92 protein-coding genes, 3 tRNA genes and 1 pseudogene (1 of these 96 running past the window's edge) are annotated in these 115,343 nt (G+C 41.5%); 44 read left to right on the forward strand and 52 right to left on the reverse strand.

Going from position 1 to position 115,343, the window contains the following annotated elements; genetic code table 11:
* Positions 1 to 375: 375 nt before the first annotated feature.
* The 5 genes from VF06_RS09745 to VF06_RS09765 all read right to left on the reverse strand — a co-directional run bounded on the left by VF06_RS09745 (position 376) and on the right by VF06_RS09765 (position 10,714).
* Positions 376 to 6,192 carry a WD40 domain-containing protein gene (locus VF06_RS09745; RefSeq protein WP_099072217.1) on the reverse strand — a complete coding sequence of 1,939 codons (5,817 nt, stop codon included), beginning with the start codon at positions 6,190 to 6,192 and terminating at the stop codon, positions 376 to 378.
* A 189-nt stretch (positions 6,193 to 6,381) separates the two neighbouring features.
* On the reverse strand, positions 6,382 to 6,570 hold the full coding sequence (locus VF06_RS09750) for a hypothetical protein (protein ID WP_099072218.1): 189 nt from the start codon (positions 6,568 to 6,570) through the stop codon (positions 6,382 to 6,384).
* The gene (locus tag VF06_RS09755) at positions 6,567 to 6,743 is read right to left on the reverse strand and encodes a hypothetical protein (protein ID WP_244917969.1); all 177 of its coding nucleotides are present in this window, start codon (positions 6,741 to 6,743) and stop codon (positions 6,567 to 6,569) included. Before VF06_RS09755 ends, VF06_RS09750 begins: the two co-directional genes overlap by 4 nt.
* Before the next feature lie 54 nt (positions 6,744 to 6,797).
* Positions 6,798 to 8,144 carry a P-loop NTPase fold protein gene (locus VF06_RS09760; RefSeq protein WP_099072220.1) on the reverse strand — a complete coding sequence of 449 codons (1,347 nt, stop codon included), beginning with the start codon at positions 8,142 to 8,144 and terminating at the stop codon, positions 6,798 to 6,800.
* A gap of 440 nt (positions 8,145 to 8,584) precedes the next feature.
* Positions 8,585 to 10,714: an SPFH domain-containing protein gene (locus VF06_RS09765; RefSeq protein WP_099072221.1), complete on the reverse strand. Its 2,130-nt coding sequence runs from the start codon at positions 10,712 to 10,714 to the stop codon at positions 8,585 to 8,587.
* Between the two features lie 90 nt (positions 10,715 to 10,804).
* On the opposite strand from VF06_RS09765, the gene VF06_RS40530 reads away from it, so the two are divergent.
* Positions 10,805 to 10,957: a hypothetical protein gene (locus VF06_RS40530; RefSeq protein ID WP_180267293.1), complete on the forward strand. Its 153-nt coding sequence runs from the start codon at positions 10,805 to 10,807 to the stop codon at positions 10,955 to 10,957.
* A gap of 34 nt (positions 10,958 to 10,991) precedes the next feature.
* On the forward strand, positions 10,992 to 12,446 hold the full coding sequence (locus tag VF06_RS09775) for a GTP-binding protein (RefSeq protein ID WP_099072223.1): 1,455 nt from the start codon (positions 10,992 to 10,994) through the stop codon (positions 12,444 to 12,446).
* A 233-nt stretch (positions 12,447 to 12,679) separates the two neighbouring features.
* Here the strand turns inward: VF06_RS09775 and VF06_RS09780 are convergent, their stop codons facing one another.
* Entirely contained in the window at positions 12,680 to 14,338 is a 1,659-nt protein-coding gene (locus tag VF06_RS09780; RefSeq protein WP_099072224.1) for a mechanosensitive ion channel, read from the reverse strand.
* A gap of 482 nt (positions 14,339 to 14,820) precedes the next feature.
* Between VF06_RS09780 and VF06_RS09785 the strand changes: the two genes are divergently transcribed.
* A complete protein-coding gene (locus VF06_RS09785) occupies positions 14,821 to 15,006 on the forward strand; it encodes a hypothetical protein (protein WP_099072225.1) in 186 nt (61 codons plus the stop codon).
* An 11-nt stretch (positions 15,007 to 15,017) separates the two neighbouring features.
* The gene (locus tag VF06_RS09790) at positions 15,018 to 15,461 is read left to right on the forward strand and encodes an SRPBCC family protein (protein ID WP_099072226.1); all 444 of its coding nucleotides are present in this window, start codon (positions 15,018 to 15,020) and stop codon (positions 15,459 to 15,461) included.
* Here VF06_RS09790 and VF06_RS40535 read toward each other — a convergent pair.
* A complete protein-coding gene (locus VF06_RS40535) occupies positions 15,458 to 15,652 on the reverse strand; it encodes a hypothetical protein (protein WP_180267739.1) in 195 nt (64 codons plus the stop codon). The genes VF06_RS09790 and VF06_RS40535 overlap by 4 nt on opposite strands.
* An 11-nt stretch (positions 15,653 to 15,663) precedes the next feature.
* Positions 15,664 to 16,488 (reverse strand): SirB1 family protein, encoded by an 825-nt coding sequence (locus tag VF06_RS09795; RefSeq protein ID WP_099073231.1) that lies wholly within the window; start codon positions 16,486 to 16,488, stop codon positions 15,664 to 15,666.
* Positions 16,489 to 17,414: 926 nt separating this feature from the next.
* Between VF06_RS09795 and atpD the strand changes: the two genes are divergently transcribed.
* Both atpD and atpC read left to right on the forward strand, forming a co-directional pair.
* Positions 17,415 to 18,863, forward strand: coding sequence for a F0F1 ATP synthase subunit beta (gene atpD / locus VF06_RS09800; protein ID WP_099067074.1), 1,449 nt, complete (start codon positions 17,415 to 17,417; stop codon positions 18,861 to 18,863).
* Between the two features lie 87 nt (positions 18,864 to 18,950).
* Positions 18,951 to 19,364, forward strand: coding sequence for an ATP synthase F1 subunit epsilon (gene atpC / locus VF06_RS09805; protein ID WP_099067075.1), 414 nt, complete (start codon positions 18,951 to 18,953; stop codon positions 19,362 to 19,364).
* 230 nt (positions 19,365 to 19,594) lie between these two features.
* Here atpC and secA read toward each other — a convergent pair whose 3' ends face one another.
* The 8 genes and pseudogenes from secA to surE form a co-directional block, all read right to left on the reverse strand.
* Positions 19,595 to 22,387 (reverse strand): preprotein translocase subunit SecA, encoded by a 2,793-nt coding sequence (gene secA / locus VF06_RS09810; RefSeq protein ID WP_099067076.1) that lies wholly within the window; start codon positions 22,385 to 22,387, stop codon positions 19,595 to 19,597.
* A 325-nt stretch (positions 22,388 to 22,712) separates the two neighbouring features.
* Complete coding sequence (locus tag VF06_RS09815) at positions 22,713 to 23,306, reverse strand: cytochrome C (RefSeq protein WP_099067077.1); 594 nt, start codon at positions 23,304 to 23,306, stop codon at positions 22,713 to 22,715.
* A gap of 199 nt (positions 23,307 to 23,505) precedes the next feature.
* A pseudogene (locus VF06_RS42550) lies at positions 23,506 to 23,868 on the reverse strand (type II toxin-antitoxin system RelE/ParE family toxin).
* A complete protein-coding gene (locus VF06_RS09825; protein WP_099067078.1) occupies positions 23,858 to 24,115 on the reverse strand; it encodes a type II toxin-antitoxin system RelN family antitoxin in 258 nt (85 codons plus the stop codon). Before VF06_RS09825 ends, VF06_RS42550 begins: the two are co-directional and overlap by 11 nt.
* A 407-nt stretch (positions 24,116 to 24,522) precedes the next feature.
* Entirely contained in the window at positions 24,523 to 25,431 is a 909-nt protein-coding gene (locus VF06_RS09830; RefSeq protein ID WP_099067079.1) for an AAA family ATPase, read from the reverse strand.
* Positions 25,432 to 25,594: 163 nt separating this feature from the next.
* Entirely contained in the window at positions 25,595 to 26,674 is a 1,080-nt protein-coding gene (locus VF06_RS09835; RefSeq protein ID WP_099067080.1) for a bifunctional riboflavin kinase/FAD synthetase, read from the reverse strand.
* A gap of 206 nt (positions 26,675 to 26,880) precedes the next feature.
* Complete coding sequence (locus VF06_RS09840; protein ID WP_099067081.1) at positions 26,881 to 27,777, reverse strand: MBL fold metallo-hydrolase; 897 nt, start codon at positions 27,775 to 27,777, stop codon at positions 26,881 to 26,883.
* A 298-nt stretch (positions 27,778 to 28,075) separates the two neighbouring features.
* A complete protein-coding gene (gene surE / locus VF06_RS09845) occupies positions 28,076 to 28,873 on the reverse strand; it encodes a 5'/3'-nucleotidase SurE (protein WP_099067082.1) in 798 nt (265 codons plus the stop codon).
* A gap of 519 nt (positions 28,874 to 29,392) precedes the next feature.
* On the opposite strand from surE, the gene pheS reads away from it, so the two are divergent.
* A complete protein-coding gene (gene pheS / locus VF06_RS09850) occupies positions 29,393 to 30,385 on the forward strand; it encodes a phenylalanine--tRNA ligase subunit alpha (RefSeq protein WP_099067083.1) in 993 nt (330 codons plus the stop codon).
* A 334-nt stretch (positions 30,386 to 30,719) separates the two neighbouring features.
* On the opposite strand, the gene VF06_RS40545 is transcribed toward pheS, so the two are convergent.
* Positions 30,720 to 30,863: a hypothetical protein gene (locus VF06_RS40545; RefSeq protein WP_180267294.1), complete on the reverse strand. Its 144-nt coding sequence runs from the start codon at positions 30,861 to 30,863 to the stop codon at positions 30,720 to 30,722.
* A 208-nt stretch (positions 30,864 to 31,071) separates the two neighbouring features.
* On the opposite strand from VF06_RS40545, the gene VF06_RS09855 reads away from it, so the two are divergent.
* Both VF06_RS09855 and VF06_RS09860 read left to right on the forward strand, forming a co-directional pair.
* On the forward strand, positions 31,072 to 31,365 hold the full coding sequence (locus VF06_RS09855; RefSeq protein ID WP_099067084.1) for a DUF433 domain-containing protein: 294 nt from the start codon (positions 31,072 to 31,074) through the stop codon (positions 31,363 to 31,365).
* Positions 31,362 to 31,706: a DUF5615 family PIN-like protein gene (locus VF06_RS09860; protein ID WP_099067085.1), complete on the forward strand. Its 345-nt coding sequence runs from the start codon at positions 31,362 to 31,364 to the stop codon at positions 31,704 to 31,706. Before VF06_RS09855 ends, VF06_RS09860 begins: the two co-directional genes overlap by 4 nt.
* Positions 31,707 to 31,771: 65 nt before the next feature.
* Here the strand turns inward: VF06_RS09860 and VF06_RS09865 are convergent, their stop codons facing one another.
* Both VF06_RS09865 and VF06_RS09870 read right to left on the reverse strand, forming a co-directional pair.
* Positions 31,772 to 33,661 (reverse strand): S9 family peptidase, encoded by a 1,890-nt coding sequence (locus VF06_RS09865; RefSeq protein WP_099067086.1) that lies wholly within the window; start codon positions 33,659 to 33,661, stop codon positions 31,772 to 31,774.
* 446 nt (positions 33,662 to 34,107) lie between these two features.
* The gene (locus tag VF06_RS09870) at positions 34,108 to 35,550 is read right to left on the reverse strand and encodes a RecQ family ATP-dependent DNA helicase (RefSeq protein ID WP_099067087.1); all 1,443 of its coding nucleotides are present in this window, start codon (positions 35,548 to 35,550) and stop codon (positions 34,108 to 34,110) included.
* A 147-nt stretch (positions 35,551 to 35,697) separates the two neighbouring features.
* Here VF06_RS09870 and VF06_RS09875 point away from each other — a divergent pair, with 147 nt between their 5' ends.
* A complete protein-coding gene (locus tag VF06_RS09875; protein ID WP_099067088.1) occupies positions 35,698 to 36,168 on the forward strand; it encodes a GNAT family N-acetyltransferase in 471 nt (156 codons plus the stop codon).
* Positions 36,169 to 36,328: 160 nt separating this feature from the next.
* Here the strand turns inward: VF06_RS09875 and VF06_RS09880 are convergent, their stop codons facing one another.
* The 3 genes from VF06_RS09880 to VF06_RS09890 all read right to left on the reverse strand — a co-directional run bounded on the left by VF06_RS09880 (position 36,329) and on the right by VF06_RS09890 (position 39,407).
* Positions 36,329 to 36,991: a nuclear transport factor 2 family protein gene (locus tag VF06_RS09880; RefSeq protein WP_099067089.1), complete on the reverse strand. Its 663-nt coding sequence runs from the start codon at positions 36,989 to 36,991 to the stop codon at positions 36,329 to 36,331.
* A gap of 198 nt (positions 36,992 to 37,189) precedes the next feature.
* Positions 37,190 to 38,794 (reverse strand): 2-isopropylmalate synthase, encoded by a 1,605-nt coding sequence (locus VF06_RS09885; protein WP_099067090.1) that lies wholly within the window; start codon positions 38,792 to 38,794, stop codon positions 37,190 to 37,192.
* Between the two features lie 91 nt (positions 38,795 to 38,885).
* Positions 38,886 to 39,407 (reverse strand): LabA-like NYN domain-containing protein, encoded by a 522-nt coding sequence (locus VF06_RS09890; protein WP_096535107.1) that lies wholly within the window; start codon positions 39,405 to 39,407, stop codon positions 38,886 to 38,888.
* A 742-nt stretch (positions 39,408 to 40,149) separates the two neighbouring features.
* Here VF06_RS09890 and VF06_RS09895 point away from each other — a divergent pair.
* The gene (locus VF06_RS09895) at positions 40,150 to 42,501 is read left to right on the forward strand and encodes a CHASE2 domain-containing serine/threonine-protein kinase (RefSeq protein ID WP_099067091.1); all 2,352 of its coding nucleotides are present in this window, start codon (positions 40,150 to 40,152) and stop codon (positions 42,499 to 42,501) included.
* A 409-nt stretch (positions 42,502 to 42,910) separates the two neighbouring features.
* Here the strand turns inward: VF06_RS09895 and gorA are convergent, their stop codons facing one another.
* Both gorA and VF06_RS09905 read right to left on the reverse strand, forming a co-directional pair.
* Positions 42,911 to 44,257: a glutathione-disulfide reductase gene (gene gorA / locus VF06_RS09900; protein WP_099067092.1), complete on the reverse strand. Its 1,347-nt coding sequence runs from the start codon at positions 44,255 to 44,257 to the stop codon at positions 42,911 to 42,913.
* A 535-nt stretch (positions 44,258 to 44,792) separates the two neighbouring features.
* On the reverse strand, positions 44,793 to 45,452 hold the full coding sequence (locus tag VF06_RS09905; RefSeq protein WP_099067093.1) for an exonuclease: 660 nt from the start codon (positions 45,450 to 45,452) through the stop codon (positions 44,793 to 44,795).
* Between the two features lie 130 nt (positions 45,453 to 45,582).
* Here VF06_RS09905 and VF06_RS09910 point away from each other — a divergent pair, with 130 nt between their 5' ends.
* On the forward strand, positions 45,583 to 45,861 hold the full coding sequence (locus tag VF06_RS09910) for a LuxR C-terminal-related transcriptional regulator (protein WP_099067094.1): 279 nt from the start codon (positions 45,583 to 45,585) through the stop codon (positions 45,859 to 45,861).
* A gap of 41 nt (positions 45,862 to 45,902) precedes the next feature.
* The gene (locus VF06_RS09915; protein ID WP_099067095.1) at positions 45,903 to 47,363 is read left to right on the forward strand and encodes a tetratricopeptide repeat protein; all 1,461 of its coding nucleotides are present in this window, start codon (positions 45,903 to 45,905) and stop codon (positions 47,361 to 47,363) included.
* A 71-nt stretch (positions 47,364 to 47,434) separates the two neighbouring features.
* On the opposite strand, the gene VF06_RS09920 is transcribed toward VF06_RS09915, so the two are convergent.
* The 5 genes from VF06_RS09920 to VF06_RS40560 form a co-directional block, all read right to left on the reverse strand.
* Complete coding sequence (locus tag VF06_RS09920) at positions 47,435 to 48,211, reverse strand: hypothetical protein (RefSeq protein ID WP_099067096.1); 777 nt, start codon at positions 48,209 to 48,211, stop codon at positions 47,435 to 47,437.
* A 61-nt stretch (positions 48,212 to 48,272) separates the two neighbouring features.
* Positions 48,273 to 49,877 carry a TROVE domain-containing protein gene (locus tag VF06_RS09925; protein WP_099067146.1) on the reverse strand — a complete coding sequence of 535 codons (1,605 nt, stop codon included), beginning with the start codon at positions 49,875 to 49,877 and terminating at the stop codon, positions 48,273 to 48,275.
* Between the two features lie 211 nt (positions 49,878 to 50,088).
* A tRNA-OTHER gene (locus VF06_RS40550) sits at positions 50,089 to 50,227 on the reverse strand.
* A gap of 23 nt (positions 50,228 to 50,250) precedes the next feature.
* Positions 50,251 to 50,376 (reverse strand) — tRNA-OTHER (locus VF06_RS40555).
* Positions 50,377 to 50,410: 34 nt separating this feature from the next.
* Positions 50,411 to 50,543 (reverse strand) — tRNA-OTHER (locus VF06_RS40560).
* A 332-nt stretch (positions 50,544 to 50,875) separates the two neighbouring features.
* Here VF06_RS40560 and VF06_RS09930 point away from each other — a divergent pair.
* Positions 50,876 to 51,610, forward strand: a complete 735-nt coding sequence (locus VF06_RS09930; protein WP_099067097.1) for a hypothetical protein — start codon at positions 50,876 to 50,878, stop codon at positions 51,608 to 51,610.
* Positions 51,611 to 51,645: 35 nt separating this feature from the next.
* On the opposite strand, the gene VF06_RS09935 is transcribed toward VF06_RS09930, so the two are convergent.
* Both VF06_RS09935 and VF06_RS09940 read right to left on the reverse strand, forming a co-directional pair.
* Entirely contained in the window at positions 51,646 to 52,788 is a 1,143-nt protein-coding gene (locus VF06_RS09935; protein WP_099067098.1) for a quinone-dependent dihydroorotate dehydrogenase, read from the reverse strand.
* 450 nt (positions 52,789 to 53,238) lie between these two features.
* Positions 53,239 to 54,195: an alpha/beta fold hydrolase gene (locus tag VF06_RS09940; RefSeq protein WP_099067099.1), complete on the reverse strand. Its 957-nt coding sequence runs from the start codon at positions 54,193 to 54,195 to the stop codon at positions 53,239 to 53,241.
* Positions 54,196 to 54,331: 136 nt separating this feature from the next.
* Between VF06_RS09940 and VF06_RS09945 the strand changes: the two genes are divergently transcribed.
* The 3 genes from VF06_RS09945 to VF06_RS09960 all read left to right on the forward strand — a co-directional run bounded on the left by VF06_RS09945 (position 54,332) and on the right by VF06_RS09960 (position 60,694).
* Positions 54,332 to 57,277, forward strand: coding sequence for a sensor histidine kinase (locus VF06_RS09945; RefSeq protein ID WP_099067100.1), 2,946 nt, complete (start codon positions 54,332 to 54,334; stop codon positions 57,275 to 57,277).
* A 935-nt stretch (positions 57,278 to 58,212) separates the two neighbouring features.
* Positions 58,213 to 58,818, forward strand: a complete 606-nt coding sequence (locus tag VF06_RS09955) for a DUF3038 domain-containing protein (protein ID WP_099067102.1) — start codon at positions 58,213 to 58,215, stop codon at positions 58,816 to 58,818.
* Between the two features lie 253 nt (positions 58,819 to 59,071).
* Positions 59,072 to 60,694 carry a DUF4335 domain-containing protein gene (locus VF06_RS09960; RefSeq protein WP_099067103.1) on the forward strand — a complete coding sequence of 541 codons (1,623 nt, stop codon included), beginning with the start codon at positions 59,072 to 59,074 and terminating at the stop codon, positions 60,692 to 60,694.
* Between the two features lie 365 nt (positions 60,695 to 61,059).
* On the opposite strand, the gene VF06_RS09965 is transcribed toward VF06_RS09960, so the two are convergent.
* Positions 61,060 to 64,272, reverse strand: a complete 3,213-nt coding sequence (locus VF06_RS09965) for a glycoside hydrolase family 15 protein (RefSeq protein ID WP_099067104.1) — start codon at positions 64,270 to 64,272, stop codon at positions 61,060 to 61,062.
* A 366-nt stretch (positions 64,273 to 64,638) separates the two neighbouring features.
* On the opposite strand from VF06_RS09965, the gene VF06_RS42555 reads away from it, so the two are divergent.
* The 4 genes from VF06_RS42555 to VF06_RS09975 all read left to right on the forward strand — a co-directional run bounded on the left by VF06_RS42555 (position 64,639) and on the right by VF06_RS09975 (position 68,054).
* Complete coding sequence (locus VF06_RS42555) at positions 64,639 to 64,773, forward strand: hypothetical protein (protein WP_257207512.1); 135 nt, start codon at positions 64,639 to 64,641, stop codon at positions 64,771 to 64,773.
* 720 nt (positions 64,774 to 65,493) lie between these two features.
* Complete coding sequence (gene mgtE, locus VF06_RS09970; RefSeq protein WP_099067105.1) at positions 65,494 to 66,846, forward strand: magnesium transporter; 1,353 nt, start codon at positions 65,494 to 65,496, stop codon at positions 66,844 to 66,846.
* 46 nt (positions 66,847 to 66,892) lie between these two features.
* Complete coding sequence (locus tag VF06_RS40565; protein WP_180267295.1) at positions 66,893 to 67,036, forward strand: hypothetical protein; 144 nt, start codon at positions 66,893 to 66,895, stop codon at positions 67,034 to 67,036.
* Positions 66,990 to 68,054 carry an aspartate carbamoyltransferase catalytic subunit gene (locus VF06_RS09975; protein WP_099067106.1) on the forward strand — a complete coding sequence of 355 codons (1,065 nt, stop codon included), beginning with the start codon at positions 66,990 to 66,992 and terminating at the stop codon, positions 68,052 to 68,054. The genes VF06_RS40565 and VF06_RS09975 overlap by 47 nt, the downstream gene beginning before the upstream one ends.
* Here the strand turns inward: VF06_RS09975 and VF06_RS09980 are convergent.
* Positions 68,051 to 68,626, reverse strand: a complete 576-nt coding sequence (locus tag VF06_RS09980) for a Uma2 family endonuclease (RefSeq protein ID WP_099067107.1) — start codon at positions 68,624 to 68,626, stop codon at positions 68,051 to 68,053. The genes VF06_RS09975 and VF06_RS09980 overlap by 4 nt on opposite strands.
* Positions 68,627 to 68,904: 278 nt before the next feature.
* On the opposite strand from VF06_RS09980, the gene VF06_RS09985 reads away from it, so the two are divergent.
* Entirely contained in the window at positions 68,905 to 69,345 is a 441-nt protein-coding gene (locus VF06_RS09985) for a pentapeptide repeat-containing protein (RefSeq protein ID WP_099067108.1), read from the forward strand.
* A 158-nt stretch (positions 69,346 to 69,503) separates the two neighbouring features.
* Here VF06_RS09985 and VF06_RS09990 read toward each other — a convergent pair whose 3' ends face one another.
* From VF06_RS09990 to VF06_RS10025, 7 genes are all read right to left on the reverse strand, one after another.
* Positions 69,504 to 70,844, reverse strand: coding sequence for a TldD/PmbA family protein (locus VF06_RS09990; protein ID WP_099067109.1), 1,341 nt, complete (start codon positions 70,842 to 70,844; stop codon positions 69,504 to 69,506).
* A gap of 222 nt (positions 70,845 to 71,066) precedes the next feature.
* Entirely contained in the window at positions 71,067 to 72,539 is a 1,473-nt protein-coding gene (locus tag VF06_RS09995) for a TldD/PmbA family protein (RefSeq protein ID WP_099067110.1), read from the reverse strand.
* 445 nt (positions 72,540 to 72,984) lie between these two features.
* On the reverse strand, positions 72,985 to 73,809 hold the full coding sequence (locus tag VF06_RS10000) for a glycosyltransferase family 2 protein (protein ID WP_099067111.1): 825 nt from the start codon (positions 73,807 to 73,809) through the stop codon (positions 72,985 to 72,987).
* 40 nt (positions 73,810 to 73,849) lie between these two features.
* On the reverse strand, positions 73,850 to 75,154 hold the full coding sequence (locus VF06_RS10005) for an NAD(P)/FAD-dependent oxidoreductase (RefSeq protein WP_099067112.1): 1,305 nt from the start codon (positions 75,152 to 75,154) through the stop codon (positions 73,850 to 73,852).
* A gap of 75 nt (positions 75,155 to 75,229) precedes the next feature.
* Positions 75,230 to 75,586 carry an EamA family transporter gene (locus VF06_RS10010; RefSeq protein WP_099067113.1) on the reverse strand — a complete coding sequence of 119 codons (357 nt, stop codon included), beginning with the start codon at positions 75,584 to 75,586 and terminating at the stop codon, positions 75,230 to 75,232.
* 35 nt (positions 75,587 to 75,621) lie between these two features.
* Positions 75,622 to 76,005 carry a DMT family transporter gene (locus tag VF06_RS10015; protein ID WP_099067114.1) on the reverse strand — a complete coding sequence of 128 codons (384 nt, stop codon included), beginning with the start codon at positions 76,003 to 76,005 and terminating at the stop codon, positions 75,622 to 75,624.
* 2,042 nt (positions 76,006 to 78,047) lie between these two features.
* Complete coding sequence (locus tag VF06_RS10025; protein WP_099067116.1) at positions 78,048 to 78,263, reverse strand: hypothetical protein; 216 nt, start codon at positions 78,261 to 78,263, stop codon at positions 78,048 to 78,050.
* 310 nt (positions 78,264 to 78,573) lie between these two features.
* Between VF06_RS10025 and VF06_RS10030 the strand changes: the two genes are divergently transcribed.
* The 4 genes from VF06_RS10030 (at position 78,574) to VF06_RS10045 (ending at position 82,312) form a co-directional block, all read left to right on the forward strand.
* A complete protein-coding gene (locus VF06_RS10030; protein ID WP_099067117.1) occupies positions 78,574 to 80,733 on the forward strand; it encodes a Tex family protein in 2,160 nt (719 codons plus the stop codon).
* A gap of 266 nt (positions 80,734 to 80,999) precedes the next feature.
* A complete protein-coding gene (locus VF06_RS10035) occupies positions 81,000 to 81,341 on the forward strand; it encodes a 2Fe-2S iron-sulfur cluster-binding protein (protein WP_099067118.1) in 342 nt (113 codons plus the stop codon).
* A 234-nt stretch (positions 81,342 to 81,575) separates the two neighbouring features.
* Positions 81,576 to 81,974, forward strand: coding sequence for a phage holin family protein (locus VF06_RS10040; RefSeq protein WP_099067119.1), 399 nt, complete (start codon positions 81,576 to 81,578; stop codon positions 81,972 to 81,974).
* A 146-nt stretch (positions 81,975 to 82,120) separates the two neighbouring features.
* Positions 82,121 to 82,312 (forward strand): YqaE/Pmp3 family membrane protein, encoded by a 192-nt coding sequence (locus VF06_RS10045; RefSeq protein ID WP_073643542.1) that lies wholly within the window; start codon positions 82,121 to 82,123, stop codon positions 82,310 to 82,312.
* Between the two features lie 511 nt (positions 82,313 to 82,823).
* Here the strand turns inward: VF06_RS10045 and VF06_RS10050 are convergent.
* Positions 82,824 to 83,624 carry a histidine kinase gene (locus tag VF06_RS10050; protein ID WP_099067120.1) on the reverse strand — a complete coding sequence of 267 codons (801 nt, stop codon included), beginning with the start codon at positions 83,622 to 83,624 and terminating at the stop codon, positions 82,824 to 82,826.
* A gap of 179 nt (positions 83,625 to 83,803) precedes the next feature.
* Here VF06_RS10050 and VF06_RS10055 point away from each other — a divergent pair, with 179 nt between their 5' ends.
* The 5 genes from VF06_RS10055 to VF06_RS10075 all read left to right on the forward strand — a co-directional run bounded on the left by VF06_RS10055 (position 83,804) and on the right by VF06_RS10075 (position 86,827).
* Positions 83,804 to 84,028 carry a hypothetical protein gene (locus VF06_RS10055; RefSeq protein WP_099067121.1) on the forward strand — a complete coding sequence of 75 codons (225 nt, stop codon included), beginning with the start codon at positions 83,804 to 83,806 and terminating at the stop codon, positions 84,026 to 84,028.
* A gap of 54 nt (positions 84,029 to 84,082) precedes the next feature.
* A complete protein-coding gene (gene petJ / locus VF06_RS10060) occupies positions 84,083 to 84,418 on the forward strand; it encodes a cytochrome c6 PetJ (protein WP_099067122.1) in 336 nt (111 codons plus the stop codon).
* 280 nt (positions 84,419 to 84,698) lie between these two features.
* Entirely contained in the window at positions 84,699 to 85,718 is a 1,020-nt protein-coding gene (locus tag VF06_RS10065) for an aldo/keto reductase (RefSeq protein WP_099067123.1), read from the forward strand.
* Positions 85,719 to 85,799: 81 nt separating this feature from the next.
* Positions 85,800 to 86,303, forward strand: a complete 504-nt coding sequence (locus VF06_RS10070) for a DUF4365 domain-containing protein (RefSeq protein ID WP_099067124.1) — start codon at positions 85,800 to 85,802, stop codon at positions 86,301 to 86,303.
* Positions 86,300 to 86,827, forward strand: a complete 528-nt coding sequence (locus VF06_RS10075; RefSeq protein ID WP_099067125.1) for a hypothetical protein — start codon at positions 86,300 to 86,302, stop codon at positions 86,825 to 86,827. Before VF06_RS10070 ends, VF06_RS10075 begins: the two co-directional genes overlap by 4 nt.
* A 5-nt stretch (positions 86,828 to 86,832) precedes the next feature.
* Here the strand turns inward: VF06_RS10075 and VF06_RS10080 are convergent, their stop codons facing one another.
* On the reverse strand, positions 86,833 to 87,054 hold the full coding sequence (locus VF06_RS10080) for a type II toxin-antitoxin system HicB family antitoxin (protein ID WP_099067126.1): 222 nt from the start codon (positions 87,052 to 87,054) through the stop codon (positions 86,833 to 86,835).
* A 482-nt stretch (positions 87,055 to 87,536) separates the two neighbouring features.
* On the opposite strand from VF06_RS10080, the gene VF06_RS10085 reads away from it, so the two are divergent.
* Positions 87,537 to 90,842, forward strand: coding sequence for an SdiA-regulated domain-containing protein (locus VF06_RS10085; protein WP_099067127.1), 3,306 nt, complete (start codon positions 87,537 to 87,539; stop codon positions 90,840 to 90,842).
* A 216-nt stretch (positions 90,843 to 91,058) separates the two neighbouring features.
* Here the strand turns inward: VF06_RS10085 and VF06_RS10090 are convergent, their stop codons facing one another.
* The 3 genes from VF06_RS10090 to bchL all read right to left on the reverse strand — a co-directional run bounded on the left by VF06_RS10090 (position 91,059) and on the right by bchL (position 94,460).
* Positions 91,059 to 92,462: a ferredoxin:protochlorophyllide reductase (ATP-dependent) subunit N gene (locus tag VF06_RS10090; protein WP_099067128.1), complete on the reverse strand. Its 1,404-nt coding sequence runs from the start codon at positions 92,460 to 92,462 to the stop codon at positions 91,059 to 91,061.
* 310 nt (positions 92,463 to 92,772) lie between these two features.
* Positions 92,773 to 93,561 (reverse strand): DUF5331 domain-containing protein, encoded by a 789-nt coding sequence (locus tag VF06_RS10095; protein WP_099067129.1) that lies wholly within the window; start codon positions 93,559 to 93,561, stop codon positions 92,773 to 92,775.
* 32 nt (positions 93,562 to 93,593) lie between these two features.
* Entirely contained in the window at positions 93,594 to 94,460 is an 867-nt protein-coding gene (gene bchL, locus VF06_RS10100) for a ferredoxin:protochlorophyllide reductase (ATP-dependent) iron-sulfur ATP-binding protein (RefSeq protein ID WP_185570455.1), read from the reverse strand.
* An 822-nt stretch (positions 94,461 to 95,282) separates the two neighbouring features.
* Between bchL and VF06_RS10105 the strand changes: the two genes are divergently transcribed.
* Complete coding sequence (locus VF06_RS10105; protein ID WP_099067131.1) at positions 95,283 to 95,996, forward strand: hypothetical protein; 714 nt, start codon at positions 95,283 to 95,285, stop codon at positions 95,994 to 95,996.
* Here VF06_RS10105 and VF06_RS10110 read toward each other — a convergent pair.
* Complete coding sequence (locus tag VF06_RS10110) at positions 95,993 to 96,388, reverse strand: hypothetical protein (protein WP_099067132.1); 396 nt, start codon at positions 96,386 to 96,388, stop codon at positions 95,993 to 95,995. The genes VF06_RS10105 and VF06_RS10110 overlap by 4 nt on opposite strands.
* A gap of 66 nt (positions 96,389 to 96,454) precedes the next feature.
* Here VF06_RS10110 and VF06_RS10115 point away from each other — a divergent pair, with 66 nt between their 5' ends.
* The 7 genes from VF06_RS10115 (at position 96,455) to VF06_RS10145 (ending at position 101,348) form a co-directional block, all read left to right on the forward strand.
* Entirely contained in the window at positions 96,455 to 97,141 is a 687-nt protein-coding gene (locus VF06_RS10115) for a response regulator transcription factor (RefSeq protein ID WP_099067133.1), read from the forward strand.
* An 8-nt stretch (positions 97,142 to 97,149) separates the two neighbouring features.
* A complete protein-coding gene (locus VF06_RS10120; protein ID WP_099067147.1) occupies positions 97,150 to 98,442 on the forward strand; it encodes a sensor histidine kinase in 1,293 nt (430 codons plus the stop codon).
* Positions 98,443 to 98,585: 143 nt separating this feature from the next.
* Positions 98,586 to 98,927 carry a hypothetical protein gene (locus tag VF06_RS10125; protein ID WP_099076514.1) on the forward strand — a complete coding sequence of 114 codons (342 nt, stop codon included), beginning with the start codon at positions 98,586 to 98,588 and terminating at the stop codon, positions 98,925 to 98,927.
* Positions 98,928 to 99,288: 361 nt separating this feature from the next.
* Complete coding sequence (locus tag VF06_RS10130) at positions 99,289 to 100,260, forward strand: hypothetical protein (RefSeq protein WP_099067135.1); 972 nt, start codon at positions 99,289 to 99,291, stop codon at positions 100,258 to 100,260.
* A 2-nt stretch (positions 100,261 to 100,262) separates the two neighbouring features.
* The gene (locus tag VF06_RS42560; RefSeq protein WP_099067136.1) at positions 100,263 to 100,655 is read left to right on the forward strand and encodes a hypothetical protein; all 393 of its coding nucleotides are present in this window, start codon (positions 100,263 to 100,265) and stop codon (positions 100,653 to 100,655) included.
* 161 nt (positions 100,656 to 100,816) lie between these two features.
* A complete protein-coding gene (locus VF06_RS10140) occupies positions 100,817 to 101,080 on the forward strand; it encodes a CopG family ribbon-helix-helix protein (protein ID WP_244917968.1) in 264 nt (87 codons plus the stop codon).
* Positions 101,070 to 101,348 carry a type II toxin-antitoxin system RelE/ParE family toxin gene (locus VF06_RS10145; protein WP_099067137.1) on the forward strand — a complete coding sequence of 93 codons (279 nt, stop codon included), beginning with the start codon at positions 101,070 to 101,072 and terminating at the stop codon, positions 101,346 to 101,348. The genes VF06_RS10140 and VF06_RS10145 overlap by 11 nt, the downstream gene beginning before the upstream one ends.
* 17 nt (positions 101,349 to 101,365) lie before the next feature.
* On the opposite strand, the gene VF06_RS10150 is transcribed toward VF06_RS10145, so the two are convergent.
* From VF06_RS10150 to VF06_RS10160, 3 genes are all read right to left on the reverse strand, one after another.
* Positions 101,366 to 101,590 carry a DUF433 domain-containing protein gene (locus VF06_RS10150; protein ID WP_099067138.1) on the reverse strand — a complete coding sequence of 75 codons (225 nt, stop codon included), beginning with the start codon at positions 101,588 to 101,590 and terminating at the stop codon, positions 101,366 to 101,368.
* 13 nt (positions 101,591 to 101,603) lie between these two features.
* A complete protein-coding gene (locus VF06_RS10155; protein ID WP_099067139.1) occupies positions 101,604 to 101,879 on the reverse strand; it encodes a LapA family protein in 276 nt (91 codons plus the stop codon).
* A 181-nt stretch (positions 101,880 to 102,060) separates the two neighbouring features.
* Positions 102,061 to 103,491: a phosphoglucomutase/phosphomannomutase family protein gene (locus VF06_RS10160; protein ID WP_099067149.1), complete on the reverse strand. Its 1,431-nt coding sequence runs from the start codon at positions 103,489 to 103,491 to the stop codon at positions 102,061 to 102,063.
* 147 nt (positions 103,492 to 103,638) lie between these two features.
* Here VF06_RS10160 and VF06_RS10165 point away from each other — a divergent pair, with 147 nt between their 5' ends.
* Positions 103,639 to 104,493 (forward strand): PD-(D/E)XK nuclease family protein, encoded by an 855-nt coding sequence (locus tag VF06_RS10165; RefSeq protein WP_099067140.1) that lies wholly within the window; start codon positions 103,639 to 103,641, stop codon positions 104,491 to 104,493.
* 387 nt (positions 104,494 to 104,880) lie between these two features.
* Here VF06_RS10165 and VF06_RS10170 read toward each other — a convergent pair whose 3' ends face one another.
* Positions 104,881 to 106,551 (reverse strand): transglutaminase-like domain-containing protein, encoded by a 1,671-nt coding sequence (locus tag VF06_RS10170; protein WP_099067141.1) that lies wholly within the window; start codon positions 106,549 to 106,551, stop codon positions 104,881 to 104,883.
* Between the two features lie 440 nt (positions 106,552 to 106,991).
* On the opposite strand from VF06_RS10170, the gene VF06_RS10175 reads away from it, so the two are divergent.
* From VF06_RS10175 to aroF, 3 genes are all read left to right on the forward strand, one after another.
* Positions 106,992 to 109,850, forward strand: a complete 2,859-nt coding sequence (locus tag VF06_RS10175) for a cation-translocating P-type ATPase (RefSeq protein WP_099067142.1) — start codon at positions 106,992 to 106,994, stop codon at positions 109,848 to 109,850.
* Positions 109,851 to 110,068: 218 nt separating this feature from the next.
* Complete coding sequence (gene recF / locus VF06_RS10180; RefSeq protein WP_099067143.1) at positions 110,069 to 111,199, forward strand: DNA replication/repair protein RecF; 1,131 nt, start codon at positions 110,069 to 110,071, stop codon at positions 111,197 to 111,199.
* A gap of 277 nt (positions 111,200 to 111,476) precedes the next feature.
* Positions 111,477 to 112,535 carry a 3-deoxy-7-phosphoheptulonate synthase gene (gene aroF, locus VF06_RS10185; RefSeq protein ID WP_099067144.1) on the forward strand — a complete coding sequence of 353 codons (1,059 nt, stop codon included), beginning with the start codon at positions 111,477 to 111,479 and terminating at the stop codon, positions 112,533 to 112,535.
* Between the two features lie 143 nt (positions 112,536 to 112,678).
* Here the strand turns inward: aroF and VF06_RS10190 are convergent, their stop codons facing one another.
* Entirely contained in the window at positions 112,679 to 112,930 is a 252-nt protein-coding gene (locus VF06_RS10190; protein WP_099076513.1) for a hypothetical protein, read from the reverse strand.
* Between the two features lie 1,206 nt (positions 112,931 to 114,136).
* A protein-coding gene (locus VF06_RS10195; protein ID WP_099072512.1) for an HhoA/HhoB/HtrA family serine endopeptidase crosses the window boundary here: on the reverse strand, positions 114,137 to 115,343 show its 3' portion. Its footprint extends 56 nt past the window's final position; only the last 1,207 of its 1,263 coding nucleotides appear in the window; its start codon lies off the right edge, out of view; it ends in the stop codon at positions 114,137 to 114,139.

Here is a 115,343-nt window from a genome sequence, read left to right on the forward strand (position 1 = left end):
AAGTCTTGAAATTACACCTCACACTTGGTTTCGTCGTCTATCCCTAAGCTGTTGGATCGCTCCGAAAGCCTGTCATTGCGAGGAGGAACGACGAAGCAATCGCAAAAACCACGGGATTATGCGATTACTTCTCTACGAGACGCTTCGCGAACGCTTCGCTCGTAATGACAGTTAAAATGGTCTTTACGGCTTGAAACCCTTACAGATAGTACTTGTGTGTACACCGTAGCCCGAAGAGCGGGGAGGGGATTAAGGGGTGGGGTGCAATGGCTGTGGGAATCATAACTAATTATGCGTACATGATATAACTCCCCAGTCAACAATCAACAGTCATCAGTCACTACTCCCAATGCCCCATGCCCCATGCCCAATGCCCTAATTCCGTAACTTCTTAAGTTCTGCATCTGTAAACGGATTTTTCCCCGCCCGTAAATCTTTCACCCAGCGCTGCCGTTGTGCTCTACTATTTTTATCCTGAGTCTGGGCGATGTATGCTTCAAAATCCTCAATTGCTCCTTGGGTGTTTCCTGTTAGCGCCCTAGCCAAGCCGCGACTGTCACGAATGTTGCCATCTTCAGGTGCAAGTGCAACGGCTTTTTCACAGGCTGGTAACACATCAGCTGCTTGTTTTTGTAAACTCCCATCCCAGCATATTGCATGCCAAGAACTTGTAGGAATTTGCACTTTTGGTTCGAACTTGAGAGCTGCGGTGTAAGCTGCTAGTGCTTCCTTAAATTTTTTCTGTTGTAAGGGATTATTTCCTTCATCAACTAAACGTTCAGCCTTGCCTTTGTTGACAAACTCTTTTGCTCTCGCCTGGGAATCAAACTTTAATTTATTATCCCACTGCTGTGCTTTGTTGAACTTTTTAACAGCGTTATTAATATCGTCGTTTCGCGCTAACTTCTCACCTTGGATGACTAACACTGTCGCTGCTTGTGCCAACCCGGATGGAGTTTGGCAAGATTGCAACTCTTCTAACACTTCTGGATGGGCAATGAGGTAATTATTTAGCAAATTGCAACCACTGAGTAATAAATTATCTAAATCCAAATCCCATAAAATTATTGTTTTGTCATCACTAACAGAAGCTAACTGTTGTCCATTGGGGCTGTAGGCGACACTTCTGACCCAATTGCTATGACCAGTCAGGGTTTTCAAGAGTTGACCACTGCTGACATCCCAGATTTTGATGGTGCTGTCATCACTAGGAGAAGCTAACTGTTGTCCATTGGATCTGTAGGCGAGGCTATAGACCCAACTGGTATGACTAGTTAGGGTTTTGAGGGGTTTACCACTGCTGACATCCCAGATTTTGATGGTGCTGTCATAACTAGCAGAAGCTAACTGTTGTCCATTGGGGCTGTAGGCGACGCTAAAGACCGAACTGCTATGACCAGTCAGGGTTTTGAGGAGTTGACCACTGCTGACATCCCAGATTTTGATGGTGTTGTCATCACTAGCAGAAGCTAACTGTTGTCCATTGGGGCTGTAGGCGACGCTATGAACAACATTGCTATGACCAGACAGAGTTTTGAGGAATTTACCACTGCTGACATCCCAGATTTTGATGGTGTTGTCAAAACTAGCAGAAGCTAACTGTTGTCCATTGGGGCTGTAGGCGACGCTATGAACAACATTGCTATGACCAGACAGAGTTTTGAGGAGTTGACCATTGCTGACATCCCAGATTTTGATGGTGTTGTCATCACTAGCAGAAGCTAACTGTTGTCCATTGGGGCTGTAGGCGACGCTAAAGACCGAACTGCTATGACCCTTGAGGGATTTGAGGAGTTTACCACTACTGACATCCCAGATTTTGATGGTGTTGTCAAAACTAGCAGAAGCTAACTGTTGTCCATTGGGGCTGTAGACGACGCTTGTGACCCCTCTGCTATGACCCTTGAGGGATTTGAGGGGTTTACCACTGCTGACATCCCAGATTTTGATCGTCTTGTCAACACTAGCAGAAGCTAACTGTTGTCCATTGGGGCTGTAGGCGACACTAAAGACCCAACTGCTATGACCAGGCAGGGTTTTGAGGAGTTTAGCACTGCTAACATCCCAGATTTTGATGGTGTTGTCAACACTAGCAGAAGCTAACTGTTGTCCATTGGGGCTGTAGGCGACGCTATTGACCCTATCGCGACCAGGCAGGGATTTGAGGAGTTTACCACTGCTGACATTCCAGATTTTGATGGTGTTGTCATCACTAGCAGAAGCTAACTGTTGTCCATTGGGGCTGTAGGCGACGCTATTGACCCTATCGCTATGACCAGGCAGGGATTTGAGGAGTTTACCACTACTGACATCCCAGATTTTGATGGTGTTGTCAACACTAGCAGAAGCTAACTGTTGTCCATTGGGGCTGTAGGCGACGCTTGTGACCCCTTTGCTATGACCCTTGAAAGATTTGAGGAGTTTACCACTGCTGACATCCCAGATTTTGATCGTCTTGTCAAAACTAGCAGAAGCTAACTGTTGTCCATTGGGGCTGTAGGCGACGCTTGTGACCCCTTTGCTATGACCCTTGAGGGATTTGAGGAGTTTACCACTGCTGACATCCCAGATTTTGATGGTGTTGTCATCACTAGCAGAAGCTAACTGTTGTCCATTGGGGCTATAGGCGACACTAAAGACCCTATCGCTATGACCCTTGAGAGTTTTGAGGAGTTGACCACTGCTGACATCCCAGATTTTGATGGTGTTGTCATCACTAGCAGAAGCTAACTGTTGTCCATTGGGGCTATAGGCGACACTATTGACCCTATCGCTATGCCCTTCTAAGGTATTAACCTCGATCGCTCGATTTTCTTTTTTTTCATTTGGCTTTAAATAAACCGCTTGCTGTAAAGTAAACACAGCGTGCATTAGGGTATCGCTTTCGTGCTGTGCCCAAAGTGTATGCTTGAGTTTGCTACTTCCCCTTAAGGCTGTGATTAAAGCATCTGGATATTGTCCGGAGATAGCAAAGGCTTCAGAAGAATTATTGATGGCGTTAATTTGACTAACATTTGCCTCTACTGACCACTGGAATGTTCCCGCAGCTAAAGCAGCAAATCCTAAACCTGCGGTGATGGAACCAAAAAGGGCGCGTTTGAGAACGCGATTGAGTTTAACTTCACTTTGTTTTCTTTGTTCTCGTTCTTTTTGCAGTTCCGCCATCACTTGCTTTAACTTCGGTTCCTGTTGCTGGCGGATAAAGGCGGCGATGTAGTCATGTACCAGTTGATAACGGTCAGCCGGATTCTCTGGTAACAAAACCACTAAGCCGGATTCGACAAAAATTTCTAATATTAAATCTAAGTTGGAGGGGGAGATGGGGAGATGGGGAGATGGGGAGAATTTAGTTTTGTCAGCTTCTTCGCTTAATGCGTGTAAATCCCGTTCCAACTCAGCGCGAGTTTTTAGCGGACGAGTTCCTTTTTCATCTGTCAGCAAATACATTAATAATTCCGCCATTTGCTGATTTTCCACACCGCAATCATTAACAACTTCATCCAAATAACGCTTAACCAGTTGTTCTTTAGTACCGCGTTGCTGATATTCTGCCAGAGTTGTAATGTTCTCCGTTTGTAACTGCGCCCCCACAACTTGTAATTCAATAGGACGCACTTCACCCAATTCTGCGGCTAAGTCTTCTACGAGTTGTTCGACTAAAGCCGCTTCCAAACGAAAGCTAGTATTTTCCGTTAAACGCTGGATAATTGATTTGGCATCATCAGGTGAGAAGTTCCCCAATTTGTAAAGCACGTTATTACTGAGAATGTCATTGCCAATAATTTTCAGACTGGGCAAATCATTGCACTCTAGCAAGTAATGGATGTAATCCACCCGCAGCGATAAGATAACTTTCAGCGATAAAACATTGAGACACTCTCCCAAAAACTCAAAGAATTGCCTTCTTTGTGTTGGTTCGGTGTAAACAAAGAAAAATTCCTCAAATTGGTCAAAAATTAGTACTGTGCGGAGGTTACGCTGTTCGTTTTCGCGAAGTTGAATGAGTAGAGAGTTAGGAGTTAGGAGTGAGGAGTTAGGAGTTAGGAGTGAGGAGTTAGGAGTTAGGAGTGAGGAATTAGGAGTTTGAGTGTTTGAGGTGGATGAACGGGGTTCTGAGGTGGAAGGTTGAGGTTGTGAACTAGAATGTTGAGGTTTTAAACGAGAACGTTCAGGTTTTAAACTAGAACGTTCCAGTTCTAAACTAGAATGTTCGGGTTCTAAACTAGAATGTTCGGGTTCTAAACGAGAACGTTCGGGTTCTAAACGAGAATGTTCGGGTTCTAAACGAGAATGTTCGGGTTCTAAATGAGAATGTTCTGGTTCTAAATGAGAACGTTCCGGTTCCGAAGTCGAAGTTCGGAGTTCTGAGGTCGAACCTTGAAGTTCTAACTCTGCCTCATCCTCACATCTCCCCATCTCCCCATCTCCCCATCCCCGCGTCAGACCGTCCCCGCGTCCCCCCGTCTCCTCCACTCCCAAAAGCCGCCCCAACTCTTCCACCCAATTGGTGTAAACGCGCATCGTTACAGGTAAATTATCTTGAATACCTATTGCTTGATTCTTTAAAGCTGGCACAAGTCCTGCATTCACTAGGGAACTTTTACCTACACCTGATTGCCCGTGAATTACTATCAACTTTTTATCTGGACGGCCAATGCGTTCAATTAAACGTTCTACATCCAATTGACGACCAGATGCAGCTATTTCTGGGGCAATACTATCTTTATTATCAACGCGCAGCTGTGCAAATCCTGTGGCTCCTACTTGTTTTGTCGCCTGTAATCTCCCAGCACCAATAAACGCCCGCAAACCAAATTGCTGTTCCACGGAACGCTGTTGCTGTTTGGTTTCATAGGCTTTGAGATATGCTTTTTCCTCGAAATAAAGCTTTTGCAAATGATGGAGAATGTTGAGATAAAGCTTTAAATCTACCTGCGGATTGCCGATATCTTTGGCTGTTTCTAAGTTCTGAATTGCTTGTTGATAGTCTCCTAAATGATATTGAGAACGAGCTAAAAGATATCGATAAAGACTTAAATCATTGAGTAGGGTGAGAGAGCTATTTGCCCCTACAATATTTCCCACAATATTTATGGCTTGCTGGGCAAATTTATTTGCTTCTAAGGAGCGTTCCTCAGCTAAAGCTACTTCGGCTAAAAAGCCGTAATCCTTTGCTAGTTCTGTAGATTGATTATCAGCTTGATGTATCTTTAATGCATATTCGGCAAGATTTCTTAAATGTTTCCATTCTTGTAAATCACGCAAGATAACACCAAATTTAAATATGGAATTGGCAATTAATTGTTTATTTTTAGTAATTAAATTGATATATTCATGAATATAATGCCGAGTGTGTTGCCAATCTAAATGATTAATATCTGGAGTTTTAAAAGCTTTGAGATAATAGCAAAATGCAATATCGCCAATAATTTGAATTTCCTGTGCTGTAAAATTAATTTGCCTAAAAAGCGCTAAAGCCACTTGATAATGTTCTAAGGCTAGGTCGATTTTGTGATTTACTTGTTTGACGAAACCCAACAAAGAAAATAAATTAGCTTTTAGTTCTGGGCTGGCATCTTGTAATTCTAGTGATAAATCTCTCTGGGCTGCTGCTAATTCTGTTTCTAAAACTCGATAAGCATCTAAATTTAAATTGAGGTTATTGTTAAAGTATTGCTCGGCAAGTTGTTGGATGAAATTGCTTAAGTCATGCTGAGCGATCGCAAAATTTTTCGTAGTAGCCCAACTCTCAAAATCTGGAGCTAATTGCATCAGTTGTTTGTAGATTTCATCATCAATCCACAACACCAAGGGAAAAGCAAAGTTCTTGCGAAACTCCTCCCGCACCTGATTAGCAGAAGTCAATATCGCAGCTAAATTCGGCACTGTCTCTAAACCCACAACCATGATGCAAGCTGGTAGGTTCTCGTCAAATTTGTCGCGAATGGCTGTGTAAAGAGTTTTGTGAGATGGCTGTAACACCAACAGCTGAATTTCAACTTGACAGATTTCTTGCAATCTTTGGATCAGGCGATCGCGCAGTTTGGCATAATTACATCGTGCCAAAATCAGCTTAAATTGTGCCACAGAAGATTCAATCGCCCATGCTAATTGTTGCAAAGAACGTAGGGGTAGCTCGTCGTAGACATCGTTGTCAACAGGGTTAACTTTGGGCGGTTGGGAGTCTGTCATACCAATTTTGGATTTTGGATTTTGGATTTTGGATTAAAAAAACTAGGGCGAATGGAATTCGCGGCTATACAAACAAAGTCCGCCTCCGCGGACTAAGAAAAAATTGAGGTTTTTAAACCCACCTCCGTGGGTTTTGCCTGTGTAACTGCGGTTTCTAACCGCCCATTTCGTGTTAATTTGACCACAAAATTAAATTTCCTGGCGTTTTAATTCTTGTATCAATACTTGAGTGCGTTTACTAGCTTCTCTTGCTTGTTGTCTAAAATACTTGGCTTGCTGACGGTCAGTTAAACAAACTTCAGATGCTTTTCTACTAAATTCAACAGTTTGTTTGCTGAGTTCTTGAATACGAATTTTTAACTCTTGGATTGTTTTCATATCTCCTCTTGTTCTGAAATTACAATCTCTAAATTTTCTATTTCTTCATAAAGTCTATCTGCTCTACTAGCTAGTAAACTAGCATCTTCAAAATCATTGTTTTCTACAGCTTTATCCGAAGCTAAGTACAATTCTTCTGTAATTTTGTGCAATTGTGTGTAAGCTTTTAACAAAACATTTTTGGTTTCTGGTTTGATAATTTAATTATTTTTCGGTTCCCTGATTCCTCACTGTAATTCCCTTGCTTCTTGCAAAATCGGGTTAACGTCAAACCAAGATTCACCGCTATCGCGATATTCAAACACAAAGCGGCTGCGGATTAATTTTTGGTATCCTTGGTCATCGCTGACTTTTTTGTTTTGCTTGACGTGTCGTAGCAGTTGCCATTCTTCGTCGGAAATGGGCATGATCATTTCGTTGCGACGGGCGCGAATAACTTGGTCTAAGGTATCACGCGATAAGGGAAGCGCCATTTCTTCCATAATCCAAGTGTTCAGCAGTCTAAGTAAGTCTCGCACGTGACCGCCACTCAATTTACATAGGCGGTCTAGGGTGGCAGGATTATCAAAAACTTCAGTAATCTTACTCAAGCGATCGTCTGGCTGCAAGTCAGGAAAGGCTCTCGCTAGCACCATCTGTTTCATCAGTGCCATTCCCTGTTCGTGGACGCTACCATCGGGCCATTGTAGTGGTACCATCGGCAATACTTTCGGGTCTTCGGGGAATCGCTGGGTAAGCATTCCGTAATCGTTGGAAAATTTCAAAGACAGGGGCATGGTATAAATTAAATGACAATTCAGTTTTGTCAAAAATTCACCCTGGTCTACAAATAAATATTCCTGCTGCGGACGACCCCAAGCTTTGACGCGATTATCTATGCGGTCGAGATTATCGACAATGACCACCAGACCTTGTTTACCCTGTTGTTTTAGTTTAGCGATCGCTGGTTCCAATAATTCCCGATTAATCGCTTCTAACAAGGTAGTTTTCTGTGGTGCTAAATATTGATTGAGTTTTGTCCGTAATGTGGGGTCGCTTTTCATCTTGGTGGTGATTTCACCAATACCAAAAGCCAAAGATAGCTTTTCTTTGTCGCCACTGACACCAACATCGACACCACCCAGCTTGACTTTTGCTCCTGTGACTTCGGAGTTTAAGACCTTCCACGCACCTTGGAGTAAATCGTTAAACTTGCTGGTTTCCTCCAGTGTAATTTTATCCAGACTTTGACTGACGCGCCGAGCGATGGCCAGCAACACATCTGCAATATCCACATCAGTCATTTCCAAGTCTTCGCTAGACTCGAAATACACTACCTGAAAATCTGATTTTTCCAGTTCTGCCTGTAGCCTTAATAATTCCGTTGATTTTCCACAGCCAATATGCCCAGTAAATAAAGTACAAGTAGGTTCATTGGGCTTGAAAAAAGTAATTTTTTGCTTCAGCTTACCAATAATATCTCCGCCTCGCACCCCAGAAAAATCAATGTAGTATTTTACATCTGACATATTGTTGACGAACAAAGTTCGACTGGGGTCACTAGCCTGAAAAAATGCTCGTAAATCTATGGACATAAATCTGGTGATATAGTTTTTTATGTAACTAAATTTATCCTTGCTATCAAGGATAAACTTAGTTACAGCATTTTAGATGAATATTTCGGATTGACGCAAAGAAGGGGAGACGCTCTTACACGGAGAATTTTTAATCATAAGTGATTATCCGAGCTTTATCGGGAAAGGCAGAGGGCAGGAGGCTCAGTTGGCTTTTATGGAATTCTGGTTCCTGTCTTCTGCCCGTTACCGGAGGCGAACTTGCGGTTTAAGACCCCCACTGAACTCTTGTTCAGTGGCTCCAAGTCAGGAGGGTTCTGACTTGATCCTTCTGCCCTCTGCCATCTGCCTTCTGCCTTCTTCAAATGAGTTACGAACAAAAAAATCCCCGACTTGTCGAAGAAGTTGGGGATCTGAGCCTTTGGGTATTTGCGTTCTGGCTCTACTCTAAATTCATGTTGTTATTTATCCACTGGAAAATTCACAACTATGGGTGGAATTCCGTTTTCTGGGGTTGTTTGGGTGGGGGTTATGGGTTGTGGATGCAAAGGTGTAGCTGTTAAATCGCCATTTTTAGCGCTTTGATTCCATAAAATCAACGATAGTAGACCATCTACTAAGCCGTTATTATTGCCGTTACTGCCAACGAGAATATCTGGAATCAAACGGACATGGCGATCGCCTATAATTTGCATCAGTAGCATTGCTGTATAACCTTGCGAACCCAAGGCTTCTACACCAGCGCGGTAGGTTTCGGCTTTGGCGTTACCAGTGGCGCGAATACTTTCAGCTTCGGCAATTGCCTTGAGTTTTATTCCCTCGGCTTCACCTGTGGCTTGCTTAATTTGGGCTTGAGCCTTCAAGCCGGCTATGTGTACGCTTTGCTCTGATTTCACCATTTCTTGCTGAATATCAGCCAGGGCTGTTTCCCGGACTAATTGCTGACGTTGGGTTTGCGCCAACTGCTGGACTTCATAAGTCTTGCGTTCTTCTTCAGCAATTTTCCGGTCTGTTTGTGTCTGCATTAACGACGCTGGTGGCTGAATATCACCAATGAGGGTATCGATGGCTTGCACATCATAAGCCCGCAGTGCTGTTTTAATATATTCAGCCGCCTCAGCTTGTCGTTCGCTGCGAGCTGTCAAGAAATCTAATACTGTATAATCTTGGGCTGAATTGCGAAAATAATTGCCGATGGTTGGCTCTAATACATGGTCTACGAGGTTTTGCATTGCGCCAACGCGGGAAATTACCTTCGGTGCATCCAAAGCACCCACATGGATAATTTGCGCTACTTCCAAATCAAAGGCAAATCCATCACGCGATCGCACAGTTAGAGAAGCCAGTTTAGCATCATAGCTGTGGCGTTCGGTGCGACCCGACCAGTTTAAAACAATATTGGTGGTTGGCACCAATTCAATTTTCATGATTCGGGAATTAATCGGGTGCTTTCCAGGATACAACGGTTCCACCCACACACCCTTATGTCCTTGGTTTACCAAGTTACCATGTGTGAAGGCTGCGCCACTAACATCTTGATGTGCCTTACCCACAAAAGAAATCACCACACCCACATAGCCAATGGGAATTTCCGTCATCGGTACTTGTTCCACCTGAACAAACCAGGGGTTTAAATTCCAAGAACCAGAAAGTAAAATTTGTTCTTGTAAACCCCGCCGTCCACCACCATCGATAAATTTCTGACCATTTTGAAAATTATTGTGTCCCTGAATTATCGGCCCTGCAATTTCACCATCGGCAATTGGTAAACCGTCCAGAGTAGTAACAACGCCAACTTTATCAGAAGCTATGCTATAAACCCGTAACTGTTCTGGAATCATACCGTGATTTGTAGCATTTGCAGCGGTGATGACTTTAAACAAAGCAGTGTTAATACGGTAAGTTCCAGCCGTGAGAAAACCCATTTGCCGACCTTTTTCACCACCTTGGGTGAGGAACTTCCGCGCATCTTGGTAATTGTCACAATCGACAATTTTGCCTAGAATGCGCTGTGGTGGGTTAGATTCACCATCTGCCGCCACAATTAAAGCGATTTCACCTTGGGGAATAACAACTACCGATTCCTTACGAACCGAATATTGCCACGGCCAATAACCCCAGTGCCACCCAGGAGCTAGAGTATCCGCCTGTAAACCAGCTTCACCATTCAGAGCAATTAACCTCCCTGGTGGCAGTCCCCGCCCAGACAGAGTAAATTTTCTGACAATAATACCAACTTCCCGTTCCCCAATGACCACCAGTCCGCCAAAGAACAGGGGAACAAATATAACAAAACCACCAACAACTACAATGGGAAGCAGTCCAAAAACATCGATTCCAGCAGTTTGATACTGAATTTGATGAGTTTGTAACTGGGCAACACTTGATTGATTTTGACTTTGCCGTGGTGATGTGGAACTTAATTCTTTGATAGTAGTAATTTTTATAGGAGCAGCACTGGCATAATTAATACTGCCTGCCTTCATCAAAGACATTGACGTAGCGATCGCCAAAGTTGCCAGAATAGATGCTGTAAAACGAGTTATCTTATTTTGTTTGCGCTTACCAAGCCAAGATGCAAAACTTTTCATAATTTTTGCCCACCAGGGCAACTAATTAGCTAAGTTAACACTCCAGCAACCCAGACCTCGATTTCTTAAACATGGCTTCACGAGTGTTAAGTGTTAAGTGTTGACTGTTCACTGGGAAGAGGATGGGAAGCAGGAAGCAAAGGAGGGAATCTTCTCCCATGCCCAATGCCCAATGCCCAATGCCCAATGCCCAATGCCCAATGCCCCATCCGCAATTCCCCATTCTCTGTTAAAAATAACTAGGATCGAATAGCGAGGTTAACTAAGAATCTAAATTATGACTTCCACATTGCCCGAACCTCATCACAGCAACTCACCCAGTTGGGAGGAAGAACTAGATAGTGCCATTTTCAGTTTTGACGATATTCAAACGGAACTGAATTACAAACAAGCACAAACCGCACTGCGAAATTTAGTGAGTAATCTTGACCTCAGCGCCCCAGAAAAAGCGGGGCTGGAGGCGGAAATTGCTGATTTGGAAACCATGTTAGGAAAGTTAGACCGCATGGTGGTGCAAATTGCTGCTTTTGGGATGGTGGGACGTGGTAAGTCTTCGCTACTCAATGCTTTAGTTGGACAAACAGTATTTGAAACCGGGCCGCTGCATGGTGTTACCCGTGCTGCACAAAGAGTGAATTGGATTATTAGTGAAGAGGCGGTTGGGGAAACTGAACGGGCTTTGCGAGTCACTCTCCCTGGTGTTGGTCAATCACAGGTGGAATTAATTGATACTCCAGGGTTAGATGAGGTAGATGGTGCAACCCGCGCTGCATTAGCTGAACAGATTGCCAAACAAGCGGATTTGATTTTGTTTGTCATATCTGGGGACATGACAAAAATAGAACATATCGCCCTTTCTCAATTGCGAGAAGCAGGTAAACCAATAATTCTGGTGTTTAACAAAGTAGACCAATATCCAGAAGCCGATCGCATGGCAATTTATCACAAAATCCGCGATGAAAGGGTGCGGGAATTACTCACACCTTTAGAAATTGTCATGTCAGCAGCATCGCCATTGGTGAAAACGGCAGTTTTTCGCCCTGATGGCACTAGAGGCATACAGTTGCGTCCGGGTAATGCCCAAGTCGAAGAACTGAAGCTGAAAATCTTGGAGATTTTGCACCGCGAAGGCAAAGCTTTGGTGGCTCTCAATACTATGCTTTATGCTGACACCGTAAATGAGCAATTGATAGAGCGAAAATTAATGATTCGTGAGGAAAATGCCAATCAGCTAATTTGGAAAGCTGTGATGGCTAAGGCAGTGGCGATCGCTCTCAATCCGGTAACTGTGGTAGATATTCTTAGTAGTGTAGTTATTGATATTGCTTTAATTTTAGGTTTATCTAAACTCTATGGCTTCTCCATGACTGAAGCAGGAGCCGTACAATTGCTACAAAAAATTGCTCTCAGTATGGGCGGTATTGGAGCCAGCGAACTATTGGCTAACTTGGGTTTGAGTGGATTAAAAACTTTACTTGGTATCTCTGCAACCGCTACCGCTGGTATTGCTTTTGCTCCTTATATATCCGTAGCCCTCACCCAAGCCGGAGTTGCAGGTGTTTCTTCTTACGGCATTGGACAAGTTACCAAAGTTTATTTAGCCAACGGTGCAACTTGGGGGCCTGATGGGCCAAAAGCAGTAATTAATCGGATTTTGACAAACCTTGATGAAACTTCAATTCTCAACCGCATTAAAGACGAATTACTCCACAAAGTAAAACTTAGAAAGTGATGGAAAACTCCATTCCCTTGTGGGAGGAGAGGGATAAGGTAACTCCAAAAAATAGGTTTAGGTTGTTGACCGTTGACTGTTGACTGTCAATGGTCAACAGTCTTCTGTCGAATATTTTTTACTTGGAAGTCTTTAATCGCCCCGTCGCATAAGGCATTGGGGATTAGTTACATCTTCCCCATGCCCCATGCCCCATGCCCAAAAATTTGTGGGATGGAGTTTTTCATCAACTTTTAGTTTCTATTTTTGAAGGAATTGAGCCACTCTTGAACTTGTTCGCGGGCAATATCACGACCTCCTAAGCCAAAAGCTAGGGCAATAGCAACAGCGATCGCACCTAATAAAAGTCCAAAGGCTAAATTCACAATATCACTGGCAACTCCAATTTGTTGCAGTGCCATTGCTGAAACTAGAGTAATGATGGAAATCCGCGCTACTTGTCCTAAAATTTGTGCTTGGCGATCGCCAGAACTGGTAATAATGTTAAAAGCTAGATTTGCCAAGAATAATCCGATGGCAAATATAATCAAACCTGCCAAAATCCGCCCAAAAATAATCAAAATACCAGACACTAGGGTTGTCAGGGCTGGAATATTCAGGATATTTACCGCCGCCACCGTTGCAAATAGCATAATACCCACTAAGGTAACTATGCCTGCAATTTCCGATGGGGTACGGGTGGGAATTGGAGGGGGTGTTGGTTCTGCTGATTCGGTAGAAATGACAATTCGCCTGGTAGGCGTTGTCAGACCCAATACAGTGAAAATGTTATTAAAGCCCAAATTAGTCAGGATACTTGTGACCAAATCTGCCACAAATCGTCCCAAGAAATAGGCAACAAGCAAAATTGCGATCGCTGTAAAAATAGCAGGTACGGCGTTGAGAACCTGTTGTAGCATAGCGATGGCTGGCTGGGAAATAGCAGCAATTTGTAAAGCATCAAGGGCTGCGATCGCCACAGGAATCAAAATCAAAATATAGACAATCGTACCGATAATATTCGATAAAGGTTGCACTCCCGCAGTGGAAGATAATCCAAATCGACTACCTAAATGGTCAACACCAGCACTCGCTAGCAAGTTTGTCACAATTCGGCGTACTACATTAGCTATAAACCAGCCAACTGCCGCAATTAGCGCCGCCGCTAAAATGTTTGGCAGAATTACCAAAATCTTTGTAATTAAAGCTTGTACTGGTTGTAAGGCTTCCCGAAGTCCGAGAGTATCCAGAATCGGAACGAGAAACAGTAAAAATATAAACCAATACAAAGCATTAGCAATGGTTTCACTTAGAGACAACTGATTGAGGCTGGGCACGCTATCGGGAGGTTGTGGATTCAAACGCTCATCCAGGTTAAATGTCCGCAATAAACGTACAGTAATAATTTTGACAATACTAGCTAATACCCAGGCAGTTGCCAAAAGAATTCCAGCACCAACCAACTTTGGCAAAAAGCCAATGAGTTGTTCTAAAAAAGTATTGAGGGGCCGAGACGCGATTTCTAAATTCAGCGTTTGTAAAACAGCCACCGCCGTCAGTAAGATGATGCTCCAAAAAACCAAGTCAGAGATTAACTTCTCCACCTGGGGAATATCCTGACGACCTGTTATACCTGCGGCAATCCGGTTATCTATGTTTGTGCGGTTGAGGATTTTTTGTATTACTGTGGCTGCGATCGCTGCAATTAGCCAACCTACAAACAAAATTACCACAGCCCCCAGCACGCGAGGCATAAACAGAATTAACTGTTCAACAACTCCTTGCACATCAGTGACGCCTTCGTTTACTGCTTGACTTGTTTGTAAACTCGGCGATTGTGCCAAAAATTGCTGTCCTCCCATCGATAAACCAATATCTATCAACTGGGTTATTCCTTGCCAAGTTGTGTTCATGGTTTTCCAGTATTAAGCTTTTAATTCGCCAAAAACACTTGAAATACTTATCGGGTGGCTTGATTTGAACTAGGGACTGGGAAAACAAGTATGTTGATTGATTTTTGAACCAAAACTTACAGTAGCTTTCATGTATTTGAACCACATCTAGTGTATGAAGACAGTAATGCCGCCTATACAATGGAACACATCAACCTGAAAGTTCCTGTACAAGAATTTCTTCGCCAGTATCTAATACCCAATACCCAGCCCCATAACGCCCATTCCTCTCTAACTTGTTTTACTGAAATTAAGGCGAAATCGGCGTTACCCGTCGGATAATTCTGCATCCCAGTAAGTTTACTAGTGTTTTGCCTATCAATTTACCAGCAAATTACTCGTAAACCCATTATCTGTTTCATACGATCGAAATTTTTTTGGTTTTTTCAAAAAAAACATCAAAAGGGAGGTGGGGGAGACAAGGGAGATGGGGAGATGGGGAGATGGGGAGATGGGGGGATGAGGGAGACAAGGGAGACAAGGGAGACAAGGGAGACAAGGAAGATGAGTTTTTCCTCTGTGCCCCTGTGCCCTTGCTCCGGCTCTTCTTCCCAATGCCCAATGCCCAATGCCCAATGCCCCATGCCCCATGCCCCATTTTGCGTTACTCTAATTTCAGCAACAGCTGAAAAAATCTAGAATGTCCCAAGTACTGGAACAATCGATTCAAATTAATGCTACAGCCACGGTAGTCGAACGCTGTATTACTGATTTAGCCCTAATGCACCGTTGGCTGAACCCTGTCCTTCGTTGTGAACCTGTGGGGGAAGTCTGGAGTACTGATGTAGGTAGTCAAAGTCGTTTTATTATTCAAATTCCTCTCATTCAACCTACTTTGTACAGCGTAGTTATAGAACGACAACCAGGTTTGGTAGTGTGGGGATTTAAGGGATTTTTTCAAGGACGCGATCGCTGGGAATGTCAACCAACACCAAAAGGAACACTCCTGCTAAACCGCTTTGAATTCGATATTCCCAATCCCCTAGTAAGTTGGGGTTTCCAAACCTTTGCCGCATCTTGGACAAAACAAGATATGGAAGCCCAACTCCGTCGCCTTAAACGAGTCGCAGAAGAACAAAATTAGTTATTGGGGATGGGGCATGGGGCATGGGGCATTGGGCATGGGGCATGGGGCTTTCTAGGAAGTGTGGGAGGTGTGGGAGGTGTGGGAGGAAGGAGGGGGAAGCATAAATTCTCTTTCCCCCCACACTCCCCACACTCCCTCATCCCCCCATCTCCCCATCTCCCCATCTCCCCATCTCCCCATCTCCCCATCCCCCCATTCCCTACCCATCTTTCTCCAATTCCCCAAGTAATCGCCGAATCACGGCTGCATCCTGGGCGTCAGGAACTTTGAGTAAATAAGTTTGTAAGTCTTGTGCGGCTTGGGGATAGTAGCCAAGCTGATAATAGATCAAACCGCGATCGCGCAATTCTAAAGTTAAATCGGGAAACAGTAGTAAAATTCTTTCCACTGCTCCTAATGTTTTTTCTAACTTTTGCTGTTTTAGGTAAATAAACTTTAAATTTGTTAGCATCCTTGCCAAAAATTGCCGATTAGTTACCACAGCTAAAAATTCTGGTTGTAGCGTCATCGGTTGCTGATAAAGCTGAGATAGTCTTTCTTGGCAATCTTCGGCAAATATTATTTCACCACTATTGAAAGCATCAACGAAAATTTCCATGTCTGGAAGATCGGGACGAATCAAAAAATGTCCCGGCATTCCTATACCCACCATTGGAAAATCAATCCGCCGCGCAATTTCTAAGTAAACCAAGGCTAAAGTAATAGGAATCCCCAATCGTCTATCAATTACGTCATTGAGATAACTATTGCGCGGATCGTAATAGTCAATTTTATTACCAGAAAATCCTAAATCTTGGTATATATATTGATTAATAGTTTGAATCATCCGTAGAGGATATCGCTCTTGGGGCAGGCGTTCTTTCAGTTCCCACGCCATAGTATCAAGGGCGTTGAGATATTCCTCTGGGTCTAGGTCTGGATATTCTTCTTGTGCAATATATAAAGCTGCCTTTGCTAAATTTATTTCCTCGTCAGCCTGCTGAATCTCTTGATAAAAATATTGTCGCGCTAACGAGAAATTCATAAACTATAACTCGGTGGAGGTGTGAGGAGGAAGGGAAAGTGATACAAATTCAAGATTCACGCATTTAAAAGACTATATATCACAAAGCTTTTTTCATAGAAGACTGTTAACTGTTGACTGTTAACTGTTGACTGTCAACAACTTGAAGCTGTTGTTTATATTCTAGAGTTTTCTCAAGAAAAGTTTGTCGAACAAAACTCAGTTACTCTGATTTTCCGCTTTTTGTGCCTATTTTTATATTATGAATATTCACTAAATTTGAAAACGTAGTTTGTACATAAATTTCATGAAATCAATCTATCCAAGGTATGAAAATAAATTTCAGGCACCCTTTTTTACGGCTACACCAACGGGGCGACAGTAGGTAGTAGACAGTAGGGTCACACATTTAACTCTAACGTGGCAACTTATTTTCCCTGTTCCCTATTCCCCGTTCCCTGTTCCCTTTTAATGATTTATCTACAGGACTTACGCAAAATATCTCTCAAACTCTCATTTCTCCGTGAACTCTGTGCCTCTGTGGTAGCCTACGGCAAGCCGCTCCGCGTCTACGTTCTTCCGTGACTCGTGCGTAAGTCCTAATCTAACTCCGAAACGGCATTGAGAGCATTTGTATTAACTATTTGAATGAAATGGCATGGTACTGCTCTTTGTGGCGATCGCTGGGAAGAGCAGATTTTTTTATTCCCCAATGCGTAGAAATTAGGTAAAAAACACTACAGACAATAGTAGCGATTGTTCAACTAGCACCATACTGAAGTGCCACTTTTACAAGTGAGGCCAATTTTTGATCCCCAACCTCAGTCTTAAGAATCAATTTATGGCGTAGAGGGGGGGCGTTCAGTGCTAACCTGAAAGATGACATTGCTTAATCTTATGTCTTCAACGACCTTATCTGAAATATAGCTTCAATCATTAGGCGCAGCATGGTCACAACCGCAGAAAAAACAAACATAGGCTACATTACCCAAATCATTGGTCCAGTTGTAGACGTTAAATTTCCCGGCGGGAAATTGCCTCAAATCTACAACGCTTTGACCATCAAAGGCACCAACGAAGCTGGACAGGAAATTAACCTCACCATCGAAGTACAGCAATTGCTGGGCGACAACCAAGTACGGGCTGTTGCTATGAGTTCTACCGATGGTTTAGTGCGTGGTTTGGAAGTCGTCGATACAGGCGCTCCCATCAGCGTGCCAGTTGGTAAAGCCACCTTGGGTCGGATTTTCAACGTCCTTGGCGAACCTGTGGACAACAGGGGGCCTGTAAATGCTGAGGCTACCTTACCCATCCACCGTTCTGCTCCCAAATTCACTGACCTGGAAACCAAACCTTCGGTATTTGAGACTGGGATTAAAGTTGTTGACCTCCTGACTCCCTATCGACGCGGCGGTAAGATTGGTCTGTTCGGCGGTGCTGGTGTTGGTAAGACCGTGATCATGATGGAGTTGATTAACAACATCGCTACTCAGCACGGTGGAGTATCAGTTTTTGCTGGTGTGGGCGAACGTACCCGTGAAGGCAATGACCTCTACAACGAAATGATTGAATCTGGGGTTATCAACAAAGACAACCTCAACGAATCGAAGATTGCTCTGGTTTACGGTCAGATGAACGAGCCACCCGGAGCAAGAATGCGGGTTGGTCTGTCTGGGTTGACAGTGGCAGAGTACTTCCGCGATGTCAACAAACAAGACGTGCTGCTGTTTATTGACAACATCTTCCGGTTTGTGCAAGCAGGTTCGGAAGTATCAGCGCTGCTAGGTCGGATGCCTTCAGCGGTAGGATATCAGCCTACATTGGGTACTGACGTGGGCGAACTGCAAGAACGGATTACCTCCACTACAGAGGGTTCCATTACCTCAATTCAAGCGGTATACGTACCTGCGGACGACCTCACCGACCCCGCACCTGCAACCACCTTCGCTCACTTGGACGGAACAACAGTACTGTCTCGCGGTTTGGCAGCTAAGGGAATTTATCCAGCGGTAGATCCTCTGGGTTCAACTTCCACCATGCTACAGCCAGGAATTGTTGGCGAGGAACACTACAATACTGCCCGTGCGGTGCAATCAACTCTGCAACGTTATAAAGAACTGCAAGACATTATCGCCATTCTGGGTCTAGATGAATTGTCTGAAGAAGACCGTCTAGTGGTGGCACGGGCGCGGAAAGTTGAGCGCTTCTTGTCTCAGCCGTTCTTTGTAGCAGAAGTATTCACCGGTTCTCCTGGTAAATACGTGAAGTTGGAAGACACCATCAAAGGATTCCAAAAAATTCTGTCTGGTGAGTTGGATGACCTACCAGAACAGGCTTTTTACTTGGTGGGCGATATCAACGAAGCGATCGCCAAAGCTCAAAAACTTAAAGGTTAGTCATTGGTCATTAGTCATTAGTCATTAGTGCAAATTCTAATGATTAATGGCTATTGCAAAAGACAACGGACAAAGGACAAAAGACAAATGACATTAACCGTTCGTGTAATTTCCCCAGATAAAACAGTCTGGGATGCCCCAGCTGAAGAAGTAGTTTTGCCTAGCACTACCGGTCAGTTAGGTATTTTAACTGGACACGCACCTCTGTTAACTGCCCTGGATACAGGTGTGATGCGCGTCCGTGGAGCTAAAAATCAAAATTGGGAAGCGATCGCTCTTTTGGGTGGCTTTGCCGAAGTGGAAGAAAATGAAGTCACAATTCTCGTTAACGGCGCAGAACGTGGTGACAAAATTAACCTCGAAGAAGCCCGTGCTGCTTACAGCCAAGCAGAAGCACGTCTGACTCAAGTGCCAGCAGACGATCGTCAAGCACAAATCCAGGCAAATCAAGCCTTCAAACGTGCCCGCGCTCGGTTTCAAGCCGCTGGCGGTTCAGTCTAACAATTTTGGATTTTAGATTTTGGATTTTAGATTTGCTTCAAAATCCAAAATCATCACAAACAAAGACGCAAAGGCATTTTTATTGCTTCTGCGTCTTTTTTGCATCAAATCTTTTCCCTAGTCACTAGCAAGTACTGAATAAAAAAAATGAAATTCTTTACTCAGCACTCCTAACTCCAAACTCCTAACTCCTAACTCCAAACTCCTAACTCCAAACTCAGCACTCTCGATTACACCATTTCCGATGAAGCCTGTACTACTGGTTGCGGCTGCGGTTGGAACATGAACAATGAGTAAACTACATCTCGGCGAATATTCACCATCATATCCAAGAACAGTTCGTAGCCTTCGCTCTTATACTCAATTAGTGGGTCTTTTTGACCGTAACCGCGCAATCCTACTGATTCGCGCAAAGCGTCCATTTGTTGCAAGTGTTCTCGCCACAGGGTATCAATGCGTTGCAAGATGAAGAAACGTTCGGCTTGGCGCATCAGTCCCGCTTGTACTTGGTCAATTTGGGCTTCTTTAAGGTCGTAAGCAATTCGCACTTGTTCGTGGAGGAAGAATTTAATCTCACTGACTGACATATCTTCCAATTGAGTAGCCTGCAAATCTGATAACAAGTACACGAATTCTTTGACTTTATCAACTAACTTTTCTAACTCCCACTCTTCGGAAGGTAAGTCTACGTTGATGTAGTAGTCAACGATGTCATCCATCGTCTTTTCAGCGTACTTGATTACCTGTTCTTTCAAGTCTTGACCTTCTAACACCCGACGGCGTTCGGCGTAAATAGCACGACGTTGATTATTCATCACTTCGTCATACTCAAACACCTGCTTACGGATGTCATAGTAGTAGGTTTCAACTTTTTTCTGTGCCCCTTCCAAACTGCGAGTTAGCATCCCCGATTCAATGGGCATATCGTCTTCAACGTTGAAGGCTTCCATTAAACCAGCGACGCGATCGCCACCAAAAATTCGTAGTAAATTATCTTCTAAACTCAGGAAGAATCTTGTGGAACCAGGGTCGCCTTGTCGTCCGGCGCGTCCGCGTAACTGGTTATCAATCCGGCGGGATTCGTGGCGTTCTGTACCAATGACGTGCAAACCACCAAGTTCCACCACTTCATTATGCTCTCGCTCGGTGAATTGTTCGTATTCTTGCTTAATGCGCTTATAAGCTTCCCGCAATTTCTGAATTACCGGATCTGGCGTGGGAGCTTTTTCCGCCGCCACAGCTACCTTATCTTCAGCTTCCAACTCCGGTAGACTTCGTTCGCCATATTCGCGCACAGCAGCTTCTACTGCTTCTTTGAGGATCTGTTCTGCTTCTTTTGTCAGCTGTGTGGGGAAAATTTCTGGTGAAGCCCGCCAGGTTTTGACTTTCCTCCCCGGAACGAAACCTTGGCCACCGCCATGTCCTGTAGGTAATCCAGCAGCTCTTTGCACGCCAAATGTATCTTCATCTTCTGGCATCACGATGCGGGGCATGAAATATTCCCGCAACTTCAAACGCGCCATGTATTCTGAGTTACCACCAAGGATGATGTCTGTACCTCTTCCCGCCATGTTGGTGGCAATGGTCACAGCACCTCTGCGTCCTGCCTGAGCAACGATTTCTGCTTCCCGTTCCACGTTTTCTGGTCGGGCGTTGAGTAATTCGTGGGGAATTTCTAGTTGTTTGAGCAGTCTACTGAGATATTCAGATTTTTCTACACTCGTGGTTCCTACTAATACGGGTCTACCGAGTTCGTGCATTTCAGCACATTCTCTAGCGATCGCTCCCCACTTGCCTGTTTCTTTCTTAAAAACCATATCAGACAAGTCTTGGCGTTTTCTTTCCCGGTTAGTGGGAATTACTGTCACTTCAAGTTTGTAAATTTTTTCAAACTCTGGTTCTTCAGTTTTTGCCGTTCCCGTCATTCCACCCAATTTGGGATACAGCAAGAACAAGTTTTGATAAGTAATTGTCGCTAGAGTCTGAGTTTCGGGCTGAATTTCTACATGTTCCTTCGCTTCAATTGCTTGGTGTAGTCCATCACTCCAGCGCCGTCCGGGTAGTACCCGACCGGTAAATTCATCCACAATCACCACTTCCCCATTGCGGACAATATAGTTTGTGTCTTTCAGGAAAAGTTCTTTGGCTTTAATGGCATTAAAAACAAAGTGCGCCCAAGGATCTTCTGGGTCAAATAAATCTGTAACTCCCAATAGATTTTCTGCTTCTGCAAACCCTTCATCTGTCAACAGCACGTTACGAGCTTTTTCATCCACCTCATAATGCTCATCTTTTGTGAGAGTCTCTGCTATTTCAGCAGCTTGCAGATATTTTTCTGTAGGTCTTTCCACCTGTCCAGAAATAATCAGAGGTGTCCGTGCCTCATCAATTAAAATCGAGTCTACTTCGTCAATAACGCAGTAATTAAACGGGCGTTGCACCACATCTTTCATATCCGTGGCCATATTATCCCGGAGGTAGTCAAAGCCCACCTCACTATTCGTCACATAAGTAATATCACAGTTATAATTTTTCTGTCGTTCCGTGGGAGTCATGCTGGCCTGAATCAGCCCCACACTCAACCCCAAGAACCGATGCACCTGTCCCATCCACTCAGCGTCCCGACGAGCTAGGTAATCGTTCACAGTAATAACGTGTACACCTTTACCAGTCAAGGCATTCAAATAACTGGGTAATGTGGCTACTAATGTTTTACCCTCACCCGTTTTCATTTCAGCAATTTGCCCTACGTGCAAAATGATACCGCCAAGTAGTTGGACATCAAAATGCCGTAAGCCTAAGACTCGGCGTCCTGCTTCTCGGACAACAGCGTAAGCTTCTGGCAAAATATCATCTAGAGTTTCGCCTTTAGCGAGTCTTTGTCTAAATTCTGCGGTTTTACCTTTTAAATCCTCGTCAGAAAGAGTATTAATTTCTTCCTCTAAAAGGTTAATTTCTGTGACGTAAGGTTGGTATTTTTTCAGCTTACGAGCGTTGGGATCGCCCAACAAAAGTTTTAGCATGGCAGGTTATCGAACTGAATCAAGGGGGATGGCAATTAAAGATTTGGCATTGATTATAAACATTTAACCCACTCAACAGTCTTAGTGGTAGATGGGTCTAAAATGAGAATTTGCTCAAAAACAGGAGAAAAACTAGTCAATCAGTTTCTTAAATGATTGGTTTTAATTCATATCTTATAATATTTACTCTTTGTTCATAGTATCATTTTGCCTCCAGATAGGGCATTAGGCATGGGGCATAAGGCAAACAGTGAGTGCTGAGTTAGGAGTTAGGAGTTAAGAGTTATTCTCCCCACCTCCCCATCTCCCCATCTCCTCATCCCCCTCATTTCTCCCACTCTCGACTAAGGCGACGGAAGTTGTAGTCACTAGCACTGGGATGACAACTGACGCAACTGCCAATTTCTAGGGGACGTGGTAGCTTAATTCCAGGATGCAAAGCTTTGAAATAACGGGAATTATTCAAACGATAGGGTGTTTCTTCATCGTTGAGTTGGACGCGGGAGAAAGTCAAAAGATATTTCCACACTAGAATCCGGGGCGGATCGACTAAAGGCTTGAGTTGTGTGCCGTAGTGCTGGGAGTCTTCCAGAAGATTTTTCCAAGTTTGGGTGGGAAAAACGGCTGGTGGTAAGGCGATGTGACATGTGGAGCAATTTTCTAAATATAGTTCTTGCCCTAATTGATATTGTGGAGCTATGACATCAACTGTGCCAATTTCGGCAGGAGGAGTGGCACTTTGGGCGTTAGTTACCAAGGCTAAAAGCCAACCCATAGCTAGACTCCAGGTGATAATTACCAAAAGTAAACCGAAAAATTGACGTTTGAATTCCCGTTCGGCGCTTTGTTGTAGTACTTGACGTTGGCTTAGCGATCGCTTTTCGCCATTACGAAATTTCCACTTAACAAAAATTGACATTCCTCACATTCCCAGATTTCTAGAAGTGGCGCTTGTGTTAATCATAGGACTTACGGAGTATTAGAAGTGTTTCAAATTACGGTTAAGTAATTTTGCTCAAAGATATGGCGATCGCTTTTTTTGGGCTACATCAAATTTAATATAAATATTTCTAGAGCATACTAATGCTGATTATGCAATAAAAAATTTCTTGGTAGTTTTAACCTGACTCGCTAGAAAATTCAGCTAAAATACTTATGATTTCATTTACACCAATATCTTCTCTGTCAGACTTGGAATAAATCGTTAATAGCAAAATACTTGTAGCTGACTCAACTTGATAAATTAATCTATAACCAGCACTTTTACCTTTTTGGATATTACTATTACGAACTATCACTTTATAAACAAGATATTCTTCGCCAATTCCAGCAATTATATCTCCAAGAATATTCCCTTGCTGTAATTGCTCAATAATTGGTTGAACATCAGAGCGAATCTTGCGAAATCTTTTAGAAAGTCTGTAAAGTTATTGTTCAAATTCATCTGCAAATCTAATTGAAACCGGATTATCACTCTTCATCGATACTGTCCCATAGTTCACTAATTGGTCTAGTTTGCCCTGCTTTTGCTTGCTGTAAAGCTCTCCTTAAACTAGCTTTAATTTCTTCAACAGGTGTATCGTCAGGGTCAAATTCTTCTGTGTGTGTTGCTTCTGGAACCAATACAATTACCCGAACCTGATGAGGATAATTCATTCCTTGAATTGGCTCATCTAAAACTAAGTTTCCTTGAGAGTCGATTTTTCCAGTAACTTCAATTGCTTTCATCTGTTATCTACCTGAATTTGTAGTAGATTTTAACACGCTCCAAAATAAATTTATTATCGATAAAACCAATATACTGAGCATACAAAAGACATAGATGCGTAATTATTTTTTATGTTTGTAAAAAGCGATCGCATTTTTGGCACTGAAGATTACCCATAAAAAAGGTACAAAAAATAACTTTAATTAGTAACCACTATTACGCAGGATTAACCTGAGTATAAGCTTAAAAAGTTATCCTTTACACCTATAAATACAGTTACAAAATTATCTATAGTAATCCTAAATAATTCGTCAAATATTAAGTGTTAGGTCTGTTGACTATTAACTTTCAATGATTAACAGTCAACAGTCAACAGTCAACACCAATATTATTCACAACTAAAATAGGATTGCCATACAAAATTTTTTTAAGGAATAGGAACTGAGCGCAATAATCGTTCAACAACAGTTCTAGAATTGCGTCCTCCTCTAGGAATGAGGCGATGGCAAATAACGTAAGGCACGAGAAATTTCACATCATCGGGAATAGCATAATCACGCCCTAATAGAAAAGCTAGTGCTTGGGCAGCTCGTTGTAATGCTACAGTGCCACGGGGACTGACACCAAGGGCGATTTCCTCATCTTGGCGTGTCGCCCGCACCAATTCGAGAATGTACTGTTGCAAAGAAGTTGCCACTTTGACTTGAGAACAGAGAAAACGCAATTCTTGTACTTCTGCCAAGGTAATACAAGGCTGCAAATCAGTAACTTGAACACCATTTTGGAGATTTTGCAGCATCTGGAGTTCTTCTGACTCGGAAGGATAGCCCAAACTCAACGACAGCATAAACCTATCCATTTGTGCTTCTGGCAGGGGAAAAGTACCTTGGTACTCGATAGGGTTTTGAGTAGCGATAACAAAAAACGGTTGAGGAACTGTACGAGAGACACCATCCACTGTTACTTGATGTTCTTCCATAACTTCCAGCAACGCTGACTGAGTGCGGGGTGTGGCGCGGTTGATTTCGTCAGCAAGTAGTACATTGGCAAAAACTGGCCCAGGAAGAAAACTAAATTCACTGGTTTTGGGGTTCCAGATGTTCGTACCAGTGATGTCTGTTGGCAATAAATCAGGGGTACATTGTAGCCTTTGAAACTTGCCATCCACTGAACGAGCTAAAGATTTAGCAAGTAGGGTTTTACCAACACCAGGGACATCTTCTAAAAGGGCATGGCCACCACCTAGCAGCGCTACCAGCACTAAGCGTATTGCCTCAGTTTTACCAACAATGGCAAGAGCAAGATTTTGTGTTAAAGCGTCAATTTTTTCTCTCATGCAGTGTGGGGAATGGGGAATGGGGAATGGGGACTGGCGAGTGGGGAGTGGGGGAGATGGGGAGATGGGGAGATAGGGAGATGAGGGAGAAAGTAATTCTTCTTTCCCCCCATCTCCCCATCCCCTTATCCCCCCATCCTCTTCCCCATGCCCAATGCCCTATCTATTGTTCCCACTCAGCACTAAGAACTTGCCTAGCTGCTATGCAGTCAAGTTGAATTTGTGTTTTCAGGGTTTCGAGAGAAGGAAATTTTTGTTCGGGGCGTAAAAATTTGACTAGTTCTACAGCGAGTTGTTTACCATACAAATCGCCAGACCAATCGAACAAATGTACTTCCACAGATGTAGAAACACCGCTTACTGTTGGGCGGTTACCGATATTCATAACGCCTATGTTCTTGCTGGGGGATAAATCTGGTGTTTCACTGAGAGTGAAAATTCGCACAGCGTAAACTCCTTGGCGGGGCAAAAACTTTTCTTTTGGTAGCTGGAGGTTAGCGGTGGGAAAGCCTATGGTTCTGCCCAATTGCTGTCCTTGAACGACTAAACCAAGGAGGGTGTAGGGGCGTCCTAGTAGGAGATTTGCGTTTTCGATATCCCCATGTTCAAGGGTTTGGCGGATGAATGAAGTGCTAATGCGGGCGTCCAGACTTGGAGTATTACTTGTGTGACTGCTTTGGCTAGGTGAGTCACTTGTATAAATTTGTAAGGGAACGATGGTGACAGGAATATTGTATTTGGCAGCTAGCAATTGCAAATCTTTAGCAGTACCACTGCGCTTTTTGCCAAAACAAAAATCTTCCCCAATACTAATTCGCTGGCATTGGAGTTGTTGGACGAGAATTTTTTCGACAAAGTCTTCAGGGGTCAAAGCAGATAATTCTTTGTCGAAGGGTAATAATACCAGTTGTTCTACTCCCAGCGATCGCAATTGTTGGACTTTTTCATCGAGTGGCGTTAACAAAGTCCGGGGTTGCCCCGTAAAAAACTCCTGTGGGTGGGGATGAAAGGTGACAACTGTCGAGTAAATATGTTGTTGATTTGTCAGTTGTGGACTTTCATGAGACTGTGGACTATCAGCTACTGACAACTGACCACCAGCGTGCAATATTGGCTCAATTACCCTTTGATGACCGAGATGTACGCCATCAAATTTGCCAAGTGCAACAGCAGTCGGCGTTAGTAGCCCTTCGCTGGAAGAGGCAACCCACACAGAACACCCATTTTGAGACAAATTTAGCACGTGGATTTTGAGATTTTAGGTTTATTTAAGCTATCAGTCATTTAGTCATCAGTCATTAGTCATTGGTCATTAGTGAATAACCAATGTCCTATGCCCCATGCCATGTTTGGTCAATGACTAAGCCATAGCCAACAGGTACAATTTTCTGCTGAAAGCTTCTGATCACCAATCTAATCTAAAATCTACAATTGATTCGATCGCAACCTTTAGACAGAAAACTTGCTAACAGGAAAAGATTCTGATAAGGAAGCTGAGGTGGAAACTTGGAGTATGATTCCTTCCCGTGCCATGATAGCACCAGGGAATTTTGCAGCTGCTTGTTTTCCTACACGATCTAAAAAGTCATCATTGTGGGCTGGGTCATGGTGGTAAATTACCAAAGTTTTGACATTAGCCGCTTGTGCTACTTTCACAGCTTCTTGCCAGGTTGAATGTCCCCAGCCAATTTTTGGGGATGTGGGCGAGTGATATTCTTCGTCAGTGTAGGTGGAATCGTAAATTAAAATATCGGCATTACGAGCCAGCCAAAGCACATTTTCGTCGAGTCGGTCAGGAAAATGTTCGGTATCAGTAATATAAACAGCAGCACCATCGCGCCAATTGACTCGGTATCCTACGGCTTCACCCGGATGATTTAAAGGTGCTGTTTCCACGTTAATATCATCGATATTTATTGGTTGCCCCGGTCGAATATCATGGAAACTTAAATTGGCTTGCATGATTTGTAAGGGCACAGGAAAATTCGGGTGGAGCATCTGGTCGTTGAGGCGCTGTTCTATGGTAGAACCATCAGGAGCGATGGCACCGTAAATATGAAAGTCATTCCCCCTAACAAACCCTGGAACAAAGAAGGGAAAACCCTGCATATGATCCCAGTGGGAATGGGTGAAAAATATATGAGCTTCTAATGGCATCTGGCGCAATAAAGATTGCCCCAAAACATGTAATCCCGTGCCACCATCGAAAATTAAGCGTTTACCGCCCACTTGCATCTCAACGCAAGGGGTATTACCGCCGTAGCGAACGGTGTGTGGCCCTGGACTGGGGATGCTGCCGCGAACCCCCCAAAATTGCACGGTAAATTGATTCTCTATCCTAGACATGGGTGTTGCTTGCTGGACTGAGCGGGCGATAAATGAAAAAATTGTTACTTGTTTGGTTTAAGTTTATGCTGTCTGGCCAAATTTGTTTGGGATGGGATTAAAGGGAAGATTTCTTGGTAAAACAGCATACCCTGTTTCTGGCTGATTGTGTAAATATCGATGAGGTACTCTAGGCTATGATTTTCAACTTTTTTAGATGTATGTGTATCCGTTATCTCAAGGGTGCCCCTAAGTTATAGCCTACATTTTCATGCGATGCATTTAATTAATTCCAATTCTTTCCTAATAATTCAATAGTTCAGGGAAATTTGAATTGCCATTGAGATAATTTATCTATTCCAGTTGCGTAGGTCAGATTGTACTGTAAGGGAGTTACACTGATGTAGTTATTACGTACAACATGTACGTCTGTGGGTACATTTTGTGGTAAATTTAAGCCAATTGGTGGTTCCACATCTTCAATGACTTCTCCAGTTAACCAGTAGTAAGTTTTTCCACGAGGATCGACTCGTTTATCGAATACATCTATGTAACGCCGCACTCCTTGACGGGTGAGTGTTACTCCAGCAATTTCTTCCCACTCAACAGCAGGAATATTGACATTAAGTAACATCAAATCTGGCAGTGGTTTTTCGGCTAACTGGTCTAGGAGAATTTTGGCAAACTTAGCAGCAGGTTGAAAGTTTTTTGAGGTACGGCTGGTAAGACTCATAGCTATACTGGGAATGCCTTCAATTAAACCTTCCATTGCCGCAGAAACAGTACCAGAATATAAAATTTCTGTTCCTAAATTGGCACCTTGATTGATGCCAGAGAGAACGAAATCTGGGGGAGTCTCCAGCAAAGCCCACAGCGCCAATTTGACGCAATCTGAAGGCGTACCATCGCAAGCCCAAGCTTTCACAGCCGGATCGAAAAATGATTCCACAATTTCGGCGCGAATTGGCTGGTGCATAGTTAATCCATGTCCAGTAGCCGATCGCTCTCGGTCTGGACAAACTACTGTGACATCATGGCCTGCTTGTGCTAAATAGTTAGCAAGGGTACGAATACCTATAGCAGAAATACCATCATCGTTGCTAATTAGTAATTTCATAGACATTGGTCATTGGTCATTAGTCATTAGTTATTTGTCATTGGTCATTAGTCATTTGTCAATGGCAGTCATCACAAGTATCAAGCAACAAAACTCCAAAAATTGAAGAAGAATACAGAATTCAGAATTCAGAATTCAGAATCAAGACGCTCTCTACGAGACGCTACGCGTAGCTTGCTTAAGAGCAGGGGTACGCGGACACGGCTTAGCTGCGCTATCAGTGGGGGATTCCGACCCGCCATTGATTGTTCGCGTAGCGTCTCCCCTTGGGAGAAGACCACCAAATTGAAAATTTGGTGGGGGTCTTAAACCCACTTATTCAGACGCTCGCGGACACGGCTTACTGCGCTATCCGCCAGTCGTATAAAATTCATTCTGAATTCTGACGACTGACGCCTTTATTCTGTTTTGATAAATTATTGCCCTTGGGGTCATGGGTATAACTTTATTTATCGAGCAGTTCACAGCTTTTGACTATAGACTAATGACTAATGACCAATGACCAATGACTGATGACTAATGACTAGCAATTTAGAAGCTCAACTTTTAGCACTGCGGCACCAAGGAGAACAAGCGATCGCCGCTGCTGATACCTTAGAACGTCTAGAAGAACTCAGAGTTAGCTATTTGGGCAAGAAAGGGGAACTAGGGGCGCTGTTGCGGAGTATGGGGCAACTGAGTGCAGAGGAACGACCGATTATTGGCGCGATCGCTAATACAGTCAAAGAGTCCCTGCAAACTAGTCTAGACCAACAACGTGCCGCCCTGGAAGCCGCGCAAATTCGTTCCCAGCTGGAGGCTGAAACTCTTGATGTCAGTATGCCGGGAATTTACCGCCCCCAAGGTCGGATTCATCCACTGAATGGCATTATTGACAGGGCCCTGGATATCTTTGTTGGTATGGGCTACACCGTGGCTCAAGGGCCAGAGATGGAAACAGATTACTACAATTTCGAGGCGCTCAATACTCCGCCAGACCACCCAGCGCGTGATATGCAGGATACTTTTTACCTGCCAGATGGTAATCTGCTACGGACTCACACTTCCTCAGTGCAAATTCGCTATATGGAAAGAGAAGAACCACCAATTCGGGTTGTGGCTCCAGGGCGAGTTTATCGGCGAGATAATGTAGATGCCACCCACTCAGCAGTTTTCCATCAAATAGAACTTTTAGCCATTGACGAAGGATTAACTTTTACTGACCTTAAAGGCACAATTAAGGTATTTTTACAATCAATATTTGGCGATTTACCGATTCGCTTCCGCGCCAGTTATTTCCCGTTTACCGAACCTTCGGCTGAAGTCGATTTGCAATGGAATGGTCGCTGGCTGGAAGTGATGGGTTGCGGTATGGTCGATCCAAATGTATTGAAATCGGTAGGGTATGACCCAGAAATTTATACTGGGTTTGCTGCCGGTTTTGGTGTAGAACGCTTTGCAATGGTATTACATCAAATCGATGATATTCGTCGTTTGTATGCCAGCGATTTACGGTTTTTGCAACAATTTTAAGTAAGCGATCGCTTTAAAAAGAAGAATCCAGAATTCAGAATTCAGGAATCAGAATCAATTAGTGGTGGATTTAAACCCGCCACTCTCTTACAAAGTTTTGATGCCTACGGAGGGCTGCGCCAACGCCGGAAGCTGGCGATCAGAACTTTGCGCTGATTGTAGACCAGTCAATTTTTAATTCAGTAGGCAAGTTTTATTTACCCTGTATAAGTGCGATAGCTGGCCAATATTTAACCCTTGAGTAATATTTGAAATATAATTTTTTTTAGATATGTATTTCCGTATAGATTGCTAATGGGTCGATGACTGTTTGAACTTCTACTGCCATTTGAGTCTATAAGTCAGCCATGTTTAAAAGTTCTTCTGAGGATTGTTCTAACTTTGGTTTTGATATTTGTTTTAATTCTTTAGTAATTTTTTCAGTCAGTTTCGCCGCTGACTGAATCTTTTTATCTAATTCACTGGGTTCGGAGGACATTATTATTCGCCCCGCTACTTGCAGACTATTTTAATTTATTCTTCTGAAAACCGATTGTAGCAAAGTCGTGGTTAAGTTCTGTAACTGTTATCTGCATTGCTTAAACTAGCCTAAAAATCAATAGTTCTTTTATTTTAAAGACAACTCAAAATAATACTAACTATTGGTAAACTAGAGGCAACACCAGTTCCGCTAACTGATTCGTTCTATGTTTGCTGAAACCTCGTCGCGTTACGTTACCCGTAACCCTGAAATTTTGAGTGGAGAGCCGATTATTATAGGTACTCGGACATCTGTTCGTGCCATTGTCGGTTTGTGGCGATTGGGGATTATGCCAGAAGAAATCCTGAACCATTTGCCACATCTAACCCTGGCACAAGTGTTTGATGCCTTGAGTTTTTATCTCGATCATCAAGCCGAGATTAATGAATACATTGAGCGAAACCGAGTACCTGATGAATTAATACATCCATCTGTAAAAGCTATATTGGGCAAATCGTGACAGTCTATGCTGCACTTTACAGCGATGAGGACATGTCAGCGTTGGTTGCTACGCTGTTACGCTCACGCGGTCTGGATGTTACAACTGTTCCCGAACAAGCAACCCTCGGCAAAACTGACCGCGAGCAACTGGAATTTGCAAGTTCTATGAGCAGATGTATCCTGACACATAACCGTGTCGATTTTGAGCGGTTGCATCTCCAGTATATAGAGGAGAATAAAGAACATTTTGGAATTATCGTTGTGCCTCAAAAAAATGCTTATGAAGTCGCGCAACGGATTAGTATTCTGGTAAGCACACTAACGGCTGATGAAATTAGAAATCAGTTGTTATATGTATGAATTTTTCTCAAATTAAAAATATTCAGGTGGTCGGTGAATTAACACTAACCACCATGCATGAGGTTTTATTTAACTATTCCTGAATGACCTGGAATATCTGTCAACGGTTCAAATCTGCCACCTAAATATTGAGCGAGAAATTCTTCAGCGATCGCAAAAAAATGCAAACGATTTTCTGGTCTAGCAAAACCATGTCCTTCATCGGGGTAAAGTACATATTTCACTGGTAAACCAGCTTGTTGCATGGCGTTGACAATTTGGTCGCTTTCTGCTTGTTTAACTCGCGGATCGTTGGCACCTTGACCGATGAGTAAAGGTTTTTGAATTTTGTCAGCAAAAAATAAAGGCGATCGCGATTTCAAAAATTCTGCTTCTGTTTCTAAATTACCAACTCGGTGATAAAACATCGCCTTGAGCGGTTCCCAATAAGGCGGGATAGTTTGTACCAAAGTCATCAAGTTACTGGGGCCAACAATATCCACGCCAGCAGCAAAAACTTCTGGTGTAAAAGTCAATCCCACTAGAGTTGCGTAACCACCATAAGAACCACCCATAATTGCAATCTTCTGGGGGTCAGAAATACCTTTTTCTAATAACCAGTTAACAGCGTCAATCAAATCATCGTGCATTTTAGCAGCCCATTCCCGGTTTCCAGCATTCAGGAATGCTTTACCATAACCAGTGGAACCCCGAAAATTGACTTGCAGAACGGCGTAACCCCGGTTAGCTAGCCATTGGGCTTCCGGATCTAAACCCCACGTATCCCGCGCCCAAGGGCCGCCGTGAACCAGCAGTACTGTTGGTAAATTTTCGCTGGGTATACCCACAGGAGTTGTCAGGTAACCGTGGATAGTCAAACCATCCCGCGCCTCGTAGGAAATCGGTTGCATTGAAGCTAATTGCAACCCTTCGAGTTTGGGTTTGTTGCTAAACAGGAAAGTGCTAGTTTTTGACTCTCGGTTATAGGCATAGTAATAAACTGGGCCATCATCAGTGTTATATGCCACTAGCCACTTTTTATCTGCCAAGTCGCGGCTAATTAAGGAAAACTCCCCAGAACGCACCTTGGCGATTTCTGCAAAATCAGCAGCAATACTCTGGTCAATTATCTGCCATTCCTGCTTGTCTTTATAGAAAGAAACTGCTTCCACAACTCGCGTTAGTGGCTGAATTACTACACCCACAAGATCGTACTGCTCATCTTGGGCAATGACACTTTCTTGATGTGTATCTAAATCCACAGCTAGCAGACGTTGAGCATTAGCATCATGATTGGCTTCGATATAAAGTGTTTTACCATCACCAGAAAAACTAACAGGACTTCCTTCTTCTTCCGGCCCCCAGTGGCGGAGAATTTCCCATTGTTTATCTGTGGTTTGCCGAAATAACAAATCGTAACCGCCATCAGGGGTACTAGCTGTTGCTGCACGTACTTGGAAATCAGCATCAGCTGTCCAGCTGATAATATTACCAGGGTTGTCTGTATCAAACTCCACCGCACCATTTTTTAAGTTAATACGGTAAACATCGAACTTTTGCGGATTGTTCAAGTTCAAACCTACTAATACTTGGTCTGGAAACTTGGGTTCTATGTCTACAAAGCCTACTTTTACACCCTGAAATGGTGTTAAATCACGCACAATCTTTGAGTCAGTATTAACTAAGTAGAGGTGGAAGTTTTCATCACCGTCTGAGTCCTGCATGTAAATCAACTCATTGGTGTTATAAGTCCAAAAAAAAGCGCGAATACCACGTTTTTTATCCGCAGTGAGTATTTGGTCGTCTTCTTGTCCCACAGTTCGCAACCATACTTGCAAGACATTTTGTTCATTGGGGGCGATGTATGCCAAATATTTGCCGTCTGGCGATAGTCTTGGGCTAGTTTTTTCAGGATTTCCAAAGAGAATTTCACGTAAAATCAAGGGTGGTAGTGAAGTTGCTGTTGCAGATGACATATTTTTATCCTCTAGTTGTAGTTGAGTGAATAATTTCTAATTCATAATTCGTAATTGGTAATTCGTAATTAATTTATTACAGTTTCAGCCCTTAATTGGGTAATGACTCAAAATAACCATTTTTCGTGGTTTTCAGTCAGGGGATTAATCTCGTGGAGTAGCAATTACGAATTATCTTGACTACCCTATTGTCACTTGCTGGTAAAAATGATAATTCATCCGATTGGGTGAACCTAGTAGTCTGGCAAGTCATCTTTACTGGGTGAGGTCTGGGGAAAGGGAAAGGGGAAAAGGGTAAGGGATAAAAAGCTTTTTGCCCTTTAAAGAACCAAGTTGCCTTGGCCTACTACTAGCCGGGAGAATTGCATCAAAGAGGGGAGACGCGATAAATCGCCCTCTCTACAAGTATTTTGGTCTTATCTGAACTGTATTGTGATAAACCAACGTTAGCGACAATTATCGCAATGTCCGCAACGCCAGTTGGCTGCTTCTTTGCCAAAACCAAAGGCGTTTAACAAAAACTGCCAACGACACTGCTTGCTTGTGAGATATTGATGCATTTGTTTAGCGGCGTGTAATTGCGTTGCTGGCTGATTTTTCCCTTTTGACTCAATGGTGTAGTGAAAAGGGTCAAGCCAGTTTAACTGACCGTTGCTGTGGAGTAAAGCTAAGGCTGTAGCAGCTTCGGGAAATTGTCGAGTTACTTGGTTTACTTCTCCCTGTTTTGGTAATTTTTTCATCAGTTGCTGTGCTATTTGTTGTTGCGATCGCATTTGTTGTTCAAAAAATTGATGTCTTTGCTTATCTTCAGGATCTAACCACCCCGTTGGTTCACTCACCAGTGTCAACGCTTCGGCTGGTTTTCCGTCCCTTCCTGCGCGCCCTATTTCTTGCACATATTCTGAAAGTAGATGTGGCGGCTGAAAATGCACAACCCACCGCACATTACTTTTGTTAATCCCCATTCCAAACGCACAGGTGCAAACCACAAATGGAATTTTACCACTCAACCAGCTAGCTTCCACTGCACGGCGTTCTGTTGCACCCAACCCTGCATGGTAACTCGCTGTGGCATAACCCATGTCTGCTAACCATTGGGCTAAATCTTCACTATCTCGTCGAGTGCGGACATAAACTAATCCCGATTGTTGCGGTCTGTTTTGAATAAATTTTAATAATTGTTGTTTCCTACCTCTTGGCGTCCAAGCAATGCGAACGCTGGGATACAAATTAGAACGGTAGGGATTGAGGCGAAAAATCTCTGGTTGCTGTAATTGTAAAACTGTTTGAATAGTTTTTTGCGCCAAGGGGTCAGCAGTGGCGGTAAAAGCTGCAATGCAGATTTTTGTTCCTGGTGGTTTTGATTTGAGCAATGCCGGACGTACTGCCCCTAATCTGCGGTAAGCTGGGCGAAAAGTATCACCCCACTGCACTAAACAATGAGCTTCGTCCAAAATCAAACCGTTAATTTGCAATTGCGGCTGAATTAATCTTTCCCACACTGGCACACTCAACAAAGTTTCTGGCGATAAATACAATAATCTTAGCTGCTGTCTCTCCAAAGCTTGCAGAGTTGCACGGCGTTGAGATGAAGGTAATTCACTATGTAAAAGTGCCGCTTTTTGGTGGTTTTCTCGTAGTTCCTGTACTTGATTTTCCATCAACGCCACCAAGGGAGAAACTACTAAAGTTAATCCTGTTTGTAGCAGTGCAGGAAGTTGAAAACAAATTGACTTACCTCCCCCTGTGGGCATAATAATCAGCGCATCTTTTTCGGCTAACAAACTGCTGACAATTTCTCCCTGTGGCGGACGGAAATCTTCATAACCCCAAATCTTTTTAAAAGTAGCGAGAACTTCTTGCCAAGATTTTGTTGTTGGCTGATTCATAATCAATACTAGATGCACCCATATTCTTAAACATTGAATATAGCTTTTGTTTTGCAGCTAATGGTTCAGTAATTTCATCATCTGAATATTGCAACCCATTGAGCGCAACAATGAATTATAATTATTTTTTATTGATTAGAGCCAAATATGAACGAAGACTTAAAACATAGGTTTTATATAAATACTGATAAGTCTAAATTAAATATTCAAATGATTCATGGCTTTTTACAAACTTCTTATTGGGCGGAAAACATCCCATTAGAGATTGTAGAAAAATCAATCAAAAATTCTTTATGCTTTGGATTATATGAAGGCGAACAACAAGTTGGCTTTGCCAGAGTGATTACCGATTATGCGACTTCTGCGTTATTAAAAGATGTTTTTATTTTGGAGCCTTACCGAGGACAGGGTTTAGGTAAATGGTTTGTGGAATATATTTTAGAATATCCAGAATTAGAAGATGTTCAAAGGTGGATGTTAGGTACAAGAGATGCTCATGGACTTTATCGGCGTTATGGATTTAAAAATTTGACTGAGCCGGAAAGAATCATGATGCGTTTAAGTTCTAAGGAAGAATTCAGAATTCAGAATTCAGAATTCAGAATCCAGAATTCATAAAACTCAGAATTCAGAATTCAGAATTCAGAATCCAGGATTCATAAAACTTATGCCAAAATTTCTAAATTGTAGGGTGTGCTATAGATTCCGTAGCTCATTATAGATTATTGATGGTGCTGCATTAGCCTCCGGGATAACATACCCTACAACTAAATCAAAATTAGGAATGGAAAGGACAACCACCACTTGTTAATTTTTGTAGAAAAGCATTGTTATCAAAATAATGCTCTAAAGACTCAATTTTCAAATCATCAGTGACGCGAGCAATACTAACTCCTACCATTTCTACTGTTTCACCAGTAGGTACATAATTTTTATAAGAACCACTAAATGTTCCCCAATGTCGCCACTTAAAGGTAACACTAGGCGGCCCGGAAAGCACTTCTGTTAATTCCCAAAAAAAGCCACTGGGAAAGGCTGTATGAAAAAGTTCAAAGGAAGATTCAAAGGTTTCGGATTTGGAACTGTACTGCTCGCTTTCACCTAAAAATAAGTTATAAGTACCTTGTTGTGCAACATCTTGAGCAGTGTATTGTTCTCCACCGTTGCTACTCATTTTAAATTTATCAATAACAATGGAAAGCCACTGTTGGGGATTAGATTTATGAGAAGCTTCCATTTCAAAAGTGCGGACTAAATTTTGAGCGATCGCTTCTAAAGAACCTTCTGGATGGTGAAATTTTTTCTCTTGTTCAAGAATTTCATTGCTGAGCGAATAATCTGGACGTTTCCCTTCTCGCCACTGTACTTCTTCATCATTAGCAATCACTACATCTCTATCTTGTACCCAAAGTGGCAATCCTGCGGTTTTCTCGCTAACCATACAATTTGATTGATAATAAACATCCGTTCTCAGAATAAAATTTTCTGGATATTAGGTAAATCAGAAAATATACAAAGTAAAGAATATTCATAATAGGCAGAACTCAGAATTCAGGATGCAGAAAAATAAATAGGGTAACACAGCTGTGCTACCCTATTTACACTTTTCAATTAACTGCAAATCAAGACAGAAGTTTTTTTAGACTTTCTGTGCAGATACTTCTTCTGCTTTCTCTTGAGTTTGCAATGCTGCATACAACCTATTTAAGGCGTTTACATAAGCTTGCGCTGATGCCACGATGATATCTGTGTTCGCTGCATGACCAGAAAATACTCTAGATTCATAACGCAAACGAATTGTCACTTCGCCTATGGCGTCAATACCTGCTGTTACTGACTGCACGGAAAACTCAATCAATTCATTGGGTACGTTTACTACACGGTTGATTGCTTTGTAAACTGCATCCACTGGCCCAGTACCGATGGCTGCATCGGTTAATTCTTCGCCTTCTGGGGTACGCAGAGTTACTGTAGCGGTGGGACGGGCGTTGCTACCACAGGAAACTTGCACCAGTTCTACACGGAATAAATCTGGCGCTTGTTGGATTTCGTCGTTAACGATGGCTTCTAAATCGCGATCGGAAATTTCTTTCTTTTTATCTGCAACTTCTTTGAATCTAACGAATGCTTTATTTAATTCGCTATCTGACAATTCAAAACCCAATTCTTTTAACCGGGTACGAAAAGCATTTCTGCCTGAATGTTTGCCCAAAACTATTTGATTGTCTGTTAAGCCAATCAATTGGGCGTCCATAATTTCATAGGTGAGTTTATTTTTTAATACCCCATCTTGGTGAATCCCTGATTCATGGGCAAAGGCATTCGCCCCAACGATCGCTTTATTTGGTTGCACTAACATTCCTGTCAAATTAGAAACTAAACGTGAAGTTCTATAAATTTCACGGGTGTCAATATTTGTCAGGGATTCTTGAGATTCTTCTGGTCTTCCCAAATAAGGATTAAAATATTGCCGCCGCACATGCAACGCCATCACTAATTCTTCTAACGATGCATTTCCAGCACGTTCGCCAATACCATTAACCGTACATTCTAATTGCCGTGCGCCATTTTTTATGGCTTCTAAAAAGTTAGCAACTGCTAAGCCTAAATCGTTATGACCGTGAACGGAAATAATCGCTTGGTCGATGTTGGGCACATTTTCTTTAATGCCTTTAATCATCGCTCCAAATTCGCTGGGGGTGATGTAACCAACTGTATCGGGGATATTAATTGTTGTTGCACCAGCGGCGATGGTAGCTTCTAAAACTTGATATAAAAATTCTGGATCGGAACGAGCTGCATCCATCGGCGAAAATTCTACATCTGCCATGAAGGATTTAGCATAAGCTACCATTTCTTGGGCGATGGCTAATACTTCTGTTCTTGTCTTTCGCAGTTGATATTCTAAATGAATATCTGAAGTGGAAATAAATGTGTGAATTCTACCTTTGGCTGCCGGTTTTAATGCTTCAGCAGCAGCTTTAATATCTGCCTTAATCGCCCTTGCCAAACTGCAAATTACAGGCCCATTTTCTGTTCCTACAATTTCTGCAATTTTGCTAACTGCTTCAAAATCTCCAGGACTAGCAAAGGCGAACCCTGCTTCAATTATGTCCACGCCCAGCCTTGCTAATTGCTTGGCGATCGTTAACTTTTCGTCTATATTCAGGGTTGCTCCCGGACACTGCTCTCCATCTCGCAATGTAGTATCAAAAATCAGGATTTTATCAGTTTTAGTTGTCATTTGCACTTTAGTTGTTTAGTTTTTACTTTTGGATCGAAATATTTTCAAACTTAGTTTTTACTTTTAGCTTTGTAAATAATTGTTAAATCTACTAGCCATCGGTTTTTTCTATTTGATCTCTGATATCATTTAAATCTATATATCTATCCGTAGCATTCCGTAGTTCTCTAGCAATCATTCCTTCTGTAGATACTACTGTAATATGTGTATTTTTGGAACGTAATAGTTCTATTGCTCTTTCAAAATCACCATCACCACTAAATAATACCACTCGATCGTACTGGTCTACTGTATTGAACATATCGACAACAATTTCAATATCTAAATTAGCTTTTTGTGAGTAACGACCAGAAGTATCATCATAGTATTCTTTAAGAATTTTAGTTCTAACTGTATATCCTAGACTAATTAGAGCATCTCTAAAACCTCGTTGATCTTGTGGGTCTTTTAAGCCAGTGTACCAGAATGCATTGATTAATGTTGTTTCTGACTGCTCATGTTTGAAGTATTCTAAGACTCGTCGCGGGTCAAAAAACCACCCGTTTTTTTGTTGAGCATAGAACATATTGTTTCCGTCTACAAAAATAGACAGACGATTCATTGGAGAACCCATACAAATTTACACCTAATAATATAAATGAATTTAGATGGAACAATAGATTATAGCAATTTTCAAATGCCTTGTTTGCTAATATCTATAAAGTAGCTTTTCATCTATAGCGTTGATGCTACCTGTTTCAAGGGATAAAAACGGCTGCAACATTAGAGTCGAGAACTTGGGTGCTAAGCCTTATTCACCTCCGTTACTGCAAGAGCCACCCTGTAATCAAAATCTACCAATAAAATTGACCCGTTAACAGCATTCATAGCTGTATAACACTAAAGTTTACTACTAAAGAGGTATGGCATAAGCTTGCGGGAGAATATAAGTTGATGCCTATCTATAAGTAAAGTTTTAGTATCAGGACATACTTTCTGGAGGATACCAATAGTTGCACCAAAGATAGAAGACACAGTTGTAACACTTGCTGGTAAAGCACCCAGTTGAGAGTATACCTGTTGGTTAGTTTGAGGTAAAATCTCACAGTAAACAAGTGTACAGGCAGAGTATATTAGCTCCGATGTGTGGGACAATCACTCTTATGTCACTCGCTCAACAGACAAGAAATAACTTAGATAGTGCCTGAGAAATAATTTCTTGGGGGCTAATCTTGCTAATCGAAGTTTTTTGATGAATAGAAGATACTTTACAAATGTATAAGGTTAACATTTTAAGTCTTATTTCAATGTGTTTGTAGTTAGAAGGTGGTCTGAATAAATAAAAATGTTGGACTTAAATCAATCAGTAACACGATATGGCAGAAGAATCTACATCTACCTTAACCAAAAACTCTGTCTCTGCTGCCAACAGACTGCCTAGTAAACCTACAAAAGTCACGTCTACAACAGCAGCACGACAGTCTAGGTGGATAGTTCGTTTAGGTCATCTACTAGCCGGCACTTGGGCAATAGGCGCAGCAGTACTGACTGCTTCTGGTTGGGATTTAGTTCAATTGATGGAGAATCAGGTACTTTCTCATTTTTTTCAAGTACGAGGGCCGATTGTCCCTCCAGAAGACATTGTAATTTTAGCAATAGACGATCAGTCAATATCAGTTCCAGAACAGTACTATAAAACAGATCCGCAACAGTACGCCTACCTAGAAACACTGAAATCTTTTCCTTACAAACGTGCTGCATATGCCCAGGTAATTACAAAATTAATGAAAGCAGGTGTTCGTTGTGTAGGATTAGGTCTTGTTTTTGATACACCAAGTAGTTATGGCCCTAATGACGATCGCCAACTGCAAGCAACACTGAAAAAATATGGTAGCAAAGTTGCTTTAGCAGCCCTCTACGAAAATTTCGAGACGCACCAAGGATCGTTTACGCAGCTGACACCACCACAACAAATGTTTCACACAGAGTCAGTTTCCATTGGTTCAGTTAATTTTCCTTTGGAGGTGGATGGAAAAGTTCATCGATTGGCGAGTGAGTTTCCCAAATTGTTAGATGAAGAAAATTTATTTACAAATAGGCTACCTGCCTTTGATGAAGCAGTACTGAGGGCAGCACAACTAAATTATCCGCAACCAAAAGGCGATGGTATTTATTTTTGGGGCCCTGCGGGAACATTTGAACAAATACCATTTTGGCACGTACTAGATCCAGAAAACTGGAACACTTATTTACAACAGGGAAAAGTATTCAAAAACAAGATTGTTTTGATTGGTTCAACAGATAAATTAAATAATGATTATTATCCAGTAGCAGCTAGTAAGAGTCCCGAACCCATGTCGGGGATAGAAATTCATGCCAATGCCATTGCCACTTTAATGACAGGTAAAGCCATTACCCAAGAAATTCAAACTCTGCCATTGCGTGGCTTGTTTGTGTTAATTTTAGTAGGCACATCAGCATTAATTATTAGTAGAAATAAGCATAGCCTTAATCGATTTCTCTATAGTTTAGTTTTATCTGGTACTTGGCTAGGAATTAGCTATGGGTTATTTGTCTCCGATGGATTAATTTTCCCCACTAGCATCCCAATGGTGGCCATCGTTTGTTGCGGACTGAGTTACCTGGGAACCTCAATGGTGAGAGAAAACATTAGAAAACGTCAATTAGTAGATATATTTCAGAAATATAAAACTTCTCCGGTTGTCCAAGAAATCATCAGTCAACAAGATGACCTGCAAGATCTAATTCAAGAGCGGGATTTAGCTTTATCTGGAAAAATGTTGGCTCTGCGCTACAGAATTGTCAAAGTTCTGGGTGCAGGGGGATTTAGTGAAACCTATGTTGCTGAAGATACCCAACGTCCTGGGAACCCGCGATGTGTTGTCAAGCAATTAAAACCAAGCAACACCAAACCAGGAGGATTGCAACTTGCCAGACGTTTATTTAATTCCGAAGCACAAACACTCGAAAAATTGGGAAATCATCCGCAAATTCCCCAACTTTTAGCGTATTTTGAAGAAGATGAAGAATTTTATTTAATACAAGAATACATACTTGGTCATCCTCTGAATCATGAATTGCCGCCAGGTAGAGCAATTGAAGAAATTGCAGTAATCAAAATTATCAAAGACTTATTGCAAACATTAACATTTGTCCATGAAAACAATGTGATTCACCGGGATATTAAACCTAGCAATATCATCCGGCGACACTCAGACGGAAAACTCGTACTCATTGACTTTGGCGCAGTTAAAGAAGTCACAGGCAAACAGCTAGAACCTCAAGAGCAAACTGCTTTCACCATCGGTATTGGGACTCAGGGTTACGCGCCAACCGAGCAATGTTTGGGTCGCCCACAATACAGTAGTGATATCTATGCAGTGGGTATGCTTGGGATTAAAGCCTTAACTGGTATCACACCGCGTGAGTTAGAAAGGGATGCTGACGGACAGATAAAATGGAGCGATCGAGTCCAGGTGAGTGACTCTCTAGTTAAGATTCTCACTACAATGGTGCAGGATGACTTCAAACAACGATATCAGTCTGCATCAGAGGTTCTAAAAGCTGTGGAAGCTCTGGAAGCTACTAGCATAATAAATCCCCAAAGCGGATATCCCACCCAACAAAATGACTCATCGATGAGTACTTTAGACGAATTAAACATTACTACAAAATCTTACCCAGCAAGATCGTCAGAAACAACTTGAATGAATTTTAGACAGGACTTACGCAAAAATAACGTAATTGGGTCATTACGAGCGATAGCGTACTCCTACGGAGAAGCAAGCTACGCACAGCGTCTCGTAGAGAAGTAATCCCCCCTGACGCTGGGATTGCTTCCCTACACTCCGTTACGGTCGCAATGACAATATCGGCGTTGCGTAAGTCCTATTAGATTTGAAATTTGGGATTTGGGATTGATATGGCTTACCTACGGTAAAGGAAGAATTGAGGGTTTGGGCTGGGCATGGGGCAAGAAAAAACGCCCTATGCCCGACCACAACAAATAATCTTGCTGCGTAAGTTCTAACTACATTAGCGTAGTTGTTGTTGACTGTTAACGGTCAACAGTCAACAATCTAATCGAGTCAATGTGCAACTTAAATGCAGAACAGCTTAATTCAAAGACAAAAATTCTTCTCCTGCTGTGGGATGAATACCTATTGTTTCATCTAAATCGTGCTTTGTAATGCCCTTGCGAATTGCAACACCAAGACTTTGAATGATATCTGCCGCATTTTCACCCACCATGTGAGCGCCTAAAATTTCATCAGAGTCACCATTTACTACTAACTTGATGCTTGCTTGTTTATCTTTTGCAGTTAGTTGATAAAACAGTGGTTGGAATTCATTGTAGTAGCATTTTACAGCTGCACCATATTTTTCTCTGGCTTTGGTTTCGGTCATGCCCACACTGGCGACTTCTGGACGGCAAAAAACAGCAGAGGGGACATAATCATAATTTAGTTTTTGTGGGTTGTTGCCAAAAACCGTATTGGCAAAGGCAATACCTTCTGCCTTTGCTACAGGAGATAGTTGGATGCGGCTGGTACAGTCACCGACAGCAAAGATATTTTCTTGATTGGTGCGGCTGTATTCATCTACTTTGATTGCACCATGTTCATTAACTTCGACATGGGCATTTTCCAAGCCGAGATTTTTAGTATTTGGGGTGTAACCTGCGGCAACTAAAATAGTATCTGCTACAACTATTTCTCGGCTTTCACTATTAATAGTTAACAGCAAACACTCTTCTGAATATTTGATTTTTTGAACGGTGGTATTGGTGAATAACTTAATTTTGCGTTTACTCAAAGCTTGTTGCACATGAGAGCGAACATCATCATCAAACCCCGACAAAATCATCTTTTCTTTTTCAATCAGTGTCACCTGACAGCTAAAAGCTTGCATCATGCTGGCAAATTCTACACCGATATAGCCACCGCCAATGATTGTCAAACGTTTCGGCAAATAAGGTAGCTGAAACATCTCGCGGGATGTGATGGCATATTCTATACCTGAGATATTGGGCTTTAGGGGTTGACCGCCCACAGCAATTAAAATTTTATCTGCTGTAACTTGGCGATCGCCAATACTGATAGTATGGGCATCAATAAAACTGGCACGTTCAGAAATTATTTCAATTCCAGCTTTGTGTAATTGCTGAGAATAGAATTCGTTGATGGTGTCAAGATGCTTGTATACAGATTTAATAAATAATGTCCAGTCAAAGTATGTCGGGCAATCACTCCACCCATAAGTCTGTGCCATTTTATTTTGCAGGGCGAAGTCAGCAGCACAAACAATCAGTTTTTTGGGAACGCAGCCACGATTAACACAAGTTCCGCCAAGGGCTTCTTGTTCGGCAATGGCAACACGAACGCCATAACTAGCTGCTTTTTTAGCTGCTGCCAATCCCCCAGGCCCAGCACCAATGACAAACAAATCATAATCAAATGTCATAAAAATCTGTTCCTTTTCAACTTTTTGGAAAGCAGAGCTATTTAATCCCTTATAGTTATTCAGACAAAACTTGATCTACTGTCTTTGGGTGGACAAATCGATAGTGAAACACGCTAATATGTAGCGCATTGCCGTTTGAACCGCAATTACTACAAAAATAACAGCGTAGGCGCAGACCAACCTAGCCATCGCCCCATTATTGCTAAGTTACATGACATTTTGTTGTGGAACAGACAACATACTCATTCTACAAGAGGTCGATGTTGGCGATGCCTACGCTTTTCACTTGGTGTAGTCCATCCCTCAATAATAAATAACAGCTTCATCTTCAGAATGATTTTTTGTAGTATTGTTACCAATATTACTCAACTTACGATTAACCTATTGTGACTAAAACTTGGGAATTCTTAATAAAGATTTTTGTATTACTAACATAAAGTATAGATTAATACATTAAATCTATGATAAAGGCGATCGCTTAATCTCAGAAAGAAGAATGCGATCGCTTTTGACGGGTGGGTATGCGATCGTACTTTTATGCAGCAGCGACACTGTAGAAAAACTTCAGCCGACAAAGCCATTGGTTCCAAACGTGAATTAGCCTTGGGCGGTCAAATTGAAAAATCTCTGCTTCTTGACCTGGTAAAGCTACGACAATGAGAGCATGGTGAATCTTGGAGTTGAAAAGGCGATCGTTATAATAGCGATTTATCCCACCAGTATAAGCAGCTACTTGTAAAGGCTTATCATAAAGCTTATCAAATCTCAGTTTTGGTTGCTCTGCTGTCGTCCATTCAATTACATGGGGAACACCTTGATAACGAGCAACTAAATCAACTTTTCCGGCGTAAAGTTCTTGATAGTTAGGCACAACTTGTTCAACCAGTTGAACATCGCTAAGTTGGTTTAGTACAGATTGAACGCTATACCAGTAAGGCTGAATTAGGCTGTTATCAGGTTTGGGTAAATAGCCTTGCAGGTGTTCCTTAATTAACTGATGCAAAGCATTTCCTCGACGACGACTGTTAGCTGCAATTCTATTTGCTTCTGTGTTGCCAACTTTATTACGCCAATAGGAAAGGGCGGCTAGAGACTCAGGTGCCTGTGTTGCTTTTAAAACTGTGGTGACAGCAGCAAGAAGAACGCCACCATCCCCTTGATAGTAGCATCGTCCGTTGATGTAAGTAGATTTCATAAATTGTGAGTGATGAATTACTACATCAACTTTTGCGTTAGCTTAGTACACAAGTAATACACATGCTGTGAGTCTTTGTGACTATATAGAGTACACATATGTGTACTGTGGTTGTGATGGGTTAATACTTATGAATCAACAACATTTCAATGCAGTATTTAATGGCTTAACTGAAAGGCGGCGAGAGGTACTGCTAAAACTACTGGCTAACGAAAAAGATGAAGCGATCGCCAAATCTTTGCATATTCAGAAATCAACTGTCAGAAAACATCGTGAGGAAATTTGTAAATTATTTGGTTTAAATAATGAATTTCCCGACGAACGCCATTCAAAGCTTCCAGAATTAATCGCTCTATTTGCTAAGTACAAACCTGAGCTATTTTTATTCGCTGGATTCAAAATGGAGTAGGTAGTAAACTGCTGCTAACAACCCAAACTCAACCTGAAGTGATGGAAGGATATGGCTATTGGCTACAGTTGCAAGGATTAGAAGCAATTGATGGGGCACGGCTGCTCCAAGAATTGAAAATTGTTGGATCTGTTGAAGAATTGGTAAATTTTTCTAAATATCTAAACGGACACCCTAAAATGTTGCGCCTAGTAGCATCAAAGTTAAAACCAGGTACTCATATTCAAGAAGTAGAAAAACTTAATTTCAGACGAATAGAATTATTGTTGAATGAAATGCCTATGCTTTATCGAGACAGAGAAAAAGTTTTCTTTGCTTGGATATTACAGCAACATTTTGATAATTTAATCCTAGACTTGCAAAGCTTTTTATTGAATCTCAGTATTTATCGTACTTCATTTGATCGGGATGCCGCAGCAGTAGTTTTGGCTGAGAATGAAGAACCTGCTAGTGCTTGGAAAACGATACAAGCTCTAGATGAATTGAAAGCTCGTTCTCTAATAGATCTAGCTCAAGGATCTCAACTATATCAATTTCATCCCTTTGTGTTTCAGTATATCAAACAAAAGGTAGGTAATCCACCTGAAATATTACGGAGAAAGGTTATTAATTACTATAAATTGATTACTCCTGATATAAGTAATTGTGAAACATTAGAAGATATAAAAGCATACTTAGAAATCTTTTATCAGTACTGCGAACTCCAAGAGTATACTCAAGCTTTCTACACGATTTTCAATAGTGATGATTATGACAACAGTATTGATAAATTTTTAAGTTTGTGTGGCTATAATGCTGTACGGGCAAGTCTGTATGAAAATTTGTTGGTTCAATGGCAACATAGCCAATCAGAAACATGGGAACTTATGGTTGCTATCACTTGTTTAGGTGATGCTTGTTATTGGATGGGGCAATTCAGCTTGGCTATTACCCACCATCAGCAATCCCTAAAAATTGCACAAAATATTGGTGATTTTGAAAGTGAAGCTGGCTCTCTAGTAAATATTGGTCTTGCTTACATCGATTTAGAAGATTATGAGCAGGCTTTCAAATACACGCAACAGGGTAGAATTATTGCCGCAAAAATTGGGCATCATGAAATTAAAGCTCATGCGTTTAATAATCTAGGTATTATCTACCTAGAAAATAGTGTCTACGATCAGGCTATCAAGTACTATGAGGCATCAAGGGCAATAAAAAAGGTTTTTTCTGTTGATCGGGAGGATGCTGGTTCTCTAATTAATCTAGGTGATGCTTATCGTTGCTTGGGTGAAAATAAAAAAGCAATTAAATACCTTAAACAAGGGATAAAAATTGCACAGCAGCTTGGTCACCGTCGATTTGAAGCTAATGGTTGGTTTAATTTAGGATTTGCGTTAAAAGAACTAGGTCGAACATCAGAAGCCAAGAATGCTTGGGGAAAAGCCCGTGAACTGTTTCAATCTATGGAACTAGATGTTGATGTGCAGAAAATTGATGATGAGATTCAGGATATTTCTTAAAAGCCCTTTAAACTGAAAAGCTATGTTTTCGCTATTGCTGTTCTGTTCGCCCTCTAAGCTGCTACAAAATCCTATTGTGTTTTACGTTTTTTATTTCTGTAAAGTCTTTTGTGTAATGTATAATAATCGACGCCTAGTTCAACAGCTACTTCTGACATACTTTTCGCGGCGATTTCACTTTCAAGCCAATCTATAGAAGGTAAATCTAACTTCATACTATTCCAATAGCATTGTCTTGAGCAAAACTTACTATCTGGGCTGTATTGAGGAAATTCTCTTTGACAAAATCCACATATACTAATTTCACGATCTGTCGCTTGCCTCCAGGTTTTACAATAACATTTATGACATATATCTTTGACCAGCCTTATACTGTTATATCCACAAAGTTTACATCCTGTATTTTCTCTAAATTTAATAAGTAAATTGCAGTTACTAAATAAGATTTCTACTTTTTCAATTTCCAGCCATACTACATTAATACCGAGCTGTTCATAAGCAAATTTCTTATTTAAGAATTTTTCTTTATACTTATTGAAATTTAGCATTCCTGCTATTTCAAGAAAAGTGTCATTAATCTTAAAGTCTGATTTAAAATTTGTATTTGGTACAGGGACTTCATGTGAATGTTGTATACCTTGTTCATGCAGTACAGCATCATACATTGCTTCATATATAGATCTAAGACCTAATCCTTCTTGACTAAGTATTCTGCCAATAAATGGCTTTATACCTCTTTTATTTCTTTCTGTGCATACCTTTCTCCTAGTTACATTCAGCTCTCTAGCTATTAAATCATCAGGCTTCGTGCCAAGAGGTACTGTATCCCAATCAATAAAACCTGCCATAATACCTTTGCTTACAGGTATCAACAGAGGTAATATAACAGGTTTGTAAACTCAAGTGAAATTAAACATCGCCACTTGCAATCATTTGTATCATACGCGGTGCTGCTGGATCAAATCCGGCAATATCGTATGACAGATTATCGTTTGGATCAACAAGGGCGATCTGGTAAGGTGCAAGAGAAATATACACTGCTTTTATATCCTGGTTTACCTTTTGCCGATACTGAGCAAGAGCTTGACAAGGATGTTGATAATTATTTGCCCAGCTTTCTGAGTCAGTCCAAAAGCAGACAACATCTGCTTTGAACTTGTTTTTAATCATCCACTCGTAAGCCACAGATGCATCGGTTCCACCGAAGTTTTGATTTCTAGCTTTGGCTACAGCAGAACTAAAACTATCTTTGGCTGTGATATTCAATTCCCGGAATTCTGTAGCAAAGCCACGAATCATGTAGTTTTTCTCTGCTTTTGCTGTGACTAGTGCCATTGTAGTGGCAATTTCACAACAACTCAGCCCCATATCTGCAACTAAGCTACCCATAGAACCAGAAACGTCTACAGCGTGCATGAACACTTTACCTGTGGGTTGCACAACATCAAAAGACAGTTCAACCGTTTTTTCTAAAATGTCCACAATTCGAGAAACTGGGTTCCAAGTCTTCTGGCTGCGTCCTAATCTACCACCAGATTGATATGTTTTGAGTGCTTTCAAAACATCAATGGGATGAATGCGACCTTTACGCAGATGTTCTTGGTTGTTGAGAACTGCTTCTACTCGCTCTAAATTGGCGGTTTCGTCAGTTCGCAAAACACCCAATTCAGTCAAAGAACCAAGGTTACGCAGCATTGCACCTATTGGCATTTCCTGAAATAACAACTGCCAAGCAGCTTTGTCCATTTTGCCTACGGGTGCAGCCATTTCGTGGGTTAGGCGTCCTTGCAAAATAGCTTCATGGGTTTGGGTAGGGTTGCGTTTCAGCCATTCATACCACCAAATCTGCGCTAATGCTTCTGAGGGAATGTCTGTTGGCAATTCTTCCCAGCCTCTAACCACCCATTCAAATAGTTGACGGTGATTTTCTGTAGGCGGTTTGACATGGAACAACCGCAATGCATCCCGATGGGTAAAGCCTTGACGCTGTTGATATTTCAACAGTTGATAAGCTAAACCTTTGACATCTTCCCGTGAAAGCCAAGTTTTACCAGCTTCTCGCACCACCTTACCAAATCCCCGTAGAGATTTAGTGTAGTTCAGCCATTCATAGAAGTGGCTACCGGTGCGGACGACTTGGGGGAAAATTTCACCAAAAGCTTGTTTTGCTTGTGGTGCTTCACCCATCGACAGCAACACTAAAGCTAAAATAGGCGCACTATTATTGATGGCACGTCCATCGCTAGCGTATAAAATTTCTTCCGCCACACGGCTGGGATTTTCAGTAACAGCTTGTCTGACAACTGCCACAAAATCTTCAGTTAATTCTTGTTTGCCAGCGTAGTAAGTGCTTTTTGCTGTGCCGACCAAAAGACAACGACGCAGCATTTTCCAAATACCAGCATCAAACATCCAACCACCGGAACGTCCTTGAATCATCTCGGCTTCCCGTCCGGGGATAGGTTGATTTTGTGGTGTAGTTGTTTTCTTTTTAGTAAAAAAATTGTAATTCATTGCTTCATCTCCCGGCCTTTGCAGGCAAAAATGAAAGGTGGCAGGGCAAAATTTGTAGCTTGCTTCCCGTAGGGTACTTGTGACATCCGGCTTAAAATGGGATAACCCTAATTCTTCAGCCTTTTCTGGCAAGGGTTGAACAAAGATGTTTTTCGGCGCTCTACTAAGCTGAGCTACCTGCCACATGAAAATTAAAAACACAAAATTTAATCTGGTGGAACAGGATTTGAACCTGCAACCTATGAATTGGCGATAACCCTCGATTCGTCGGCCTTTACAGGCAAGTTTGTGAACTAAGGACTATGGGTAATTAACCCGTTCATTGCTCTACCAGATTGAGCTACCCACCAAAAGACAATTCAAAATTAGGTTTTGGGTGGCGGAGCAGGACTCGAACCTGCGACCTCTCGAACCCTATTCGATAACCCTCATTCGTCGGCCTTTGCAGGCAAGGGGTGAACAAGGATGTTTTAGCGCTCTGCCGCTGAGCTACCCGCCACATGTATAAAGTTGGGAGTTAGGAGTTAGGAGTTTGGCGTAGTGGAGCGGGATTTGAACCCGCGACCTCCCGCTTGGCAGGCGATAACCCTCAATTCGTCGGCCTTTGCAGGCAAGTTGTGAAAAAAGGATATATTTAGGCGCTCTAGCCACTGAGCTATCCACTACATGAAAATTTTGGAGTTTGGATTTTAGGTTCAATGATGAACATCGCTTGTATTATTAATGTAGTATATGTAGTATTTAATGTCAAGTGTTTGGCAAACTAATTTATTTGTATTAGTGTAGCCAGGGGCGATCGCTATACTCCGATCTGAATCTAGCAAATCATTTTTGCCATTTTTTCAGTTAATAGTGTGCAATTTGTAGGGTTTTGGTGACTAGAAAACAATATTAAGAAAAGTTTTTGCCAGAAAATTTGCCAAAGGATACAAAAAAAGTCCAAATTTTTGCCAATATATTAGTATTAATTTTCCAAAATTCACTTGGCAAAAATCAGCATGAGTGAAAAATCCATAGAAGGTAACGGTAAGGCTTTTCTCGTTATACTTTTGCCCCTCTCGTTTTTGATTATTTTCCTGGTTGCAACCTGGAGAGTTTTACTAGCAGCAATTGTGCTGGTAATTGCTTTTAGGCTTTGGCAGGAATATCAATGGCAACAGTGGACTCGTCGAGTTAACCCCATTTTTCATCAGTTAGTTCGGGAAAATCAAGGCAAACTGACGCCAATGGACTTGGCCATCAAGGGTAATTTTCCTGGAACAACGGCAAAACGCTACTTAGATACTAAAGCTCAGGAATTTGGGGCTAGTATCGTAAATTCGGAAGACGAAAGTCAGTATTATTACTTTATAACTGGCAGTATTTTAGGCAACATTCTTGACAGTAGCGAACCTGTCAAGCAACTTCCTGCTCAACCAGTTACCAAAACTGCGCGATCGCTTTTAGCACCACCGCCACCAATAGCACAGGAGGAAGAACCAGAAGAAGAACCAGAAACAGAAGCACCCCCACAGCCTACCCATAACGAAGTTACACGAACCCTGGAAAAACAATTACTTTTTGGCTCTCTAATTCAATCTGAACTAGCCAAGCGCTTAAATGTGTATTCCAGCACAGTTTATAAACGGCGAAATGACCCAGAATTTCCAGAATGGAGTCGCAGCAGAGACCCTGATGGCATCGCTTGGTCATATTCGGAAAAAACTAAAGAGTTTTTCCCTGTGGAAGAATAAAAAGGCAAAAGGCAAAAGTAAACAACTTTAAAGTTTTACTTTTTAGTTTTGGTTTCTAAACCCACAGCTTCGCTGATGGAATTTAATCCGCTTTGTTCTAAATGGTCAAGCAAACCTTTAAGAATTCGGCGTACCATCAGTGGGCCTTCATAAATCCAGCCTGTATAAACTTGGATCAAACTAGCACCAGCAGTAATTTTTTCCCAAGCATCTTGTGGGGAAAAAATGCCACCAACACCGATAATCGGAATTTGTCCTTGAGTTTGTTGCCAAATAAAACGAATTACCTCAGTGGAGCGATGGCGCAATGGTTCGCCGCTAATTCCGCCAGCTTCTGACTGGGGTGATTTCCCAGTTTGCTCAATTACCTGAGTTTTGAGTTGATCGCGACTGATAGTAGTGTTAGTGGCGATAATTCCAGCTAGTTGGTAGGTTTTTGCTAGAGAAACAATGTCAGCGATCGCTTCCCATGTTAAATCTGGCGCTATCTTGACAAAAATTGGTTTTTGTGATGCGTTTTCTGTTTGTAATAATTCTAAGATGGCACTGAGCATAGCAGCATCTTGGAGCGATCGTAGTCCTGGTGTATTTGGGGAAGAAACATTAACAACAAAATAATCTCCCAAATCTTTAAGTAGGCGAAAACTATCAAGATAATCTTGTGCGGCTGCTTCTAGAGGAGTTACCTTAGATTTACCCAAATTTATTCCTATGGGTATTGACCGAGTTAACTCCTGTTTTTCTTGTGACAATCTTGCTGCCATTGCTGCTGCACCGCTATTATTAAAACCCATACGATTGAGAGCAGCTTTATCCAATGGCAAACGAAACAAACGGGGACGAGGATTTCCCGGCTGGGCATGAAAAGTTACAGTTCCCAATTCTGCAAAGCCAAAACCGAGGCTAGCCCAAATATTAGCAGCAACACCATCTTTATCAAACCCAGCGGCTAAACCTACGGGATTAGGAAACTTTAGCCCAAATAAACTTTGTTCTAGACGCGAATCGTATAAACACAAAGATTTTTCTAGACGGTGATTTACCCAACTTCCAGGAGGGTAAGTGCTTGTTTGTGATAGCCAATTCAAACTGCCAATTGTCTGCTGGTGTAACCATTCTGGGTCTGCTTTTACCAGATTGAAAAATAGTGGACGAATTGCAACTTGATAAATATCCATTAGCTTTTATGTAAACAGAATTCAGAACTCATACCATTTTGGATTTTAGATTTTAGATTTTGGATTGTGAAACAGTTAGTAGTAATCGCTTTTGGCTATACATCTGTCGCAATCATTTTTCAAATTGGTATCAGAATTCAGAACAGGACTTACGCAAAAATAACGTAATTCGGTCATTACGAGCTATAGCGTACTCCTACACAGAAGCAAGCTACGCACAGCGTCTCGTAGAGAAGTAATCCCCCCTGACGCTGGGATTGCTTCCCTACACTCCGTTTCGGTCGCAATGACAATATCGGCGTTGCGTAAGTCCTACAGAATTCAGAATCAATTAGAGTTTATTTGTGTTTCAATATCAGATTTGTAGGTTTGTTTGAGGTGTGAAACCCAAGGAATTTGTTGGGTTTTGGTTTGCTCAAACTAACATACAAGGTCAAGAGGCATACAAGCTTAAGACGCAAAATCTTTTAAGAACCCCAGCAAGGCTTGATTAACTACTTGGGGAGACTCCACACTTATCCAGTGACCAGCGCCAGGAATGATAACTTGTTCTTTCAAGTTAGGAATCAACTTGTTCATTTCATTCAAGTTCATTCCAGGAAACTGGAGTACTGCGTCTTTTTCGCCAGCAATAAACATAGCTGGTTGGGATATCTTTTTATTTTGCAGTTGGGGAGTAATTTCCATGTTTCGGTCAAGGTTGCGATACCAATTTAACCCGCCACGAAAGCCACTACGTTGATACTGCTCTACATAATAATCCAGATCCTCTTGGGTTACTCCCAATGCTTGCTCCTGGGAATCAAGTAACCCATCTAGAAAACCGGAGGTTGATGGCTTAAATTTGAAGAAAATTTCTTGAGCGTTGGAGCCGCTAGCACTAGCGTAAATCATCCGCAATGAACGGCGGATGTCGGTTTCCAATTCAGCTTCCGCAATTCCAGGCTTTTGGAAATAGACTATGTACCAAAACCGATCTCCAAAGTTCTCTTGTTTGGTCAATTCTCCCACTGGGTAACGAGAGTAGGGGACACTCATACCAACAACGGCATTTACTCGTTCTTCATGCAGTAATGCTGTGTTCCAAGCTACGGGCGCACCCCAGTCATGGCCGACAACAGTAAAATTTGCATATCCCAGAGCATCAGCAATGCCAACAACGTCTCCAGTTAAATGGATGATGTCATAAGCAGTAACTTCTTCCGGAGCATCGCTACCACCGTAACCTCGTTGGTCGGGAACAGCCACCTTGAAACCCGCTTCCACAAGTGGGTCTATTTGGTGACGCCACAAATACCAGCATTGAGGCCAACCGTGAAGCAAAATTACCAGAGGCCCTTCACCCTCAACAACTGTCCTGAGATTAACTCCGTTTGTTTTGATAGTGCGAAAGTTGCGTTGTTTCATAATTAAAGCCTTTTGTATTTCACCATTAACCTGTTAATAAGCGTTTTGGTGACTAGTTTAATAGCTGTGGCAATATTATTCAGAGTCCTTTTCTGGGCATCTTATATATTACAAGTTATGTAAAACGATAAATCAGATGGGGCAGCCGCAAAAAAACATAGCCGCTGAACAGCAGATCCTTTCATTGGGGCGTGTCCTCCAGAGCCTGAGGGAAGAAGATGATGTTGATGTTCTGATTCAAATTATTATTTCTTATCTTCAAGAACAGTTTGATTACAAACTTGTTTGGATTGCTCTTTACGATCGCCTGAATCATATACTGTTTGGTAAAGGTGGTATAATTCCTCACAAAGATACAAGCTTTTTACACCAAAAATTTGTTATTAGTCCTGGAGATTTATTAGAACAAATCGTGATTGAGCAGCATCCCTTGGGGGTAGCTGATTTGCGAGCTGAAACTCGCGCTGCTGAATGGCGAAAAATCGCAGAAAAGTTTCAAATTCAAGGAACAATTATTATACCAATTCGCTATAAAGACCGTTGCTTAGGTTTGTTGTTACTCGGTTCAGAGCGCTGGGGCTACTTACTGACAGGGGAAGCAAAAGCACGTTTAATGATGGTTTTAGGCGAACTCGGTGCAGTGCTTTATCAACATGAAGTGCAGTTGCAGCAAAAACAAGCCAAGCGAACTGATGAGCCATTATTAGAATTGCTAGAAAATTTACGCAACCTGAGTAAATTAAATCAAAAACTAGAAGCTGCGGTGCAAGCAACCCATAAATTTGTTTCTCCCAACCGCACAAATATCTACTGGTTTGAGCGGGAAGGACGCTATTTTTGGTGTCGTATGAGCAATCAACTTGTAAAAATCGATCCTAATTCTAGTACTCAGCCGGCAGCAGGAATGACAGTGCAGGAATTAAGCGATTTTTATTATGCTTTATCAGTTAACCAAATTGTTGTTATTGGTGATGCCCGCAGTTCCTTGAAAAGTCATTTTACAGCCAAATTGCTACAACGTTTGAAAGTGCGATCGCTTTTGGCGGCTCCAATTATTTGGCAAAAAAATTTGTTGGGGTTTTTGGCAGTAGAAAGTAATGAACCCCGGATTTGGACAGAGACAGATAAAAATTTTGTCCAAGGTGCAGCTGGCTTAATTTCGCTGATTGCTCCCCATGAAAACAGCGAAATTACCATCCAAAAAATTAAAGAAGATGCTCAACTTAATAGTCAAGTCGTCCAATGTATTTATAGCGAGTATGAACTTCAGGATACCTTACAAAATTGTGCCAAAAAAGTTTTAGATCGATTTGCTGCCACTCGCTTTTTGCTATTACAATACGACTCAGAACAAAATAATTATCAATTTATTTATCAAAGTCAGCCTCATAATCGCCGACCGTTAAAATTTGCCCTTGATTCTCTAAAAGAATTAGATGGCAAACTGTTGCAAAATTCTAATGAAGCAATTGAAATTGAGAATTTAGACGAAGACTTACGCTTTTTTAATTGGCGTGCTTTGTTGTTAGAGAATGGAACGCGATCGCTACTAATTTGCAAATGCCTCCAAGGTCAAATTCCACCAGCAATTTTAATCATTGCCCACGAAAATCATCGCTGTTGGACAACTCAAGAAAAAGAATTACTCTGGGCTATCAGCCAACAAATCGGTGTCATTATTCGTCAGTGGCAATTGCATAACCGCAACCAACACCAACAAAAAATTTCCCAAGCTTTTGAGAGAACTCTACAAACTCTCACAAAATCCTACAACAGCAAAATCGACCCCCAAAAAAAGGATCTAGAATGTACAGCACTAGAACAAATAGCAACGATTCTCGGCTGTCCCCTAGCGGTACTTTTCTCTTGGTCGTCTGGAGAACATTGGGCAGAAATTATACCTGGAGTCACAGCCAATAGCCAATTTGGAATTTTTGCTGGTGCATCAATTTCCACTAGCAATGAAGCATTAATTCAGTGGGCACTGGAGACAGAAAGTTACCTAACCCTGAAAGTAGAGGATTTACCTCCAGAAACTCGAAAATGGCTGAACACGCCAGATAAAGGTCAAATTTTTATTATGGCCTTACGTACTAATACAGAACATGAAACCACAGGTGTAGTTTTATTAGCAGACACTCAAGAACGCCGTTGGTCAGAACCAAGCCTGAATACCATAGCAAATTTGATTACTCAATTAGCTTGGTGGCGTCGTCAAAAGCAAATTAATCAACTTTTAGAGTCCACAACCGAAGAATTACGACAACTCAACTGGTACAAACATCGCCGCTTAGAAGAAATTCAAAGAATCACAGCGCTGTCTTTGAGTCAAATACGCGATTTAGGCATTCCAGCAAACGAATTAGCTCAGATGCGCTATCAATTGCTGCTAAGGCAATTAGACCACACAGCCACCTCCATGAGTGGATTACTCAAACTAGAACAATGGCAGCTACACAAAAGTTGGGAAACTATGCCCATAGCTAGTTTATTAAAGCGATCGCTCGAACGCATCGACAATTTACTCAAACAACAAAAACTCTGGATAGGCGTGCATGGTTTAGGACAACCGATTGAGGATGGAGAATCACCAAAAAGCTGTTTATTACCTAGAGGCGTTCCTAACTCCAACACTCAATTGGCAATGGCGATCGCAGGGGATATCATGAAAATTGAATTGGTAATCCATGAATTGCTGGTTAATGCCTGCAATCGTTCTCCAATCGGCGGTCGCATTGACATTTGGTGTCGGCGTTTAACTGACCATCAACCCACACAGACCAAGAAAAATCCATCACAATTGGGGCTAGATTCTGCTGTGAAAGTAAGTGCTAATAATGTGACATCCCTAGAACTGTCCATTACCCACAACGGCGTTATTGAAGCAGAGTTACTAACAGACTTACATGAAAATCTCCTCAAAGATGTCCTTGCTTCCTCTAACCTCAACCAACCACCAGGCCTGCACCTAATAATTTGCCAAAACCTGATGCAGGAACTAGGAGGAGAGTTGAATTTCTATCAATTACCCGATAATCGAGTAGTCAGCCGATTGCTTTTGCCGCTAGCAGCTAATGATTAGACTTCTAAGAGAAGTCGGGAAAAGGGGCAGGGGAAAGGGGGAAAGGTTTGGTATTTTACCTTTCCCCAATAAAGATGCATCCCAATACTTGTCGGTTAAGGGGGAAAGGGAAAGGGGAAAAGGGAAAGAAAAAACCTTTAACCCTTACCCGGTTGGTGAGCTTGTCGAACCATTAACCTTTTCCCCAAACCAAATTCCAGTTTAAAATCCAAAACCTGAGCAGTATTGAGATGCATCCCTTTGACCACAAGAGTATTTTTATAAAAATTAACAATGATTCACAAAAAGCTGATGCTTCCAGTGATATCGTCTCCGGCTAATAACTTACTATTAAAATCTCTCCGCGTCCCCGCGTCCCCGTGTCCCCGCGTCTCCGTGTCCCCGCGTCTCCGCATCCCCGTGTCCCCGCGTCAGCTTAAATCATAAATCTTTTAGGGTACATGATATGCCGGAAATATTATGGTTCAAGGGACAGTTTCTATGATTGGAAAAAAATTAGTTATCAGTTATGACTCATTGATTGGTACTAATGGCTGGAAATCACACGGTAAATTGATGAAAGATTTGTGTAGTAATTATAAGCACAGGCATCTGAACTGATAAGAATTGAAATACTTCAAATTCTATCGTGTGAAAATATTAGGAGTTATTCTACATACTTCACTAGTAGTAAATAGCGATGAGGATTCTTACATTATTTATACTTTTGTACGGAACTATTCACAAAAATTAGGTAAACCTTAACTGTGATTAATAATTTTCTACTTTGTAGAAAATAAATTTTCATCTAGAGTAGGACAAAGATACCTGCTGTGACTACAGAAATAAAAGCTAGATCCAGTCTCTGGCTTCTAGTTTTAGGAAACCAACTTTTATTCTGGAAAGTCTGGTTTCAAAATGGGTAACAGCACCATTCCCCATCAGCTCGATCACCTATGCTAAAAGTTATGCACTCGGCCACCAACTCAGCCACTCCAAATACCCAGTGGGAGGATTTAATCAAGCTTCCAGCTCCTAACACAGTTCAATGGGACAATATCAAAACCCAATTAGACTTGGTGCTGTTGGCACTAGAAACCTTAACTGGGATTGGTTCTGAGGCTATGCTTTCGGCGGCAACTGATTTGAATTTAGAGTCAAGAGTGCCAGACCGTGTAGCTTTATGGCGACTGCGCCAATCAAATCCGCTACGCAAAGGTCAAGGAGGGCGAAAAAAGCTAGATATAGAAGAAGCGCGATCGCTTGTTCTGATCGTCTGTTACCTTGCCAAACAGCACCAAGAATTGATTCGCCGCGCTGTTGGTTTGTTAGAACAAATGGCAGAAAGTAACCGGGAACCTCACCAGGCTGCTCTACTTGGAGATTATATTGATGCTTTTTGCAACACTTACCAAGAGCGGATGGAAGAGGACGAGCAAATCTCAACAGATTTACTTAACAACCTGGCACTAAAACTGCTTGTAGATTTACTTTTTTACAGTGCCCCTGGTGGGCATCGCCGTCTTTGGCTAGCACTTATAGACCGTTCTACAAAATTTTAAATTTGATTTTTGAGATTCCTCAACCAAAATTCGCCGATGTAAGTTTGCTAAGTCAAGAAACCTGTTTGAGCATCGCTAGCCCCTGGGTAATGCGCCATCAACATTGGTTCTTGTTTGCACATCAGTCTGGACAAAAAAAGAATCGATTATTTGCAAGCAACTGACTCGACTTTTGTCTATGACATGCTACCCATAGCTTACTTCGACCTAGTAGTAAGCAAAATCCCAAATAGTCTTCCTTGTTGTTCCTGCCATGCCTCTATCAAATACTGTGATTCGTCGCTACACACCTCCCACTTGCACGCTAGAAGTATTCGCGCAAAGTTCGCCTTTGTCGCGATGGATGGGAAGAACTGTCCTCAAGCAACTAACCTTTGAGCTACGTTTTGACGATCCCCGATTACCAGAAGAACACAGAGTTCCTATTCGAGGCGATCGCAATCAATTAGAAGCTTTGTGTGATGCAGTCACCAGCTATGTACAGCAATTCCTCCAACAGCCTCCAGAAAGCTTTTGGGTTAGTTTCTCTGGTACCCAAGAATCTAGCACGGCACTGAATGAACCAGAATTAGAGTTATCAACAAAAACATTAAATTCTTTTAATACCCCATTTACAGGGTCAAATATACATTTAGAACCCAGCAGCTATTTAACTCACAATCTATTTCTCGGTTCTCTCGCAAATCAAACATCCGGGCCAGTGATTCAACTGAGTTTGTTGCAATTATTCGATTTGGCAACTGCTTTAGACGAATACTCAACCAATGTTATGGCACTCCCAACTCTTAACACAAGGAGTTCAGATATGAGCTTCCCTGCTTGGGCACCTATCGCCGCAGTCTTAGTATTAGCGGTGGGTTTTTTACCTGTTACTTGGCAATATGCTAACAACATTAGGCAAAAACAACAGACAGCTAAAACATCAGATCCTACACAGGTGAAAACCGCCCTACAACCTTCATCTCCTCTCACCTTTCCCACACCCCAACCTGGAATCACTACCCCAGCAGATAATTTGCTTGGTTCCACCCCTCCACCGTCGGTGTCTAGTTTGCCCCAAACACCGCTAACAACCAATAATTCTAGTTTGCCTACCACACCATCTGTATTGCCTAATAATGCACTGGGCATACCTCCTTTAGCTCAGAGTCAAACTCCAATCTCACCAAACAATTCAGCTATCGCACCGTCTAGCAAAATCCCCGGACAAGAAATTGCCATACTCCCAAATCTGGGACAGAATCTTACAACCTCAAAAAATCCCCAAGCAGAAGCTCTCCCTAAGAGACGCAATTTACCCCCCAGCTTATCTTCTAATACACCCAACTTTTCACCCAACGTCTCCCCAATAGTTCCTCCCTCGGTTGCCACCATACCCAATAACAACCGTAGCAATGTCCCCAGCCAAACTTCGCCACTCAGCCCGTCGCAACAACTCGACGAAACAATCAGTGCCCTACAGGCAGCTGCTCCTGTAAATAAACTCCCCACAGAACAGCCTTCCTCTGTGACTCCTACTAGTAATCCATTCATCGATCGATTAGGGGATGGCAGCAAACCACCCACATCAAGACAAGTGGCAACCGGCACATTATTTGATACACCCCAGGTAGCAGAAGCCAGGGAATACCTGACAAAGCGCTGGCAACCACCGGCGGGATTAGGACAAACATTAGAATACAGTTTGATAGTCAGTGTTGATGGTACAGTAGAACGAATTTTTCCCCTGAATAAAGCAGCAAGAGAATACGTTGATAGCGCTGGAATGCCACAAGTTGGTCAACCCTTTGTTTCCGCTAATACCCGCGGACAAAACGTCAGAATTCGAGTTGTTCTCAGTCCTGATGGCAAGGTACAGACTTTTCCTGATGAGTAAGGCATCAAGCAATACCTTTGGGTTAACAAAGCGATCTACTGTATTGAGCTATAAAGCGCCTAACGCAGCATTTATATCATGTCCGCATAATTAGTTATGATTCCCATAGCCATTGCACCCCATTTCTTAATCCCCTCAGAGCCTGCGGGGAGGGGAGACAAAGCGTAGTAGCGTGATACAGCTAAAATAGTCCATTAGCTTGACTCTTGTGGGGTGGGCATCCTGCCCGCCCGGACGGGTGAGGACACCCATCCCACAAGAAATTTTATTGCAACATTTTAGTTGTGTCAGTCCAGTACAAACTTTGTACGAGTTTTTGTTTGCATTCCTGGCACCTTTGAGGGTTTTCTCTAGATATTCTGTGTTTAAGTTGTAGTGACTTCGGCAAATTTTGTTAAGAAACGGAAGGCTTTGAGGATATAGCTAGCACAATCTCTCGGAGAGGTATTATAAAACGATCGCCACGCATTGGCTTTATCTTCGTCATAGCGATCGCCTTTTTCTGGATAATGTTCTAACCATGCCAACCGCACTGCATGGCCAATTAAGACATCTAATACTATATATTCTTCGATTTGCAGTTGGGGATTATTGGCGGCGATGGCTGCTAATTCCATTAATGCTTCAATATTAACTTGGCGGTATTCTGGAGCTTCGATTTTATTCAGGAGATGCTCAATTAATAAAGCAAAATTTCTTTCTCCTGCTGTCATTTCTGACAACATTAATTCACTATCTAAACGATTGCGACGCTCTAATTTATCGCCAATTACCAAACCTTTGCAATGTTGCATTAATAACCAAACTTGCTTAAAAAAGTCTTTTGGTACCCGCCCCGTCCCCCCTTCTCCTTGGCGAAACCGCCGCCAACCACCAGAAGGAACTTGGATTTCTTCTGAAATTGCTGGTGACACCACCCAAGCAATATCGCTTTCTTTTTGTTTGACGTGCAATGATTCTTGCTGGCGTAACAAGTTACTCATACCAGTATATGCAGTTAATACCTGACGCAAGCGCATTTTCACCTCAAAGGGTGCAAGTTGCATTAAGTAATCATAAGCTTCATCTTGAGTGACATTTAATTCCCGTGCTAATTCGCTGGTAATTAATAAGATTAGATAGCCGACTCTCAGTGTCAGGAGTCCTTGAAATAGTTCTGGTTCGGATTTGATTAGAACTCCGAGATAAATTAAAATTTCCTGGGTAAGGACGCGATCGCGTATATCCTCACGACAAAAGTTACTAATTTTATCAGCAATTTCATCGTGGGACATGGGTACGGTAATTAAGGATGCTTCACTGTACGCTTTACCCACAGCGATTTGCTTACCTTGTACCAAAATACTCGTCACCGCATCTGATAAGCTGATATCAACCATCTTGCGTAACCCCGCAGCCCGACGTACCACGGCCCAAATGCCTAAATCTCCAGCTTTGGTATAAACTTCATCTAGTAAATCCCCTACGGTAACAGTATTTCCAGGGCCGCCATATCCTGTATTAAATTCGATTCCTTGCAAACGAGTCAAAGTTTGTAATAATTCAATTTGCTCGTAAAGATTTTCTGATGAGCGCAAATAAGAAAGCAATAATCCTAAGTTCGTTTCACATTCCATCTGAAATTCTTGAGTGTGACCCAAACGCCAATTTTTTTCAGGATGGTAACCTAGATAATAGCAACGTAGTCCGGTATTTTTGACTGGATATACAGAAAATTCTGCATCTTCGAGAAAATCAATTCTTTGGATTCCAGCTGTGAGCATTAACTGATTTAGCCGCCCTAATTTTACTCCCACACCGTTACAAATTCCATCTTTGAGTTCTTGCATCAATTCTAGTAATGCCTCAGAACCGATTTCTAACATGGTGTGGGTTAACATTAAAGTTAAAATAGGACGCCCTAAATCGCTCCAATATTTTTGAATGTAAGCTAATTCGCTTCTAATTTGAGCTATCAAAAAATGATAATCAAGGGTTAAGTAAAATTGTCGAGAATCGAGAAATGAGGGCAAAAATACAATTGTTTGATTGCGAATCCGAAATATTCTCGATGTTGTTAAACTCCGCAACCGTCGCACTGGACGGCCAGTTAAACCAAGTTTCGTGTTTCGTCCAATTTGGGTATAAATAGCTGAAAGTTCGCCAGCTTTTCTCACCTGGATTGGTTCTATTTGGGTTGGTGTTTGGGCTTCAATTCCATGCACTTCTAATTTGGCTTGTAAATCTTCATCTTCTGCTAGCAACGCAATTTGTACCAAAACTTCCCGTTGTTTGCCAACACACAAATGTCTGCCTAATGGATCGATATCACCAACTGCTATTAATCCTTCACTCAACATTTGACCAAGGAAGTATAAACTTTGTGCCCATACTAAGGGTATATTTTCATTGGGTAAACGTGGTTGAGTTTGGGGTGCTGTTCTTTCTGCTTCTACGTTTTGTGCCGGAACATAATAAAGTTCTGGCAGTAAATATAAATTATTTTGTTCGATCAGTAATGTTGATAAAAGTTCTTGGTATTTTGTAACTTGTTCTTTGTTGCCACAAAATAATCCATCTAAAACTAAATAAGTAAAAAATAACGGCCATTCGCATTCAATATGCTCGAATTGCTTTAGTTCCCAAGGTTCGTAGTGCAAGCGTTGGCTGTCTTCTAAAACGGTTTGGTGTCCATCACGTAGAAAACGTTTGCAGCCATATTTACCTGCAAGTTTGTTGATAATATCGTTTAAAGTGCGTTGGCGCAGTTGTAAGTCTTCCACTGCAAAGGCAGGATAACTAATAATACTCAACAATGCCGCGTCAATTTCTTTGGAACCAGATTCTCTAGGTAATAGCGATTCTAGAGTAATACGAGCGCGGGCAATTTCATCTGGTAGCACATGAATTACTGATGCTTGACTACCATGCACGCCAAACAAATCCAATCCATTCATCGCTTCTAAAGCTGCTTTTGCCATGCCTACGGAACTGGCATTTAACTCAGCATTACCACGATTAATTTTATTACCACGTTCCCAAATACCATAGTCTGGTGTGCGGTAAGCTCGTCCAATGTAGTAAACCAAATTTTGAACGAAATTAACTTCATCAATCGTATAAATAATTTGCAATCCCGTGGCGGTCATTTGCGCCAACATCAGTAAAAATAAAGATGTGGCATCAAGTTGTAAATGACCCCATTCATCATCACCAACAACAATGTCTCCTGTGCTGGTATTGTATTTGGCGTGCAGTCCATCCAGTAAAGATTGAGTATGTTTAAATTTCTCTACTTTATGAGCTTGCCGCATCATTGCAAACAGTAACCCGCGCATCAACTTGATGACACTATGTTCTAATTCGTAACTATGTCCTTGGCGATCGTCAATTTTGCGGTATGCAAGTGCTAAACCCCAAACTGCCAAAATACTGTAAACATTGTCTCGCACCCAGGCATCAGTATAATCGCCGTGGGCTGTAATTGCTGTACTCGCAGGTAGTAAACCTGTGATTGGATTTTGCCGAGTGAGAATAATCGTCTTTATTTGTTGATAATAATACTCTAGGCGAGTTAGCAATTCGGTAGATGTTTTCATAATTTTGTTTGGCAGAGGAGCTTGCAAAGTTCGGTGCTGTGGCTGTGAGGCGAACAATCTAAACCTAATTTGGAATAAGTTTTGTAATGGTTGATGGGAAACAGCCCAGGGTGGTGTGAGTTTCTTATTATCTCGCGTTAACAGCCCTCTAGGTACTGAATTTTAGCGAAGTCGGACTCAAATACAAAATTTATTCAAATCTTCATTGATACTGAGATAATTTTATACTTAGTTTATTTTATTTTTGATAAATTAAAAAGTAAAAAATATTCCATTGCTATTTGTTGACTGTTCACAGTTAACAGTTAACAGTCAACCCTTTAAGCAGAATAATTTATTTTTTGCAGTTCCCTAAGGAGATTAATTATGTCTCTGCGTTACAACGAAAATCATGCTCAATTAGTGAAAGTAGTTTACTCCCAAGTGAGAGTTAATGGCAAAATTGAATTAGTACCACTAGAGCTATACGCTGATGGTTCACTTAAGCGTTCTATTGGGTAAGTGAAAGTTAAAAATCTCCATTGTTACCTCAAGCAAACCTAGTTTTTTATTTTGTCATAAACATCTGTCCAAGCCTCTTCATTTTTTATATGCAAGAGGCTTTGAATTTTGTGCAAAAAGCCCTTGGTTTAGTAAATAGGAAAACGCCAAATTTTAAAATCAAGGAATTTTAAACAGGACATATTAAAATATCGTGGCCAGCCAGCCCCGCTTTAAATGTTAATTTGACCTATCCATAATTCAAATTAGCAACAAAAAGTCCGATTATTCAGGCAGTTTTTTTGCCATTCCCTCTTGTTTATGGCTTGAAAAAATCTTAGTAACCGCAGGATAGACTAGAAAAACATACTGTTATTATACGTTTGAATTGATTTATCTGAATTATCTAAATTCACCAAGTTTACTAGGAAAAATATTGATTAGCTTGACACAGATGCTAAGAGTAGTAAAATCTACTTTAAGTTACGCGAAAATTACCTGAAAATCAAGGCTTGAAGTTGGTTACTGGTGAAGAATGTCACAAATTCTCGATAATATTACCCAGTATCTACCGGAGATGGCGATTCCGGGTTAGGATGATGACTAGCGATGCCCTGATTGGATATCGATATTGAATTATTGAGATTTTATGGGCCAAAGTCCCCAAGATGGCAGTATCAACCTCCTCTAAGCTGGTGAGGCAGTCTCCCAGCGCGGGGGAGATATTAGGAGGTATGTATTATGCTCACACAGGAACTCCGGGATGCACTGATTGATGCTACCGATTTAAATCAGTTGAAATGGGATTTGAATCGGTTACAACCAGTGGATGTAGGGGAATATATTGCACAATTGCCTGAAAAACAAAGAGCGATCGCATTTCGGTTACTCAACAAAAATCAGGCAATTGATGTATTTGAATATCTGCCAACAGAGGTACAGGAAGAACTAATTAATTCCCTACATGATGTACAAGTGGCGCAGCTTGTAGAAGCCATGAGTCCTGATGAACGAGCAGAATTATTTGATGAATTACCAGCTGGAGTAATTAAACGGCTGTTAAAGGAATTGAGTCCAGAACAAAGGCAAGCCACAGCCACAATTCTCGGTTATCCAGAAGGCACTGCTGGGCGAGTGATGACCACTGAGTATGTCCGCTTACGAGAAGGATTAACAGTAGGTGAAGCTCTCAGTAAAATCCGCCGTCAAGACGAAGACAAAGAAACAATTTACTACGCCTACGTTACAGACGATAACCGGACATTGGTGAGAGTAGTTTCACTGCGCCAGCTGTTGTTTACCTTCCCTGATGTTTATATCAGAGATATTGCCAGCGATCGCGTCATTAAGGTGAGAACCGAAACCCCCCAAGAAGAAGTCGCCCAAATCATGAAGCGCTACGACTTAATCGCCATTCCCGTAGTTGACCGGGAAGACCGATTGGTGGGTATTGTCACCATTGATGATGTCATCGATATTTTGGAAGAAGAAGCCACACAAGATATTCAAAAATTGGCGGCTGTCAGTGGTGATGAAGGAGCTTTGTCCCCTCCTCTACTCACCATCCGCAACCGCTTACCTTGGCTGTTGGGCATCATGGCCTTGTATATTGGTGCGGCAAGCGCCATCGCTCCTTTTCAGTCTGTAATTTCCGCAGTGCCGGTGCTTGCAGTGATCATGCCAATTTTTTCTAATACCGGTGGTACTGTAGGAATCCAAGCATTAACTGTGACCATCCGGGGCTTGGGAGTGGGAGAGGTGACACCCAAAGACACTGTGAAAATTCTCCGCAAGGAAATTTTCGCTGGTTTGGGTACAGCGATTGCTTTAGCCACAACGATGATTCTGCTTTCTTTGATTTGGGCGCGACCCCAAGAACGATGGGTGGCTTTAATTGCTGGTACAGTTATGGCAACAAATACAATAGTGGCCGTGACTCTTGGGACTTTACTACCAATGGCCTTGAAACGCTTGAAGCTCGACCCGGCCTTGGTTAGCGGCCCATTAGTGACTACAATGCTAGATACAATTGGATTTTTAACATTCCTGAGCCTAATTTCTGTAGCTTTAAACGTTTTTAAATTACCAACATGAGGGGATTGGGGCATTGGGCAAGCAGGAAGTGTGGGGAGATGGGGAGATGAGGAGATGGGGAGAGAATTTCACCCCACCACCCCATCACCCCACCCCCCATTTGCCATGCCCTATGCCCCGTGCCCCATGCCCAATATTAGAATATGCCTACAACAACCTGGAATCGTCACCACGTTCTTTCCCTCGCTGACTTCAAATCGGCTGAATACGATACAGTTTTGCAAACTGCTGCATCTTTTCAAGAGGTGCTATCGCGGCGGACGAAGAAGGTACCAACTTTGCAGGGACAAGTGGTGGCAAATTTATTTTTTGAACCTTCTACCCGCACCCGGAGCAGTTTTGAACTTGCTGCTAAACGCTTGAGTGCCGATACATTGAACTTTGCCGCAGCTACGTCTTCCATGACTAAGGGAGAAACAATTCTCGACACAGCCAAGACTTATTTGGCTATGGGCACTGATATTATGGTAGTCCGGCATAAGGAGGCCGGAGTACCAAATGCCATCGCTGCTGAAATGGATCGTTTGGGTGTAAAAGTTAGCGTCCTGAATGCCGGTGATGGTCAACACGAACATCCTTCCCAAGCACTGCTAGACTTATTTACCATTTGTAGTTTAATTGACCCCAATCATCCGCGACTGGAACTTTTACAGGGTAAAAAAATTGCGATCGTTGGGGATATTTTGCATTCTCGTGTGGCGCGATCGAATATCTGGAGTTTTATCGCCAGTGGTGCCCAAGTACACCTCGCTGCGCCACCCACGCTTTTACCGAAGTTATTCGCCGAATATATCTTCGAGGAATCAGAACTCAGAAGTCAGAATTCAGAATTCACAACTCAGGAGTTCATTACCTCTTCATCCCCCTCATCCCCCCCCACACCCCAATTATTTCTTCATTGGCAACTAGAACCAGCTTTACAGGACGCCGATTTTGTGATGACTTTGCGCTTGCAAAAGGAACGAATGACTGCTCATTTATTGCCGAGTTTGCGAGAATATCATCAACTATTTGGCATCACAAGCACAAAGCTGCAACTTTGTAAACCTCATGTTAAAGTTTTGCATCCAGGGCCAGTAAACCGTGGTGTGGAAATTAGTTCTGAATTGATGGATGACCCGGAATTTAGTCTCATTCAATCGCAGGTTACCAGTGGTGTTGCTGTTCGGATGGCATTACTGTATTTATTGGGTAGTGGTAAAGCTTAATAATAAGACAAAATCAAGTTAAATCCTGGCAATACATTTTCACCCGATAATTCTGTGGGTAGATTTCGCACTTCTACGTTTTGTCCTTGGCAGTAAATTTCTACTTGCTGCTGTTGAGGATTAATTAACCATCCTAATTTCACGCCTGCATCGAGATATTCTTGCATTTTCTGACGCAGCATTTGTAAATCATCTGTTGCTGACCTTAATTCAATGACAAAATCCGGTGCAATGGGGGGAAATTTACGTCTTTGTTCCGGAGTGAGTGCTTCCCAACGTTCTCGTTGAATCCAAGCGGCATCAGGAGAACGGTCTGCTCCATTGGGTAATTTAAATATAGTAGAGGAGTTAAAAGTATAACCGAGAGCAGTTTGCCGATTCCAGATGCCCAAATCAATAATTAAGTCGGCTTCACGGTTACCACTTTCTCCTCCAACAGGCGGCATAATTATCAATTCTCCCTTAGCCGTTCGTTCAAATTGCAACTCGCGGTTATTTTGACATAACTGATAGAACTGTTCGTCTGTGAAGTGAACGGTGTCTAGGTTTAATGTCAATGAGGTGGTAACCATAAAGTGAATTGCAATAGTGGCTACTGAGGATTTTGCGAAAATTTACGGTGTTAGATGCCCTAATTTTCACCAATTATTTTGGATTATATATGCCTAAAGTTATTGATAACAATCTTTTGATTTTAATCCCATAGGATTATTTGAGGACAAAATACATAATCTTAGAGAAATTTTCTATTATTCCCATCGCATGAAGACGCAACCATATCATTTTGGGAAAATTTAAGTATAGAAGTCAAGAATTGCATGACTTTTAGTAGTGTCGGAGGTAAATAAATATGAAACCAATATTTTTGACGGCAGCAGCTTTACTCACTACGCTATCTTTTGCTGCTCCTATTTCCGTCAAAGCTGAAAACTCCGCCCCTGTCCGGCGTTTGCTGGAAACTAGAGAATGTTTTGGATGCGATTTAACAGGAGCAAATCTCAAAGGCGCTCATCTCATAGGGGTTGACTTGAGAAACGCAAACTTGAAAGGTGCAAACTTAGAAGGTGCAAACTTAGAGGGTGCTGATTTAACTGGTGCTAATTTGAGTTCTGCTAATCTCACAGATGCCTTTGTTAGCGGTACTAGCCTCAATAATGCTAATCTCACCAATGTTGATTTTACTAATGCCCACTTATATAATGCCGAGGTCGATGGGGCTATTTTAGCTAATATCGATTTAACTGGTGCTGATGTGTTTAATACTGCTATTAGTGTTGGTGGTGAATATTAATCAATTTTGGATTTTGGATTTTGGATTTTGGATTGAGTTTGTGTATAAACTCAGGTATTTGTCAAACAAGTTTCGATTTTAGATTTTGCGAAATAGACCTTTTTAAATTTTGGATTTGGAATCTTACAATCCAAAATCCAAAATCTAAATTCTCAAATTTATTCCCCAGTAATCGCTAGTTCATTAACCCAAATTCTGGGACAAATTCCTGCTGGTGTTAACTCCACCTCTTTTTCTATGTAAATAATTGACTTCAAGAGTTCCAAGAAATCGCCGGCTATGGTTGCTGACTCAATGCTAGTCTTCACACCTTTGTTAACTAACCAACCATCAAACGGCAAAGAAAACGAACCTTGGAGAGATTTTACTCCTGCATGGAGGGCGCGGACATCATCAATCAAAATCACGTTTTCCGCAGTTTCTAAGCTGAATTGTTCCTCAGGGGTTGCTGTTGTAAAAACGTGATAAAAATTCGGACTGACGCTGACTTTTGCCCCAATGCTGGCGTTACCTGTAGGTTGAGCATTTAACCTTTTGGCAGTGCCGGCACTATGGAGAAAGCTTTTCAAAATGCCATTTTCAATGAGCGAAGTTTGACGAGTGGGAGTACCTTCACCATCAAAACTTTCTGCACCTATGTTAGCTGGATGTAGTGCATCGTCATAAACTGAAAGCAGAGGAGAAGCAATTTGCTTACCTATATCTTCAGGAGTAGATAAACTTTGTTTATCCAATATACTTTGGGCATTAAATAAGTTAGAAAAAGCCCCCAACAAACTTAAAAAAGCTTCTGGTGAAAAAACTACTCGATATTTACCACTGGTAATTTTTTCATAATTCAAGTGGCTAATAGTTTTATCTGCGGTTTCTTTGATGCAACCATTGATGTCTAGTTTATCTAAACTATGGTCGATTCTAAAAGCACCTGCACTGCGAGGTTTTTTCCCTTCTTCTTCTGTTTTGCTGTAAAGATAAATCGATGCTAAAGAATGAGATTCCTTTCTTAGGGCACCGTCGCTATTGAGATAAAATCTATCAATATCTCTTTGGGCTAAGCTATTATACGGTACACCTTTAATTGCTGGATGGGCTGTCAATAATTCTTTTTCAGCTACCAATAGTTTTTCTATCAGTTCAGCTACGGGTGCTTGGGGTGTTTTATTTTCAGGTTTATCGGGAATAGGAATAGTGGCTTCTGGGCTAAAATCAGGGACATTTTCTTTAACACCAAAAAAGCTTGCTTCGTAGGCAGTTTTCAAAGCTAATTCTAATCCTTTGGGGTCTACGTCTGTGGTGCTGGTGACACCCATTGTATTATCTTCATTCCAGACACGAACGGTAACACCAGAGCGATTTGAAGCTTTGACTTGTTTTGGCTCTCCTTTATCTACTTGCACGCTGGTATCATCCACTGTTGAGCCGTAGATGTCAAATTTTTTGATGCCAAGTTTATCAGCATTTTCCTTGGCGTAATTTGCAATTTCATTAATATTCGGCATGACCAATTTTAGATTTTGGATTTTAGATTTTAGATTGACGGAGATTTAATTTTGAATATTAGATTTAGGATTTTGGATTTTAAGGTATTGCACATAAAACTCTCATAGTTTGGGCGGACAAGATGCCCACCCCACAAGAAATATAGAGTTTAATATTATGCAGATTTAGATGTAGTTTTGGCTGGTTGAAAATCCAAAATCAAAATCTAAAATCCCAAATTCTTATCTTCCGCCTACAGTAATAGAATCAACTTTGATGTGTGGTTGTCCGACTGTGGTGTAAATACTGCCACTCACAGAACCACAAAAACCAGGGGCAATTTCTAAATCTTGGGAACACATGGAAATTTTATTCATAATTTCTGTGGCTTCACCAATCAAAATTGCTCCTTTTAATGGCTTGGTAATTTTGCCATTTTCAATCAAATAAGCTTCATCAACACCAAAGTTAAATTGACCTGTGGCACCAACGCTACCACCACCCATTTTTTTACAGTAAATGCCTTTATCAATAGAGGCAAATATATCTTCAATGGTGTAGTCGCCAGAATCAATATAAGTATTACGCATCCGGCTAGCGGCGGCAAAGGTGTAGTTTTGGCGGCGTCCGCTTCCGGTTCTGGGGTGTCCGGTGAGTGTGGAACCTGTTCTATCCGCTAAAAAGTTTTTGAGAACGCCTTTTTCAATTAATAAGGTTCTTTGGGCGGGCATACCTTCGTCATCCATATCAATTGTTCCGAAGGCATTATCAGAACGTCCTTCATCCCAAGCTGTTAAACTTTCGTGGGCAATTTTTTCGCCTTTTTTATCAGCAAAGGGAGAGGTATTGCGTTCAATTTGAGTGGTTTCTAGGAGGTGTCCGCAGGCTTCGTGGAAGATTACGCCGCCAAAGTGATTGGCCATAATAATAGGATAAGTTCCTGATTCCACGTAATCTGCATAGAGCATTTTACCAGCGGATTCTGAGATTTTTTCAGCAGCTTGTTGATAATCCCAGGTTCTGAGGAAGTTGGCATCGCTAGTGTTACCGGCGCGATCGCCAATTGAGGTACGATTAGCACCATCGGCACACAACAAGTTAAAGCCTACTGATTGAGTGAGGCGGATGTCACGGGCAAAAGTACCATCGCTGGCGGCCACTAGAACTTCTTGCCAATCTCGAAAATAACTAGCACGCCGTGATTGCACATGGCTGGCTTTTTGTTTCAGGTAAGCAGTGCCATCTAAAAGGACTTCTCCCATTTCGCGGATGGAACTACACGCAGGTAACCAGGCATCTTTACCTCTTTTGCTGGCGTAATCTCTCAGTAATTCGAGGTTGATTTCTGGAATGAAGGAACTAGGTGCGGGTAAGTGTAACCCTAAAATCGAAAGACCTTTTTCTAAGGCTGCTTTCAAACCCGAAAAAGAAAGGTTATTGGTACTGACGTAGCAGTCGGCTTTACCGCGAAAGACTCTGACTCCCGCCCCTGTAGACAAACTCGGTGAAATGCTGGTGATGGCGTCGTCTTCTGCAAGAGAACTAATGTAGTTGCGGCGTTCTAAGAAGAATTCGATGAAGTCAGCACCGGCGGCGCGTCCTAGTCCCAGGAGGGTAGCCAGTGGGGCTTCCCAGGTTTCATCGAAACGCTCTGGGGTGGAAGAATATTGTAGAGTGGGAAGTTGATTCGAGAGAAGTAGCGTACTTGTAAGCATGGGTAGCCTCGTCTGCTGGCGTAATTCAGAGGTTTGACTGAAAAATCCTGGTGTGTTCAGTCTAACAAATGAGGGAAAGCCACAGTTGGCAGTCAGGTAGTGTGGATTTCCCTCCTATTCAGGGATTTCCATTTAAATGATACGAGGAACCACAAAGGGCCCATAGACAGTTTCGTAGAGAAGTGGCTTCAGGCAGGGTAGAACACAAAGAAAGAAGAAACTATCAAAGGACGTACAAATGTATGTACGCCCCTTGAGGAGATTATGGTTCAAATAAACGAGATGCACTTATTTATATTTAATTTGTACTTTTGTTCGCCAAAAGAGCTACAAAAATACCAACAGGTATGAAGTTACAATTGCTAATTAGGAATTATAATTCCTACAAAATATGTAATTTTCTTTGCTGATAAGTTTAATTGAATCCAGATGCTCCTCGTCAGGTTTATTTACGATTTGCGATTTTCAAAGGAATTTTCACTGTTTGTTGACCGTCAAAAGTTTGTTCTAAATTGGGGGCTGGTCTTGTGGAAGATATGTTTTTAAACAAAACATTGAGGGTACGAACAATGGTTTTCAGGACTTTCATTTTACTGGCAGTGGGCTTTTGATCGTATCTCAAAACCATTGGAATTTCTACTATTCTAGGTTTGAATACTTTAGCTTTGAGTAGTAAATCTATCATGCAAGCAAATCCGCTTTCTGTGAAAAGATTTTCACCATAATAGGCATCAAGTCTACTGAGCAAAGTACGGTTATACAGTCTATAACCACAAGTGTAGTCTCTAACACCTGGTACGCGGGCTGCAATTCTAAATAGCCAGCTTGCTCCGTAGCTCATGAACTCTCTAAATTTTGATAAGCCGATGACTTTGGAGCCTTTGCGATATCTAGATGCGATGGCAATATCATAACCACCAGCGATGGTGGTATCATACATTTTAATTAACAATTCTGGTGGTTGAGTATCATCACAGTCCATAGCTGCTAAAAAATCACCTTCTTGAGAAATTTCTAAGAAAGTTGTGAAGCCTGTTTTAATTGCTTGACCTAAACCAGCATTTTTGGAATGTTGTACTAATTTCAGCGATATGCCCAAGGATTGAGCTTCTGCTATGGCAGTGTCAGCAGTGCGATCGCTACTGCCATCATCAACTAAAATCAGTTGGATGTTCATCTTCGAGATTTCCTGCAATGCCTGAAATCTTTTGAACAATGGTGGAATTGATTCTTCTTCGTTGTATGCGGGTAAAAGAACAAAAAGACTCATAAATGCCTCGTGTAATTTGGAAAATACCAGTACTGAGATTTTAAGAATTTAGTAATGTTGATTTTTTGAGGAATTCATCAACGTGTCTGACCACTGCGTTGTTGTTGACGCTATCATTCACGAACTGTGATGTATTCACAACAAAAAAATCAGCATTTTCTGTGCTTACCTTGGGAACAAGACTTGAGTAGTTTAAAACTTGTAGCGGCTGTACTTTAATCGCTCTATTTATGTGTGCTGCTACGATGTCATCTTGTTTGAGTTCTGGGAACATCAAACGTATTCCTTGGAAAAATAATTGTCGCAATTCTTCTTCTGGCTGTTTTAACAAGGGATCGGTAGAAAGTATATATTTTGGTAGGAATGTCATGTGATATCCTGCCGTTTCTTCCAATGAAACTAAGTTACTCATACCGATAACTCCAGTAAAAGGAATATTTCTATCGGCAATATTAACTACATAATAAGGAATTAAAGGCTTGCGGGTAATTAGTGTCATGCAAATTACACCAAGGTACTCTACTGTTTCACGAGTTTGGGAAACTTTCACTAGGTCATTTGCAACAACCTGTTGCAGGACATTAACTGGGCCAGTAAATATGACCTTATCAAAATGTTCTTTTTTACCTTGAGATTCTACCCAGATTCCACCTTCTTGAGCAGGTGCAATATACTCCACCGCAGTACTTGTACGAATCTCACCTCCAGTCGCCTTAATTAATTCTTCTAAACGGTCTATTACAGTTTTATAACCGCCAGAAACATAACCAAGTTGTTCTTTACTCAATGAAGAATCCCGCGCTGAAAATAATCTTCTAATGTAAGCCCAAATAAAAACAGCTGAGATTCGTTTATAATTCTCTCCTAATTTTGATAGAAGCAAGGGTTTCCAAAGCTTTTCGTATGTATTTCTCCCACCCAGTTTTAACAGCCAATCTTCAACTAAAATCTTTTCTAAACTCTGCCAATTAGTGATGCGCGAGCCGTATAAAAGAGTAAAGGCTAATCTAATTTTTCCCATCAACCCAAACAAAGGGAAGCGTAGAAATTCTATAGCATTACTGATAGAATAAAATTTCTTATTATCATAAAATCCTGTTAAACTACGATGCCAACGTAGTTTATCTCCAAGACCAATATCTCTAATAAAATTTATTAAATAAGTATCAGAAGGTAAAATAACGTGATAAAAACGATCCCAGGTAAATAACCCGTAATCATGATAGGTGGTAAGTCCACCAAGTTGATTGTTATTATCAAAAACAGTTACTATATTTCCTTGGTGTGAAAGACGTTGGGCTAATACTAGGCCAGTTATTCCTCCGCCAATGATGCCTATTTTCATAAACTTAAATTTTTCTAGGGAATGTTGTTCAAATTTATCTTTCGACTTTGTTAACGTTGACAGTTAATTGAGCTATCAATGTACAACAAGAATTACACCAGTGATAATAATTGAAATTCCTAGCCACTGGCTCAATACGACCTTCTCTCTGAGAAGATAGTAAGAAGCAATAGGTATAAGTGCGTACATTAATCCCAAAACTGGAAATGCTTGGCTCAAAGGAACTGTCCGCAAAACATAAAGCCACAATAGTGTCATGAAACCGTAGCAAATGAACCAAATTGCAAAATAGCGAGAAAATATCAAATTGCGGATGGATGCGCTTCCTTCTTTGTTAGAGTTGGTTATGTAAAGCCCGTACTTTAGCGATACATTAGCCACTGTTCCAAACAAAACTACAAGCATTAAATTTAGCGAGTTAATGATGTCCATTTTTTAATACTTGATTTCGATAAATTACTATAAAATTATTGGGATTTTTTTATAGGAATAACCACTAGAAGAACACCAGCAAAAATAGTGAGTACTCCTATTATTCTAGTTATTGTAATTACTTCATTAAAAAAATAATACGAGCCTAAAAGTATGCCGACGTAATTTAAGCTAGTTACCGGATAGGCAATACTTAATTTGACGTTGCGTAAAGCTAATATCCAAGTGACTATTGCTAAACAATAGACAGTTATAGATAATGCTAATTGTTGAAGAAATTCCCAATTTAATAGTCCTTGATGGCTATTGGTCATGGTATGCTTCATCAACAATTGCCCGGAAATACTAAATAAAATGCTAACAAGTAAGATAATATACGATGTTATTTGAAAGCGAGAATTTTGTAATATAGATTTCATAATAGATTTACCTCAATGGTAATAATAAGTATGAACTTAAAAATTTTGCATTTCGGTCACGCCTTCTCAAAAATTTGAACTCTCACTTCAGCAAATAGCAAATAGAATTTAGAGAGTTATGAAGGGACTGAGATCAAAATGACCATTGAAGTTCATGTCCTAAAAGTTTAAAACCAAATAATGTTGACTTTGGATATCAGACACTTGCTGTATCAAGCCACCTAGTTATACTTCCGGACTATTATTAGACAAAGGTCACATAGTATATGAAGTACACTAAAAATTTGTCCTAGATTGAGTTTACCAATTGGCGATCGCTAAGCTTGGAGAGGATACTCATTCTTAACATTTAAGCCAGTAAACACAGATTGCCAAAATTTTTATCAATCCATTGATTAAGTTTCATCAGTTGTAGGTATCTTCTTGTAGAAATTTAGTTGAATACACCACTGAAATTGTCAACCGATTAACTTTATATTTCAGAACTTACTTAAATTAATAATTGTCTTCAATTTGCTTGTTAGTGGAGAGTTTATTAATTTTTCCTTCGTCTATATAAACTATCTTTAAACTCACAGATATAGTTGTGAGTTAGGCTGGAAACTAATTCGCTGAATTTGCTTACTTGCTTTATTTGGACATTTAATAGAATATTTAGCAAAATTTCTTAGGCTCTAGAGCAGTATCTTAAAATAGATGGGTTTCTTTAGAGTTTTATCGCAACTTTACTTAATATCCTAAGTCAAGCTTTGATGATAGTAGAGGTTAGTCTAAAGCTAGACTATGGTCGGCGGAAATAATTGCAGTTCGCAGATGTTGAAATTGATGGCAGTATTTTTACATTGTGAGTATTGCCTTTGATTGATTTTAGTTGATTTTTATGGATTACTACATATAGTTTTAACTAGAGTTGTTTCTCAAAAGTTATTGCTACATGTAATTACTTACTAGAATACCACGAGAAAAGAATGTTGCAAATTTATCGCCATACTTCATGAAAAATTTACTTGCTGAAAATCTGCTTAAACAAAAACTTCATAAAATAGACAGTATATTCTTTATAAATTTTTACTTGCTAAATTATGTATATTTCTTGGCTTTTGACTGTCGAAACTTGTATAAAAGGCAATTCCACATCAAAAATTTACCTTGCCAAAATCTATCTAAACAAAAACTTTATACACTAGACCAGCTTGAAGAATGTAATACGCAGTAGGATAAAAAAACCTTTTGACTATTGGTAGTGGGTTACATCAGGAATTTACCTCAAATCAACCATAGTACATGGCACATTGGAAGCAAGAGAAATTTTTATTTGTGAGTCCAGATCGCAGAGTCTTGTCAAAGTGCTAAGGAAAAAAGCAAAATAATCAACTTTAGAATAAACCGCGTAGATCTATTTGCTATGTAAATTTTGATTTCTTCAAAACTGTATATTTATAAGACGCTTTTTCGGTAATACATTTGCAGAAATTAAAAGTTATGTTCAAAGATAAATAAATTATAAAGCCTAAAGTTTATTTTACTAAAGCAGAATTTCAATTCCAGCGATCGCCAAAGTAATGGCTAAAACATAGAATTAAAAGATACTAGTTTCTAGAAAAAAATACACAGACAAAAATCATTAATTGAATTGTTTTTTCTTCAATTTTAACAATTCACTAATTGAAATATTTCAATTTCAGATTAATAGGTAGTTAATTTATATACAAAATGAACGGGAAAAGCGTACTTAAGACTCAATCTTCCAGTGCAATTTGATACTATTAACTATTCTAACTAAAGCCTCAAAATAGAGATATTACTTCTCCATCATCAGGTTAATATGATGGAGAGAAGAATGAGCTACTTTGTTAGAAAATTTTATATTTGAAAAGCAAGTCCAAAGTCATCAAACCCATGACTAAGGGCACAAAACCCGCTTGGAGGCTTGATTTGATTAACTGTCTGAATAATTGGCAGTATTTTAAAGTTGACAAAAATTTAATTATTGTTGCTTTATGTCGTTTAGTTTCTCCAGGTACTTTTTATGTCAGTGGAGTCTATTTTAAGCCATTTTGTTGCAACAGCTTGTTAGTAATAATAAAAACAATGATTAACAATCCAAACTGAATCTGCCAGGGTGCTAAGACTAAACTCAAAATCAAGCTGATAACTGCAAAAACACCCGCGAGATATGCGATTTCATCAGTACTTTTTTTAATTATGTAGCCAGTAGCTATAGCAGTGCATAGTGGTATCAGGAAAAACAAAGCCATTGTCAATCACCTATGGACTACAAATTGTGGTGTTTATGAAAAGATAAAAATGTTTTTGGAATTGTGGTTAATTTTACATCCAAGAAGGTTTTAGCCACAACAGTCTATCGATATAAATCTTATCAAAAATCAAGATTATGCAATTCTTTATTTTACACCTTCATAGGGCAATGGACAGTCACAGGCTGAGGTGATGGTGCTTCTCAAACAAAGGAGTTATCTGGTAAATTAGCTTAAAACTTTGGACTGGTTTGATGAAAACGTTTTAGCATATTAGCTTTAGGAGTAGGATTTTCAACTGAAAGATTCGATGCTGAACATTCCTCAATTACTGGCAACTGAATTAAACCTCAAACCCCATCAGGTGCAAAACGCCTTAGAACTTTTGGCGGAAGGTGCAACCATTCCGTTCATTGCGCGTTACCGTAAAGAGCGCACTGATGAGATGAATGAAGTGCAACTTCGAGAACTGGCCGATAGATATACTTATTTAACAGAACTGGAAGAACGTAAGTCTGTAATTCTCAATGCGATCGCTGAACAAGGTAAACTTACAGACGAACTCAAAACGAAAATCACGTCTTGTTTACAAAAAACAGAACTTGAAGATCTATATTTACCCTATCGACCAAAGCGACGCACCCGCGCCACCATCGCCAGGGAAAAAGGACTCGAACCCTTAGCGGAGTTCATCAAATCTTTAAATGTTAAAAATGCTATGAACGCTTCCCTGGAGGAAGCAGCAGCTAAGTATATTTCCGCAGCCAAGGAAGTAAAAACAGCAGCAGAAGCGCTCAAAGGTGCATCTGACATCTTAGCGGAAGAAGTCGCTGAAAAAGCCGAATTACGCGCACACATCCGCGATTATTTCCTCGAAGAAGGAGTGTTTGTCTCCCGCATCAAAGATGATTATCCCGAAGGTACAACCAAGTTTGAGATGTACCGAAATTATCAAATCAAGGTCAAAAATATTGCACCCCACAATATGCTGGCCTTGTGTCGAGGTGAAGCAGAGAAAGTATTAAGCTTTGAAATTGCTTTTGATGAAGATACGGTACTTTATTATCTGGAATCTCAAGAAATTAAAACTAAAGTCAAAACAATTCGGGATTTTTACCAAGGGATGTTAAAGGATGCATTTAACCGTTTGATGAAAATCTCTCTAATGGGAGAGGTAATTTCGGAGAAAAAAACCTACGCAGATATAGAATCAATCAAGACGTTTGAAGCAAATCTGCGGGAGTTGTTGTTGTCTGCACCAGCAGGAATGAAACCAACCCTAGCCATCGATCCTGGATTTAGAACTGGGTGTAAAGTTGTAGTCCTCGACGAAACAGGGAAATTTTTGGAATACCAAGCGATATTTCCTCACCAAGCAGCGGAACAAAGGCTCAAAGCTGCACAAACACTCAAAAATTTGATTGAAAAATACAAAATTGAATTAATCGCCATTGGTAATGGTACGGCGTCCCGCGAAACAGAGGAGTTTGTCTCGGAAGTCTTACAAAAAATAGAACGCAAACCAGTAAAAGTCATAGTCAACGAATCTGGTGCATCTATATATTCTGCTAGTAAAGTGGCGTTGGAAGAATTTCCTGATTTAGATATTACCGTGCGTGGAGCAATTAGTATCGGCAGGCGTTTGCAAGACCCCTTGGCGGAACTAGTGAAAATCGATCCCAAATCCATTGGTGTGGGACAATATCAGCACGATGTCGATCAAAAGTTGTTGAAAAAGAAATTGGAGGAAACCGTAGAAAGCTGTGTTAACTACGTAGGTGTAGACTTAAATACCGCTTCTAAAGAACTCTTAACTTCCGTCTCTGGAATTACCCCAACAGTGGCGAATAATATTGTCGCCCATCGCAACCAACATGGAGCCTTTAAAAATCGCCGCCAACTGTTGAAGGTTGCAAAATTGGGGCCGAAAGCCTTTGAACAAGCAGCCGGTTTTCTGCGAATTCGCGGTGGTGACAACCCATTGGATAATACAGCAGTGCATCCAGAAAGTTATGCTGTAGTCGAGGCGATGGCATCTGATTTAAATGTGCCATTAAACCAAGTGACGCAAATAGCCGAAAAACTTAAAAAAACTAACCTGAAAAAATACGTAAGCGATACCGTCGGCGAACCCACACTGCGCGATATCCTCAGCGAACTCGAAAAACCAGGTAGAGACCCCCGTGCTGAGTTTAAGTACGCCACCTTTAAAGAAGGAATTAAGGAAATTACCGACTTAAAAGAAGGAATGGAACTAGAGGGAATCATCACCAATGTTGCCAACTTCGGTGCTTTCGTTGATATCGGCGTACATCAAGACGGTTTGGTGCATATTTCCCAACTGGCCGACCGATTCATAGACGATCCCAAGAAAGTTGTCAAGGTGGGACAAGTTGTGAAAGTGCGAGTACTAGAAGTCAACGAGAAATTAAAGCGAATTAGTTTGTCGATGAAAGCAGTTAAGCAGTAAATTTCAGCATAATTCCTAATTTCAATTGGGAATTAGAAATTATAAGAGGTTATTTATAAAGTGAAAATAAAATTAATGTAGTGGACTGACAAACCTTAAATGTTGCAATAGATTTTATTGTGGGATGGGTGTCCTCACCCGTCCAGGCGGGCAGGATGCCCACCCCACAAGAGTTTACTAATGCACTATCTTAACCTTGCCACCCCACTACTTAAGATTTACTTTATAAATGGTCTCTAAATAGGCGTTCAAATTAGAAATAACAGATGGCAGTATATCAAGTCCGACTCATCAACGCTAGCCTGGGATTAGATTCCACCATTCAAGTACCAGACGATCAATATATTTTGGATATAGCAGAAGACGCTCATATCCGCCTACCATCTGGGTGCAAACAAGGCGAATGTTCCGCCTGTATTGCCAAACTTATCAGCGGTGAAGTCAATCAAAGCGAGCAAAAATTCCTGCGTCCAGGTGAAATAAAGGCTGGTTATGTTGTTACTTGTGTAACTTATCCGTTGTCAGATTGCACTTTAGAAACCCATCAAGAACAAGTTTTATACAAATCAGCCCTTTACTATAAGCCTGAGTCCGCAAAATCTGAATGATTACTACCTTCTAAATCTTAAATAAATATTAATTTTTTGAATAATTAAAGAAATGTAACATTACTGAAAAAACATGCTACTGTAACGACACACAGCCGTGCATCCCACTGTAGTTTTTTTTGTTCAACCTCAAGATAGAAGCAAATTCTATCTTTCAAGAGAGGTTAGAATCTAGTGCCTAGTTAAAGATGAAATAAGAAGTTTGAAAGAAAAAATCTTTATTAGGTAAATACAATGTTGACACCATTTTTAACTGCCATAGCCACAGCTTTAAGTTTATTAATTGTTGATTTAGTTGTTCCAGATGTTGACATTGCTAATTTTCCCGCAGCTTTAATTGCTGCTTTCGTAATCGGTTTAATTAACGGTTCAGTGAAGCCGGTTCTTTCTACCCTTTCTCTCCCACTCAACTTTTTAACATTTGGAGCATTTTCCCTTATCATCAACGGTTTTTGCTTCTGGTTATCAGCCGCTTTAGTTCCTGGGTTCTCAGTTCACGGACTTATCGGTTTTATCCTTGGGCCTGTGATTCTATCTTTTGCTAATACCTTGATTAACAACTACTTTGTTGAGAGAAATCTTTTAACCAGTGGTGGTAATGTAAAAAGCCAAGGTGAATTACCTTCTAGATAAACGTTCGCAGGAGTAGAAGCGATAATTCACTCACGTCTCTACTCTAAACAAAAATACCGAATTCAGATAAATCGTGGGATGGATTTTATAATTTGGTGTTTTGTAGAAAATGTAATTAAACAAATTTACACACTAGTAACAACATCATGAAATTAGTTCGTTATCTTCTAGGTTTGTTAGTGCCTCCCTTAGGCGTTTTCTTGACAGTTGGAGTTGGCCCGACATTGATTATCAACATTTTGCTGACCCTTCTTGGTTGGCTTCCTGGTAGTATTCATGCAATTTGGGTAATTGCCAAATATGATGAACAACTTAGCCGAGAAGGACGTATTTACTAATACGTAAAAATATCTGAAAACTCTGAAGTAGGGTGCGTTATGTCATAAAGCTAACGCACCTTTTCATTTGTTAATATCCTAACTACCTGATGACAGTTAACGGTTCATAATTCCACGCTAGTATAGTTATACTTTTTCAGCCTGCATTAGCTTATAGTTCAATACCCTTGGTGTTGAGAAAGTTATACCCATTAAAAAAATGTTTGCGATGGCCCACCCGCCTGACGACACCCTCCGCTTGCTAAGATACAGCTGGCGAATCAGGGATGATACGCCTCATTGAAGGATTTTTCGTCATTCCACCCGATGTGGAGACGTAGCAATGCTACGTCTCTACAGCATCTTAGCAAGGGGAGGGTTGGGGAGGTGTCTTGTCTATGTGTCGCATTCTTTTTTTAAATTGGTATTAGTCTGTGGAGACAATAATTAAAATATTTTTGATATTAATAGGGGCAAACGGTGGTTCGCCCCTAAGAGAAGCTATATGTCACCAAGCTATAATCAGCTGTATTTATTTGTGGATAGTTTCCCGTTCTTTATCAGCAGGTTCCTTATCTTTAAACAAATCAGCCGCAGTTAACAGTAACTCTCTCAAGGTTTGTTTAATTTGGTACTCTTTTCTTGCTAAAGATGTACCTGCTTCACCTAGTTTATCTTCTAAGAGCGATCGCTTTTGCCCTACCTGTGCAGCCAGAGATTCCGCCTGGGGACGAGCCTTATCATACCAGTGTTTGGCCTCGTCTAGATAATCTTGAACCTCCATAGAACGTCCGCCATAACGTGCAGCCAAATTAGCTCGAACAAGGGCTAATTGTGCTTGTAGTTGTGCGTAACGTTTCTTTAATAATGCCACTTCTTCACTATCTTTAATGGTATTAATGGCAGAATCAATTGCAGTTTTTGTACTAGCAGGTTCTTGTTTACTTGTCTCTTCAATCTCTGCCAAAATCACATCAACTTCTTGCTGGAGTTGTTCTTCTTCACCATCTAGTTGAGCCTGTAGCCGCTTGATATCTGCCTGAGTTTTAACAATATTTTCGTGCCTTTTACTATTAACTCCTTCCAACGCACCTTCAATGGAAGCTGTTACTTCATCTTTGAGTTCGCTGCCTTTTTCTTGGAAAGTTTCAATTACAGCAGAAACCGCATCTTTCACTAAGCTGCGGATTTCAGTAGAACCTTGTTTAAATTCCGAAGAAACTTGAGAAACTGCGGATTTGACAATTTCTCTAATTCTTTCAGTTCTTAATTGTCCAGTTTGTTTAGCTTGTTGTAAGTCTGCTTGAATTTGTTGTTTGATATTGTTAGGCATTTTTTACTCTGGAGATTTTACTAATTGGGATAAAAATTTATAGACATGGCTCTACATACCGATTATGGCGTAGGGCGATCGCACTTGGCACTTCCTTTAGATAGAAAGTCATACACCCCAAGAAGTGTTACCTATTTGTGAGATGATGAATACTTGCTGGTAGTAATTGAGAATAAAATATGTGGCGAGTAAATATTAGTTGTTCTGGTGATGCTTGGAAAGTATATGGTACTGAATTTAAAGCAATAGCTGAAAAATATCAAGGTGAATTAATCGGTTCCAAAAAAATGCCAGATGGTACCCGGATCATGTCATATAAAATTGACGATGTTAGCGATGCCGAAGCTTTTCAAGAATATTGTGCCCATTTTGCTGGATTCACATCTGACTTTGAATCTCTGTAACATTTTTATGACACTGATTTTTGTAACCAGTATTTCAAAATCCGGAGCAGTTGAGTGAAAAAACTCCTAACATTGATATTAGTAACTTTTGTATTATTGATAAATACTTTGACGTTACCAGCAAATGCCGCGGATATAGCCAACGGCCAACAAATATTCAGCATTCATTGTGCTGGTTGTCATATTAATGGTGGTAACATAGTCAGGCGAGGTAAAAACCTGAAAAAGCAGACCCTTAAGAAATATGGTATGGATTCAATGGAGGCAGTTATATCGATAGTTACTAATGGTAAAAATAATATGTCAGCCTACAAAGACCGCTTGAGTGAACAGCAAATTCAAGATGTTGCTGCTTATCTTCTCGAACAAGCTGAAAAAGGCTGGCGGTAAAAAAAGTTAGGAGTTAAGAGTTAGGAATTAGAAGTTAGGAGTTAGGAGTTAGGAGTGAGGAATTAAGAGTTAGGAGTTAAAAGTTAAGAATTAGGAGTTAAAACTTTACCACTCATTAACTCTAAAAGTCCGAAATCATTCATAATGAAAGTATAAAACTTAAAAAACTTTAAAAGCCCTTGTCTACTCACTAATTATTAACTATTCTAACTCCTCACTCCTAACTTCTCACTCCTAACTCCTAATTCCTCACTCCTAACTTCTCACTCCTAATTTGAAAATGAACTTACCCGCAGCTAGTCGTCTCCAATTCACCCCTGATTTAAATATTTGCCGCATATTAAATGGAATGTGGCAAGTCTCTGGCGCACACGGGCGCATTAATAGCCAAGTTGCCATTGATAGTATGTTCAAATATTTAGATGCAGGCTTCACAACTTGGGATTTAGCAGACCATTATGGCCCCGCAGAAGATTTTATCGGTGAGTTTCGCTGTCAACTAGTTGATACCCGTGGGAAAGATGCTTTATCGCAAATCCAAGCCTTTACAAAATGGGTTCCTCGTCCAGGGAAAATGACTAAAAAATTCGTCGAGGAAAATATTGATATTTCCCTGAGAAGAATGAATGTGCAATCATTAGATTTGATGCAATTCCATTGGTGGGAATATCGAGATAAAAATTATCTAGATGCCCTCAAATATATGGCAGAGTTGCAAACTGAGGGCAAAATTAAGCATTTAGCTTTGACTAATTTTGATACAGAACACTTAAAAATTATTACTGAAGCAGGCATTAAAATTGTTTCTAACCAAGTACAATTTTCACTCGTCGATCGCCGTCCGGAAGTGCAGATGATTGAATTTTGTCAACAGCACGATATCAAACTTTTTACTTACGGTACAATTTGCGGTGGTTTGTTGTCAGAAAACTATCTAGGGAAACCAGAACCACGAGGATTTGATTTAACTACCGCTAGCTTGAAAAAATATAAAAATATGATTGATGCTTGGGGTGGTTGGCGATTATTTCAAGAGTTGCTTGCTATCCTCAAAGAAATTGCTAATAAACATGGGGTAAGCATTGCTAATGTGGCAGCGCGTTACATTTTAGATAAACCAACTGTGGGAGGTGTGATAGTTGGTGCCAGACTTGGAGTATCGGAACATATCGAAGATAATGCTAAAGTTTTCAGTTTTAGTTTAGATGATGGCGATCGCGATCGCATTAACGCTGTGTCTCGTCAGTCACGGGATTTGTACCAAATAATCGGCGATTGTGGCGATGAATATCGACGATAATACAGCAATTGTATTTTAGATTTTAAATTTGGGATTTTGGATTGAAGATTCAAAATCCCAAATTTATTGACTCTGCAAATAATGAGCCTCAATACCCAAAAAGAAGATTTTAGTTACGCTTATGTTTACGCCGTCACAGCAACTGCTGGCTACTCCTTGCAAGCAGCCACACGTAGGTTAGATGATAGCGGCATCGATGCTACAATCACTGTACCCGGAAAACTCAACTCCAAGCGTCTACCGAGATTTGATGTACAAATTAAATCTACATCCCAAAGCATTCTTAAAGAAACATCAATTAAATACAGACTCAGCACCAAAAACTATGACGAACTCCGGGAAAACGATCCTTTCGTGCCACAACTATTAATAGTTGTTTTAGTGCCAGAAGAAGTTAGCAACTGGTTATCCCAAACCGAAGAATCCCTATGCCTTAAACGCTGCGGGTACTGGCTATCGTTACGCGGACAACCACCAGTTGATAACAAAACTTCCATCACTGTGGAAATTAAGCGTCAAAATATATTTAGCCCTAACGCACTCCAAACCATAATGTCACGCATCGCTGTTGGAGAATCACTATGACAGCTATTTTCCCAGATGTGGAAAAATTCAGATATATCGACCCGTTACAAGTAGAAGCTTACTTAGTCGGGCATGGTTGGCAGCAACAGCAACGTCAAGGTGATAAAGCTGCCATTTGGACTTTGGACGGTTTTGAAATTCTACTTCCCCTCAAAGCAGAAATTATCGACTTTTCTCGTCGCATGGCGGAAGTTGTTGAAACTCTGGCATTGGCACAAACCAGATCCCAACAGTCAATTTTGGGTGACTTAATTACAAATGCACCTAACACTACTATTCAAGCAGTCGTCACGCATATCGCCACACCCAACGCAGATCGCCTAAGTGGAGAAATTACTTTCCTGGGCATTGTTGTTGATAAACTGCGTCCCATCCACACTGAATTAAGCGATCGCGACTACATTCTTGCACTGAAAGCCTACCAAGAACGCCTACCTGTTTATTGTACGGGTGATTTAATCAAGTCTAACGGTATATTTATCCTGAAAAATCCCCACAAATTTCGCTTGGATGATAGTGAATAATGTTCCTACGCCGAGATATTCCTTGCCTCCACATATTCGCACAAAGTAGTTGGCTCAGGAATTGGTAATCCTTCTTCTCGCAATCCGTCTAAATGAAAAGCGATCGCTTCTTTAATTTGCTGGTTAATTTCTTCAAGAGTTGTGCCCGTGGCTACACATCCAGGTAAATCTGGTACATAAGCTGAATAGTTGTTTGCTGCTTTTTCAATCACAATTGCATAACGCATTAATTTTCCTCTTCTTCTTTTTTCTCTTGTGTTTGTGGTGTTTCTTCGCTACTTTTTATATTCTTAGGACTTACGCAACTGGCATATTATTTTAAGTTCGTAGTAAGGACTTTAGTCTTCTAATAAGGACTGAAGTCCTTACTACAAGCAAAAAAAATTGATTTTTTGTGACACTTGCGTAAGTTCTGATTCTCTTTTAATTGAGCGTATTGTGTTATGAGTGCGTAAGTCATAATTTTTTTGTCATTATTTGTGCCATTGGCCATAAACTTTTCTTAAATTTTTCTTAGACTTTTATTTGACTTGAAAGTGTATTGTCCGGTAAAAGCTGTGGTTTCAAATATTTTATTTGTCCTTTGTCCTTAGTCATTAGTCCTTAGAAACACAAATGACTAAGGACTAATGACTAATAACTATCCATACGGAAATGCAATATACAGGCGCATTCCTGCAAACTTTTACCCTTCTAAGGACAAATAGTAATGCCAGCAATTAATTCAGTCGATCTATCCACCTATACATTGATCGGCCGGTATGACCTACCCGAACCTACACGCACCACTGCACCTCCCAACAGCCTGCTGGCTCAGGAAGTCTCGGCGGTAACCTACAACTGGGACACTGACACCCTGTTCGTCGTGGGCGATGGTAGCACATCAATCGTTCAAGTAACGAAGACAGGGGAGTTAATCGACTCAATGACATTGGCTCCTGGTAATAGTCCCCAAGGCACGGACTTTTATGATACGGAAGGGCTGACCTACATCGGCGGCGGCAAATTCGTCTTAATCGAGGAACGAGACCGTCAGGCTAACTTGTTCACTTACGTACCAAACACTACGCTTACCAAAAGCGACGTGCAAACCGTCAAGCTCGGTACAACGGTGGGGAATATTGGCATTGAAGGCATATCCTATGACCCATTGACGAGCGGATTCATTGCCGTCAAAGAGACGCAACCACAAGGGATATTTCAAACTAACATTGATTTTGCAGCCGGTACCGCCACAAACGGTTCCCCCACCACAGCGAACTCCACTGACCTTTTCAATCCTGCACTGGCCAATCTGTTGGACTTTGCCGATGTTTACGCATTGTCAAATCTGTCATCTCTCAACGGCCAAGCTGACTACAGTAATCTGCTGGTACTGAGTCAAGAATCGGGCAAAATTGTCGAAATCGATCGCTCTGGAAATATTTACAGTTCCTTAACCATTGTCTCTAATCCAGGTAATCCCCTGTCTGTTGTAGACCAGGGCCATGAAGGTCTGACAATGGACAAAGATGGCTATCTTTATGTAGTCAGTGAAAATGGCGGTGGTGATATCAATCACCCGCAACTTTGGGTCTATGCACCTTCCTCTGTTCCGAATCAAGCTCCCACTGCTATAGTGCTGAACAATCAGGTTACAGCCATCGCTGAAAACACCAGCACTGCAACTAGATTAAAAGTAGCAGATATTACTATTACTGATGATGGGCTAGGAACAAATAATCTGACTGTAACTGGAACTGATGCTAACTTCTTTGAAGTTGACAGCACTGGACTGTACATCAAAGCCGGAACTGTTCTAGATTATGAAACCAAGACCAGCTATAGTGTCATCGTTAATGTAGATGACCCGACTCTTGGCAGCACTCCGGATGCGATCGCCAACTTTACTTTAGCTGTTACGGATGTGGTGAATGAAACACCGTCACTTCCCAATGTCATCATCTCTGAGGTGTCACCGTGGAGTAGCAGCAATAGCCCCTATGGTGCCGATTGGTTCGAGGTGACAAATACAGGCAGCAGTACTGTAGACATTACTGGCTGGAGAATAGATGACGACTCCAACAACTTCGCAAACTCAGTGGCACTCAACGGAGTTACCAGCATCGCTCCTGGACAATCAATTATTTTTATTGAAGGTGATGCCACCACCACCAACGCATTCAAAACGGCATGGTTTGGTAGTAATGTCCCCAGTGGCTTCACCATTGGTACTTATAGCGGCTCTGGTATAGGTTTAAGCACCGGGGGCGATGCGGTAAATCTCTTTAATGCCGGCGGCAACAGAATTACTGGCGTTAGCTTTGGCACATCCACCACAGGCTTCACCTTTGATAATCAGGCTGGTTTGGGCAGTACTACGCTGCCACTACCAACTGTCTCCACCTTGAGCGTCGCGGGAGTCAATGGTGCCTTTCTCGCTACCGATGGTCTAGAAACTGGCTCTCCAGGCACCATTGTCACCCCTCCCTCCTTGATCGTCTCCGAGGTGTCACCGTGGAGTAGCGGCAATAGCCCCTATGGAGCCGACTGGTTCGAGGCGACAAATACAGGCAGCAGTACTGTAGACATTACTGGCTGGAGAATAGATGACGACTCCAACAACTTCGCTAACTCAGTGGCACTCAATGGAGTTACCAGCATCGCTCCTGGACAATCAATTATTTTTATTGAAGGTGATGCCACCACCACCAACGCATTCAAAACGGCATGGTTTGGTAGTAATGTCCCCAGTGGCTTCACCATTGGGACTTATAGCGGCTCTGGTATAGGTTTAAGCACCGGAGGCGATGCGGTAAATCTCTTTAATGCCAGCGGCAACAGAATTACTGGTGTTAGCTTTGGCACATCCACCACAGGCTTGACTTTTGATAATCAGGCTGGTTTGGGCAGTACTACGCTGCCACTACCAACTGTCTCCACCTTGAGCGTCGCGGGAGTCAATGGTGCCTTTCTCGCTACCGATGGTCTAGAAACTGGCTCTCCAGGCACCATTGTAACTCTCAACCAAGCTCCCACTGCCGTGGTGCTGAACAATTCACTAACAGCGATCGCTGAAAACACCAGCACTACAACACGGATTAAAGTCGCAGATATCACTGTCACCGATGATGCTTTGGGCACTAATGTCCTTAGCCTCAGCGGAGCTGACGCTAGCGCCTTTGAAATTGCTAACAATGTCCTGTACCTCAAAGCCAACACTAACCTGGATTTTGAAACGAAATCCAGCTATGCGGTTAATGTTGCGGTGGATGATGCTGATGTGGGTGGCACTCCTGATGCCAGCACTAACTTTGTATTAACAGTTACGAATGTCAATGAAGCTCCCACCGCAAATAATGACAGTGGCTTTACAGCTAACCAGAGTGTGGCTAAGGTGATTCCCGTAGCCACTCTCCTAGCCAACGACACTGACCCCGATGCCAACACAAAATTGTCTATTTTAGCCAATGGATTTAGTAATGTTGTGGGTGGTAGAGTTACCCTCAACAAGAATAACGTCATCTTTACCCCAAACTCCAAGTTTAGCGGTACAGCCAGCTTCCAATACACAGTCAGTGATGGCAGCCTCACCAGTCAGGCGATGGTTACCATAGAAGTCGGCAGAACCGTTAATGACAAAAATGGTAAAGGTATCCTCATTGGCAATGGTGGCGATGATAACTTCACTGGAGGAAATGGCAAAGATACTTTGTTTGGTAACGCTGGCAATGATAGCCTCTTAGGTGGTAATGGAGCTGATATCCTCTGGGGTGGGGAAGGCGATGACCTACTCAATGGTGGTAAGGGTCGAGATATCTTCATCCTCAGTGCTGATAGCAACGGCACCGACACAATCCAAGACTTTAACCCCAAACAAGACTTTATTGGCTTATCCGGCGGACTGAGTTTGCGTCAACTAACCTTTGTGGATGTGAATTGCGCTGCTGCGATTCTCTTTGGGAATGATACCTTAGCGCTGTTGCCTGGAATAAAAGCTAATCAACTACTGGAATCGAGCTTTATTCGGGTTTAGGGACTTCAAGTAAAAAAATATTCCATAGAAGACTGTTAACTATACCTCTTGCAAAAGTGCTTTTTGCAAGAGATGGAAAAAGGGCTGCATTTTTATTGGGGAAAGGGAAAACACAAAACCTTTCCCCCTTTCCCCTTACCCTTTTCCCGACTTATGCAACAAGTCTACTGGATAGAAGGCAGTGGGGAATCCCCCTACCCAATAAAAAGCCAAATTCTAAATCTTCGCTTCTTCCTTAACCAACTTTTCCCAACCTAAATCTTTCAAATTATTATTGCGACGCAACGGACGAGTCACCAATTCCAACATGTCACGGGCATTTGTAAAGCCGTGAATTTGAGCAAAAGTGAACTCCACAGACCATTTTGTATTAATACCGCGTGCTTCTAAGGGATTGGCATGAGCCATACCAGTAATTACTAAATCTGGTTTCAACTCATAAATTCGCTGGAGTTGATTGTAATTATCTGGCTTCTCCACAATCTTTGGTAACGGCGAACCCATTTCTTGGCAAGTTTTCTCCAGTAGCGCTAATTCAGCAGCTTGATAGCGCTTATCCATATAAGGAATGCCGATTTCGTGAACTGTCATCCCACAGCGCACCAAAAACCGTGCTTGGGAGATTTCCAGCAAGTTATCACCCATGAAGAATACAGACTTACCGCGAATCAGTTTGACGTAATCTTCCAAGCTTTCCCAAATTTGAGCTTCCCGTTCGTCCAAACCTTTGGGAGTAATACCAAATACCGAGCAAATTTTCTCAATCCAAGCGCGGGTTCCATCGGGGCCAATGGGGAAGGGTGCGCCGATGAGTTTACATTTGCGGCGGCGCATTAAAGTTGTAGCTGTGCGACTGAGGAAGGGGTTGACACCAGCGACATAATACCCTTCTTCCAATACTGGCAGTTCGGTGAAGCGTTTAGCGGGTAGCCAGCCGGAAACTTTGATGCCTTGTTTCTTCAGTTCTAAGGTTAACTGCGTAACTACTGGGTCTGGAAGGGAACCAAAGAGAACTAAAGGCGGGTGGTCTACGTACTCAGATTCTTCTTGGACGACTTCTTCTTTCTTCTTACCGAAATTCAGCAGCTTTTGAATGGCGTTGCGTTCGTTTTTCTCTGTTTCCGCCATCGGCGCTTTATCGGGACAACGATTAGCCATTGCAGCTAACACGGTGTCTTCTCCTTGGGTGAAGGCGTAATCTAAACCGTTAGCACGCGCCACAACGATGGGAATACCAATTTCAGCTTCGAGTTTCGGTGCTAAACCTTCCAAATCTGTTTTGATGATTTCAGTGGTGCAAGTGCCAATCCAGACAATTACACTGGGATTGCGATCGCGTTTAATCTGCAAACACAACCGCTTCAATTCTTCATAATCATTCAGCTGTGCCGAAATATCCCCCTCTTCCAACTCAGCCATTGCATAGCGGGGTTCGGCAAAAATCATCACCCCCATTGCATTTTGCAGGAAGTAGCCACAAGTTTTTGTCCCAATCACCAAAAAGAAACTATCTTCAATTTTTTGGTATAACCACGCCACGCAGCTAATTGGGCAAAAGGTATGGTAATTCCCAGTTTCACACTCAAAGTTTAAAGCTTCTGGTTGTTGAGCGACAGTCATTTTGGTTTTTTCTCCCCTTGATTTTTCCAGTTAGGGGTAATTAAGTATGAGTTAGGAGTTGAGAGTTGTGAGTTATGAAGTATAGAGTTGTCAGTTATGAGTTGTCAGTTATGAGTTGTGAATTATAGAGTTGTCAGTTATGAGTTGTCAGTTATGAGTTTTTATTACTAACTCCTAACTCCTAACTCCTAACTCCTAACTCCTAACTCCTAACTCCTAACTCCTAACTCCTAACTCCTAACTCCTAACTCCTAACTCCTAACTCTTAACTTTTTTTCACTCATAACTTTTTTCACTCCTAACTTTGTAATTAAGCGTTGGGGAAGAGACGGGCAATTTCGGATTCATCAAAAACGCCGGCTGGTAGTTCTTCCCCTAACAAATCGTTATTTTCTTCGGTTTTTTGCAGTGATGTTTCATCACCCCAGACATCTGATAGCACATCACTAAATGCACTTTCATCTAGTGGACTATCTTCAATTACCTCGTCATCCAGCTTTACTTCTATTGCTGCTGTTGTGGCATCGAAAGTAATTTCCCCAAACTCATCTGCTTCTGCACTAGAAGTTTGAAGCGGCTCATCTTTTAAATCTTTGTCGTTAGATAAGGAAATATCACCAAAGCCATTTTCACTTTCCTCAGACTCGCTTAAACCCAGATTTGCATCATCAGAATCCACCATTGTGAATTGTTGAGATACCGCCGTCAACTCAAAGCCATTGGTATGAGAATGTGTCAATGTTTCATCTTCAGGCTTTTCATCAATGGCAGCTACGGCATTATGCACATAATTCTCTTGTTCTGGTGTAATTTGGAAGCGGTTACCGAGAGCAAAATCTGGGTCAAAATGCAAATCCAGCACTTCAATCAGGGTATCAGCATCAGGATTCAGTTTGGCAAAAGGCAACATCAATTGCGCTAATTTTGGTTCTAGGGCGTTAACTACTCCCAGGATGAGGTAAGAAGGTGGTCGCTTCCCGCCATCAGGCGTGTACACTGATTCTACTTCCATGTGCAAGATAATCCAATCCCGATTTGCCTGGAAAAATTGCAACCACTTCTGCTTTAATGAGTCTGTAAAGCTGTGAAAGAATGCCATGTTATTATTCCCCATCCTGAGAACTTGGTGATTTATACAATCATCAAGTCTAGTTCCTCTTCGGAATTAGGAACCTGGGGTTTACCCGGATTTAGATAAAAATCGGACAACAAAGAGAACAATTCGCGATCTGGTGAGTCGTTAGGTACAACGCCTTCGGGACGCGCCAAAATTTGGTCGGCAATGTTGAGATAATAATCGCAAACGTACTCCAGGGAAGGATCTTGCTCTGCCATTTCAAACAAAGTCTTACCTTTAACGCGAGAAACGCGAATATCTTCAATCAAAGGTAAAACCTCTAGAACTGGCATTGGCACTGCTTCTACATATTTTTCAATTAAGTCGCGCTTCGAGGTGCGGTTGCCAATTAACCCAGCTAAACGCAATGGGTGAGTCCGTGCTTTTTCCCGCACTGAAGCAGCAATGCGATTAGCAGCAAATAACGCATCAAAGCCGTTGTCTGTAACAATCAGGCAATAATCTGCATAGTTGAGTGGTGCTGCAAATCCACCGCAAACTACGTCACCGAGAACGTCAAACAAAATTACATCGTACTCATCAAAAGCGTTGAGTTCTTTAAGTAATTTTACTGTTTCTCCAACGACATAACCGCCACATCCCGCACCCGCAGGTGGGCCGCCAGCCTCTACGCAATCAACACCACCGTAACCTTTGTAGATCACATCTTCCGGCCAGACATCTTCGTAGTGATAATCCTTTTCTTGGAGGGTGTCGATAATTGTGGGAATCAGAAACCCTGTGAGGGTGAAGGTGCTGTCATGTTTTGGGTCGCAGCCAATTTGCAGCACTTTCTTGCCACGTTTAGCTAGGGCGACGGATATATTACAGCTAGTTGTGGATTTGCCGATACCACCTTTTCCGTAGACTGCTAGTTTCACTGTTGTTTGCCTCTTATAGCTTCTTGTCAAACTTGTGGCTCAAACGTTTGCCTTCACCTAGCCTGAGATGGCAATGCGTGAAGTCTTGTGGTTGCCATTATTGTGCAAATTACAGAGAAAAGAAAGTGGGTCTAAAACTAAAAAACGTTGCTATATCGTTTAATTTAGCTTAAAAATTATTATTTCAGATTAAATACCTTTAAAAAGCTAAATAATTCTCAAAAATAATCAAATAAAATATTTTATTAACTATTTTTATAAAAATAGTTACAAAATACAAAAAGCTGTAATTCCCTTTTTTAAATAGTTTTCATAGAATTATCTGATTCTAAAACCAGTTATTTTCAGTGGATTAGGGTGCAGGCTCAAGCTTAGACAGAGTTATATACAGCCCTATGTTGCAAATACCACTGAAATTAGCGATCCCAATTAAATTCCCACCTTTCCCTCGTTAGCCAACACCACTTGAGAGCAAGTTAAACTGATTTTGTAAAATATTATTAAATTACCAAATTATTGTCTAAAATTCTTCAAATCTCTAAGCTGCATCAATATAACTAGGTAATATTTAAGAAATATTAAGATATTTATTTTCAGAAAAGTACAGTCTTGTCAAGTCTAAAAAATCAATGTTAATACTCAACATCTCTGGGGTGAGAAAAGTTATGAATGATGCACAAAAAAACCGTAACTTTGGTTGCCTTAATGTTAATTTAATTCCTGTCTAGGGAATTATATCTATAAAGGAACTCATCGCTTAACGGTACAAATCGTGAAAGCTTGCTGCTAAATAAATTAATTTAAGAAAACTCGCTCAAAAATATGGAAGTTAAATTAGGATTCGGAGCTATTCCAAAACCTCAATATGTGTTTGTCAGCAGAGAACCCGATCATTGTTGGTATATGCTATCTGAAGATGAAAAACGCATCCCAATTTATGAGAGAGCTTTAACTGGGGCGATAACAGGAATAGAAGTTAATAAAAAGGTTGAAAATACATTTGGAGAAGTTAACAGAACAGATTTATATGTTTTAGCAGATAAACCTTATATTATTCGTTCAGGAAGCGATACTTACTTCTGTAAAAGCTTATTGTTATCTTTAGATATTCTTACTCTCGAACAACTGCGTCATCCACTTACTATTACCGTTAGTCCTGGAGATAAAAAAGTAGTATTCTGCAATATTTACGATCCGGTTAATTATCACTCTATAGGTGTTAGTTGGGATGGACACAAGGAAAATAACTGGCAACCTATAGGACAAAGAGTAAGTTTAAAAATTAATTCTATTCAAAATTATAATCAAGAACCAATACAAATATCTGCTAATACAATCTCTTCAGAAGTCCATACAGTTTTGATAGCTCAAACTGACAGATATTTAACACAATTAAATTGGACTCCAGAACAAGGTAGAGAGTATTTGCAGCAAAAATATGGCAAGCGATCGCGTTTACAACTCACTGATACAGAAATATTGGATTTCATTGATTACCTAAAGCTACAGCTAATTCAAAGCTACCAAACAGATTAGTTTTCAATGCGATAACGTATTACCTGTTTTATTGCTGTTACAGGTAATCTTAAATTTTGAGCTATCGCAGCATCAATTTGAGCAAATTCAGTCACAGGAAATTCAAATTCCATCTGCTTTAAAAACGAATCAGCAGTGTAAACTTTAACTTCAGTTAACTTTTCTTGGCGTTGAATTACAGCTTCAATAGACATGACAGCCACTGAAACTGAAAACTGAATTTGATGTTTAGAGTCGGCGTGAATTTGGGTGTTTGTATCGTAGGTATAGCTTAATACTTGATGCGTTAGCAAACCTGTACTCAACCAAAAAAATAATCCGATTAAGGGTATTGGTAGCCAAAATTCTAGTCCTAAATTTATGAGAAATTGCAGCCAAGGAGGTCGAAACATAATACAGAAAAAGTTTAATAATTAATTCATCATAGGAAAATGGAAAAAAGTACAGCGATATGATGAATGAGAATCTTACTTGTAGAGGATGATGTTACTCAGTTAAAACCACTACAGGGTGCGCTCTCGAAAGTCGGACATGTTGTAGATGCTGCTGAAGATGGTGAAACAGCCCAGTGGTTAATCAAAAACAGAGATTATGACTTATTAATTTTGGATTGGATGTTACCCCAGGTCAGTGGTGTTAGTCTGTGTCAAGAGTATCGTCAAGCTGGAAAAACATCTCCAGTGCTAATTCTCACGGCTAAAGATGCAATTTTGGATAAAGTATCTGCTTTAGATGTTGGTGCAGATGACTATTTAGTTAAACCCTTTAGTTTGCTCGAACTGTTAGCACGAGTACGAGCATTGGGACGCAGACCTCCGGTGTGGCAAGGTGACATACTAGAGTTAGCTGACTTACAACTTCATCTCAATACACTAACCTTACAACGCCAGCAAATTACAGTCCAATTGTCTGGTCGAGAGTTTCAATTGCTGGAATATTTTCTGCGACATCCCAAGCAGGTACTCACTCATGACCAAATAGAACAAGCACTTTGGGAATGGAATACACAGCCAGATAGTAAAGCAATCACAATGTTAGTACATCGATTGCGGCAGCGCTTACAAATGGTAAAAGCAGAAGATTGGCTACAAACTGTTTACGGTATAGGATATCGATTAGTCGCCACTGCAGAATGCGATCGCTAATTCCTAATATATTCAGCCGCAGTCGGCGTAACTTAGCTCGCTGGTTTACGCTCTCAATGGGGAGTATTCTGGTAATCTTTGCAACACTACTTTACTTTTTAGAAGCCAAAGAGCAATTGCGGGCATTTGACCAAGAACTTTACAATACAAGTCGGCTGATGGCGGCTGGCGTTGAAGATGGACTTTACCAACAAGAGCAACGCATTAGTCTCGAAGATGTCCCCATCTTGGGTGGTGAAGCTTTGCCCTTTGACAATAGAATTGTTTATGCCCGTTGGTACACTCCCAAAAAGCAATTACTAGAGTTTTTTGGTGTCACTCCATCAGAGCAATTAAATAATAAACTAGGATTTCAAACAATAGAGTTGAGGAATGCTTCAGAGGAACTGCGCCAAGGGGACGATGGCCAGAAACTACTGCGTCAATTAACAGTTCCTGTTTTTCAGGATAAACAATTAATTGGCTATCTGGAAATAGCCGCTTCCTTAGCACCTTTAGAAAAAACTTTATGGTCGCTGAGACTGTTTTTAATAGTAGGTGTACCCATTGCCTTAAGTGTAATTGGTGTGACGGGTTGGTTTCTTGGTGGAATGGCTATGCAGCCAATTCGCCAATCATACGAGCAATTACAGCGCTTTACAGCTGATGCTTCCCACGAACTACGGACACCCCTGCAAGCAATTCGGAATTACGCTCAGTTTGGTTTGCTCGAACCAATTGACACCAGTCAACAGCAAAGTTCCTTGGTTAATATTGACCAGATTGCTGAATCGATGGGAATGCTGATTAGTGATTTATTATTGTTAGCTCGAAATCAAGGACAGTTAAAACCAGAGACACTCCACCTCGTAAATTTGGTTAGCTGGCTTACAGCATTAGTAAAGGAATACACTGACTCAGCAAAGGCAAAAAATTTAGAATTCATCAGCGAATTTCCCCAACAATTGGTAATGTTGAGAATAAATCCAGATTTAATGCGGCAAGCACTAACAAATATTCTCACTAACGCCTACCGCTACACGCCGTCTGGAGGTAGAGTTTGCTTACGAGTTTTCCTGATGTCTCGTTGGGTAGTGATTGAAGTCCAGGATAGCGGTATTGGGATTCCACCAGCAGATTTACCGCATATATTTGAGCGATTTTATCGAGTAGATAGCGTGCGATCGCGCCACACAGGAGGCTTTGGTTTAGGATTAGCGATCGCACAACAAATTGTCCACGTACATGGCGGACAAATTCTCGCAATCAGCCGTTTGGGTGAAGGCTCTACATTTCAAATCAAACTACCCTTGAACCCTTAAACCTTCAGCATCACAAGCAATTAATACTGAGTATTGATAATAAAGGAATTCACTGTTGAAAAGGTGCTGTTACTTTCTTGTTACTTTTATCAGGCAATCTGAAAATAACCATCAATTACACATCAGATTGGAAACCTAAAAAAATGAATTTCAGTCCTACACCCAGCATCGTGCTAACTGTTTTGTTTGCGTTGCTAATTCCTTTTGAAGTGGGAGCGCAAAAAGCACCAAACCAAATTGATAACTTCCCAAATGCTCGTGTTACTAGTATTTCCGGTCAAGTTACTAAGCTTTTAGATGACGAGTTCATTCTCAACGATGGTAAGCAACAAATTATTGTTGAGGCAGAACCCCAATTAGGACAACCCATTAACCTTTCTGTGGGAGAACAAATCACCGTAGTTGGTAACTATGATGACAATGAGTTCAAAGCCCTTAGCATCACTCGTGCCAACGGTGAAACTATTCAAATTCATGACGATTAAATCTCTTGACTCCAGAATAGAGTGGGAGTATTGACAGCAAAAATAAGGCAAGCGATCGCACTTTTATCTCTGGGATATTAATTCCCTACAAGCAAAAATAACTTTAGCTGTGCAAAGTTGCGATCGCCTGTCTTCTGTATTCATCACCTGTGGAAACGTGACAAATCGCAATTTGCAACGACTACTTGCGACATTTAAGACGAAAAGAATTATCAACTATATTCATTACGTAATTAAATTTATACCTTTTAAATGTTCATTACCTGGTATATCAGGGAAAATTAAGTATAAGGTGATGCTTTTTTCTACTTAACCCGTAGACAAGTACTAACCAAATACTAATCATAATCAGGAGTATTTTATGATTCCACTTATTTTGGGTGCTATTGCTTTGGGAACTGCTGCTTTCGGAGCAGTAAAAGGTGTTGAAGGTGTTGGGAATATGAATGAGGCAAAAGAGATTGGTGAACGTGCCCAAAAGCGCCACTCAAATGCAGTCAGTGACTTGAAAGCAGATTGGGAGGTAACTAATAAACTTGCAGAAGAGTATGGCCAACTCCAGCTTGATGTGATGATGAATACAATTGGGCGGTTTGTTGATTTTATTGAACGAAACATTGGTAAAGCAAAACAAAGTGAAAAGGAATTTTTAGAGGGGTTAGACGGAATTTCAGTTCAGCAGATCAAGGAGTACAAAACTGCTGCAATGGAAGCTGAACAGTTTTTCAAAGGTGGAGCTAAGGCTATTGGGGCAGCAGCAGCAGGGTATGGTGGTGCAATGAGTCTTGCTACCTCTGTAGGAGTGGCAAGTACTGGGACACTTATAGGAGGACTTAGCGGTGCAGCAGCCTGGAATGCAACTTTAGCATGGCTGGGCGGTGGTTCATTAGCTGCTGGTGGCGGAGGTATGGCTCTTGGTTCTCTTGTGTTAGGTGGTATCACGGTTGGGCCAGCTGTCCTTATTGGAGGTTTTGTACTTGCTGGTGAAGGCGAAAAAGCATTGACGAAAGCATGGGAGTACAACGCTGAAGTCAACACTGCGATCGCTAAAATTGACGCAGCAAAAGACTTTATGCAACAAGTAAGACGCCGGATTACTGAGTTAGAGGGTGTATTTGAGTGTTTGAATGAATGCGCTATTCTAGGTCTTCAAGAACTTGAATCTTTACCATCATTCGACAAAAACAGGGATGCCAAGAAGTTTCAAAAAGTCGCACTTTTTGTTAAAGCACTTGCAGAAATCATGAAAACTCCTGTTTTAGATGGTGAAGGGCAGCTTAATCCTGCTACTGCGACTATTCAAGCCAAGTATCGTACTTTGGGAGGCAATTAGAAATGTCTATCAAAGTAGTCAAAGAATTTATTAATCCTGGTGAATGTCTACAGCAAGTAGTTTTAGCTTACACCGATTACCTTAAGGTTGCCGAAGAGGAACAGACAAACAGACGTAATATTGAGGCTTGGGAAAAAGAAACAATCACCAAGATTAATGCCCAGCGAGATTTGCTGATGGCGTATTTAGATCGCTCTTTTGATGAACGTGCAAAAAACTTTCACGCTTTATTTGCTGTTGTTGATAATGCCATCGCATCCGGCAATAATGAACAACTAGCCCTTACTTTAAACTCTATTACAGAAATAGCTAAATCTAGCCCATTCAAAGAACTTGCAAATTTAGCTTCTGTTCGCGCTGCCCTTGACGATCCAGACCACGAATGGACATTTTAATTTGATAAAAGTGGAATCACACTTTTGAAACTTTCCAAAATAGCCTGTTAACTCAGGCTTTTTTCATGTAATACCAAATTTACAGATAATAGGCACTCTGAGAAAATAGCGATCGCTGCTATCCTTGCATGACAACGTATTGCAATATGATATGATGCAATATGGACAGATTTGACAAAACCATGAGTAAAGAAAACATTACGTTTCGGATAGATAGCGATAAAAAGGCTGCGCTTGATGCGATCGCGGCTGGAATAAACCGCGATCGCAGCTACGTACTTAATGAGGCGGTAGCTGCTTATGTTGAAATGTATCAATGGCAAATCGATCAGATTCAAAGCGGGATTGCTGAAGCGGATGCTGGAGATTTTGCCAGCGATGAAGAAGTAAAAGCAATTTTTGCAAGACTAACTAATGCGGATTAAGTGGCTGCGCCGTGCGCTTCGGAACTTGGAACAAGCCCATAGTTACATCTTGAAAGAAAATCCACAAGCAGCGCAGGAAGTGATATTGAAGATTCAAGTTGCTGCCAGTCAACTTGAGAATTATCCTTTTATGGGGCGGCCTGGACGCGTAGAAGGCACAAGGGAGCTAGTAATTTCTAGCACACCATATATTGTTATTTACCGAATAAAAGAAGAGTCAGTAGAAATTCTTCGGGTTCTCCACACGTCAAAGCGGTATCCAGATTAGCGAGTCAAACAATAACTTCATGCTTGCATTGTCAGCATTTGCCGTTCTCTATCAGCCGCATAGCTTAGGCAAGCTAATATATCCTCTCGTGTCAGATAAGGAAAGTCTTCAAGCACTTCCTCGTAGGTCATGCCAGAGGCAAGATAAGATAAAACATCGTATACAGTAATTCGCATTCCTCGAATACAAGGTTTACCACCTCGCTTCCCTGGTTCGATTGTAATAATGTTTTGGTACTGCACAGCTATTCAACCCTCAAAAATCATCATCAACAAAAAATTCAGCATCATCTTGTAATCGAGAATTACTCTGTCCATAATCAGCAAGATTCCAGAGGGGTTGCAGCAGTGCTGTACCAATTAATCCAATAACTGCACTAAAAGCTAAAACTAAACCCGCTGGTATTTGTATTGATTGAAATGTTAAGAATTTTAACGAAACTGGTGTGGCATTTTGAACTGAAATAATTGCGATCGCCACTATCCAAATAGCTACAACTACGATTGTTAATAAAGGAGCTAAAGTTTTCATATATTAATAAAAGTTAGGAGTTAGGGGTTAGGGGTTAGGAGTTTTGAGTAACGAGTTTGGAGTTAGGAGTTATGAATTCAGATTTTGAGCAAAGTTATAAATTAAGAGTTAAGAATTGCTAATTTACAACTCTTAACTATTAACTCCTAACTCCTAACTATTAACTCCTAACTCCTAACTCTTATGCTTCTAGCTTAGCAATGGTACTTTCCATCTCCTGAGAGATTTGGGTGAGTTTTTCAGGAGAGTTGGTTTCTAGGTAAACGCGCACCAAGGGTTCTGTACCTGAAGGACGTAGCAGTATCCAGCTACCTTCTTCTAGATAGAGTTTAATGCCGTCTTTGCGTCCGACTTCCTTGACTTTAATTCCTGCGACTTCTGAGGGAGGATTTTTGGTGAAGGAGTCGATAACAGTGGTTTTATGTGACTCGGTGAGGTGCAAGTCAAGGCGCGTGTTGTAAAGCGGGCCGTCAGCTTCAGCGATCGCTTCCTTAACTAGCTGACTTAGGGGTTTACCTTCATAAGCAATGGCTTCTGCCACTAGCATATCAGCTAAAACACCGTCTTTTTCGGGAATATGCCCAATTACACTTAATCCGCCTGATTCTTCCCCACCAATCAGTACGGCAGTTTCCCGCATTTTTTCACCGATGTATTTAAAGCCTACTGGTGTTTCATAAATTTGCAGTCCATATTTAGCGGCGAAATTATCCAGCAGGTGAGTTGTAGCCACAGTGCGGACGATAGCGCCGCTTTTACCTTTATTTTTGATTAAATGTCGTGCTAAAACTAACAGCACAGTATTGGGAGTGAGGACGTTACCTTGTTCATCAACAATACCAAAGCGATCGCTATCGCCATCTGTCGCCAAACCCAAATCAGCACGATCCTTGACTACTGCTTCCACTAACTCTACTAGTTGTTCGCCCTTTGGTTCTGGCATTCCGCCGCCAAATAATACATCCCTCCAGGTGTGGAAACTTTCTAATTGAGTGCCACTATGTTGCAAAACTTCATCTAAATAACCGCGAGAAGTAGAATAGAGAGCATCGTATTTTACTTTTAAATTAGCGCTCTTAATCTTTTCTACATCAAGCAGGGTGTAGATAAATTGCAGGTAATCTGGCTTGGGATCGAAAGTGGAAATTGAACCAGATGGATTGTTGCTAGGCAGTTCATCCGATGCAGTTTCTATATTTGCCACAATAGTATCAGTAATCTCTGGAGTGGCAGGTCCAGCATAATCGGGGATATATTTAATTCCACAGTATGGTGCTGGATTATGGCTAGCAGTAAACATTAACGCCCCAGCGGAATTTAGGTGACGGGCGTTGTAGGCAATTACTGGTGTGGGACAATCCCGGTCGGTAATTTTTACAGTCCAACCCAAATCTGCCAAGACTTGGGCGGCTGTGCGGGCAAACTGGTCAGCTAAAAACCGAGTATCGTAGGCTATAAGTACTGGTCTATCTTTTGTATAGGCTGTTTCGAGGTAACTGGCGATCGCTCTTGTAACTTTCCGCACATTGGGGAAAGTAAAGTCATCGGCAATAATGCCTCGCCATCCATCGGTACCAAATTTTATCTTGCTGGAATTGCTACTAGCGCTCATTTTTGCCACTTGCTCCCGTACATCATCAGTACTATTAAAAGCTTCCCGCAAAGCGTGTGTAGCAGCAAGTATCCTCCGGAGTTATGTTCGGTGGAAACTGCCGGACATAATTTATCCCACCGTACTTTCTCTCACTGTTTTCGAGCGATGTCAACCCCCGATCGACCTTTTGCCAGTTATCACCTCTGGTCTTTAGTTGCCCCAGCGTCAGGGCAAGAACGCTGGCATTGCCAGATGAGACGGGGGTTTATCAAAGCGCGGCAACACGAACCAGAAGTCAAGGCACTATTAGCCAAAGCCACTGCACCCCAAAGAATTGGGATACTTGCCCAAAAAGGCGTTTATGAATTTCATAATCACAGACACCTGCTACAGCGATCCGATGGAGTGGAAAAAGTTGCACAGCTACTAAAATTAGGCAACTCCAGCGATTTAGTCCGCCAAAGGGTGCTGCAAATTTTGAAAAAATATCATGATGCGCCCTTGTTATTGAATAAAAATATTATTCAATTAACTCCCGGCGATGAAGGTTTTCCCAAACCGATTGTTATCGAACAAAAAAATTCTTGTTTTCGCTTATATGCAGCGATGGACTGCGTTTTTATTGAGAGCGATCGCACTTTACATATTTTAGACTTCAAAACTGGAAAATCAGCTTTTGACCACAGACAAGCTTTAGTTTATTTATTAGCTGCTCGTTATCTTTATCCTAGACATAGAGCGGTCGCATCATTTTATAACTTAGAAATTGGTAAAAAATCCGATTTAATTAGAGTTAATAATAGTGAATTAGCATCCTTAGAATTGGAATTAGCCAATATTGCCCATAAACACCAAGAAGATTTACAAAAATATCAACAAAAAACCGATAATTTTAGTGATATCTTTCCCCCAAATCCCGGTTATCACTGTCGTTTTTGTCCATTTAATTCTATCTGTGAGTTTTCACAATTTGACTCAACTCAACCCCATCCAATGCCCAGTTTAAAGGTGCATGAATAAGTAGAGCGCAGGTAAAAAAAATACAAATACAAGCGTAAGGGCGTAGGCTCTGCCTTCCCGCAGGGTAAAGCCGTTCGCCCCTACAGGTTATTGTATGTGTATCAATATTTTGGTGAATTCGTATAACTCCAAAAAATAAATTATTGCGCTTGGGGTCGTTGAACGCCAGTTGCTTCTCCTGTCGGATACGCTACGCGACCAAGGCTCTTAACCCGTGCAACGTGCTGGCTGCTATTGACCATTCTCCTATGGTCGCCGCTACAGGTAGGACTTCGCTCAGGGTGAAGGCTGAGCGGAGTCCAAGCCTTGACTGTTGACTGTCAACCGTCAACGGTCAACAGTTAACAATCCTCTGTGGAATATTTTTTTACTTGGAAGTCCCTAAATTCAAAAAGGTGGTAATTCTTTAAGAATTGTGAACCGGATATGATTAATTGCCAAATCGCCGATGGGGATATCTTCTTTGGTTAACCGCGCACCTTGACTGGTCAAAGTTTCAAAGGAGATACCCTTACCAATTTCAATGTGATACCAGCACAAGCCCATAAAAAACCGTGTGGGATAAGGGCCGCCATGACCGACATCATCAGGATTTGATTCCATTGGCAACCAACCAAAATTCGGTACGTAGAATTCCAGCCAAACATGATTAAAATCAGGTTGTAGCGGTACGCCTTGGTGTTCGCTGTAAGGTGGACATTTATACCTGCCAACGGTACGACAAGGAATACCATTCAAACGGCATAGAGCAAGTAAAACGCCGACATATTCACCGCAGGAACCAACGCCACGTTCTAAAACTATATCTGGAGCATCAATGTAAGGCTTAATACCATACGATAATTCATCGTAAACATAATTACGGATATTATACATTTTCCGTAATAGATTGGTTTCCGAACCAATGGCATCTCTGGCGGCACGGCGGACAATGGTAGTATCCATTGCTAAGTCGTCGTCATCTACTAGATAGCGGCTTTGCAATTCTGGTGATAGTTCGGGGATATTTTCCACATCCTTTGGTGTAATGCGATACTTAATTCCGCGAACTTCTAAAAGTGCTTTCCAGCCAAATATGTGGCGTTCCCCTGGGGTAAGGGCATCAAATTTAAATACTGCTACCCGTTGTCCATCTGTCACTTCTTCAGTGAAGGGTATACCGATGGGTTCGACGTGTTTCACCTTTTGACGCTCGGTTTCTGATGGTAGGGCAATGCGCCATTCAACATCGGGTAAATAAACTTCGTCTAAGGGTGCGATTTCCTCAGCATAGGACATTTCTATAAGATAGCCATTGGAGAGGGCGTAGCGCTTATCTGGCTCGTAATGATAATACAGGGGATGAATAAAAGTACGATCGCGGTAAGTTAGCTCGTGGTTAGGATCGGCATTTGGGTTGTCCCTAATATAAGGCTCCTCAGAGGCATAGGCGATATAGAGACTTTCTTTGCCTGTGTCGCCATCTTGATGTATTGCGATACCTGTAGGCGATTCAAAGGGCGTCAGCACGCTAAATTGAACTTCTCCAGTGGCTCTGTCCATCGCATAAACTGTTTGTTCTGTGCGATCGCAAATCCACAACGTTTCCTCGGTAACTGCCAAATTTTCTACACCAACTCCAGGGGCATAAAACCTAGTAATTTCTTTTCGGGTTTCTCGGTCAAAAATCAAAATGTAGCCTAACCTTTGGCAGCTGATGTACACTGTTGTATCCCAAACAGCAACGCCATTGGCTGGATAAGGCAATGTGACGAAATGTTCCAAGCCCAAAGCATTGAGCTTGCATAAATAAACACTATGGTCGCGGCTCACCCACAGTGTATCTTCCCAAATTCCTAAACCGGTGACATCGGTGAATTCCTTAACTTGATGCGGATTGATAATTTTGCTGTTGTCAGACGCAGGATCGATCTCTAGTAGATGCCCTTTGAGACTGTCAATGGCAATCAGTCTATCCTTAATGAAAGCAATACCGTACAGGGTAGCAGCAGTAAGCGGTCGAATTGTTTTTTGCCCAAACATCTGGCTAGCAGTCAAAGTGGGGAGTACAAAACTCATATTAAATATTTATTAAATGGTTTAGCACGTTTAAGCAATTCCAAATTAGTCTGGAAAAGTTTGCTATAAACCCAAACCTGGCTGGCAACTTAACCCAAAATTCCAAATCCAGAAATGCGATGGCGCTATGCATCCTGGGTAAAAACTGGATGCAAGTTTAACTAGCAGCAGCCTAGAATTAATTGTGGCATATCCTTTACAGCCAAAATTCAGGCTTATAGTACTTACAATTATCAGGACAAAGTGTTTACAAAAACTCTTTCGTAAGAAATAACACAGTTATGTCACAGATATGTCAACAGAAGAAAAATTTGCCAATTAAAAGCATAGCCTTTACACTCATAAGATTTAATATTGCTTTAATGTAACTTTAGGAGATGGTTTTCCAGCCATCACTAAATTATGATCGAATTTTGTAACCATTTCCTGTGACTTACACGATGTCTGCTAATTCTCTACCTGAAGATGCCGCTGTTTGGCATAGTATAGAAGTTGATAAAGCGCTAGGCCTGCTTGATAGTAATCCAGACAGTGGCTTAACACCCGAAGATATTCAACAAAGGTTGCAAAAATACGGCCCCAATGAACTCGAAGAACATGGTGGTCGCAGCACTTGGGAAATTCTACTGGATCAGTTCAAGAACATTATGTTATTGATGCTGATTGGTGTTGCTTTGATTTCTGGTGTTTTAGACCTTATAGCTTGGCAGTCAGGGAGCTTGAAGGCTGGTGAAGTACCATTCAAAGATACCATTGCTATCCTAGCAATTGTTATCCTTAATGGCATACTGGGCTACGTCCAAGAAAGCCGTGCAGAAAAAGCCCTAGCAGCCCTGAAGAAACTCACCTCTCCCTTAGTACGAGTCATCCGCGACAACAGATTGGTGGAGGTAGCAGCGAAGGAACTAGTCCCAGGAGATGTGGTGCTGCTAGAAGCCGGGATGCAGATAGCCGCAGATGGAAGGTTAATCGAACAATCGAATTTACAAGTGCGAGAGTCAGCACTGACAGGTGAAGCTGAAGCTGTTAACAAACAAGCAACAATTAGTTTACCTGAAGAAACAGATTTAGGCGATCGCATTAATTTGGTATTCCAAGGAACTGAAGTTGTCCAAGGACGGGCAAAGGTTCTGGTAACCAACACTGGCATGACAACTGAACTAGGTAAAATTGCTGCCATGTTGCAGTCAGTGGATAGCGAACCTACGCCTTTGCAACAACGGATGACTCAACTAGGTAATGTCCTAGTTACGGGTTCTTTGATTCTGGTGGCCATCGTTGTCATTGGTGGCGTTATCCAAGCCGGAGGTTTTAGCAACATCCAAGAGCTTTTGGAAGTTTCCTTAAGTATGGCGGTTGCGGTGGTGCCAGAAGGTCTACCAGCTGTAATTACCGTCACTTTGGCCTTGGGAACTCAGCGCATGGTACGCCAGAATGCTTTGATTCGCAAATTACCAGCAGTGGAAACATTGGGTTCTGTAACTACCATCTGTTCTGACAAAACTGGTACCTTGACCCAAAACAAAATGGTGGTGCAATCACTATTCACCAATAACAAAACTTTTGGCGTCACCGGACAAGGTTATGTCCCCACAGGAGATTTTCTTTTAAATGATGGAAAAGTTTCCTTAGAGGAGTCGCCAGAAATCTCAGCTTTGTCAGTAGCTTGTGTTGTTTGTAATGATTCAGTGTTGCAAAAAGAAAAAGGCGAATGGGCAATTTTGGGAGATCCCACAGAAGGAGCGTTAGTCACCCTAGCCGGGAAAGCAGGAATCGAAAAAGAACAATGGAATAGTAAGTTACCCCGCGTTGGCGAGTTTCCTTTCTCCTCAGAACGCAAGCGGATGAGCGTGATTTCTCAAGTGCAGGAAGTGGCCACAGGTGAAGGCTCTTGGAATGGCATTGACCCAGCCATTGCCAACTTTTTAGAATCTGAATCTTACCTCATGTTTACCAAGGGTTCCCCAGAATTAATCTTAGGGCGTTCCTCTCAGATTTATTTGGGCGATCGCTCAACTGAGTTGACTGAAGAACAACGCCAGATAATTTTGGCAGAAAACGACAAAATGGCGAGTAAAGGTTTGCGGGTGCTAGGTTTTGCCTACAAACCCCTTTCTGAGATTCCGCCAGAAGGTTCAGAAGAAACATCTGAAGAAAATTTGGTTTGGCTGGGATTAGTGGGAATGCTAGACGCACCACGTCCAGAAGTGAGGGCCGCCGTCCAAGAGTGTCGCGAAGCAGGAATTCGCCCAGTGATGATTACTGGTGACCACCAGTTAACAGCACGAGCCATCGCCACGGATTTGGGAATTGCCAAAGCAGATGACCGATTGCTCACAGGTCAAGAATTGCAGCGGATGAGCGACCAGGAATTAGAGCAAAACGTCGATTTAGTCAGCATCTACGCCAGGGTTGCCCCAGAACACAAACTGCGAATTGTCCAAGCACTACAACGCCGGGGCAGATTTGTGGCGATGACAGGCGATGGCGTCAATGATGCCCCAGCCCTCAAACAAGCTGATATCGGTATTGCAATGGGGATTACTGGCACCGATGTCAGTAAAGAAGCCAGCGATATGGTATTACTCGATGACAACTTCGCCACCATTGTCACCGCCACCAAGGAAGGTAGAGTGGTTTACACCAATATCCGGCGTTTTATTAAATACATCCTGGGTAGTAACATAGGCGAAGTTCTGACAATTGCCGCCGCCCCCTTAATCGGTTTGGGAGGCGTTCCCCTGACCCCGTTGCAAATTCTGTGGATGAACTTAGTCACAGATGGTTTGCCAGCCCTCGCCTTAGCAGTGGAACCTCCGGAACCAGATGTCATGAAGCGTCCGCCTTTTAGCCCCCGCGAAAGTATTTTTGCTAGAGGATTGGGTTCTTACATGATTCGCATTGGTATAATATTTGCCATTATCACCATTGCCTTGATGTGGTGGGCTTACCAACATACCCATGCCGCAGGCTATCAGGGAAATCCTGAGTCTTGGAAGACAATGGTATTTACCACCTTGTGTATTGCCCAAATGGGTCATGCCATCGCCATTCGCTCCAACAATCGATTGACCATCGAAATGAATCCTTTTTCTAATATATTTGTACTAGGTGCTGTTGTCGTAACCACGATTTTACAGTTGATGCTAGTTTACGTCCCACCCCTGCGAGACTTCTTTGGTACTCACTACTTGAATCTCCAAGAATTGGGAATTTGTATCGGCTTCAGTGCCTTAATGTTTGTCTGGATTGAATTGGAGAAGATATTCTTACGCATTGTGGGTAAGAAAGCCGTTTAAAAAAGTTAGGAGTTGGGGGTTAGGAGTTAGGAGTTAAAAGTTGGGAGTTAAAAGTTGGGAGTTGGGAGTTGGGAGTTGGGAGTTGAAGAAAATTTTGCATTCAAAACTTAAAACTTAATAGGAGTTAGGAGTTAAAGAAGATTTTGCATTCAAAACTCAAAATTCCTCATTCCTCACTCTTAACTCCTAACTTTTCTTTTCACTCCTAACTTTTCGCTATGTACCTGAAAACTCTACAGCTGAGACAATTCCGCAATTATCAAGACCAAAAAGTTGATTTTAGTGCTGCTAAAACAATTTTGGTAGGTAATAATGCTCAGGGTAAATCGAATTTGTTGGAGGCTGTGGAGTTATTGGCGACATTGCGATCGCACCGTATGGCACGCGATCGCGATTTAGTTAAAGAAGGGGAAACCATAGCTCAAATAAACGCTCATCTTGAGCGACAAACAGGTGTCAGCGATCTCACTTTAACTCTCCGCCGCAATGGTCGCCGCAGTGTTGCTCTTAATGGCGAGACTCTACGCCGTCAAATGGATTTTCTCGGCGTTCTCAATGCAGTAGAATTTTCCAGCCTAGATTTAGAACTAGTACGCGGCGGCCCCGAAGGTCGCCGCAATTGGTTAGATACCCTTTTGATTCAACTCGAACCAGTTTATGCTCACATTTTGCAGCAGTATAACCATGTGTTACGCCAACGCAATGCCTTTTTGAAAAACAATGTAGAGACGTTTCATGGAACGTCCATACAATCACAACTGGCTTTGTGGGATGCACAATTAGCTACCGCAGGGACACGAGTCATTAGACGCCGCGATCGCGCCATACAGCGATTAGCTCACATTGCTACTGCTTGGCACGGTAACATTAGCGGCAGTACAGAAATTTTGCAAATAAAGTACGCACCTAATATTCCTTTAGAAGACAACCAACCAGAACAAATCCAGCAAGCTTTTTTAGCAAAAATTCAACAGCGAACCTTAGCCGAATTGCGCCAAGGCACTACCCTTGTAGGCCCCCATCGCGATGAAATAGAACTAACCATTAACCAGACACCAGCTCGTCAATACGGTTCTCAAGGTCAACAACGAACCCTCGTTCTAGCCTTAAAATTAGCAGAACTTCAATTAATTGAAGAAGTTGTCAAAGAACCACCATTGCTATTACTTGATGATGTTTTAGCCGAACTAGATTTATCCCGTCAAAATCAATTACTTGATGCAATTCAAGACCGTTTTCAAACCCTGATTACTACTACTCATTTGGGTTCTTTTGATTCACAATGGTTGAAATCTTCACAAATTCTTTTTGTGAAGGCAGGAGAATTAACAATTCAAAATTCAAAATGATGCTCGCGGACACAGCTAATTGCTGCTTTAACAAAATTCAAAATTAAAGATAGTCGAACCTCAGATATCCAACCGGATTCCTATATTTTGTAAAATAAATTTAGTTTGAAGTATTTTTAATGAGGCAAATACGTAAGAATAAAATTACGTTCATTTACCAAGGCCTTGGGGGTAGGGAATAGGGTTGGTGCAACATACAACAGTCAAATACATCGTCCAAAACCAGTCTGTTCCCTGTTCCCTGTTGCCTTTTAATCAGTAAATTAGGAACATTCACATGATTATAGTAATGAAAAGTGGTTCTCCAGAGGCAGAAATTAGCCGAATTAATGAGGAACTAACTAGTTGGGGGTTAACTCCAGAAAAAATTGTAGGAAAACACAAAGTAGTTATTGGCCTAGTAGGTGAAACTGCCAGCTTAGATCCGCTACAAATTCAAGAACTCAGCCAGTGGATTGAGCAGGTGTTACGAGTAGAGCAGCCTTACAAACGAGCTAGTCGCCAATTTCGCCACGGTGAAGCATCGGAAGTGGTGGTTAATCTACCGAATGAAACGGTGGTATTTGGCGAACACCACCCCTTAATAGTGGTAGCTGGCCCCTGCTCCGTAGAAAACGAAGACATGATTGTAGAGACTGCACGGCGTGTCAAAGCCGCAGGAGCAAAGTTTTTGCGGGGGGGTGCATACAAACCCCGGACTTCACCTTACGCCTTCCAAGGACACGGTGAAAGTGCTTTGGAATTATTAGCAAAGGCGCGGGAAGTCAGCGGACTAGGTATTATTACAGAAGTCATGGATGCCGTTGACCTGGATAGAATTGCTGAAATTGCAGATGTGATTCAGGTAGGGGCAAGGAATATGCAGAATTTCTCCTTGCTCAAGAAAGTAGGAGCGCAATCAAAACCAGTCCTCTTGAAGCGGGGAATGGCAGCTACCATTGAAGATTGGTTAATGGCAGCCGAGTATATTTTGGCGGCTGGCAATCCCAATGTTATTTTGTGTGAAAGAGGAATACGCACCTTTGACCGTCAGTATACAAGAAATACACTGGATTTATCAGTAGTGCCAGTGTTGCGGAAGTTAACTCACCTACCAATCACGATCGATCCTAGTCATGGTGTAGGCTGGTCTGAGTTTGTACCTTCAATGGCAATGGCAGCGATCGCAGCTGGTACAGATTCTCTCATGATTGAGGTTCACCCCAACCCTGCCAAAGCTTTATCCGATGGCCCCCAATCTCTCACACCAGACCGTTTTGATAACTTGATGCAAGAATTAGCAGTAATCGGTAAGGCAGTGGGACGCTGGCAGCAACCAGCAGTGGCTTTAGTTTAAAAGAAACTGGGGAAGTGGCAGTTATCGGTTAGGCTGTCACGCATTTAACTTGCACATCTTTATAAGGTTGACTGTTGACAGTTAATCGTCAACAGTCAACGAACTTCACAGGTAACCGTGCAATTAAAAAGCGCAATACCCTGTTATCTATATATGTAACGAGCAGGTATCCATCGGCGACCGCGATTTGTTTGCACCCAACGTCCAGGAACAACTATTCTCCTTCTCGCTTGTACAGGAGTACGAACCCTAACTGGTACTGGTTTTCTGATTACTCTCACTGGAACTGGTCGCCTAAACTGTCGTCTGATTTGAGCATCGGCTTGGGAAGGAATAATGGTAACAACAATTGGTAAAATCAGTGCTGCACTCGCAAGCATTCTTTTAATACTCATTGGCAAAATTTCCTTCTGTAATGTGAAGACCGAAGAGATTAATTTTCGTCAAATATTGAAGAAAAATTGAGAATTCAGAATGCAGAATTTAGAATCAATTAGTGAAGCATTGGCAACTACTATTCTCTGATAAATTTGAGAAAATATGTTGACAAACTTCCCCTGCTTAAAATGAATTGTCATCTGTGGCAAGAAAGCCACAGCTGAGACTGTGCGCTAATTTGAGACCACCAAATATAAAACTTAGTGGCGGATTTAAACCATATTTATCTATCGCCAAGTCACACAGAATGCAAGCAAGAAAATTCTAGATACTTACTTCTGAATTCTGTTTTGTTAATCTCTTGGACAAGTAAATACTACAATTGAACATAAGCATACACCAGTGAAAAAGGTAATTGGTCAAAACATGACTAATGTCATACATAAAAAATTGAATAATGATTCTCTAGTTGTAAAAATTGATAATTTAGAATTTAGATAATTGTAGATTGGGTTAAATACCAATACAGTTCAGATAAGACCAAAACACTTGTAGAGACGGGGATTTATAGCGTCTGGTAAATCCACAATTTCATAGAATTAGCCTTTAACAGTCAATACGGTTCGGGGAAAGGTTAAAGGGGAAAGGGGAAAGGGGAAAGGGGAAAGGTTAAAGGGGAAAGGGGAAAGGTTAAAGGGGAAAGGGGAAAGGGGAAAGGTTACCTCTTATACCAATTCACCAAAATATTGATACACATAAAATAACTTGTACGGGCGAACGGCTGTTCGCCCCTACGCTTACGCAACGGCTGTACCCTGCGGGAAGGCTGAGCTTGTATTTGTATCATTTATAAAGTGAAATGGTAAGTAGGTCAATTTAATTAAACATAAAACAATGCTAGTGGCGTGGCAAGCCTTAAATGTTGCAATAGATTTTATTGTGGGATGGGTGTCCTCACCCGTCCGGGCGGGCAGGATGCCCACCCCACAAGAGTTTACTAATGCACTATTTTAGCTGTGTCAGTCCACTACATTTATTGAGATCTACGTATGACGTTTTTTTAGGTTGAGCTACTTATTACGCCTTAACCTTTTCCCAGACCACAAGGGAAGTTCATACTGCTTATCCGAACCGTATTGGATTAAATACAGCAGATTGTTCGCCGAAAAAAAAAGGCGGGTACAAGACCCATCCTTTAAAATTTCACCTTGACTCAAAAACTGTTATTGTACTTGATTAGGAAAGGCACCAGGTTGCACAGCTAGGTTGACGTTTTGTCCATTGCGGCGTAACTCCAGGCTTAAATTTCCACCGACTTGGCTATTTTCTACAGCCTTTTGGACGCTGCTAGCATCTGTAACTGATTGACCGCCTAGCTTTTGGATAACATCGCCAGCGCGTATTCCAGCTTTAGCGGCTGGGGAATTTGGCATAACTTTTACAACTAATACACCTTTATCTTCATTTACACTCAAACCACTATTAGGATCTGAGTTAATACTTTGTTTTAACTGAGGCGTTAACCCCACCATTTGAATTCCTAAATAAGGATGTTGAACTTTACCGGTGGCTATTAATTGACTGGAAATACGTTGTGCTGTGTTGATGGGAATGGCAAATCCTAATCCTTGCGCCCCTTGGATAATGGCTGTATTCATACCAATTACTTCACCACGGTAATTGAGCAGAGGGCCGCCAGAGTTACCGGGATTAATTGCGGCGTCGGTTTGAATATATTCTACTCGTCTATCAGGAGCGCCGATTTGATTGCTAGTCCGTCCAGTAGCACTGACAATTCCAGTTGTAACTGTATTATCTAGTCCCAGGGGATTACCGATCGCGATCGCCCATTCTCCCGGTTGCAATTGGTCTGAGTTACCCAAAGCTACTGTCGGTAGATTATCGGCTTGAATCTTAACCACAGCCACATCAGTTAACTCATCTTTTCCTAGCACCTTACCTTGCAAGGTGCGTCCATCCTTGAGTGTTACTGTCACCATATCTGCCCCATCTACCACATGGGCGTTGGTGAGAATACGGCCATCCGCACTGATGATAAAACCAGAACCAGTACCCCGTTCTACCCTTTCGCCTGATTCTGGCAATTGGGAACCAAAAAAGCGGCGAAAAAACGGATCGTTAAATTCATCTGGTAACTGAGTTTTTACAGTTCGGGAAGAGTTAATTCGTACTACTGCTGGCCCTACATTTTGCACTACCTGTGTCACAAAATTTGGATCTGTGGTGCTTGGTAATGGAGGAGCAGCATTGACTCGACCCACTGCTAAATTAGATGCAGTCTTAGACACCTGGTCTTGGTGTCCAGCCAGATAGCCACCTGCTAATGTCATACCCGATCCCAGTAGCACCAGTGATAGAGAGGCCGCAGCCTTTTTCCAGGGTGCTGGATTATGGTATTTGGCGTCAGCA

The organism is Nostoc linckia z4, from assembly GCF_002608075.1.
Classification (GTDB): Bacteria; Cyanobacteriota; Cyanobacteriia; order Cyanobacteriales; family Nostocaceae; genus Nostoc; species Nostoc linckia.

Excerpts from the sequence above, each read along its gene's own strand:
- VF06_RS10125 (WP_099076514.1), top strand. The coding sequence starts at position 98,586 with ATGAATTTCAGTCCTACACCCAGCATCGTGCTAACTGTTTTGTTTGCG.
- VF06_RS10090 (WP_099067128.1), bottom strand. The coding sequence starts at position 92,462 with ATGACTGTCGCTCAACAACCAGAAGCTTTAAACTTTGAGTGTGAAACT.
- VF06_RS10070 (WP_099067124.1), top strand. The coding sequence starts at position 85,800 with ATGAGCCTCAATACCCAAAAAGAAGATTTTAGTTACGCTTATGTTTAC.
- VF06_RS09885 (WP_099067090.1), bottom strand. The coding sequence starts at position 38,794 with ATGACAACTAAAACTGATAAAATCCTGATTTTTGATACTACATTGCGA.
- aroF (WP_099067144.1), top strand. The coding sequence starts at position 111,477 with ATGATTATAGTAATGAAAAGTGGTTCTCCAGAGGCAGAAATTAGCCGA.
- VF06_RS09765 (WP_099072221.1), bottom strand. The coding sequence starts at position 10,714 with ATGAAAAGTTTTGCATCTTGGCTTGGTAAGCGCAAACAAAATAAGATA.
- VF06_RS09745 (WP_099072217.1), bottom strand. The coding sequence starts at position 6,192 with ATGACAGACTCCCAACCGCCCAAAGTTAACCCTGTTGACAACGATGTC.
- VF06_RS09780 (WP_099072224.1), bottom strand. The coding sequence starts at position 14,338 with ATGAACACAACTTGGCAAGGAATAACCCAGTTGATAGATATTGGTTTA.
- surE (WP_099067082.1), bottom strand. The coding sequence starts at position 28,873 with ATGAAATTACTAATTAGCAACGATGATGGTATTTCTGCTATAGGTATT.
- atpD (WP_099067074.1), top strand. The coding sequence starts at position 17,415 with ATGGTCACAACCGCAGAAAAAACAAACATAGGCTACATTACCCAAATC.
- VF06_RS42555 (WP_257207512.1), top strand. The coding sequence starts at position 64,639 with ATGTCTCTGCGTTACAACGAAAATCATGCTCAATTAGTGAAAGTAGTT.
- VF06_RS09895 (WP_099067091.1), top strand. The coding sequence starts at position 40,150 with ATGGCAGAAGAATCTACATCTACCTTAACCAAAAACTCTGTCTCTGCT.
- VF06_RS09830 (WP_099067079.1), bottom strand. The coding sequence starts at position 25,431 with ATGAGAGAAAAAATTGACGCTTTAACACAAAATCTTGCTCTTGCCATT.
- VF06_RS10045 (WP_073643542.1), top strand. The coding sequence starts at position 82,121 with ATGAAATTAGTTCGTTATCTTCTAGGTTTGTTAGTGCCTCCCTTAGGC.
- VF06_RS40565 (WP_180267295.1), top strand. The coding sequence starts at position 66,893 with ATGAGGAGATGGGGAGAGAATTTCACCCCACCACCCCATCACCCCACC.
- VF06_RS10190 (WP_099076513.1), bottom strand. The coding sequence starts at position 112,930 with ATGAGTATTAAAAGAATGCTTGCGAGTGCAGCACTGATTTTACCAATT.
- VF06_RS10080 (WP_099067126.1), bottom strand. The coding sequence starts at position 87,054 with ATGCGTTATGCAATTGTGATTGAAAAAGCAGCAAACAACTATTCAGCT.
- VF06_RS09825 (WP_099067078.1), bottom strand. The coding sequence starts at position 24,115 with ATGAAAGCAATTGAAGTTACTGGAAAAATCGACTCTCAAGGAAACTTA.
- VF06_RS09785 (WP_099072225.1), top strand. The coding sequence starts at position 14,821 with ATGGGGAGATGGGGGGATGAGGGAGACAAGGGAGACAAGGGAGACAAG.
- VF06_RS09985 (WP_099067108.1), top strand. The coding sequence starts at position 68,905 with ATGAAACCAATATTTTTGACGGCAGCAGCTTTACTCACTACGCTATCT.
- VF06_RS09855 (WP_099067084.1), top strand. The coding sequence starts at position 31,072 with ATGTTTGCTGAAACCTCGTCGCGTTACGTTACCCGTAACCCTGAAATT.
- VF06_RS09790 (WP_099072226.1), top strand. The coding sequence starts at position 15,018 with ATGTCCCAAGTACTGGAACAATCGATTCAAATTAATGCTACAGCCACG.
- VF06_RS09915 (WP_099067095.1), top strand. The coding sequence starts at position 45,903 with ATGGAAGGATATGGCTATTGGCTACAGTTGCAAGGATTAGAAGCAATT.
- VF06_RS09890 (WP_096535107.1), bottom strand. The coding sequence starts at position 39,407 with ATGGGTTCTCCAATGAATCGTCTGTCTATTTTTGTAGACGGAAACAAT.
- VF06_RS10065 (WP_099067123.1), top strand. The coding sequence starts at position 84,699 with ATGAACTTACCCGCAGCTAGTCGTCTCCAATTCACCCCTGATTTAAAT.
- VF06_RS10170 (WP_099067141.1), bottom strand. The coding sequence starts at position 106,551 with ATGAGTTTTGTACTCCCCACTTTGACTGCTAGCCAGATGTTTGGGCAA.
- VF06_RS10130 (WP_099067135.1), top strand. The coding sequence starts at position 99,289 with ATGATTCCACTTATTTTGGGTGCTATTGCTTTGGGAACTGCTGCTTTC.
- VF06_RS09920 (WP_099067096.1), bottom strand. The coding sequence starts at position 48,211 with ATGGCAGGTTTTATTGATTGGGATACAGTACCTCTTGGCACGAAGCCT.
- VF06_RS10055 (WP_099067121.1), top strand. The coding sequence starts at position 83,804 with ATGTGGCGAGTAAATATTAGTTGTTCTGGTGATGCTTGGAAAGTATAT.
- VF06_RS09840 (WP_099067081.1), bottom strand. The coding sequence starts at position 27,777 with ATGTCTAGGATAGAGAATCAATTTACCGTGCAATTTTGGGGGGTTCGC.
- atpC (WP_099067075.1), top strand. The coding sequence starts at position 18,951 with ATGACATTAACCGTTCGTGTAATTTCCCCAGATAAAACAGTCTGGGAT.
- VF06_RS09750 (WP_099072218.1), bottom strand. The coding sequence starts at position 6,570 with ATGAAAACAATCCAAGAGTTAAAAATTCGTATTCAAGAACTCAGCAAA.
- VF06_RS09935 (WP_099067098.1), bottom strand. The coding sequence starts at position 52,788 with ATGGATATTTATCAAGTTGCAATTCGTCCACTATTTTTCAATCTGGTA.
- VF06_RS10005 (WP_099067112.1), bottom strand. The coding sequence starts at position 75,154 with ATGAAAATAGGCATCATTGGCGGAGGAATAACTGGCCTAGTATTAGCC.
- VF06_RS10075 (WP_099067125.1), top strand. The coding sequence starts at position 86,300 with ATGACAGCTATTTTCCCAGATGTGGAAAAATTCAGATATATCGACCCG.
- VF06_RS10110 (WP_099067132.1), bottom strand. The coding sequence starts at position 96,388 with ATGTTTCGACCTCCTTGGCTGCAATTTCTCATAAATTTAGGACTAGAA.
- VF06_RS09865 (WP_099067086.1), bottom strand. The coding sequence starts at position 33,661 with ATGTCATCTGCAACAGCAACTTCACTACCACCCTTGATTTTACGTGAA.
- VF06_RS10160 (WP_099067149.1), bottom strand. The coding sequence starts at position 103,491 with ATGAGCGCTAGTAGCAATTCCAGCAAGATAAAATTTGGTACCGATGGA.
- VF06_RS10175 (WP_099067142.1), top strand. The coding sequence starts at position 106,992 with ATGTCTGCTAATTCTCTACCTGAAGATGCCGCTGTTTGGCATAGTATA.
- VF06_RS10140 (WP_244917968.1), top strand. The coding sequence starts at position 100,817 with ATGGACAGATTTGACAAAACCATGAGTAAAGAAAACATTACGTTTCGG.
- VF06_RS09930 (WP_099067097.1), top strand. The coding sequence starts at position 50,876 with ATGAGTGAAAAATCCATAGAAGGTAACGGTAAGGCTTTTCTCGTTATA.
- VF06_RS10095 (WP_099067129.1), bottom strand. The coding sequence starts at position 93,561 with ATGGCATTCTTTCACAGCTTTACAGACTCATTAAAGCAGAAGTGGTTG.
- VF06_RS10025 (WP_099067116.1), bottom strand. The coding sequence starts at position 78,263 with ATGGCTTTGTTTTTCCTGATACCACTATGCACTGCTATAGCTACTGGC.
- VF06_RS09905 (WP_099067093.1), bottom strand. The coding sequence starts at position 45,452 with ATGAAATCTACTTACATCAACGGACGATGCTACTATCAAGGGGATGGT.
- VF06_RS09760 (WP_099072220.1), bottom strand. The coding sequence starts at position 8,144 with ATGTCCATAGATTTACGAGCATTTTTTCAGGCTAGTGACCCCAGTCGA.
- secA (WP_099067076.1), bottom strand. The coding sequence starts at position 22,387 with ATGCTAAAACTTTTGTTGGGCGATCCCAACGCTCGTAAGCTGAAAAAA.
- VF06_RS10145 (WP_099067137.1), top strand. The coding sequence starts at position 101,070 with ATGCGGATTAAGTGGCTGCGCCGTGCGCTTCGGAACTTGGAACAAGCC.
- VF06_RS10035 (WP_099067118.1), top strand. The coding sequence starts at position 81,000 with ATGGCAGTATATCAAGTCCGACTCATCAACGCTAGCCTGGGATTAGAT.
- recF (WP_099067143.1), top strand. The coding sequence starts at position 110,069 with ATGTACCTGAAAACTCTACAGCTGAGACAATTCCGCAATTATCAAGAC.
- VF06_RS09775 (WP_099072223.1), top strand. The coding sequence starts at position 10,992 with ATGACTTCCACATTGCCCGAACCTCATCACAGCAACTCACCCAGTTGG.
- VF06_RS09795 (WP_099073231.1), bottom strand. The coding sequence starts at position 16,488 with ATGAATTTCTCGTTAGCGCGACAATATTTTTATCAAGAGATTCAGCAG.
- VF06_RS10010 (WP_099067113.1), bottom strand. The coding sequence starts at position 75,586 with ATGGACATCATTAACTCGCTAAATTTAATGCTTGTAGTTTTGTTTGGA.
- VF06_RS40535 (WP_180267739.1), bottom strand. The coding sequence starts at position 15,652 with ATGGGGAGATGGGGAGATGGGGAGATGGGGAGATGGGGAGATGGGGGG.
- VF06_RS10105 (WP_099067131.1), top strand. The coding sequence starts at position 95,283 with ATGGAAGTTAAATTAGGATTCGGAGCTATTCCAAAACCTCAATATGTG.
- VF06_RS40545 (WP_180267294.1), bottom strand. The coding sequence starts at position 30,863 with ATGTCCTCCGAACCCAGTGAATTAGATAAAAAGATTCAGTCAGCGGCG.
- gorA (WP_099067092.1), bottom strand. The coding sequence starts at position 44,257 with ATGACATTTGATTATGATTTGTTTGTCATTGGTGCTGGGCCTGGGGGA.
- VF06_RS10015 (WP_099067114.1), bottom strand. The coding sequence starts at position 76,005 with ATGAAATCTATATTACAAAATTCTCGCTTTCAAATAACATCGTATATT.
- VF06_RS10030 (WP_099067117.1), top strand. The coding sequence starts at position 78,574 with ATGCTGAACATTCCTCAATTACTGGCAACTGAATTAAACCTCAAACCC.
- VF06_RS09940 (WP_099067099.1), bottom strand. The coding sequence starts at position 54,195 with ATGAAACAACGCAACTTTCGCACTATCAAAACAAACGGAGTTAATCTC.
- mgtE (WP_099067105.1), top strand. The coding sequence starts at position 65,494 with ATGCTCACACAGGAACTCCGGGATGCACTGATTGATGCTACCGATTTA.
- VF06_RS09945 (WP_099067100.1), top strand. The coding sequence starts at position 54,332 with ATGGGGCAGCCGCAAAAAAACATAGCCGCTGAACAGCAGATCCTTTCA.
- VF06_RS09815 (WP_099067077.1), bottom strand. The coding sequence starts at position 23,306 with ATGTCAATTTTTGTTAAGTGGAAATTTCGTAATGGCGAAAAGCGATCG.
- VF06_RS10085 (WP_099067127.1), top strand. The coding sequence starts at position 87,537 with ATGCCAGCAATTAATTCAGTCGATCTATCCACCTATACATTGATCGGC.
- VF06_RS42560 (WP_099067136.1), top strand. The coding sequence starts at position 100,263 with ATGTCTATCAAAGTAGTCAAAGAATTTATTAATCCTGGTGAATGTCTA.
- VF06_RS09975 (WP_099067106.1), top strand. The coding sequence starts at position 66,990 with ATGCCTACAACAACCTGGAATCGTCACCACGTTCTTTCCCTCGCTGAC.
- VF06_RS09955 (WP_099067102.1), top strand. The coding sequence starts at position 58,213 with ATGCTAAAAGTTATGCACTCGGCCACCAACTCAGCCACTCCAAATACC.
- VF06_RS09875 (WP_099067088.1), top strand. The coding sequence starts at position 35,698 with ATGAACGAAGACTTAAAACATAGGTTTTATATAAATACTGATAAGTCT.
- VF06_RS09870 (WP_099067087.1), bottom strand. The coding sequence starts at position 35,550 with ATGAATCAGCCAACAACAAAATCTTGGCAAGAAGTTCTCGCTACTTTT.
- VF06_RS09910 (WP_099067094.1), top strand. The coding sequence starts at position 45,583 with ATGAATCAACAACATTTCAATGCAGTATTTAATGGCTTAACTGAAAGG.
- VF06_RS09995 (WP_099067110.1), bottom strand. The coding sequence starts at position 72,539 with ATGCTTACAAGTACGCTACTTCTCTCGAATCAACTTCCCACTCTACAA.
- VF06_RS09960 (WP_099067103.1), top strand. The coding sequence starts at position 59,072 with ATGCCTCTATCAAATACTGTGATTCGTCGCTACACACCTCCCACTTGC.
- VF06_RS10040 (WP_099067119.1), top strand. The coding sequence starts at position 81,576 with ATGTTGACACCATTTTTAACTGCCATAGCCACAGCTTTAAGTTTATTA.
- VF06_RS10155 (WP_099067139.1), bottom strand. The coding sequence starts at position 101,879 with ATGAAAACTTTAGCTCCTTTATTAACAATCGTAGTTGTAGCTATTTGG.
- VF06_RS10050 (WP_099067120.1), bottom strand. The coding sequence starts at position 83,624 with ATGCCTAACAATATCAAACAACAAATTCAAGCAGACTTACAACAAGCT.
- VF06_RS09925 (WP_099067146.1), bottom strand. The coding sequence starts at position 49,877 with ATGAATTACAATTTTTTTACTAAAAAGAAAACAACTACACCACAAAAT.
- VF06_RS10165 (WP_099067140.1), top strand. The coding sequence starts at position 103,639 with ATGTCAACCCCCGATCGACCTTTTGCCAGTTATCACCTCTGGTCTTTA.
- VF06_RS10115 (WP_099067133.1), top strand. The coding sequence starts at position 96,455 with ATGAGAATCTTACTTGTAGAGGATGATGTTACTCAGTTAAAACCACTA.
- pheS (WP_099067083.1), top strand. The coding sequence starts at position 29,393 with ATGACTAGCAATTTAGAAGCTCAACTTTTAGCACTGCGGCACCAAGGA.
- VF06_RS09965 (WP_099067104.1), bottom strand. The coding sequence starts at position 64,272 with ATGAAAACATCTACCGAATTGCTAACTCGCCTAGAGTATTATTATCAA.
- VF06_RS09880 (WP_099067089.1), bottom strand. The coding sequence starts at position 36,991 with ATGGTTAGCGAGAAAACCGCAGGATTGCCACTTTGGGTACAAGATAGA.
- VF06_RS10000 (WP_099067111.1), bottom strand. The coding sequence starts at position 73,809 with ATGAGTCTTTTTGTTCTTTTACCCGCATACAACGAAGAAGAATCAATT.
- VF06_RS09980 (WP_099067107.1), bottom strand. The coding sequence starts at position 68,626 with ATGGTTACCACCTCATTGACATTAAACCTAGACACCGTTCACTTCACA.
- VF06_RS09990 (WP_099067109.1), bottom strand. The coding sequence starts at position 70,844 with ATGCCGAATATTAATGAAATTGCAAATTACGCCAAGGAAAATGCTGAT.